The 115,343-nt window shown below is 38.3% G+C and carries 110 protein-coding genes and 1 tRNA gene (1 of these 111 running past the window's edge); 48 read left to right on the top strand and 63 right to left on the bottom strand.

Features of this window, described 5'->3' with window-relative positions:
• Positions 1–354, top strand: partial view of a glutamine--fructose-6-phosphate transaminase (isomerizing) gene (gene glmS / locus B9T66_RS02660; protein ID WP_095627452.1) — the 3' portion only. 1,434 nt of this gene lie to the left of the window's left edge; the window shows 354 of its 1,788 coding nt (coding positions 1,435–1,788); the start codon falls outside the window, past its left edge; it ends in the stop codon at positions 352–354.
• Positions 355–417: 63 nt separating this feature from the next.
• On the opposite strand, the gene B9T66_RS02655 is transcribed toward glmS, so the two are convergent.
• Positions 418–669, bottom strand: coding sequence for a helix-turn-helix domain-containing protein (locus B9T66_RS02655; RefSeq protein ID WP_095627451.1), 252 nt, complete (start codon positions 667–669; stop codon positions 418–420).
• 107 nt (positions 670–776) lie between these two features.
• Between B9T66_RS02655 and B9T66_RS02650 the strand changes: the two genes are divergently transcribed.
• From B9T66_RS02650 to B9T66_RS02640, 3 genes are all read left to right on the top strand, one after another.
• Positions 777–1,241 (top strand): DUF4156 domain-containing protein, encoded by a 465-nt coding sequence (locus tag B9T66_RS02650; protein WP_257874576.1) that lies wholly within the window; start codon positions 777–779, stop codon positions 1,239–1,241.
• 388 nt (positions 1,242–1,629) lie between these two features.
• Positions 1,630–2,265 carry an FAD-dependent thymidylate synthase gene (thyX, locus tag B9T66_RS02645; protein WP_095627449.1) on the top strand — a complete coding sequence of 212 codons (636 nt, stop codon included), beginning with the start codon at positions 1,630–1,632 and terminating at the stop codon, positions 2,263–2,265.
• 23 nt (positions 2,266–2,288) lie between these two features.
• Entirely contained in the window at positions 2,289–3,449 is a 1,161-nt protein-coding gene (locus B9T66_RS02640; RefSeq protein WP_095627448.1) for a DUF354 domain-containing protein, read from the top strand.
• A gap of 89 nt (positions 3,450–3,538) precedes the next feature.
• Here B9T66_RS02640 and uvrB read toward each other — a convergent pair whose 3' ends face one another.
• Positions 3,539–5,521 (bottom strand): excinuclease ABC subunit UvrB, encoded by a 1,983-nt coding sequence (gene uvrB, locus B9T66_RS02635; RefSeq protein ID WP_095627447.1) that lies wholly within the window; start codon positions 5,519–5,521, stop codon positions 3,539–3,541.
• 82 nt (positions 5,522–5,603) lie between these two features.
• Between uvrB and B9T66_RS02630 the strand changes: the two genes are divergently transcribed.
• The 10 genes from B9T66_RS02630 (at position 5,604) to B9T66_RS02585 (ending at position 12,232) form a co-directional block, all read left to right on the top strand.
• A complete protein-coding gene (locus B9T66_RS02630; RefSeq protein ID WP_095627446.1) occupies positions 5,604–5,834 on the top strand; it encodes a hypothetical protein in 231 nt (76 codons plus the stop codon).
• Positions 5,827–6,105, top strand: coding sequence for a hypothetical protein (locus tag B9T66_RS02625; protein WP_095627445.1), 279 nt, complete (start codon positions 5,827–5,829; stop codon positions 6,103–6,105). Before B9T66_RS02630 ends, B9T66_RS02625 begins: the two co-directional genes overlap by 8 nt.
• Before the next feature lie 15 nt (positions 6,106–6,120).
• Positions 6,121–8,013 (top strand): primosomal protein N', encoded by a 1,893-nt coding sequence (locus B9T66_RS02620; RefSeq protein WP_095627444.1) that lies wholly within the window; start codon positions 6,121–6,123, stop codon positions 8,011–8,013.
• Positions 8,014–8,041: 28 nt separating this feature from the next.
• Positions 8,042–8,356: a hypothetical protein gene (locus tag B9T66_RS02615; protein WP_257874575.1), complete on the top strand. Its 315-nt coding sequence runs from the start codon at positions 8,042–8,044 to the stop codon at positions 8,354–8,356.
• A complete protein-coding gene (gene rsmD, locus B9T66_RS02610; RefSeq protein WP_095627443.1) occupies positions 8,331–8,924 on the top strand; it encodes a 16S rRNA (guanine(966)-N(2))-methyltransferase RsmD in 594 nt (197 codons plus the stop codon). The genes B9T66_RS02615 and rsmD overlap by 26 nt, the downstream gene beginning before the upstream one ends.
• A gap of 15 nt (positions 8,925–8,939) precedes the next feature.
• Positions 8,940–9,497, top strand: a complete 558-nt coding sequence (gene fliL / locus B9T66_RS02605; protein ID WP_095627442.1) for a flagellar basal body-associated protein FliL — start codon at positions 8,940–8,942, stop codon at positions 9,495–9,497.
• Positions 9,498–9,499: 2 nt separating this feature from the next.
• A complete protein-coding gene (gene acpS, locus B9T66_RS02600; RefSeq protein ID WP_095627441.1) occupies positions 9,500–9,871 on the top strand; it encodes a holo-ACP synthase in 372 nt (123 codons plus the stop codon).
• Positions 9,872–9,902: 31 nt separating this feature from the next.
• Positions 9,903–10,889: a tryptophan--tRNA ligase gene (trpS, locus tag B9T66_RS02595; protein ID WP_095627440.1), complete on the top strand. Its 987-nt coding sequence runs from the start codon at positions 9,903–9,905 to the stop codon at positions 10,887–10,889.
• 72 nt (positions 10,890–10,961) lie between these two features.
• Positions 10,962–11,486 carry a hypothetical protein gene (locus tag B9T66_RS02590; protein ID WP_095627439.1) on the top strand — a complete coding sequence of 175 codons (525 nt, stop codon included), beginning with the start codon at positions 10,962–10,964 and terminating at the stop codon, positions 11,484–11,486.
• Between the two features lie 56 nt (positions 11,487–11,542).
• Complete coding sequence (locus tag B9T66_RS02585) at positions 11,543–12,232, top strand: Bax inhibitor-1/YccA family protein (RefSeq protein WP_095627438.1); 690 nt, start codon at positions 11,543–11,545, stop codon at positions 12,230–12,232.
• Positions 12,233–12,279: 47 nt separating this feature from the next.
• On the opposite strand, the gene B9T66_RS02580 is transcribed toward B9T66_RS02585, so the two are convergent.
• Entirely contained in the window at positions 12,280–12,756 is a 477-nt protein-coding gene (locus B9T66_RS02580; protein WP_095627437.1) for a peroxiredoxin, read from the bottom strand.
• Between the two features lie 271 nt (positions 12,757–13,027).
• Between B9T66_RS02580 and B9T66_RS02575 the strand changes: the two genes are divergently transcribed.
• The 6 genes from B9T66_RS02575 (at position 13,028) to rpsR (ending at position 18,019) form a co-directional block, all read left to right on the top strand.
• Complete coding sequence (locus B9T66_RS02575) at positions 13,028–13,714, top strand: metallophosphoesterase family protein (RefSeq protein WP_095627436.1); 687 nt, start codon at positions 13,028–13,030, stop codon at positions 13,712–13,714.
• Positions 13,707–15,722, top strand: coding sequence for an RNB domain-containing ribonuclease (locus tag B9T66_RS02570; RefSeq protein ID WP_095627435.1), 2,016 nt, complete (start codon positions 13,707–13,709; stop codon positions 15,720–15,722). Before B9T66_RS02575 ends, B9T66_RS02570 begins: the two co-directional genes overlap by 8 nt.
• The gene (gene holA / locus B9T66_RS02565) at positions 15,715–16,728 is read left to right on the top strand and encodes a DNA polymerase III subunit delta (RefSeq protein ID WP_095627434.1); all 1,014 of its coding nucleotides are present in this window, start codon (positions 15,715–15,717) and stop codon (positions 16,726–16,728) included. The genes B9T66_RS02570 and holA overlap by 8 nt, the downstream gene beginning before the upstream one ends.
• A 67-nt stretch (positions 16,729–16,795) precedes the next feature.
• The gene (rpsF, locus tag B9T66_RS02560) at positions 16,796–17,200 is read left to right on the top strand and encodes a 30S ribosomal protein S6 (RefSeq protein ID WP_095627433.1); all 405 of its coding nucleotides are present in this window, start codon (positions 16,796–16,798) and stop codon (positions 17,198–17,200) included.
• Between the two features lie 44 nt (positions 17,201–17,244).
• Entirely contained in the window at positions 17,245–17,754 is a 510-nt protein-coding gene (locus tag B9T66_RS02555) for a single-stranded DNA-binding protein (protein WP_095627432.1), read from the top strand.
• A 10-nt stretch (positions 17,755–17,764) separates the two neighbouring features.
• Complete coding sequence (gene rpsR, locus B9T66_RS02550; protein WP_095627431.1) at positions 17,765–18,019, top strand: 30S ribosomal protein S18; 255 nt, start codon at positions 17,765–17,767, stop codon at positions 18,017–18,019.
• Between the two features lie 61 nt (positions 18,020–18,080).
• Here rpsR and B9T66_RS02545 read toward each other — a convergent pair whose 3' ends face one another.
• Genes B9T66_RS02545 through ribE form a run of 3 tightly spaced genes read right to left on the bottom strand, consistent with a single transcriptional unit; the run spans position 18,081 to position 19,655 of the window.
• Positions 18,081–18,731: an ABC transporter ATP-binding protein gene (locus tag B9T66_RS02545; RefSeq protein ID WP_095627430.1), complete on the bottom strand. Its 651-nt coding sequence runs from the start codon at positions 18,729–18,731 to the stop codon at positions 18,081–18,083.
• Between the two features lies 1 nt (position 18,732).
• Positions 18,733–19,014: an EscU/YscU/HrcU family type III secretion system export apparatus switch protein gene (locus B9T66_RS02540; protein ID WP_095627429.1), complete on the bottom strand. Its 282-nt coding sequence runs from the start codon at positions 19,012–19,014 to the stop codon at positions 18,733–18,735.
• 2 nt (positions 19,015–19,016) lie between these two features.
• Complete coding sequence (gene ribE / locus B9T66_RS02535) at positions 19,017–19,655, bottom strand: riboflavin synthase (RefSeq protein ID WP_095627428.1); 639 nt, start codon at positions 19,653–19,655, stop codon at positions 19,017–19,019.
• 76 nt (positions 19,656–19,731) lie between these two features.
• Here ribE and B9T66_RS02530 point away from each other — a divergent pair, with 76 nt between their 5' ends.
• Genes B9T66_RS02530 through yihA form a run of 4 tightly spaced genes read left to right on the top strand, consistent with a single transcriptional unit; the run spans position 19,732 to position 22,732 of the window.
• Positions 19,732–20,514 carry a TatD family hydrolase gene (locus tag B9T66_RS02530; protein WP_180763316.1) on the top strand — a complete coding sequence of 261 codons (783 nt, stop codon included), beginning with the start codon at positions 19,732–19,734 and terminating at the stop codon, positions 20,512–20,514.
• On the top strand, positions 20,511–21,584 hold the full coding sequence (locus B9T66_RS02525) for a lytic transglycosylase domain-containing protein (RefSeq protein ID WP_095627427.1): 1,074 nt from the start codon (positions 20,511–20,513) through the stop codon (positions 21,582–21,584). The genes B9T66_RS02530 and B9T66_RS02525 overlap by 4 nt, the downstream gene beginning before the upstream one ends.
• 13 nt (positions 21,585–21,597) lie before the next feature.
• Positions 21,598–22,113 (top strand): lipopolysaccharide transport periplasmic protein LptA, encoded by a 516-nt coding sequence (gene lptA / locus B9T66_RS02520; RefSeq protein WP_095627426.1) that lies wholly within the window; start codon positions 21,598–21,600, stop codon positions 22,111–22,113.
• Positions 22,114–22,123: 10 nt separating this feature from the next.
• Positions 22,124–22,732: a ribosome biogenesis GTP-binding protein YihA/YsxC gene (gene yihA / locus B9T66_RS02515; protein WP_095627425.1), complete on the top strand. Its 609-nt coding sequence runs from the start codon at positions 22,124–22,126 to the stop codon at positions 22,730–22,732.
• A gap of 62 nt (positions 22,733–22,794) precedes the next feature.
• On the opposite strand, the gene infB is transcribed toward yihA, so the two are convergent.
• The 8 genes from infB to B9T66_RS02480 form a co-directional block, all read right to left on the bottom strand.
• Entirely contained in the window at positions 22,795–25,386 is a 2,592-nt protein-coding gene (gene infB / locus B9T66_RS02510) for a translation initiation factor IF-2 (protein ID WP_095627424.1), read from the bottom strand.
• Positions 25,387–25,391: 5 nt separating this feature from the next.
• Positions 25,392–25,562: a hypothetical protein gene (locus B9T66_RS08750; RefSeq protein WP_219350211.1), complete on the bottom strand. Its 171-nt coding sequence runs from the start codon at positions 25,560–25,562 to the stop codon at positions 25,392–25,394.
• A 69-nt stretch (positions 25,563–25,631) separates the two neighbouring features.
• Positions 25,632–26,528 (bottom strand): homoserine kinase, encoded by an 897-nt coding sequence (thrB, locus tag B9T66_RS02505; protein WP_095627423.1) that lies wholly within the window; start codon positions 26,526–26,528, stop codon positions 25,632–25,634.
• Between the two features lie 11 nt (positions 26,529–26,539).
• A complete protein-coding gene (locus B9T66_RS02500) occupies positions 26,540–27,025 on the bottom strand; it encodes a hypothetical protein (RefSeq protein ID WP_095627422.1) in 486 nt (161 codons plus the stop codon).
• Between the two features lie 10 nt (positions 27,026–27,035).
• Complete coding sequence (locus B9T66_RS02495; protein ID WP_143429084.1) at positions 27,036–27,797, bottom strand: MotE family protein; 762 nt, start codon at positions 27,795–27,797, stop codon at positions 27,036–27,038.
• 6 nt (positions 27,798–27,803) lie between these two features.
• A complete protein-coding gene (locus B9T66_RS02490; protein WP_095627420.1) occupies positions 27,804–28,217 on the bottom strand; it encodes a flagellar export protein FliJ in 414 nt (137 codons plus the stop codon).
• A 9-nt stretch (positions 28,218–28,226) separates the two neighbouring features.
• Positions 28,227–29,471, bottom strand: coding sequence for an adenylosuccinate synthase (locus tag B9T66_RS02485; RefSeq protein ID WP_095627419.1), 1,245 nt, complete (start codon positions 29,469–29,471; stop codon positions 28,227–28,229).
• 14 nt (positions 29,472–29,485) lie between these two features.
• Positions 29,486–30,340, bottom strand: coding sequence for an ATP phosphoribosyltransferase regulatory subunit (locus tag B9T66_RS02480; RefSeq protein WP_095627418.1), 855 nt, complete (start codon positions 30,338–30,340; stop codon positions 29,486–29,488).
• A gap of 118 nt (positions 30,341–30,458) precedes the next feature.
• Between B9T66_RS02480 and mnmA the strand changes: the two genes are divergently transcribed.
• Positions 30,459–31,493 (top strand): tRNA 2-thiouridine(34) synthase MnmA, encoded by a 1,035-nt coding sequence (gene mnmA, locus B9T66_RS02475; RefSeq protein WP_095627417.1) that lies wholly within the window; start codon positions 30,459–30,461, stop codon positions 31,491–31,493.
• A gap of 121 nt (positions 31,494–31,614) precedes the next feature.
• Here mnmA and B9T66_RS02470 read toward each other — a convergent pair whose 3' ends face one another.
• The 6 genes from B9T66_RS02470 to B9T66_RS02445 form a co-directional block, all read right to left on the bottom strand.
• Positions 31,615–32,166, bottom strand: coding sequence for an FKBP-type peptidyl-prolyl cis-trans isomerase (locus B9T66_RS02470; RefSeq protein ID WP_095627416.1), 552 nt, complete (start codon positions 32,164–32,166; stop codon positions 31,615–31,617).
• A gap of 10 nt (positions 32,167–32,176) precedes the next feature.
• Entirely contained in the window at positions 32,177–33,022 is an 846-nt protein-coding gene (locus B9T66_RS02465) for a tetratricopeptide repeat protein (RefSeq protein WP_095627415.1), read from the bottom strand.
• 20 nt (positions 33,023–33,042) lie between these two features.
• The gene (locus tag B9T66_RS02460; RefSeq protein WP_257874574.1) at positions 33,043–33,594 is read right to left on the bottom strand and encodes an OmpA family protein; all 552 of its coding nucleotides are present in this window, start codon (positions 33,592–33,594) and stop codon (positions 33,043–33,045) included.
• Between the two features lie 61 nt (positions 33,595–33,655).
• Positions 33,656–34,924, bottom strand: coding sequence for a Tol-Pal system protein TolB (gene tolB, locus B9T66_RS02455; RefSeq protein WP_257874573.1), 1,269 nt, complete (start codon positions 34,922–34,924; stop codon positions 33,656–33,658).
• A gap of 99 nt (positions 34,925–35,023) precedes the next feature.
• A complete protein-coding gene (locus B9T66_RS02450; RefSeq protein WP_095627414.1) occupies positions 35,024–35,881 on the bottom strand; it encodes a TIGR02757 family protein in 858 nt (285 codons plus the stop codon).
• The gene (locus B9T66_RS02445) at positions 35,881–37,233 is read right to left on the bottom strand and encodes a M99 family carboxypeptidase catalytic domain-containing protein (RefSeq protein WP_095627413.1); all 1,353 of its coding nucleotides are present in this window, start codon (positions 37,231–37,233) and stop codon (positions 35,881–35,883) included. The genes B9T66_RS02450 and B9T66_RS02445 overlap by 1 nt, the downstream gene beginning before the upstream one ends.
• A gap of 112 nt (positions 37,234–37,345) precedes the next feature.
• Between B9T66_RS02445 and B9T66_RS02440 the strand changes: the two genes are divergently transcribed.
• The 3 genes from B9T66_RS02440 to B9T66_RS02430 are packed head-to-tail and all read left to right on the top strand — an operon-like array spanning position 37,346 to position 40,483.
• The gene (locus B9T66_RS02440) at positions 37,346–37,840 is read left to right on the top strand and encodes a flagellar FLiS export co-chaperone (RefSeq protein ID WP_095627412.1); all 495 of its coding nucleotides are present in this window, start codon (positions 37,346–37,348) and stop codon (positions 37,838–37,840) included.
• 3 nt (positions 37,841–37,843) lie between these two features.
• Positions 37,844–39,166 carry a glutamate--tRNA ligase gene (gltX, locus tag B9T66_RS02435; protein ID WP_095627411.1) on the top strand — a complete coding sequence of 441 codons (1,323 nt, stop codon included), beginning with the start codon at positions 37,844–37,846 and terminating at the stop codon, positions 39,164–39,166.
• Positions 39,167–39,181: 15 nt separating this feature from the next.
• The gene (locus B9T66_RS02430; protein WP_095627410.1) at positions 39,182–40,483 is read left to right on the top strand and encodes a DUF4153 domain-containing protein; all 1,302 of its coding nucleotides are present in this window, start codon (positions 39,182–39,184) and stop codon (positions 40,481–40,483) included.
• A 107-nt stretch (positions 40,484–40,590) separates the two neighbouring features.
• Here B9T66_RS02430 and lpxC read toward each other — a convergent pair whose 3' ends face one another.
• Positions 40,591–41,490 carry a UDP-3-O-acyl-N-acetylglucosamine deacetylase gene (lpxC, locus tag B9T66_RS02425; protein ID WP_095627409.1) on the bottom strand — a complete coding sequence of 300 codons (900 nt, stop codon included), beginning with the start codon at positions 41,488–41,490 and terminating at the stop codon, positions 40,591–40,593.
• Between the two features lie 50 nt (positions 41,491–41,540).
• Entirely contained in the window at positions 41,541–42,629 is a 1,089-nt protein-coding gene (gene mqnE, locus B9T66_RS02420; protein WP_095627408.1) for an aminofutalosine synthase MqnE, read from the bottom strand.
• Between the two features lie 137 nt (positions 42,630–42,766).
• Between mqnE and B9T66_RS02415 the strand changes: the two genes are divergently transcribed.
• From B9T66_RS02415 to traF (B9T66_RS02390), 6 genes are all read left to right on the top strand, one after another.
• The gene (locus B9T66_RS02415; RefSeq protein WP_095627407.1) at positions 42,767–43,435 is read left to right on the top strand and encodes a lysophospholipid acyltransferase family protein; all 669 of its coding nucleotides are present in this window, start codon (positions 42,767–42,769) and stop codon (positions 43,433–43,435) included.
• Between the two features lie 47 nt (positions 43,436–43,482).
• On the top strand, positions 43,483–44,505 hold the full coding sequence (locus B9T66_RS02410; RefSeq protein ID WP_095627406.1) for a hypothetical protein: 1,023 nt from the start codon (positions 43,483–43,485) through the stop codon (positions 44,503–44,505).
• Positions 44,505–45,065 carry a hypothetical protein gene (locus B9T66_RS02405; protein WP_095627405.1) on the top strand — a complete coding sequence of 187 codons (561 nt, stop codon included), beginning with the start codon at positions 44,505–44,507 and terminating at the stop codon, positions 45,063–45,065. The genes B9T66_RS02410 and B9T66_RS02405 overlap by 1 nt, the downstream gene beginning before the upstream one ends.
• A complete protein-coding gene (locus B9T66_RS02400) occupies positions 45,065–45,649 on the top strand; it encodes a hypothetical protein (RefSeq protein ID WP_095627404.1) in 585 nt (194 codons plus the stop codon). The genes B9T66_RS02405 and B9T66_RS02400 overlap by 1 nt, the downstream gene beginning before the upstream one ends.
• 81 nt (positions 45,650–45,730) lie before the next feature.
• A complete protein-coding gene (traF, locus tag B9T66_RS02395; RefSeq protein WP_095627403.1) occupies positions 45,731–46,882 on the top strand; it encodes a conjugal transfer protein TraF in 1,152 nt (383 codons plus the stop codon).
• Between the two features lie 35 nt (positions 46,883–46,917).
• Positions 46,918–48,552: a conjugal transfer protein TraF gene (gene traF, locus B9T66_RS02390; RefSeq protein ID WP_095627402.1), complete on the top strand. Its 1,635-nt coding sequence runs from the start codon at positions 46,918–46,920 to the stop codon at positions 48,550–48,552.
• A gap of 1 nt (position 48,553) precedes the next feature.
• Here the strand turns inward: traF (B9T66_RS02390) and moaA are convergent, their stop codons facing one another.
• Complete coding sequence (gene moaA, locus B9T66_RS02385; protein ID WP_095627401.1) at positions 48,554–49,531, bottom strand: GTP 3',8-cyclase MoaA; 978 nt, start codon at positions 49,529–49,531, stop codon at positions 48,554–48,556.
• Positions 49,532–49,610: 79 nt separating this feature from the next.
• Between moaA and B9T66_RS02380 the strand changes: the two genes are divergently transcribed.
• Positions 49,611–50,261 (top strand): NTP transferase domain-containing protein, encoded by a 651-nt coding sequence (locus B9T66_RS02380; RefSeq protein WP_095627400.1) that lies wholly within the window; start codon positions 49,611–49,613, stop codon positions 50,259–50,261.
• On the opposite strand, the gene B9T66_RS02375 is transcribed toward B9T66_RS02380, so the two are convergent.
• The 5 genes from B9T66_RS02375 to B9T66_RS02355 form a co-directional block, all read right to left on the bottom strand.
• On the bottom strand, positions 50,229–51,374 hold the full coding sequence (locus B9T66_RS02375; RefSeq protein ID WP_095627399.1) for a capsular biosynthesis protein: 1,146 nt from the start codon (positions 51,372–51,374) through the stop codon (positions 50,229–50,231). The genes B9T66_RS02380 and B9T66_RS02375 overlap by 33 nt on opposite strands.
• Complete coding sequence (locus tag B9T66_RS02370; RefSeq protein ID WP_095627398.1) at positions 51,364–52,050, bottom strand: pilus assembly FimT family protein; 687 nt, start codon at positions 52,048–52,050, stop codon at positions 51,364–51,366. The genes B9T66_RS02375 and B9T66_RS02370 overlap by 11 nt, the downstream gene beginning before the upstream one ends.
• Before the next feature lie 14 nt (positions 52,051–52,064).
• Positions 52,065–53,273 carry a hypothetical protein gene (locus tag B9T66_RS02365; RefSeq protein ID WP_095627397.1) on the bottom strand — a complete coding sequence of 403 codons (1,209 nt, stop codon included), beginning with the start codon at positions 53,271–53,273 and terminating at the stop codon, positions 52,065–52,067.
• 71 nt (positions 53,274–53,344) lie between these two features.
• On the bottom strand, positions 53,345–54,610 hold the full coding sequence (rmuC, locus tag B9T66_RS02360; protein ID WP_095627396.1) for a DNA recombination protein RmuC: 1,266 nt from the start codon (positions 54,608–54,610) through the stop codon (positions 53,345–53,347).
• A 9-nt stretch (positions 54,611–54,619) separates the two neighbouring features.
• A complete protein-coding gene (locus tag B9T66_RS02355; RefSeq protein WP_095627395.1) occupies positions 54,620–56,137 on the bottom strand; it encodes an SEL1-like repeat protein in 1,518 nt (505 codons plus the stop codon).
• 78 nt (positions 56,138–56,215) lie between these two features.
• On the opposite strand from B9T66_RS02355, the gene B9T66_RS02350 reads away from it, so the two are divergent.
• From B9T66_RS02350 to B9T66_RS02330, 5 genes are all read left to right on the top strand, one after another.
• Complete coding sequence (locus B9T66_RS02350; RefSeq protein ID WP_095627394.1) at positions 56,216–58,453, top strand: hypothetical protein; 2,238 nt, start codon at positions 56,216–56,218, stop codon at positions 58,451–58,453.
• Positions 58,454–58,567: 114 nt separating this feature from the next.
• A complete protein-coding gene (gene argF, locus B9T66_RS02345; protein WP_095627464.1) occupies positions 58,568–59,533 on the top strand; it encodes an ornithine carbamoyltransferase in 966 nt (321 codons plus the stop codon).
• Positions 59,533–59,997 carry a DUF2603 domain-containing protein gene (locus B9T66_RS02340; protein ID WP_180763315.1) on the top strand — a complete coding sequence of 155 codons (465 nt, stop codon included), beginning with the start codon at positions 59,533–59,535 and terminating at the stop codon, positions 59,995–59,997. Before argF ends, B9T66_RS02340 begins: the two co-directional genes overlap by 1 nt.
• Entirely contained in the window at positions 59,990–61,363 is a 1,374-nt protein-coding gene (hemN, locus tag B9T66_RS02335) for an oxygen-independent coproporphyrinogen III oxidase (RefSeq protein WP_095627392.1), read from the top strand. Before B9T66_RS02340 ends, hemN begins: the two co-directional genes overlap by 8 nt.
• Before the next feature lie 9 nt (positions 61,364–61,372).
• Positions 61,373–62,674 carry a (Fe-S)-binding protein gene (locus tag B9T66_RS02330; RefSeq protein WP_095627391.1) on the top strand — a complete coding sequence of 434 codons (1,302 nt, stop codon included), beginning with the start codon at positions 61,373–61,375 and terminating at the stop codon, positions 62,672–62,674.
• 2 nt (positions 62,675–62,676) lie between these two features.
• Here B9T66_RS02330 and B9T66_RS02325 read toward each other — a convergent pair whose 3' ends face one another.
• Positions 62,677–63,312 (bottom strand): DUF305 domain-containing protein, encoded by a 636-nt coding sequence (locus B9T66_RS02325; protein WP_095627390.1) that lies wholly within the window; start codon positions 63,310–63,312, stop codon positions 62,677–62,679.
• 102 nt (positions 63,313–63,414) lie between these two features.
• Between B9T66_RS02325 and B9T66_RS08815 the strand changes: the two genes are divergently transcribed.
• Positions 63,415–63,490 (top strand) — tRNA-Glu (locus B9T66_RS08815).
• On the opposite strand, the gene ppk2 is transcribed toward B9T66_RS08815, so the two are convergent.
• Positions 63,491–64,513 (bottom strand): polyphosphate kinase 2, encoded by a 1,023-nt coding sequence (gene ppk2 / locus B9T66_RS02320; RefSeq protein ID WP_095627389.1) that lies wholly within the window; start codon positions 64,511–64,513, stop codon positions 63,491–63,493.
• A 108-nt stretch (positions 64,514–64,621) separates the two neighbouring features.
• On the opposite strand from ppk2, the gene B9T66_RS02315 reads away from it, so the two are divergent.
• Positions 64,622–65,299 (top strand): nicotinamide-nucleotide amidohydrolase family protein, encoded by a 678-nt coding sequence (locus tag B9T66_RS02315; RefSeq protein WP_257874571.1) that lies wholly within the window; start codon positions 64,622–64,624, stop codon positions 65,297–65,299.
• 10 nt (positions 65,300–65,309) lie between these two features.
• Here the strand turns inward: B9T66_RS02315 and B9T66_RS02310 are convergent, their stop codons facing one another.
• The 3 genes from B9T66_RS02310 to bamA are packed head-to-tail and all read right to left on the bottom strand — an operon-like array spanning position 65,310 to position 70,070.
• A complete protein-coding gene (locus B9T66_RS02310) occupies positions 65,310–66,686 on the bottom strand; it encodes a M16 family metallopeptidase (protein WP_257874570.1) in 1,377 nt (458 codons plus the stop codon).
• A gap of 12 nt (positions 66,687–66,698) precedes the next feature.
• On the bottom strand, positions 66,699–67,769 hold the full coding sequence (locus tag B9T66_RS02305; protein WP_095627388.1) for a dehypoxanthine futalosine cyclase: 1,071 nt from the start codon (positions 67,767–67,769) through the stop codon (positions 66,699–66,701).
• A gap of 21 nt (positions 67,770–67,790) precedes the next feature.
• On the bottom strand, positions 67,791–70,070 hold the full coding sequence (gene bamA / locus B9T66_RS02300) for an outer membrane protein assembly factor BamA (protein WP_095627387.1): 2,280 nt from the start codon (positions 70,068–70,070) through the stop codon (positions 67,791–67,793).
• A gap of 362 nt (positions 70,071–70,432) precedes the next feature.
• Here bamA and gdhA point away from each other — a divergent pair, with 362 nt between their 5' ends.
• On the top strand, positions 70,433–71,785 hold the full coding sequence (gdhA, locus tag B9T66_RS02295) for an NADP-specific glutamate dehydrogenase (RefSeq protein ID WP_095627386.1): 1,353 nt from the start codon (positions 70,433–70,435) through the stop codon (positions 71,783–71,785).
• 61 nt (positions 71,786–71,846) lie between these two features.
• Here the strand turns inward: gdhA and bioD are convergent, their stop codons facing one another.
• The 7 genes from bioD to B9T66_RS02260 form a co-directional block, all read right to left on the bottom strand.
• The gene (gene bioD, locus B9T66_RS02290; protein WP_180763314.1) at positions 71,847–72,518 is read right to left on the bottom strand and encodes a dethiobiotin synthase; all 672 of its coding nucleotides are present in this window, start codon (positions 72,516–72,518) and stop codon (positions 71,847–71,849) included.
• Positions 72,519–72,522: 4 nt separating this feature from the next.
• A complete protein-coding gene (locus tag B9T66_RS02285) occupies positions 72,523–74,490 on the bottom strand; it encodes a motility associated factor glycosyltransferase family protein (RefSeq protein WP_095627384.1) in 1,968 nt (655 codons plus the stop codon).
• A 40-nt stretch (positions 74,491–74,530) separates the two neighbouring features.
• Positions 74,531–75,592 (bottom strand): M24 family metallopeptidase, encoded by a 1,062-nt coding sequence (locus B9T66_RS02280; RefSeq protein ID WP_095627383.1) that lies wholly within the window; start codon positions 75,590–75,592, stop codon positions 74,531–74,533.
• A gap of 5 nt (positions 75,593–75,597) precedes the next feature.
• Positions 75,598–76,071, bottom strand: coding sequence for a type II 3-dehydroquinate dehydratase (aroQ, locus tag B9T66_RS02275; protein ID WP_095627382.1), 474 nt, complete (start codon positions 76,069–76,071; stop codon positions 75,598–75,600).
• Between the two features lie 108 nt (positions 76,072–76,179).
• Entirely contained in the window at positions 76,180–77,439 is a 1,260-nt protein-coding gene (locus B9T66_RS02270) for a TolC family protein (RefSeq protein WP_095627381.1), read from the bottom strand.
• A gap of 4 nt (positions 77,440–77,443) precedes the next feature.
• Entirely contained in the window at positions 77,444–80,728 is a 3,285-nt protein-coding gene (locus B9T66_RS02265) for an efflux RND transporter permease subunit (protein WP_095627380.1), read from the bottom strand.
• A gap of 5 nt (positions 80,729–80,733) precedes the next feature.
• Entirely contained in the window at positions 80,734–81,786 is a 1,053-nt protein-coding gene (locus B9T66_RS02260; RefSeq protein WP_095627379.1) for an efflux RND transporter periplasmic adaptor subunit, read from the bottom strand.
• Between the two features lie 326 nt (positions 81,787–82,112).
• Here B9T66_RS02260 and B9T66_RS02255 point away from each other — a divergent pair, with 326 nt between their 5' ends.
• Positions 82,113–82,448, top strand: a complete 336-nt coding sequence (locus B9T66_RS02255; protein ID WP_095627378.1) for a DUF485 domain-containing protein — start codon at positions 82,113–82,115, stop codon at positions 82,446–82,448.
• Between the two features lie 4 nt (positions 82,449–82,452).
• Positions 82,453–84,111 (top strand): cation acetate symporter, encoded by a 1,659-nt coding sequence (locus B9T66_RS02250; RefSeq protein WP_095627377.1) that lies wholly within the window; start codon positions 82,453–82,455, stop codon positions 84,109–84,111.
• 49 nt (positions 84,112–84,160) lie between these two features.
• Here the strand turns inward: B9T66_RS02250 and lon are convergent, their stop codons facing one another.
• The 10 genes from lon to dnaA all read right to left on the bottom strand — a co-directional run bounded on the left by lon (position 84,161) and on the right by dnaA (position 101,917).
• The gene (lon, locus tag B9T66_RS02245) at positions 84,161–86,524 is read right to left on the bottom strand and encodes an endopeptidase La (RefSeq protein ID WP_095627376.1); all 2,364 of its coding nucleotides are present in this window, start codon (positions 86,522–86,524) and stop codon (positions 84,161–84,163) included.
• Positions 86,525–86,550: 26 nt separating this feature from the next.
• Positions 86,551–87,192: an outer membrane protein assembly factor BamD gene (locus tag B9T66_RS02240; RefSeq protein WP_095627375.1), complete on the bottom strand. Its 642-nt coding sequence runs from the start codon at positions 87,190–87,192 to the stop codon at positions 86,551–86,553.
• A gap of 31 nt (positions 87,193–87,223) precedes the next feature.
• On the bottom strand, positions 87,224–89,902 hold the full coding sequence (gene alaS, locus B9T66_RS02235) for an alanine--tRNA ligase (protein ID WP_180763313.1): 2,679 nt from the start codon (positions 89,900–89,902) through the stop codon (positions 87,224–87,226).
• A gap of 238 nt (positions 89,903–90,140) precedes the next feature.
• Positions 90,141–91,775, bottom strand: a complete 1,635-nt coding sequence (gene groL, locus B9T66_RS02230; protein ID WP_095627374.1) for a chaperonin GroEL — start codon at positions 91,773–91,775, stop codon at positions 90,141–90,143.
• Between the two features lie 34 nt (positions 91,776–91,809).
• Positions 91,810–92,085 carry a co-chaperone GroES gene (gene groES, locus B9T66_RS02225; RefSeq protein ID WP_095627373.1) on the bottom strand — a complete coding sequence of 92 codons (276 nt, stop codon included), beginning with the start codon at positions 92,083–92,085 and terminating at the stop codon, positions 91,810–91,812.
• A gap of 183 nt (positions 92,086–92,268) precedes the next feature.
• Positions 92,269–94,212: an RNA polymerase sigma factor RpoD gene (gene rpoD, locus B9T66_RS02220; RefSeq protein WP_374220120.1), complete on the bottom strand. Its 1,944-nt coding sequence runs from the start codon at positions 94,210–94,212 to the stop codon at positions 92,269–92,271.
• Between the two features lie 64 nt (positions 94,213–94,276).
• Positions 94,277–96,994: a DNA polymerase I gene (polA, locus tag B9T66_RS02215; protein ID WP_095627372.1), complete on the bottom strand. Its 2,718-nt coding sequence runs from the start codon at positions 96,992–96,994 to the stop codon at positions 94,277–94,279.
• Entirely contained in the window at positions 96,995–99,307 is a 2,313-nt protein-coding gene (gyrB, locus tag B9T66_RS02210; protein ID WP_095627371.1) for a DNA topoisomerase (ATP-hydrolyzing) subunit B, read from the bottom strand. It abuts the gene before it with no gap.
• Positions 99,308–99,329: 22 nt separating this feature from the next.
• Positions 99,330–100,394: a DNA polymerase III subunit beta gene (dnaN, locus tag B9T66_RS02205; RefSeq protein WP_095627370.1), complete on the bottom strand. Its 1,065-nt coding sequence runs from the start codon at positions 100,392–100,394 to the stop codon at positions 99,330–99,332.
• A gap of 197 nt (positions 100,395–100,591) precedes the next feature.
• Positions 100,592–101,917, bottom strand: a complete 1,326-nt coding sequence (gene dnaA, locus B9T66_RS02200) for a chromosomal replication initiator protein DnaA (protein ID WP_095627369.1) — start codon at positions 101,915–101,917, stop codon at positions 100,592–100,594.
• A 105-nt stretch (positions 101,918–102,022) separates the two neighbouring features.
• Between dnaA and ruvC the strand changes: the two genes are divergently transcribed.
• The gene (gene ruvC, locus B9T66_RS02195; RefSeq protein ID WP_095627368.1) at positions 102,023–102,496 is read left to right on the top strand and encodes a crossover junction endodeoxyribonuclease RuvC; all 474 of its coding nucleotides are present in this window, start codon (positions 102,023–102,025) and stop codon (positions 102,494–102,496) included.
• On the opposite strand, the gene B9T66_RS02190 is transcribed toward ruvC, so the two are convergent.
• The 12 genes from B9T66_RS02190 to B9T66_RS02135 form a co-directional block, all read right to left on the bottom strand.
• Positions 102,493–103,323 carry a hypothetical protein gene (locus tag B9T66_RS02190; protein WP_095627367.1) on the bottom strand — a complete coding sequence of 277 codons (831 nt, stop codon included), beginning with the start codon at positions 103,321–103,323 and terminating at the stop codon, positions 102,493–102,495. The genes ruvC and B9T66_RS02190 overlap by 4 nt on opposite strands.
• Before the next feature lie 25 nt (positions 103,324–103,348).
• Positions 103,349–103,648, bottom strand: coding sequence for a YciI family protein (locus tag B9T66_RS02185; protein WP_095627366.1), 300 nt, complete (start codon positions 103,646–103,648; stop codon positions 103,349–103,351).
• A 21-nt stretch (positions 103,649–103,669) separates the two neighbouring features.
• A complete protein-coding gene (locus tag B9T66_RS02180; RefSeq protein ID WP_095627365.1) occupies positions 103,670–104,722 on the bottom strand; it encodes a 7-cyano-7-deazaguanine synthase in 1,053 nt (350 codons plus the stop codon).
• A complete protein-coding gene (dnaG, locus tag B9T66_RS02175; RefSeq protein WP_095627364.1) occupies positions 104,697–106,382 on the bottom strand; it encodes a DNA primase in 1,686 nt (561 codons plus the stop codon). Before dnaG ends, B9T66_RS02180 begins: the two co-directional genes overlap by 26 nt.
• Before the next feature lie 17 nt (positions 106,383–106,399).
• Positions 106,400–107,698, bottom strand: a complete 1,299-nt coding sequence (locus tag B9T66_RS02170; RefSeq protein WP_095627363.1) for an outer membrane family protein — start codon at positions 107,696–107,698, stop codon at positions 106,400–106,402.
• A gap of 68 nt (positions 107,699–107,766) precedes the next feature.
• Positions 107,767–109,032 (bottom strand): UDP-N-acetylglucosamine 1-carboxyvinyltransferase, encoded by a 1,266-nt coding sequence (gene murA, locus B9T66_RS02165; protein ID WP_095627362.1) that lies wholly within the window; start codon positions 109,030–109,032, stop codon positions 107,767–107,769.
• Between the two features lie 11 nt (positions 109,033–109,043).
• On the bottom strand, positions 109,044–109,412 hold the full coding sequence (locus B9T66_RS02160) for a hypothetical protein (RefSeq protein ID WP_095627361.1): 369 nt from the start codon (positions 109,410–109,412) through the stop codon (positions 109,044–109,046).
• Positions 109,413–109,464: 52 nt separating this feature from the next.
• Entirely contained in the window at positions 109,465–110,289 is an 825-nt protein-coding gene (galU, locus tag B9T66_RS02155) for a UTP--glucose-1-phosphate uridylyltransferase GalU (RefSeq protein ID WP_095627360.1), read from the bottom strand.
• Between the two features lie 16 nt (positions 110,290–110,305).
• Positions 110,306–111,940 (bottom strand): lytic transglycosylase domain-containing protein, encoded by a 1,635-nt coding sequence (locus B9T66_RS02150; protein WP_095627359.1) that lies wholly within the window; start codon positions 111,938–111,940, stop codon positions 110,306–110,308.
• Positions 111,933–112,232: a YggT family protein gene (locus B9T66_RS02145; RefSeq protein ID WP_095627358.1), complete on the bottom strand. Its 300-nt coding sequence runs from the start codon at positions 112,230–112,232 to the stop codon at positions 111,933–111,935. The genes B9T66_RS02150 and B9T66_RS02145 overlap by 8 nt, the downstream gene beginning before the upstream one ends.
• A 67-nt stretch (positions 112,233–112,299) precedes the next feature.
• Entirely contained in the window at positions 112,300–112,635 is a 336-nt protein-coding gene (locus B9T66_RS02140; RefSeq protein ID WP_095627357.1) for a rhodanese-like domain-containing protein, read from the bottom strand.
• A 51-nt stretch (positions 112,636–112,686) separates the two neighbouring features.
• The gene (locus B9T66_RS02135; RefSeq protein ID WP_095627356.1) at positions 112,687–113,496 is read right to left on the bottom strand and encodes a class I SAM-dependent methyltransferase; all 810 of its coding nucleotides are present in this window, start codon (positions 113,494–113,496) and stop codon (positions 112,687–112,689) included.
• A 59-nt stretch (positions 113,497–113,555) separates the two neighbouring features.
• Between B9T66_RS02135 and B9T66_RS02130 the strand changes: the two genes are divergently transcribed.
• Positions 113,556–114,404: a ferritin-like domain-containing protein gene (locus tag B9T66_RS02130; protein ID WP_095627355.1), complete on the top strand. Its 849-nt coding sequence runs from the start codon at positions 113,556–113,558 to the stop codon at positions 114,402–114,404.
• Positions 114,405–114,422: 18 nt separating this feature from the next.
• Complete coding sequence (locus B9T66_RS02125) at positions 114,423–115,037, top strand: LysE family translocator (protein WP_180763312.1); 615 nt, start codon at positions 114,423–114,425, stop codon at positions 115,035–115,037.
• Between the two features lie 23 nt (positions 115,038–115,060).
• On the opposite strand, the gene B9T66_RS02120 is transcribed toward B9T66_RS02125, so the two are convergent.
• Positions 115,061–115,343 (bottom strand): hypothetical protein (locus B9T66_RS02120; protein WP_095627353.1); only part of this gene is annotated, 283 nt, incomplete at its 5' end.

The following is a 115,343-nucleotide window of genomic DNA, read 5'->3' as shown; positions in this document are numbered from 1 at the left end:
ATTAGCTATTTACATGCCGAGGGATATCCTAGTGGTGAAATGAAACACGGACCTATAGCCCTTGCAGATTCAGAGCTTTTTTGTCTTGCACTCTTGCCAAAACATCTTTTGTTTGACAAAATCAAAAGCAATGTCCAAGAATTAGGGGCACGCGACACAACCATTTGTGCGATTTGCAGTGAGAGTATTCAAGAAGCTGATGATATGGTGTATATTCCTCAATGTCAAGATTATATGGAGGAATTTTATGCGATGATGATCGTGCTCCAACTCCTTGCATTAGAAATAGCAACCAAATTAGGTAATGATGTCGATATGCCTAGAAACCTCGCAAAATCTGTAACCGTGGAGTAATTCTCTATGCATAGTATGACTTCAACAACCCATGCTTAAAACGTTAATAAGAGATAACATAGGTTATATAAAAAATTCTTTCATTTCAACTTCCAAGACCTTTGAGATTTTGTAGAGGTGCTCTAAATTAAAATGAATATTTTTATACCCTGCTTCTGCACCAGCTACTAAAGAAACAGACTTATATCCTATTGCAAGACTTAAATCAAGCTGCGATAATCCCTTTTCTTTTCGCAGTCTTGCAACATTTTTTGCAATATAACGATAAAAATCCTGTATTTGCTCCTTGTCGCATTCATAAAAATCGTTTGCCATACCCTAAACTCTACTATTATAGATTCTTTAAGTTTAGTTTGTTTATAATCTAATTTCACTCTACTATAATAGAGTATAGTATAAAAATTAGCACAAGGAGCGTAACCATGAAAATCTCTTATATGTCATTTGGGATCTTGCCCATTGGAATGATTTTACTTCTAAGCGGTTGTTTTGGACCAGAGCCACAGCCATTGCCACAATACACACCAAAAGCACTTGAAGCACAGGGCAAAGGTATCACAATAGCTAAAAGCACGCCTTATAATTGTGTGATTTTAGGAGAAGTCGAGGGAAAAGACAATGTGGGGAATACACGAGGAGTTACTAGGGAATTATTGCGTGAGGGGGCTCTTAATGACCTAAAAAATGAAGCTGGAAATGTCGTAACTGGTGGTAAGCGTATTATGTTGTCTATCACCAAAGAACAAGTAACGTGTGTGGCAAAGCTTCAAGGTGAAACCAATGCACGTTCTGTTGATTGCACAGATGGTGCACCACATGGCACGATCTCTGCTGCACTACAATCTCATAGAATCCACGCCCAAGTATTTGAATGTGGAAACAAATAATTATTTCCATCATATTACATAGTGAGGATTCTCGCTATGTAATGTTTATTTTGTCTGTGTACAGCACTTGGATTCTCGTATAAGATTAATGAGAATCTCTTGTATTATGTCAAACTTAGAGCGAAATACCAAAATATCGTTTATGACCCCGCTTCACCAGCTGCACGAAACCTCATAGGTATGTTAGAAATCGGTCTTGGTGGCAGGTAATCAAAAGAGATTTGAAGGTAGGGAATGGTGGGGCTTATCTCTATCTATAGCCCCATTTTGGTATTGATTTGAGAATCCTAGAGTATCTATGACTTACCAAAAGATCGTTAAGTATTTTTATCGAATTTAAGTTATAATCTCCACATCATTTGTTCTTATTCTACATAAGGATATCACTATGGAAGTTACACTACTGCACGCCACACCTTTAGAAATGTGCTCCAATGCTATTAGAACCTGTTGGCAAAGCTTTGATAAAAGCGATAATGGTGGAGAAAGGGATTTGGAGCTTATTGATCGCGTGGGCAATAAAAACAAACACAGCTCCACGCTTGAGCATTTATTTTATAACTTTTATATAAAAGGCATTTCACGCGCGTGTTTGCAAGAATTAGCACGACACAGAATGGCAAGTCTTAGCGTCAAATCCTCACGCTACACACTCAAAGAACTAAAGCACTGCGAAAGTTTTTTGCCACTAGATTCTATAAATCTCACACGCGCACAGCAATTTCTTGTCTTTTGTCAAGAACCCAAAGTCAATGAAGCAAGTGTGTATGCGCTAGAAAATCTCCGAGTCTTATTAAGCCAAGGCATTAGCAACGACTTGGCAAAATTTTGTATGCCTGAATCTTACAAAACCGAACTCTCGTGGAGTATCAATGCACGATCATTGCAAAACTTCCTATCCTTGCGTAGCTCCAGAAGTGCGCTTTGGGAGATTCAAAACCTTGCGCGCGCTATCTTTGATGCCCTGCCAGATTCACACAAATACATTTTTGAGCACTGCCTCCAGCAAGATACCAAAGCCTAAAGACGCCAAATTAAGAGTCTCCAATGATTTGGCTTGATATTACCGATCCCAAATATGTGCTATTTTTTCGCGCATTACTCCCATATCTTAGGACACTTGATGAGATTCTCATCACCACACGCGCAAGTAGTGATTATGATGAATGCGTGCAACTTTTGAAACTTTTTAGGATCGCACATCATTGCATAGGTGGCTATGGTGGTGCAACAAAAGAAGGGAAATTTAGGGCTAGGTTGCATAGACAAGAGGAATTTTTGGAATTTTTTGGCACCAAACTTCCCACGCTCCTTATCACAGGTGCAAGTGCCGATGCCGTGCATTTTGCCTTTGGAGTAGGCATACCAATTGTGCATTTTTCTGATACACCCATAGCCGGACACACTTGCGATTCACATTTGCTTACCAAACTTGCGCGATTAACGCTTCCGCTTTCAGATCTTATTTTCTATCCATTTGTGCTACCCCAAAAATGCTTCAAGCTCCTTGGTATGAGCGCTGATAATATAATTTCATATCCATTTATTGATGTGGCTTTGTGGCTAGATGATCTCCCTAGAGGCAAGGATTTTCGCCAAACTCTTTGCATACCTACCAACCGCCCCACAATCCTTGTGCGAGAGGAGGAATACAAAGCCCACTATGTGAGCAAAAAATTGCCTATTATTTATGAGAGTATAAAACTCCTTGCACACAATCTTGACGCAAATATCATCATTATGCCACGCTATGGAAGCAAGGAGCTAGAACAAGAGTTTGGGAAATATGCTAATGTATGGATTACTAATGAGAAATTTGCACCAGAGGATTTCTATCCCTTTATCGATGTGCTTGTAGGTGGTGGTGGCACTATGAATCTAGAATCTTGCTATCTAGGCATACCTACAATCTCTACGCGCTCTTTATTGCTTTTTCACGACAAATATCTCCTAAAACACCACCTTATGTCTCACGCCAAAAGTGCTACACAAGTGCTAAAACTCGTGCGAGAAGCACTCACAAACAAAACCCCAAAAATACGACAAGACGTGCTTTTTTTCCACACCAACAAAACTACTGCACTCCAAGACATCATCGCAACCCTCAAGCAAAGATTCTATACATCTCCTAACGCAAACACGCAACAACAAAGGCAAGACAAATCCCCCCACAAAAAGCTAATGATGAAGTCTATAAACAAAAGCTAGGCACACTTAACTACGCCCTAAAAGCATTAGCCAAAAACATAGAATCCAAAGTCTATGAATATGGATTTTTGCTCCCTTAGGTATAAGTATCACATACTGCGTATTTTTGCGATCTCATCACGCAATCGTGCGGCTTCTTCAAACTCAAGCATTTTTGCAGCTTGGTGCATTTTGGCGCTAAGCTCTTTGATAAGTGAATCTCTCTCACTTTTTGGAATCTTCTTAGCCTTGGCACCCTTTTCATACAATCGTGATAAGCCACTAGATTCTATCTTTAACTCTTCTTCGATATTGCGTTGCACGGACTTTGGCGTAATATTGTGTAGCGCGTTAAATTCCTCTTGCTTGGCACGGCGATAATCTGTGATTTCAAAAGCACGCCGCATAGAATCTGTGATTTTTTTGGCATACAAAAGCACCTTGCCATTGACATTGCGCGCTGCACGACCCATAGTCTGTATAAGGCTTGTCTCGCTACGCAAAAAGCCCTCTTTGTCTGCATCAAGGATAGCAATCAAGCTAACCTCTGGGAGATCTAGCCCCTCACGCAAAAGGTTAATCCCAATGAGCACATCAAATTCCCCCAAACGCAAAGCGCGTATCAGGTGATTACGCTCAATAGAATCTATATCGCTGTGCATATAGCGCACCCTAATACCCAACTGAGTGTAATATGTGCTAAGCTCTTCTGCCATTTTTTTGGTTAGTGTGGTGATAAGCACACGCTCTTTTTTTTCTACACGCACCTTAATCTCATCAAGCAAATCTAGGACTTGTGAATCTGAATCTCTTACTTCATAGAGTGGATCAAGCAAACCTGTAGGGCGGATAATTTGCTCGGCGATATTGTTTTTGCTAAGCTCTAATTCTAGCTTGGCAGGAGTAGCAGAGACAAACAGAAAATGTGGGGCTTTGGTGATAAACTCATCAAAACGCAATGGGCGGTTATCAAGCGCACTAGGCAACCTAAATCCATACTCTACTAGCACTTCTTTGCGACTCCTATCTCCTGCATACATACCACCAAATTGTGGCAAACTTACATGCGATTCATCTACGATGATAAGATAGGGCTTGTTTTTTTGTGCAAAATAATCAAGTAGTGAATATGGCGTCTCACCGGGGGCTTTACCTGTGAGATGACGCGCATAATTTTCAATCCCTTTGCAAATACCAGATTCTCTAATCATCTCTAAATCAAATTCTGTGCGACCTTTGAGGCGTTGATATTCTACTTGCTTATCTTGTGCGCTAAACTCTGCTAAGCGTGAATCTAGCTCGGATTCTATCCCTGCAATCGCTTGTTTTAAGCGATTAGCACCCACGATAAATTGATTAGCAGCATACAACACAAATGAATCTAAGCGCTTTAGCTCCGTGCGCTCCAAACTATCATACACACTAATGCGATCAATCTCATCACCAAAAAACTCTACACGCACAAACTCTCGCTCATTATAGGCTGGAAAAATATCGATAACTTCGCCCAACACACGCACATTACCGCGATCAAAAGTCGTATCATTGCGTGTATAACCCATATCAATGAGTTTAAGTAAAAATTCTCGTTGTGTGCGTTGTTCTCCAACTTCAAACTTTTCTATCATTGTGAGATATTCTTGTGGATTACCCAAACCATAATTTGCCGATACACTCGCAACAACAATAATATCATCATACGCAAGGAGCGAGGTAGTAGCACTCAATCGCAAACGCTCAAGATCTTCATTGATACTAGAATCTTTTTCTATAAACAAATCACGGCGTGGTATATAGGCTTCGGGCTGGTAATAATCAAAGTGTGAGATAAAATACTCTACATGATTGTTTGGAAAAAAACCCTTAAATTCACTATAAAGCTGTGCTGCAAGGGTTTTGTTGTGTGTCATAATAAGTGTGGGCATTTGCAAGGTCGCAATGATATTTGCCATACTAAAGGTTTTGCCACTTCCTGTAACACCTATAAGCGTGGAATATTGTGCGCCATGTTGGATAGAATCTACGATTTTTGCGATAGCTTGGGGCTGATCTCCTGCTGGTGTGTATGAGGAATTTAGCGTAAAACTTGCCATAATTCTCCTTGAGACTAAAAGGCTTTATGTTATAATTTTGCAATCAAAATTTTACCCCACCAAATCTTATAAGGACACAAAAATGGATACGCAAATTATGGAAAAATTTTCACAAAAAATCGAAGAAATGTTGCAAAAAATGAATGCTCAAAAACTTGAAATAGATTCTTTGCGCACAAAAGTCCGCGAACTTGAAGCTGATAATCAAGCTAAAGATACGCAAATTTCTAACCTGTATGATCTTCTTGGCTCACAGAAAAAGGGCATAGAAGATCTCTTTAGCAAAATAGAGGAAGGTTTGCGTTATGAATGATCCACTAAAGATCAATATAGAGGGCAAACTTTTTTCCTTTTCGACAAGCAAACTCTCCAAACAAGCACAAGAGGAGCTTTTTGCGTTGTTTTATGAAGATGGAGAACGCAAACAAATCTCTATCGTGGAATTACTCCAAGCCTACATTATTGCAATTGAAAAATATGCCAAGATTCACACTTCGCTAGAACTTCTCTATCACGAAATAGAAAATGCCTCCATTTCCCCACAAAACATCACGTCACAAACTATGCAAGATTCACAGCCATAACTATTAGGGATATATGTGCATACTTTTGTCCTTGTCGCTCCTTTAGGCGTATCCTCTCCCCCACTTACATACCAAACCCAAAGCCCTTGTGAGCGTGGCACACTCTTAGAAATTCCACTTAAAAATAAACATATCTTGGGTGTCGCTCTCACACCACAAACACAACACATAGGCTTTGAGTGCAAACTCGCATATCCAAGCAAATACGAATTTTTGCCAATCCAAAAGCTTTTGGCAGAATTTATCGCGCAATATTATTGTTGTAGCTTTTCACAAAGCTATGGGCTTTTTACGCCAAAACTCATCACTGATACATTCACTACACAAGCACACGATGAGCCAATCACGCCAATCCTTGCGCTCTCACAAGCACAAAATGACGCCTTAACATTTCTCAATGCCACGCAAAACCCTCTGCTTTTTGGTGATACCGGCAGTGGCAAAACAGAAATCTATATCCACCTCATCGCACAACATCTCAATAATGGACAAAAAGCACTTTTTTTAATGCCTGAAATCTCTCTCACGCCCCAAATTGAACAGCGATTGCAAAAGGTTTTTGGCGATAAAGTGGGGATTTGGCACTCCAAAATTACAGCTAAAAAAAAGCAAGAAATCCTTACAAAACTCCAAAATGGCACGATACAAATTATCGCCGGTGCGAGATCGGCACTCTTTTTGCCCATAGAGAATCTAGGGCTTATTATTATTGATGAAGAACATGATGATGCTTATAAATCACAATCCACTCCACGCTATAATGCTAGAGATCTTGCGTTGTATCTTGGCAAACACACTTCTATCAAGGTTGTCTTAGGATCTGCCACGCCATCGCTTAGCTCATATGCCAATGCCAAAAAAGAACACAGAATCTATCGCCTTAGGGGGCAACACTTTGATAGCAAAAAATCCTATATTTTTGATGATACGCCATTATACGCACCCTCTCTCATAGAACTAGTGCGACAAACATATGAAGCTCATAAACAAAGCATTGTCTTTTTGCCTACAAGAGCGCATTTTAAAACGCTTTTTTGTCAAGAATGCGGTCAAAAAGTGCAATGCGTATTTTGTAGCGTGAGTATGAGTTTGCACCTTGATAAACACGCAATGATTTGCCATTATTGTGGCTACACACAAGCAATCCCCAAACATTGTCCCAAATGCCAAAGCCAAAACCTCCAATCCCAACGCATAGGCACACAAGAATTTGCCAAAGAAATGGCAGAATATTTTCCTGCTATGCGTGTGGGCATATTTGATCGTGATCATATTACAACACATAGCAAACTTCAAAAAACCCTCAAGGATTTCAATGATCACAAACTTGATATGCTCATAGGCACACAAATGCTAAGTAAGGGGCACGATTATCACAATGTCGCACTCTGTGTGGTAATGGGCATAGATTATGTGCTAAATACTATAGATTATCGCGCCAATGAACGCGCTATGAGTTTGCTCACACAAATTTCTGGACGAAGCGGACGCAAAGAAAATGGCATAGTATATATCCAAACATTGCACAAAGATTTTTTTGCTCCTTTTATGCAAGATTATGAAAAATTTTTGGCATATGAGCTAGAGTATAGACCAAGATTCTATCCGCCATTTGTGCGACTTGCTAATCTTGGTTTTGCGCACAAACTCCAACACCAAGCCCTCTCACAAATGCAAGAAGTGCGAGAAATTTTAGAAACACTGATACAAAAATCCACGACCCAAACAAAAAACATTGAAATTGTCGGAGCAAAAGCGTGTGATATTGAGCGACTTTATGGCAAATACCGCTATAATATTTTATTGCGATCGCATTCTGCCAACGCACTTATACAAGCTATTATGTATGTCAAAGAATGCGTAAAATTTAGCTTTGAGATTGATATAGATCCATTAAGCACGATATAATGTGCAGAAATTCATAAAAGGGGTGGAGATGAAAATAGCAGTGCAATGTGAGAATCTATTGCTACAAAGCACATTAGAATATTTTTTGCGTCAATACATAAGCCCACAAGAATCGTGCGATTTTATTCTAAGCGATGTGCAAAGAGTTACTAATAAACCTGTTTGCGTGCTTGGAGATTGCAATATCCCCCAGCCTTTCACACCACAATCTTTGCTCCAAGCCCTGCAAGATTTTTATGACAATCTCACACCCCTCCATACATCGACATTAGAATCTGAAATCTCCCAACTCCTTACAGAATACACGCACAAACTCTATGAACTCTTCAAAAAACACTCCTAATATCACCATTAGCACAGGCAAACTCAAGGGGCTAAAACTCCTCTTGCCCGCGTCATCTACCACGCGACCAACAAAAGCTATCGTGCGCCAATCATTTTTTAACACCATAGGTAGTGAAATCATAGATTGCGTATTTGTCGAGGGCTTTGGTGGCAGTGGCTCTATGGGAATTGAAGCCCTAAGCCGTGGTGCAAAAGAGGGTATATTTGTCGAGCGAGATTCACAAAGTGCGCAGATTCTCACACACAATCTCTTATGTGCAAAAAAACGCGCCAAAGAGTTACAATACAGAATCTACACACAAGATTTTTTTACCACCAAAGATATTTTGCATACTCTCCAAACATATAGTATTCTCTATCTTGACCCACCATTTGCGCTGCGAGAAGGTATGCAAGACATATATCACAAATGCTTTGAATTTGTCAGTAACATACATAATCCATATATTTGGCTTATAGCTTTTGAGGGAATGAGTGAGCAAGATATGCCCCAAACTTTAGGCAAATATGCTAGAATCAAACAAAAGAAATTCGGAAAAAGCACGATATCGTATTTTGCAGTCTAACTAAAGGGGGTAAGTATGGCAGAAGAGCAAGAAGCGCCTAGCACAGCAGGAAATGAGAAAAAAAACAAGGCAATTTTGTTTATTATTATTGGTATGGTAGTGGTGTTTTTGCTACTTGTTGGGATTTTGGTAGCAGTCCTTATGACTTCTGGAAATAATCACCAAGAACCACAAGCAGCACCAGCTACACAGCAAGAAGCGCAACCTCAAAAAACGGTCGTTAATGTTGGGACTTCTGTGAGTGCTAGAGCTAGTGATTATGGCAAAATGGGACCTCTTTTCCCTATCGCAGATGAATTTAAAGTAAATCTCTTAACACAAACAGGTAAAAAGATTCTACTTACAAAAATCAGTCTTGAGCTTGATAAACCAGAAAGTCAGCCAGAGATAGAAACAAAGCTGCCTGTGCTTTGTGATGCAATAATCGAAATACTCTCCTCCAAATCTTTTGAAGAAGTTGCCACCACAAAAGGCAAAAATCGTGTCAAAGATGAGATCGTGCAACGATTAAATGAGTTTCTTATCGATGGAAGTATCAAGAATGTCTATTTCACAAGCTTCCTTATTGGATAAGTATGCTAGGCATTGATGTCGTGCGTATATCGCGCCTTGAGCGTTTGATACAAAAATTTGGTATAAAAGGACTTAGACGCTTCCTTAACCAACACGAAATCATGCTTTCATCACGACACGATACATATAATTGTGCGCGTATAGCGGGATTTTGGGCAGCCAAAGAAGCCCTAAGCAAAGCGCTTGGGTGTGGGATTGGTGCAGAAGTTGGGTTTTTAGATATGTCTATTACCCTAGATTCTAAAGGCGCGCCACATATCGCGCTAGATTCTCAAAAAATGTCCTATTTTCAAGCCCAAAAACCTTTCGCACACATCGCGCTAAGTATCACGCATGATGCTGATATTGCCATAGCGTGTGTGGCATTGCGCTAAAGATAATTTCAAGCTAAGCAAAAGGAAACTTATGACAAAAAAGCGTGTTTTTTCTGGAATCCAACCAACAGGCACTATCCATTTAGGCAATTATTTAGGAGCGGTGAAAAATTGGGTAGATTCTCAAGAGATATATGAAAATATTTTTTGCGTGGTAAATTCGCACGCTATCACTATCAAGCAAGATCCAAAACAATTAGCACAAAAAACATATGAGCTTGCTGCAATGCTTCTAGCGTGTGGGATTGATACCAAAAAATCTAGTCTTTTTATCCAAAGTCAAATCGATGAACATGCCGCACTTGCGTGGATACTTGATTGCAATATTCCTATGGGTGATATGAGCAGAATGACGCAATTCAAAGACAAATCTGCCAAAAATCCTAAAAACATCAATGTAGGGCTTTTTAATTATCCAGCGCTAATGGCGGCTGATATTTTGCTCTATCAAGTCGATGGTGTGCCAGTGGGAGAGGATCAAAAACAACATCTTGAGCTCACAAGAGATGTGGCAATGAGATTTAATCGCGACTATGGTGAATGCTTCAAAATCCCAGAGGCGCTTATTCCAAAAGTAGGTGCGCGTGTTATGGGGCTAGATAATCCAGAATCTAAGATGAGTAAATCAAGTAGTGGTGCAAATCACGCAATCTTTTTGCTTGATACGCCAGAAGTTATTATGACTAAATTTAAAAAAGCCACCACAGATTCACACAATACTATTGTCTTTGATACCACGCGTCCAGGGCTTTACAATCTCTTAAGTATTTATGAAATTTTCACACACAAAAGTCGTGAATCCATCGAGGAAGAATTTGTGGGCAAAGGATATGGACATCTTAAAACTGCCATAGCAGAAGTTGTCATAGAATCTCTACGCCCTATTAGAGAAACATATGAAAAGCTTATGAACGATCAGGCATATATCAAACAAATCCTTGATGAAGGTGCGCAAAAGGTGCGTCCTATCGCTGCAAACACATATAACAAAGCCAAAGAGCTCGTGGGGCTCATATAAGCCTTAGATTCATCAAGCTTTAACAATTACATCAGTAGAATGTAGCTTGTATCTAATTTTTAGGAGGGTAATATGAAAAAAGTAAAATTACTAGGATTAGGACTTATGACAATCGCATTTGTAGCGTGCAATCAAGGTCCAAGCCCAAAAGAAATAGAAATCACAAAATGTGAAACACCAAAATATGAAGTGCTTTTTGAAACAAGCAGCATTAGTGGAACACAAGATCTCTATAGCACACAAGATTTCAAGGCATTACTAGGGAAGTTTATGCGAGATTCACAATGCTTTAGCTTTGTCCAAACGCCAAGCCAAAATACTTGGAAAATGGAAGTTACTTATAAGCTTACGACAAATGCTACAAGTCAAGACTTCAACATAGCTAAAGGGCAAAGTGAAGCTACGCTAAAATCTTTAGTAACTTTGGATTTAACACAACCAAAACAAAGCATCAAAGAACGCGCCAATGGCGAATTAAAGCTTAGCAAAGAACATTTTTTTGGTTCAGGTAAAGAAAGCGCAATCTCCAAAACAGAGATAGAGCGCCTCTTGACAGACAATATTGTCTTTATCATTGATGATTTAAGAAATAAATAAGCTTTATTTAGGAATTTAGGATATAATTCCACCCATTTCAAAAAAAAGGAGTTACCATGGCTTTATATGATAGAAACTACACAAATGTAGATGTTGCTTCTATGGCAGCGGCACAAGAGAGTGCATTGGTAAATTTCGTAAAAACAACATATAAGTTTTTTGGTGCGAGTTTACTTATCGCAACAATTGGCGCACTCGTAGGCTTTATGAATTTCCAAATGGTTATGGAAAATCGTATGCTCATCTTTATTGCAGAGTTTGTGGCATTATTTGGTCTTATGTTCTCACGCTCAAAACCTGGGTTAAATGTTGCTATGCTTTTTATTTTTACATTTCTCACAGGTCTTGCTATTACACCTTTACTTGCGTTTGTTATTGTCCAAAATGGCAGTGCGGGAGTGGTAGCGGCATTTGGTATGACAACTATTATCTTTGGTGTGATGAGCATTTATGGAATCAAAACAAAGCGTGATTTAGCAAGTATGGGAAAAATGCTTTTTATCGCTCTTATTGTTGTGCTTGTTTGCTCGATTATTAATATTTTCGTGCTTAGTATGGGATTCCAAGCAATCATTGCAGGTGCTGTAGCAATACTCTTTAGCGTATATGTAGCTTACGATACACAAAACATTATTCGTGGCTTATACACTAGCCCAGTAGATGCAGCAATCGCTCTATACTTGGATTTTTATAATATTTTTGTGTCTTTGCTACAACTCTTTGGTATTCTTGGTAGCAGAGATTAATCTTCTTTAAACTCCCTTGTATCACACAAGGGAGATTCTCTTAGCTTTTATTTCTCTTGTATCATTCGCAAATCATCTAATACTTCTTGTGTATGTCCTTTGGCGCGAATATTATAATAAGTCTTAGCGATATTTCCTTGTGGATTGATGAGAAAACTTGATCGTATAATACCCATCACTTTTTTGCCATACATCATTTTTTCACCATAAGCCCCATAACTACTCGCTATGCTTTTATCGCTATCGCACAACAAAACATGTCGCAAACCATACTTAGTAACAAAGTTATTATGAGATTTTGGACTATCTGGACTAATGCCTATCACAACACAATCAAGCGCACTAAATTCATCTAAAAGCGTGCTAAAGTCCTGTGCCTCTAGTGTGCAACCTGGTGTATTATCTTTGGGATAAAAATACACAACCACATACTTTCCTCTAAAATCTGCCAAACTAAATTCGGTATTTTGTGAATCTAGTGCGCGAAAAACTGGTGCTTTCATACCTATTTCTAATTTTTGCATACATAACTCCTCGATTTTCAAGCTTTTTGGGTTCATATTCTACATAAAATATTCTCAAAGATTGTATATTCCCTACAAACCCAACAACAAAGCAAGACAATATCAGAGAATCTAAAAACCTTATGCTTAACCCCTGTAATCATCTTGTATAGCGCCATCATAGCTCTATATACTATTGCACTTTGCACTACAGGCTAAAATCTTAGTAAGGTTTTAGCCAATTTAGTATACAATCCCACCCAAATTTATCCTCGATTCCATAAGGGTGTGCGTGTCATATTTTATTTCAAAAGATACCTTTTTGATTTCAGATTCACATTTTGGACACCAAGGGGCATTACTCAAAGAGCCTATACGACTTAAAACAGCACTCTCACACGGATTTGATAATTTTGATGCCTTTAGTATAGCGATGTGGAATAAAACCCTAAGCCCAAAAGATAGAATCTGGCATTTGGGGGATTTGTATTTTGGCAATGGCTATAAGATATTAAAAAAACTTAATGGCACAAAACTCCTTATTGTAGGCAATAATGATATTGGCAAATATGAGTATGTGCAAAACCTCAAATCCTGGAGTGTGTGCAAAAAACTACGCCTACAAATTCCCCAAAGTCGCCTCATCAAAGATCATCTCAAACAAAAATTTGGTAAAGAATCCCTAAAAAATCTCTATCTCAATGCCGTTGTATGCGACATAGAAGATGAGCGGATTATGTTTTCACATTTCCCTGTTTTTAATCGAAAGGTGCGCGATAGATTCACAAAAGCACGTGATATTTTAGATGAAACCTACAAACTCGCGCAATGCTCCCTTAATATACACGGGCATTTACACTCCAAAGAAAGTGGCAATGACTTTTGTATCAATGTGAGTTGCGAAAAACTTGGTTTTATTCCACGCAAATTAGGAGAGATTTTAGAATCTCATAAGAAAAAAAGAAGCTTTTATGCTTGAATTTTTTACAGCTATTAGCGTGGGTTGTGCAAAATGCAATATCCCAAAATCCAAAAGAGCTTTGCTTGAAAAACTCCAAAAACTTGGTGTCTTAGAATCTACACAAACCAAAGATATGATAAAACTCAAAGATGAGTTTCTTATTGGTATTGTTGATACGACTTTGAGTAAATCTCATAGCTTTTTGACACCATTGCACCCACAATACAAGCAAGATTGTATCCTCAAAAGCATTCCGCGCAATGTTTTTAGGGGCGACATCATTCTAGCCAAAAAAGAGCGTATCAAACAAGGAAAAATAAAAGGCATAATGCGCTATAAAAGCATAGCGCGGTTTTTGTGTGTGCTAGAAGCAAAAGAAAGTTTTGATATATGCGTATTGCTACAACACAAAGGCACGATATATGCCTTTAGCCTACAAAATGGACAAAGATTCACGCCCAAAGCCTCACAAAAATCCCTCCGCACATTGCCACCACATTGTGTCATCAAAATCGACTTGCGATCTCTTGAGATTCACAAAGTGCTAGGCGTGCTTGATGATCCAAACATTGACAAACAAATCGTGCTAGAACAACACGCCATAGATCAAGATTTCACACCCCAAAGCCTACTACTTGCACAAAGTTATGGCACACGCGTCCTAAAATCCCATTATCCACACAGGCGCGATTATACACATCTAGCATTTTGTGTTATCGATCCTAAGGGCGCCAAAGATCATGATGATGCGATTTATTATGATATAGCATCACAAACACTCTATGTCGCTATCGCCGATGTAAGCGAATATGTGAGCAAAAATAGCGCCCTTGATACACAAGCAAGAGCAAGAGGCTTTAGCGTGTATTTTCCAGATTCTGTCGTGCCTATGTTGCCATTTGCACTCTCTAGCGAACTTTGCTCATTGCAAAAAAATCGCTTGCGTCTTGCGCTTGTATGGGAGATTAGCCTCAAAAATGGACAAATGCAACATCACGCCCTTTATGAAGGAATCATCAAGGCAAAAGAATGTATTGATTATGAGAGCTTGGATTCTGCACTTACGCAAAAAAAACTCCCACAATCACTCAAATGGCTATATGCCTATGTTTCAGAGGTAAAAAAACTCCGTGCCAATCGCCTAAAAATCGGTTATGATCTCCATAGCCCAGATTCACACATACACTTAGATTCTATGGGCAAAGTAACACATATAGACCTAGAGCATACTTCCCTTGCACACCACATCATCGAAGAATCTATGCTTCTAGCCAATATTGCCACAGCACAAATGCTTCACGCACACACACCAAATGGGCTTTATAGAATCCACCAACCATCAAAAGAAAGTAAAACATTTCAACTCTTAAACGCCTTGCAAGATTTAGGTGCACCAATCATAAAATCTTCATTCAAAAATCAACTTAATGAGATTCAGCATTGGGCACAACAAAAGAGTGAGCGATTTGCACAAATCATAGATACACTCATCATTCGTTCTTTTAGCAAGGCGTGTTATAGCGCCACACCTTCAGAGCATTTTGGATTAGGGTTTGCACTTTATACGCACTTTACCTCACCCATACGGCGGTATGGGGATTTGTGTGTGCATAGAATCCTAAAATGCCTTTTGCACGATGCCAAGGGGTTAGAATACCTCATAGCAAATATGGAGAGTATCGCACAAGAGCTTAACCTCAAGCAAAAGAGTATTAGCTACCTAGAACGCGATTTTAGCAACCTAAAAAGTGTGCGATATGTCCTAGATCTTTTGGCACAAAACCCTAATAAACCCATTGTATGCGAGGCAATCTTGCTTGATGATAGTATAGAAAATGATGGGTTTGCAAAATGCCTAGCCCTAGATCTTATTCCAAATGCTTATATTTTGTTGCAATCTTGTGGGGAATTTGAAAAATTTGCAATTTTTCATGTGCGTATCACAGGAGCAGATCTCATTGCACGCGAGATTTATGGCACAATTACCAAAGCCAAATCCACAACCAAAAAGAGGGAAAATGTATAAAAAAGATTTAGATTCTCTCCTTACCAAACCAAACCCTCCAAGAGCCTATCTACTCTATGGCGCAAGTGAATTTCTCATCACACACTATGGCACAAAAATCGCCAAACTTTTGGCTAGCACCCAAGAGGTGCAAAAATTTTTTTATGATGAATGCAATGTAGATAATATCCACGCATTGCTTAGTCAAAATTCGCTTTTTGGAGGCGATACATTTATCCTTATGAAACTTGATAAAAAGCTTGATAAGAAATCTTGTGAATCTCTCCTTAGAGCCTTAGAATCTAACCCAAGCAATGCGCTTATTATCGAGTTTCATATCTCTAGCTCCAAAAGTGAAGCTGAATATATGCAAGATTGTCGCGCCTTTGCCAATGCATTTAAAAGCCCTAATATGCCCGTGGCAGAAGTGCGATTTTTTGAATTAAGTTTGCAAGAGAATCTAGAATTTTTACACGCTCACGCCAAAGATTTAAACCTCGAAATCCATACACAAGATTTGCGTTATATCCTAGAACTACAAAATAATAATCTCTCAATTGCGTATAAAGAACTTGAAAAATTTTGTATTGGGCTAGATTCACAAGGTGTGCGCCACATTAGCAGTGAAGAAGTGCGATTTTTGTGCGAGGGTATAGCGAGTTTTAGTGTTGAAGAGCTATTTTGTGCAGTTATGGATAAAAAACCATTTGTGAAGATTCTCCAAAATATTTACGAAGAAGGCACAAGTGAAGTAATGCTTGTGCGAGAGTTACAACGATTTTTTTACCAACTTTTTTTATTTTTTAGCTATATCAAAACGCATGGCAATCTCAATGCAAGCGAGATTTTGGGATTTACTCCACCAAAACATATTCTTGAGCGACAACGCAAATATTGCTTGTATTTTAAAGAGGCTGATTATATTGAGATTTTTGACTTACTAAACCGCTGGGATAGGGAAGCCAAAAGCGGCAAGAGCAAAAACTCCCTCACGACTTTAATAAAAATTCAAGCTATGCTTAGATAGAATCCACCCCTTAAGCCTTGCTCTTTTGTTTAAATACAAGAGGGCGGTTACACCAAAAGGAGATTCTATGAAACACTACGAGACGATGTTTATCATCAAACCTACTCTAGTCGAAGAAGAGATCAAAGCAAAAATTGATTTTTTCAAAGACATTATTATCAAAAATGGCGGTGTTATTGAAACTTGCCTAGATATGGGTATGAGAAATCTTGCCTATGAAATCAAAAAAAATAAGCGTGGCTATTATTTTGTAATCTATTTCAAAGCCCCTACAAACCTTATTGCAGAGCTTGAAAGAAATTACAGAATCAATGAAGATGTATTGCGATTTATTGTTATCAAATACGAAAACAAAAAAGAGCAAAAAGCGTGGCAAACACTTGTAGATAGAGCTAACAACAAACCAGAACCAAAAAAACAAAGAGCTGAATCTACTCCCAAAGATTCACAAGAAGCACCACAAGAGGCTTAAGGAACATTTGGGATTGCATTAGGCTATAGGCAAAGGGGATAAAGATGTATAACAAAGTCATTATTGTGGGAAATCTCACACGCGATGTAGATTTGCGTTATTTGCCTAGTGGTAGTGCGGTAGCCACACTTGGACTTGCCTCCAATAGACGCTATAACAAGCAAGATGGAAGCAAGGGCGAGGAAGTGTGCTTTGTAGATGTGAAGTTGTTTGGTAGAAGTGCAGAAGTTGCAAATCAATACCTTAAGCGTGGATCAAAAGTCCTTATTGAAGGACGATTAGCTTTTGAAAGCTGGACAGACCAAAGTGGGCAAAAGCGATCCAAGCATAGTGTGATTGCCGAGAGTATGCAAATGCTTGATTCACGCACACAAAACACAGAAGATTCTGGATATAATCCTAACTATGTGGATAATGCCTACCCTCAAGCACCACAAAGCCAACACACAGGATATAGCCAACCACAACAAGCATATAATAATGCCCAACACAATAATGCGTATCCACAAAATATCCCAGAAATCAACATAGATGATGAAGAAATACCATTCTAAAGGAGAACTTATGGAAAAGAAAAAATACTCAAAACGATACTGCCGCTACACAGAAGCTAAGTTGGAGTTTATCGATTACAAAGATATCGAGATGCTTAAACACTCACTTTCAGAACGCTACAAAATTATGCCTCGTCGCCTCACTGGCAACACAAAAAAATGGCAAGAACGCGTGGAAGTAGCAATCAAACGCGCACGACATATGGCACTTATCCCATATATCATTGATCGCAAAAAGGTTGTTGAAAACCCTTTTAAAATCTAAGCTTAGATTCTTTGGGAGTTTTTCCCAAAGAATCTACACCACTTGCACTCTCCACTTTTTATCACAAAGAAATTTCTCTAAGGCGTTGATCCTCTAGCATAAATACCTTATCACACATCTGCGCTATCTGTCTATCATGTGTCGCAATAATGAGGGCAGCGTTTTGTTTCTCCACATACTCAAAAATACATTCCATAACCTTATATGCCGTGCGTGAATCTAGATTTCCTGTAGGTTCATCGGCAAAAATAATCTTTGGTTTCTTGCTAAGCACACGCGCGATAGAAAGCCGTTGCTGCTGTCCACCGCTTAGCTCTCCAATATGTTGCTTTAGTGTATGTGCGATCTCAAAACGCTCCAAAAGCTCCATATCCATAGGCTGATTACTCACAATACTTGCAAGCTCAAGATTCTCTGCGACATTAAACCCACGAAAAAGATAATGGGCTTGAAAAATGATACCTAACTCATAACGGCGAATGTGCAATAATTCTTGATCGTTTAGTGTGTAGATATTTTGAAATTGCAAAATATCTACCTCGCCATTTGTAGGCGGAAGCATAGTGCAGAGATTGTTTAAAATCGTGCTTTTTCCACTCCCACTCACGCCTACAATCGCAATTTTTTCTCGCTCATTTACCACAAGATCTAATCCTTCATAAATCAAAGAATCAAAACTATGGCACAGATTTTTAGCGCGCAATACTATCATCTTACTCCTCCCGACTAAGTTGTGCATTTTTTTCACACAACATAATCCACGCAAACACGCGTGAAACTGCCAAGTATAACTTAGGATCAATTTCTGAATCTAAAGGCATATCTAAAAGTGAATCCACCAAAACTTCATTACAAAATAATGGCACATCATATTCCTTTGCTTTGGCAATGATACGCATTGCCACCTCACCCCTACCACTTGCTACAACCTTTGGAGCATTATGCAGATTCGCATTATAGGCAAGTGCAGCCGCTTTTGAAAATGTCTTTGCCATTGTTAAAATGCAAGTTGGATACGATCCACATCTGCCCACGATGTGCGAGAATGCCCACTATTACCGCGCATATCAAGATGTTTAAGAACTGCTAAGGTATTACGCACAAACATATCTGTTTCTAGATTCACGCGTTGGGCAAGTGTATAGGTTTTAAAAAGCGTATTTTGTAGCGTATGAGGGATAATCGTAAGCCAAAAGCCATTTTGTGCGACATCTACAACCGTTAAACTCACGCCATCGACACTAATAGAACCTTTTGGCAAAATAGCACACAAACTCTGTGCGGAAGTCGTGATAAAAAAATTACTTTGGGTAGGAAGATGTGTGATATACTCAATCACACCTATGGCATCAATATGTCCTTGCACGATATGCCCATCAAGTCGAGAATCTGCGCGCAATGCTGGTTCAATATGCACAGGAGCGTTAGAAGCAAACTTTTCTAATGCAATAAGGCTTTTTGTCGTATCGCTAAGTTCAGCAACAAATCCTCTAGGGCTAGATTCTATAGCAGTGAGACACACACCATTTACCGCTATAGAGTCCCCTATACGTGGTTGGTAGGCACAAAGCACCTCAAGTCTATTTCCAACCAAAGAAGAGATCTTGCCAATCTCCCGAATAAGCCCACTAAACATAGCAATCCTTGCTTAAATTTATTATGTTACAATTAGCTAAAATTTTATCATATTTTCTCTAAAAGGTGTTTATACGATGATGATTGATACGCATTGTCATTTAGATTCACAAGCATATGATGCGGATTTGGATCGTGTGATTGCTGATGCGCTACATGCAGGGATTAAACAAATTATTATACCTGGTGCGTTTGGTGGTGATCTTCCCAAAGCTAGAGAGATCGCACATCGCTACCAACATATTTATTTTGCTGCTGGGATTCACCCATGCGAACTTGATAGCTTTAGTGAGGATTTGTTGCGAGAGTTTGTGCGTGATGAAAAATGCGTGGCTATTGGAGAGTGTGGGTTAGATTATTTTCGGCTACCTGAAAGTGGGGTTGAATCCTACAAAAACCACCAAAAAGAACTTTTTGTCGCACAAATTGAACTTGCACTAGAATACAAAAAACCACTTATTGTGCATGTGCGTGAAGCCTCAAATGACGCATTTGAAATCCTCAAGGCTTATCCTGAACTTAGAGGTGTCTTACACTGCTTTAATGCCGATAGAATCTTATTAGGGTTACAAAACTTTTATTATGGCATTGGCGGAGTTTGCACCTTTAAAAATGCGCGACGACTTGTTGAGGTGCTTCCGCTTGTGCCAAAAGATCGTCTCTTGCTTGAAACAGATGCGCCTTATCTCACGCCTCATCCACATAGAGGAGAGCGCAACGAGCCAAAATACATTCCTATTATTGCAGAAAAAATTGCCGAGATTCTCTCACTAAGTCACACAGAGATTCAAACTCTTAGCACACAAAATGCCTATGCGCTCTTTACGCAGATTCCGCCTATTTTGGAGGAAGCTATATGAGATTTTTACTTTTTGGTGTAGTGTTTTGTATCCATATGTGGGCGGTGGAGTATTATTCTTTTGTTGATAGCGATGAGCATACGCCAAAGATTTTGCAATCTTTTGGACTTGGTTATGATTTTTTACCCGAACAAACTGATCAACGCAATGCCATAGAATCTAGCGCGCAATATTTCCTGAAGCGCTTTGATAATAGCTATGTGTTTATTCCTATTATACGCAATATGATAGCCCAAGAAGGCTTACCACAAGAATTTTTATTTTTGGCAATGGTTGAATCTGAATTTATCATCAATGCCAAAAGCTCCAAAAAAGCCTCCGGTATTTGGCAATTTATGCCTGCAACTGCCAAAGGCTTAGGACTAGAAATCAATGAATACATCGATGAAAGACAAGACCCTATAAAAAGCACACAAGCAGCAATTACATATTTAAAACAACTCTACAATCTCACTGGAGAATGGTATCTGGCTATGATGGCGTATAATTGTGGCTATACGCGCTTGCAAAAAGCAATAGAAGATGCTGGGGGTGATAGCTCCTTGCAAACTCTCTTAGATGAAGAAAAAAAATATCTCCCACCTGAAACACGAAACTATATCCGAAAAATTGTGGCGATGAGTCTTGTATTTAATGATGCGGATTTTCTCAAAAACAACAATTCTGAATACCTCCTCAATCGCGGTGCGACTGATACACTTGCAATTTTGAAGCTAAAAAGCGGTGTGCCATTGGGTCTTATCGCCTCAAGTGCAGGAATGTCACTAAATGAATTACGAAGCTATAATGCACATTTTAAATACGCATTTTTACCCCCCGGATCAAGCACAAAAGAATACAATGTATATTTGCCCTATGAGAAACTCGCACGATTTAAGCAGCATTTTGATACAAACTATAAGCCAAATTCTGCTTTTATGTTACATAAAGTCCAAAAAGGTGATACGCTAAGCTCTATTGCACGCCAATACAAAACAAGCATTAATGAATTAAAACGCATCAATGGTCTCAAAAATTCACATTTATCTATTAATCAAAAAATCGTAATTCCAATCCCCAAAAAGTCCTAAAGAGTAGCGTAGCATGAAAAAACTTAGTATCCTAATCCCCATACTAGCACACATACTTGTGGGTGCAGAAAAGCTCGAAGTCAATGCAAAAACCTTTCAAAGCGATGATAAAACTAATCTTATTGAGCTTAATACTGATGTCTTTATCAAAAAGGCAAATGATAAACTTTGGGCACAAAAAGTCATCATCAAAACCGACAAAAAACGCAAACCTTTGGAATATACCGCAACTGGCGATGTAAAATTTTATGTAGAAACCCAAGATGGCAGAAAAATAAATGGTAGCGCACAAAAGGTAGTCTATGACACGATAGCTGATGAATATCGCCTCTATGATAATGCCAAAATCCAAGAACAAGATAGTCCAAATACCATTACTGGAGAGTTTATGACTCTTAATAACAAAAAGGGGCAAGCATATTCCCAAGGCGCAAAAGACAAGCCTACCACGCTTATATTCTTGCTTGATGAAGAGGAAGACACAAAAGATTCTCAAAGCACCTCAAACAAAAAACAAAAGAAACAATAAAAGAGTATATATGCTTATTGCCAAAAACGCGCGTTTTCTCACAAGCGCACAACACATTGCACAAGCTCCAAGCCCACAAAGTAGTGAAATCGTTTTTTTAGGACGCAGCAATGTAGGAAAATCAAGCCTCCTTAATATACTACTAGGCAAAAAATTAGCCAAAAGCTCTGCCACACCTGGCAAAACACAACTTATCAATTTTTTTGGAGTGGAATTTGTCAATGATGATGAGATACTTCCGCTTGTGTTTGTGGATCTTCCTGGGTTTGGATATGCCAAAGTGAGCAAAGAAATAAAGGCAAAATGGGAGAAAAACTTGCTAGAGTTTTTGCAAAAACGCAGTGCGATCAAGCTTTTTATACATTTGCGTGATGCTCGTCATCCAAATCTAGCACAAGATGATGAGGTATTGCAATTCTTAACAAATCTCAAGCGCGGTGATCAAGAGATTATCACAATTTTTACTAAAGCCGATAAGCTTACCCAAAGCGAAATTGCTAAATTAAAAAACTCCCGTGCTATCCTTAGTAGCACACTCCAAAATCCAAAACTAAAGATTCCCACAACAGAGGAATTGCGCACAATCATACTGCAAAAGGTTTTGGGTCACAATCAATAACACACTAACTTTTTTAACCTATATACTTTCAGGCTTACTTGTATATATAAAATATTTATGAGTTATATTTGTGCATTTGTGTGAATCTCTTTAAAAGTCTCAAACACATCACCTACGCGCACATCATTATAGTTTTCAAGCATAATTCCGCACTCATAGCCCTTGCTCACTTCTTTTACATCATCTTTGAATCTCTTGAGTGAAGCAATTTGACCTGTATGCACCACCACGCCATCGCGTATAAGACGCACTTTGATTCCGCGAGTAATGGTGCCATCTACTACCATACAACCAGCAACAACACCAATCTTTGGTATAGTAAATGTCTCTCGAACTTGTGCTTGTCCTGTATTTTCCTCTTGTATAACTGGACTCATCAAACCTGATACAAGTCCTTTGAGCTCATCAAGTAATGCATAAATTACCGAGTATGTCTTAATCTCAACATTTAATTCTTTTGCCTTTGCCTTCACATTGCCTGTAGGGCGCACATTAAAACCAAGTATGAAGCTATTTTCACTAGCACTTGCTAGGGAGACATCACCATCGGTAATCCCTCCAACACTCGCACTTACGATATTAATACGCACCTCATCATTGCTAAGCCCCTCTAAACTTGCTTTAATAGCTTCAAGACTACCTTGAGTATCAGCTTTCACAATCACAGGCAACACCGCCAAATTCCCTTGTGCCACCATATCGCCTAATTCCTCAAAAGTAACTTTTGTCGTTTTGCTAAGCTCTTTTTGTCGTAAATACGAAGCGCGTTTTTGGGCATATTCTCGTGCTTGCGCCTCGCTATCTAACGCAACAAGAGTGCTTCCAGCTTCTGGCACTTCAGATAAGCCAACAATCTGTGCAACACTTGAAGGTGTAAGAGATTTTACCGGCTTACCCATATCATCATTCATTGCGCGTATGCGTCCAAATGCAGTCCCTGCTACCACAGAATCTCCCACCTGCAATGTCCCACTCTGCACGATGATAGTCGCCACAGGTCCTCTGCCCTTCTCCAAACTACCCTCTAACACAACAGCCTTTGCCTTGCCTTCCTTTGCAGCCTTTAGCTCTAAAAGTTGGGCTTGTATGAGGATTGTTTCTAACAGCGTATCTACACCCATACCAGTTTTAGCAGATATAGGGATAAACTCATACTCTCCACCCCATTCATTTGGCGTGAATCCAAGTTCAGCACATTCAGCCTTGAGTTTATCAGGATTGACATTTTCTTTATCCATTTTATTCATCGCGATAATAATCTGCACACCTGCTGCCTTAGCGTGATTTAGTGCTTCAATGGTTTGGGGCTTGACACCATCATCTGCAGCTATTACAATAATAGCAATATCTGTAACTTGTGCGCCACGACTACGCATACTACTAAATGCCTCGTGTCCGGGTGTATCAATAAAACTAATTGTCTTATTATCTTTTTGCACCATATATGCGCCGATATGCTGTGTGATACCACCGGCTTCCTTGTGTGCCACTCGCGAATTACGAATATAATCAAGCAAAGAAGTTTTTCCGTGATCGACATGTCCCATGATAGTTACTACAGGCGGACGCTCCGCAAGAGATTGTGTATTTTCTTCATATACGACTTCAAAGCTACTTTTTTGATCCAAAATTGAGACTTGAATTTTAAATTCCTCTGCCAAAATTTCAATAGAATCCTTATCCAAAAAGTCATTTTTTGTCGCCATAACACCTAAGTCAAAAAGTGCTTTTATCACATCTTTAAGCTCTCTACCAGAAAGCTCGGCAAACTCATATACACGCACTTCTTCAGGAATAGTAATCACACTTTTTAGCTCTTTTGGTGGTTCTTTTTGTTGGTATTTTTTGTTTTTCTTGCCACCACGACGGATAGAACCCTCATTCATCCAAGGACTTTTTTTATGCACCTGCACGCGATCAGTAATCGCTTGTTTTATGCGATTTTCCTCTTCCTCATCACGCATTTCGCGCTCATTAAGGTCAAAAAGCACGATTTCATCTTGCTCATCATCATAATCACGATTAAAAGTAATCTCTCTATCCTCTAAAATGTCAATCTTGTGTTCATCGCTATGCTTATTGGTGGGGCGAGATTTTGTTGCTTTTTTGGGTTTTTTGTTGTAGCCCTCATCTTGAGTTTGCGCAAGAAGTTCCTTGTAGCTCACAGATTGTGTGGCTTTAGGTTGTGCTTGTGGAGTTGGCTTTGCTTGATCATTTTTGCGGACAATACGCAATCCTCTTTTTTCTGGTTCTTTATTTTGCACATCATCTTGCACAGGCTGTGAGGGAGAATCTACTTCTATCTTGGGCTGTGTTTGCACAGAATCTACAAGAGGAGTCTTTGGTTCTGCTTTGGGTGTGTCTATAGAATCTTGCTTTTGTGTCTTTTCCTCTTTTGGAGTCTTGGTGCTTTGTGTCTTTGGTTTTGTAGCTGTCTTTTTTGTCGAGGTTTTTTCTTTGGCTTGAGCCTTTGGTTTTGGTGGGTTTGGATTCTTACCTGTAGATAAAAAATTATACAACGCACCTGCTTCCTCTTCTGTTATACTTGAGGAAGTTGTCTTGACTTTTAAGCCCATTTCTAGGGCTTTTTCAAAGACTTCTTTTGTTGTTTTTGCACATTCTTCAGCTACTTGAGCCAATCTCACTTTTGCCATATCTACTATACTCCTTTAGATTCTGTAATTTGCTGTATATTATAACGCTTCATAACACCACGCAATGCCTTTGGATCTTGATAGCATTGTGCACAAATATAAAAACTCCTACCAACACCACTAAATACACATAAAGTATTTTGCGTAACTTGGAATCTTTGAAGTGTGTGTTGCAAAAATCTGCCCCTACACGCCACGCACATTCTTGTTTGTTTAGGATTTCTCACATTATACCAACATTCTAGTTAAAATTCTCTAACACCCATATTATCAAACCCCAACTCAAGAATGCGACATTGTGGGAATTTTTTTGCCAACACACTTGCAAGTTTTTTGCTATCATCTCTATAGCATATATTTAAAAATGACGATCCGCTACCACTTAGTGTGCTTAGTAGCGCGCCATGCTCTAGCGCGGTTTTTTGCAAGGCAAAAAGCATAGGCAGGGCTTTCATACGCGTATTTTGGTGAATCCTATCCCTACTTGCCAAACGCAATTTTTCCCAATCCCTTTGAAAAAATGCCGCACTAAGAAGTGAAGAATGCGAGAGATTAAACACACAATCCTTTAGGCTATAGTATTTTGGCAATGCCTTGCGAGAGTGCTTGGTAGACATAGTGCGTGTAGGTATGGCTACCACAGCACACACACTATCAGGAATGTCTGTATGCATATGCACAACATTTTGGGATTGAATCTTGTTGCCATAATGTTCCAAAATCGCGACATTAAAACCACCAAAAACTGCTGGAGTAATATTATCTGGATGATTTTCATACTCTATAGCCAAATTTAAGATTTTTTGTTTATCAATGGCTTCTCCAACATATGTGAGTGCAGCATAAATCGCACTTACAATCACAGCCGAACTCGACCCCAAACCACGCGATACTGGTATGGCATTTTCAAACAAAAATTTACAATGCGCCCCTCTATCATAGCGTTCTAGAATCTGTGAAAAAATTTTCACAAACACATTATCAACTTTCAACTTCACATAATGCTCACCCTCACCCACAATTTGGATACTTGTAATGTGTGCAGGGGTAATTTGAATCTTGTTATATAAGCCTAATGCCAACCCCAAAGAATCAAAGCCTGGACCAAGATTTGCGCTTGTAGCAGGGACAATAATCTTCATTGTTACTCCATTTATACCACTGGTAAAATATACAAAGGCGTGTTGTCACACGAAAAATCCTTAGAATACAAAACCTTTGGCAATCTAAATTCTACCGCCTCACATTGTGTCTCTAGCAAAATCTCATCATCACGCAAGACAAAATACTTATTTGCAAAAGCGTGAATAGGATTTGCATTATTAAACGCAAAACTTGAGGTGCTATAAAGCCTATAACCCTTAGTAAGAGCGAGGGTATGCAAATAAATATGCGTGGCTTTAAGCGCACTAAAGCGTCCGGGACCACGCGCATAATACATATGTTCTATCTCCACCCCTTTAGCAAAAAGTGTGCTAAAGAGTTCATTGAGGGCGTGTGTCGTATGACCATAGAATCTATATGTTTCTTGCAACTCCATACCTTCGGATTCTGGATTGCTAGATGATATGTTTTTTGTGTAGATTCCCGCTAAAAGTGGCTCATTGACACTAACAATCACCAAAGAATATCTCTGCATACACATACTCTTAATTAGAATCTTGGGGTATATTCTCAGGCTGCACATCATCAGATTGCAAATCCTTAGGTTGTGAATCTGCCTGTGTGGATTCTTGTGTGGATTCAAGTGAATCTATAAATTCTTGCGGAGCCTTTGGGGTTTGTGGTAATGGTGGAAGATTTGTGGCTTGTTCGCCTTGTGGTTGGCGCATTTTTTGTGTGATATTTGCAGCTTTTTGGGCGTCCATTTTAGCGAGAATCTTACTCACATCTTTAGAATCCATACTTGATAAAATTTCTACAACTTCTTGTTCGGGCATTTGCTCAAAAATCGCTGCGGATTTGCCCTCTTTCATCTGTTGGTAACTTTGTGTGACTTTATCATCACTACCCTTTTTCATCTTGCGCAAAATTTCTTCATTCTTGGCTATAAGATCTTGAATATATTCTTCACGCGCCTTCATATCAAGCTCGGCTTGTTCTTGGGATTTTTGAAACTCTGCTTTTGCCTGTTCTTTTGCTTTTTGAAATTCCAGAATCTTTTCATTAATGCTAGATTCTTGCTCACTAAGTTTGCGGCTTTTTTCTTCCAAAAGCACCTGTGTAGCATTTTGAAAAACTTGGAGTGCTTGCTGACGCTCATCTATGGCTTGAAGCTCTTGGCGAATCTCATCTTTGCGCTGATCAAATATGATATTACAATCAAGTAATTGTGTTTGGGTTTGTTTGCTCTCATTGGCTGTCATTCCAACACTACAAAACACCATTAGCAACAAAACAACTCGCTTCACGCTCCATTACCTCCTGCGATGAAGTAAGACAGAAATTTCATCAAACTCTTTGTCCCCTAAAGTCTTAAGAAGTTTAAGTCTTGATTCTTGCTCTTTGGTATCAAGGTATTTGATTTTTTCATATTCGATAGAAATATGTTTGTATTCTTCACGCAAAGCTTTTGCTTGAGCCTTTAATTGAGAAAGCTCACTATGAAGCCCATCGATATGCGTCAAAAGCCTATCTCTTGTATCTGCAAGAGCGATATAAGCGCCAAAATCCCCACTTTTTGGGAAATGCACCTCACCCACATCGCGCATAAATGCGTCAATTTCGGCTTGTTTTTGTGTAATAAGGAGATTGTGTTGCATCATTTTACGCTCATGACTTTGTAGTGCCTTATAGCGTATATCAAGGATAGCACTAAATTTTGTTTTCACAATCTCTCCTTAACGCACGATCACATCTTCACGCTCTGGACTTGTAGATATAAGGGATATTTTCACGCCAATATATTGCTCCAAAAAATCGATATAGACTTTTGCATTCTTTGGAAGCTTAGATTCATCTCGTATATTAGCCACACTCTCCCAACCTGCAAACTCTGTATAAATTGGCTTGACATTTTCATAATCGGTAGGAATATATGTAATGGTTTCACCTTTGTATTCATAGGCGGTGCAAACTTTGATTGTCTCTAATCCATCAAGCACGTCCATTTTCATAATGCCTAACTTTGTGCAACCATTTAGCCTACAAGCATATTTCACCGCCACCGCATCAAACCAACCACATCGGCGTGATCGACCCGTAGTAGTGCCAAATTCTGCACCTTTTTGACGCATATACTCGCCCTCATTACCAAAGTCTTCCGTAGGAAACACACCATTACCTACTCGTGTGCAATATGCCTTAGCAACCCCAATCACTTCTTTGAGATCTCTAGGGGCTAAGCCTGTGCCACTGCACGCACCAGAAGCCGTAGTGCTAGAGCTTGTCACAAATGGATATGTGCCATGATCAATATCAAGCATACTGCCCTGTGCCCCTTCACACAAAATCTTTTTGCCTTCCTCTTGGGCTTTCCATAAAAGCTGTGTGGTATCACATACAAATGGCAATAACACCTTAGCGCTAGATTCTAATGCACTCATTACAGAATCTACACTAGGCAATGTAAATGCGTATTTTTCCTGCAAAATCTGCATATCATTGATAGCGTTGGCAACTTTTTGCTCCAAAGTCCCAAATGAGCGTAAATCCACCATACGAATCCCATTGCGCGCAACTTTATCTGTATATGCTGGTCCTATGCCTTTGCCTGTTGTGCCAATCGCCTTATCTTTTTTGCTAAGCTCTTTTGCTTTATCAAGCATACTATGATAAGGCAAAATAATATGCGCCTTATCACTAATAAAAAGTCGTCCTTGCAGATTCGTAAATGGCTCTAACTCACGCAAAAGCGCACTAGGATCTATGACAACACCATTTCCGATGACATTTTTGCAATGCGGATACAAAATCCCTGATGGAATAAGATGGAGGGCAATCTTTTGTCCATTGACTACGATAGTATGACCTGCATTATGTCCCCCTTGATAACGCACGACATAATCATATGTTTTTGCGAGGGCATCAACAATCTTGCCCTTGCCTTCATCGCCCCATTGAATCCCAACAACCAAATCTGCCATTTTGTAGCTCCCCTCTAGTTTGATGACTGCTTCAGCAAAATATCCACAATACTATCAGTATAGATAGCAAACCCGCACGATGGGGTTTGTGAAATTGTGTATTTACCGCCGATAACAAGAATCGTATTCCCACTTATCATACGATAAAACAAATCATCATAATAATGTCCTGGCGCATAAAAAAGTGGTGAAAAAATACTCTCTTCATATTCACAAAAACTTGCACACTCTAGCATTGCCTCTAATTCTTTGGTTAAAAAATTTGGCATATTTTTGATACAGCGCTCCAAATCCTGTTTGGTATTGACTTCAATAAGTTCTTTTAAAAAATATTCTTTGCTTGCGATACGTTCCACATCGGGATTATTAAACTCTTGTATATCAATATTAAGGTGCTGGGCGCACAAAAGCGGAATCTTTTGGTTACAAATTTGCAACAAAGGTCGCAATCCTAATGCATTCATAATCATAGTCGATAGCCCCATAACAGGCGTAAGTGAAATGTTATCAAGAAACTCCGCACCAATTTGGTGAAGCTCTGTAGTAGGATACCCATATACTGGCTGAATATAAAACCATTTCTTGTGGCTTGTGCTACGCGCAATTCTTTTGGTAATAATGCGCATTACATCAATCGTGCTATCATAGCGTAAGACTATCTGGTGATTATCTTCTCCGCTAAAATAAATCATATCGCGATTAGAAAAATCCCCTTGATGATTGAGAAAACTAAAAATAGGTGTGGCAATCTCTTTGTAATCATTTTCATAGAGAATCTTTGTGGCTTTAGATTCTATATCACGCTTTAAGCGTGCGGATTTGCCAAAATATAATTTGCTCCCTTGTGGTAATTCGTGGTCTAAAATCAATCCTCATCCTTTAGCTAAAAGTTGCGATTATAACACACGCACACTTTAAACATCAATTAACAATTTACCTTAACTCCCTACAATGCCAAATTTAATTCACATTATCAAAAGGAAACATATGGCAAAAAAAGTAGCACTTCTCATGAGTGGCGGTGTAGATAGCTCATATTGCGCGTATCTGCTCAAATCTCAAGGTTATGAAGTCATAGGAATATATCTCAAACTCCACGACAAAGAGGCGAAACACGAGGTTTTTATTGGTAACTGCCAAAAAGTTAGTAAAGAATTGGATATAGAATTTCATGTTTTACAAGCCCAATCAGAATTCAAAGCAATCGTGTATGATGAGTTTGTGAATGCCTACAAGCGTGGCGAAACCCCAAATCCATGCACACTTTGCAATCCACTTATTAAATTTGGTCTAGCCCTCCAAGAAGCAAAAAAATTGGGTTGTGAATATATAGCTACAGGACACTATGCCAAAATCACGCAATACAATGGTATCAATCGTATAGCTAAAGCGCGCGATACAAGCAAAGATCAAAGCTATTTTCTTTATGCGTTGCCACAAGAGGCACTAGATTGCATTATTTTCCCGCTAGGCGATAGCTTGAAGGTTGAAATTAAACCTACAGCATTGCAGATTCTGCCATTTTTGGGGACACTAGAAACATATAAAGATTCTCAAGAAATCTGCTTTGTGGAAACGGATTATATTGATGTGCTTAAAAAACACGAGCAAGTAGAACAAACAGGTATAGTGCGTAATGCACAAGGCGAGGTAGTGGGAGAACATAATGGCTATATGCAATACACCATTGGCAAACGCAAAGGCTTTAAGGTCTTTGGTGCGCACACACCACATTATGTTATGGGTATTAATCCAGAAAAAAATGAACTTATTGTCGGTAGCAAAGAAGAATTACAAACAAACATAGTGTATGCAACAAATAAATCGCTTACTATACCACTTACTAAAGAATTATATGAAGTTAAGATACGCTATCGATCCGCGCCAATCAAGGCACACATTAGCATAGAAAATAACATTATCACTGCCAAATTACAAGAGAGTGCTTATGGGGTAGCAAAAGGGCAAGCACTTGTAGTGTATGATGGTGATGTTGTGCTTGGTGGAGGTGTCATTATATAATTACATACATCTTAGAATCTTAGCAAGATTCTAAGATGCTTTGGGGCAATCCAAAAATCTTTGCGAGATGCTTTTTGTTAGAAAACTTGCTCACAAAGTCTTTAGTCGCCAAGCAAACCGATTAATGTCCGCAGCCACAGCCTCCGCCACAGCAACCACCGCCATTATCATGATGATGGTGATGACCACCGCCAGTTCCGCAACCACAGCCTCCGCCTACACCGCCTTGCAAAATTTCCATTTCTGTTGCATCACGCACATCTAACACACTAACATTAAAGTTGAGTGTTTTTCCTGCCAATGGGTGATTGTAATCAATAATCACAACTTGATCATTAAAATCTTTTACAATCACTTGTGCAGTTTGTCCATCATCACTTTGCCCAAAAAGTGTCATACCAACTCTAAGATCGATTCCTTCAAATTGATCGCGTGCAAGTTCTTGGATTAAATCTGCTTGATAGATTCCATACGCATCTTCTGGCTTAACTTCTATAGAGAGTTTATCTCCAGATTTTGCCCCCATAAGAGCATTTTCTAAACCACTAATAATCTGATTTGCACCTACAAGAAATTCTAGCGGTGTGCCATCTTTGTTAGAATCTATAACCTCATTGTTTTGTGCATCTGATACTTCGTATTCTATGCTCACAACCTTATTTTGTGTAATCATTTGTATTCCTTTATCGTTTAAGTTCTTTGGCTTGTGCAGCCTCTTTACTCTGTGGATATGTCGCTATTAAGACTTCCAAGAAAGAATTATAGTTTGGCATATCTTTAATCCCCTTGAAACAAAGGGCTGTATGTAGCAAAAGCGTAGGCATATACGCACCACTATCACTAAGAGCAACACTTGCCTTGTAATATTTAATCGCCAAATGGTAATCTTTTTGCAAATACGCAATTTCACCCAAATAAAAGGTTACTTCTGGTGTCTTGTATTTATTGTCTTTGAGCCATAACATAATATCTTTGGCGGATTTATATTGCTTTTTGGTTATGAATTCCTTACCTTGGGCAAAAAGTTCGGCACTCTTGTTTTTGTCAAACTTTACTAGATTCTTTTGTGAATCTTCAGCTTGTTTCTTTGCACCCTTAGTCTCGATATTGTTTAATTTTTCAAGCTCTTGAAGGATATTCTCTTGTGTCTTAAGGGTAAGCGCATGAATTTCTTGCATTTTAGAATCTAAATCTGCAATCTGTTTGCCTTGATCTTGCAACAAAGTCTTAAGTGTCGCCACTTCGGTTTTTAGATTCTCAAGATCTTGTGTATTGGCGGTATTTTGTTGGATAGTAGTTTGGAGTTTTTGATGTTGTGATTCATACAAACTCATTAACCCCTCTTGAGATTGGGTGAGAGTTTCTTGCTGTGCTTTAATTTGTGTTGTAAGATTTAATAGGTTTTGTGTGATACTTTGCAGATTGGAGAGATCCCTTTTTGTTGCGCCACTTTGTTTTTCAAACGCTGAAGGCTCACTAGCTCCATAACAAACCCACAAAAGAAGCAAAAGAGAAATGCAATATTTCATTGTGCTTCTTTGTGAAAAAATTATTGCGCGACTTTAAAATTAACGCGTCTATTAGCTTTGTAGCATTCTTGTGTAGCCTGTGTGCAAACAGGTTTGCTTTCACCATATGTAACAGTAGAAATGTTTTTAGAATCTACACCACGCACTTCAAGAGCATTTCTCACGGCATCTGCGCGTTTTTTACCAAGTGCAAAGTTATACTCATCAGATCCAAAAGAATCGGTATTGCCCTCTAAAACTATTTTTGCACCTGATTGCTTAAGCGCATTTGCGGCTTGATCGATGTTTGCAAGCATATCATCTGCAATTGTGTATTTATCAAACCCAAAAAGGATTGTTGGCAAACTATTTTTATCAAGCTGGACAAAATTATCACTATTTCTACCACTTGTTGTGTCTGCCCCAAAACTATTGCCATCTGGTGAAACAATTACAGGTGTCGTAGAAGCATCTTGCCCCTGCACCGCTATAGCACCGCTACCACCGCTAGAGACCTTAGTATCATCTCCACAACCACTCATCACTAACAACAAAAATGCTCCAAAGAAACCAACAATATGAACTTTTTTCATGACTACTCCTTAATCTTTGAGATCTTAGCTAATTATAGCCTTTAAAGATTTGTAAGTCAAATTACCAATCATAAGATTGAATCTTTACCTGTGGAAGTGGGAAAAAATAGCTACTATTGTAGTCTAATCGGATAATACCCAACGCACTTTGTGTTTGTGTGTTTTTAATATACATAATATTTTTACCATCTTTTGAAAATGTTGGCATTTGATTAGAGCCTTTTTCTGTAAGACGGCGTATAAAATCGCTATTAGTAGCGATTAAATAGAGGTTAAATGTATTAAGTCCAAATTCATTATTACTTTCGCGACTCGCATATACGATATATTTGTCATAACTAGCTACAGCACTATTATTGCGCCCATGAAAGACAAGTTGCTCGACATTGCCCCCATCAAGATTTGTGGCAAAAACATTTGGGTAGCCTAATCTATCAGAAACAAATGCCACATCTTTTTCATTATTGATAAACTTTCCGCCTACATCAATGCCAGAAAATGTCGTAAGTCTCTTAAGCTTCTTGGTTGGTAACTCATAAAGATACACATCAGCTGCGCTTTTAGTTGGTGTGAGTGTGAGTAGCAATTTTTGCCCATCATTGCTCACATCTGAAACCACCGCCATACCATCACTTTGCAAAAGAACCTCTGCGGTATTCGTGCTTATTTGGTAGCGTAAAATCGTGGGTTTATTGTCGATATAGCGTGTGAAATAGATGATACTTTTTTCTTTATTGCCCCATTTTGGGAAAATATTTAATCCGCCTTGTATAATATCTTGCTCAAAGCTAAGCGTATAATCCGCCAAAACAATCACGCTACTGCCTGAAGTTGTATATTTAGAAAGCACGACAAGCTCACGCATCCAATCTATCGATGGCGCTTGGACATAAGCATTAATGCCAATACACATCTCGTGCGCTACAAATGGATAATGTTTTAAGGTAGGTTGTGTGTATTCTTTCTCAAGGACTTTTTTGCCACTATGGACATCATAGAGTGCCAAATACCCTACAATTGTTCCATTTTTTTTACTCGCACTCACGCGCGCCACAAGATCGACTTTTTTATCTTTATAAACTTGAAAATCTGGATCTTTATCTTTGACATTCTCGCCTTTTTCTACCTGAAAATGATTGCTCACTTTTAGATCCCCCACAAGATGTGCAAGAATCTTTTGTCCATATTCACTACTATCCACGACATGCTCGACAACAATAAAAGGCAGTTTTGTAGAGCTTGTAACAATCTCAAGTGTTGCATCAAGTGCATTCATTGGTAGCGCCCAAAAACTCCACATACAAATACATACAAGCAAGCGTTTTAGCATTTTATCTCCTTAAAAAGTATGTATTATAACGCAAAACTTTAATTTCGACATTAGACGCTTTCTTTAAATACAGCATTCTTTAAGCATCACTTATGAATCTTAGATTGCCCTAGATTGCCCGATTCTATACAATGCAAAATCATAACGCACGGGATCATCTGGACAATATTTTTGCAGTGATTGGGTAAGCTCTAATGCCGCAGCAAGATCATAGGTTTTGCGTTTTAGAAGTCCTAATTTTTGTCCTACCGCAAAAGTATGTGTATCAAGCGGTATAATAAGCTCACTTGGTGTAATTATATCTTGCCAAATTCCAAAATCTAGCGCATCATTACGCACAAGCCATCGCGCAAAGAGATTCCATCGCTTTAGGGGACTTTTGCCCTTGGGATTAAACAAAGATGTGGAGGTTTGTAAATATTCATGCTTCCCAAAACTGATATCTTTGGGCAATTCTGCACCAATGGCAAAATCCACACCCCTACTAGAAACGCCAAGATTCAAGGCTATCTCGCGCAATGTTTCTATGCTATGATAGATTGCATTGAGGATTCTATAAGGCGTGTAGCCACTCTCTGCACCACGCGCAAAAATTTCTCTAATGCCACCACGCCGAATACATTCTCGCAAAATTGCAAACAATGCCTGTATATCCTGTGCATTTTGGAAACGATAATAAGGCATCTTATGCGTTTGTGTTCCTGTATGCTCTAATAGTCCAAAATCTAGCGTATGCAAAAATGCAACAATTTGCTTGGCGCTACCATACGAAAGAAGCGCGCACAAAAGCGCTATTTCTGCAAAATATGGGTGTTGTGTGTAGCGTCGCACAACCACGATAGGATCTGGTGTGCTAAGATTCTCTAAGGTATTGCAATCCTCATAATGTGAATCTAAAAAACGCTGCAATTTTGTTGTATTTTTGACATATTGTGTGAAACAAGGTTTTTGTGGCATTATGGCACAAAATCTATCAAAATCATACCCGCAAATGCCTCGCCTTTATAAAACTCCACGCGATACATACGATTTGCACTATCAACAGCAAATTTCTTAAGCATTCTATTTTTTTGTATAAGTGTATCAAACTCTTGGGGCTTAGGACTCGTATCTCCAGGCTTAACAAATCCTATCACATTGGCACGATAGCCTTCTTTAGATTCTATCCAAAATGACTGCTTAGCTTGAATAATTGTGCCCATTTTGACTTCCTTGGCTTCCTCTCCATCGATACGCATATATACGCTTGGCAATGTATGATCAAACTCTAAATACAAAGGCTTAATCACGCCCATTGTGCGCATACCATATTTGATACCAATAGTAGAATCCTCTCTATGCATAAGCCCCACAATATAGCTTTGAGAATCTATGGGCAAATCTTGGAGCTGTGTTTTAGCACTTTGTGGCATAGGGAAATAATTTAGTGGTGATTTAAGATCTAAAAGCGGTAAGGTAATTAGTGAATCTATACTAAAAGTAATATTTGGATCATCAATGAGTTTTGCAATTGTCTGTGGATCTAGCGTAAAGTTACGCTCAAATTCAATCCCAACTGCCTGCAAAAAGCCCTCAATACCTAGTAAATGGTAATATACCTTCTCTCGCAATGGCAAGGTTTTAGATGCCTCGTGTGCAAAAGCTGGTTTATTGTGTGTGATAGCAAAAAATGTAAGGCTTTTTTGCATTTCTTTATCTTTTGTAGCGGTGTAGGTATTGTGAATATGATATGTGTGCAAAGGCTTTAAGATTCCAGTATTTGTGTGTGCTACCACCTGTGCAATAATCTCTTTAAGATTGCCATATGGGGTAACCTCAATAGAATCTTGATCGATAATCGAGCAATTCCCCCAACGCTTTGGATTGAGCATATCATTGATATATTTCTCACGATAAAACCCACTACCATCATGCATATGAAAAATTGCTTGCACATCAGGTCGCAAAATCTGTTCTTTGATTTTTTGAATCGTGTTGTATTCAGGATCTGTAGTGCTAAGTGTGGCAAATTTACGATTTAAATCGCCATACACGCCTCGGCTATTATAATACATAGAATGTGGGCTAAGCACAGGTATTACGCGGATATTGCCCTTTTTAATTGTATAGTATTGAAGCAAAAGATTTGTTGCATTATACGCACCGGGCTCATCGCCTTGTATGCCAGACATAATAAGCACACTAGGACCACTTGAATCTTTGGTTGGCATATCATAGACTTTGAAATCAATAGGCGCAATTTTTGCTCCCCACATCACACCACAACACATCGCCACCAATATACTAATACGCCATATTTTTACCTGCATACATATTCCTTTTATTGAAAAAAGGCGACATTATAACATAAAAGCAATGCGACATTATGGAATACAATATGCTTGACTTGGGCTATGAAGTTTCACACAAAGGATTCTTATTATGATAGCATTATCCACATTGCAATCACATCTTCATACTACTACAAGCAATCCACACAAGCGCTTTGGCGAAGATTCTAAAGGTCTTAATGAATTTATTGGCGCATTGCAAATCACAAATATAAGCCTTACGAAGATTCTCAAAGAGATAGAATCTTGTGAGCTAGAGGATTGTGTCAGCGCAGAAGAATTACAAACCTTACAAAATAACGCATGTGTGCGCATAGAAGAAATTATTCAAAACACAAAATTTATGGGCACTCCACTTTTTGACACACCCCTAAGCGCTAAAATCAATGGAAGTATGAAAGATATTTGTTTTGAAAATCCCTTGGCTTTGTCGCAAGATTTTAGTGCAATGAAAGGCTTTATAGAAGACAAACGCGCTGAATCTAACGACTTGCTTTTAGAACTTAGCGAGGCCCTCCTTGCGCCTTCAAATAAGCGTTTTGAATCTGTAGATAGCACTAAACTTGCTACTATGCTAAAAGGCTAGATTATGCTACGCTTTGCTCCCTCACCAACGGGTGATATGCATATTGGCAATCTCCGTGCCGCTATTTTTAACTACATCATCGCCAAGCAAACCAACCAACCCTTTTTAATCCGCATAGAAGATACAGATCTTGCGCGCAATATTGAAGGCAAGGACAAAGAGATTTTAAGCATTCTTAATCTCTTTGGGCTTTTGTGGGATAAGCTTGTGTATCAAAGCCATAACTTTGGCTATCATCAAAAAATCGCTGAATACCTTATCTCTAAAGATTATGCATTTTATTGCTATTGCACCAAAGAATTTTTAGATCAAAAACGCGAGGAAGCCAAAAAACAAAAAAAACCATTTCGCTATGATGAATCTTGGGCGACTTTACACAAAGATTCTAATCCAAAACCTGTGGTGCGACTAAAAGGAGCGCAAGAAACAATAAAATTTCTCGATGAAATTAAAGGCGAGATTAGTTTTGGACCTAATGAGATTGATAGTTTTGTAATCCTCAAAGAAGATGGGATTCCTACATATAACTTTGCATGTGCGGTTGATGATATGCTCTATGATATTAGCTTTATTGTGCGTGGTGAAGATCATGTAAGCAACACGCCTAGACAGATTCTGGTGCGAAAATACCTAGATTACACCAAAGACATTGGATATGCGCATTTGCCTATTATTCTTGGAGAAAGTGGCTCTAAGATGAGTAAGCGCGATAATGCCTCAAGCGTTAATTGGCTCCTAGAGCAAGGCTTTTTGCCTCAAGCGATTATGAATTATCTCATTGCTATGGGCAATAAAACACCAACAGAAATCTTTAGACTACAAGATGCACTAGAGTGGTTTGATATCAAAAATATCGCAAAATCGCCCGTAAAATTTGACATAAAAAAATTGCGCTTTATCAATCGTGAACATCTTAAAATGCTTAATGAAAGCGAGTTGGCTCTATTGCTTAACACGACAGATGCGAGTGTAGGTGGCTTGGCAAAACTCTATTTACAAGAAGCAAGCACACTCAATGAAATTCGAGAAAAAATCGATGCTATCTTTGCCCCAAAAGATATTTTTGCACTCTATGAGGATCAAGATTTTAGTGAATCTTGTCAGATTCTCTATGCAGGATTCCAAACACTTATGCAAGAACATTCTCTAGCCTTGCGTGAGTATGAATCCCTCAAAACCGAGCTTATGGCTCGCACAGGTTTAAAAGGCAAAAATTTCTTTAAGCCTCTTAGAATCTTGCTCACTGGCACATCACACGGCTTGGAGCTACACGAGTTATATCCATTTTTACAATACTTCTTGCAAGATATTGTGCGTTTAAAATAATAACTAACCTTACAGATGAAAAACTACAAAGAATATCTTTTGTGTGTGCTTAGAGCATATCCTCTTGGATTTATTGTTCTTAGCGCATACTTTGGGTATGTAACCTTGTGGATATTAATAGGTCGAATTTATACTTTAACAACGATATATTGGGGTTGTTTTTTCTTTTTTGTCTTTTGGTTTAGTATCGTGGTAGATTCTCTTATGTGTAAAATCCGTAAAGCCAATACACTCACGGGCATTGGCTTTGGCGCACTCATAGTATTGGTAGTAAGCTTGATAGTTTATTATCTGGTATTTCAAAATGGATTTTTTAGTCTTACTTCGACATATGGTAACATAAAATATGTGTATTACTATGCAAGTCTTAATGCTGTAGTATTGGGTGTATTTGCATATGTGGTGCTACAAGATATAGACAGATTCATGAGTTTTATAAAAGCCATATGTGTGAATGTGCTTCTTTGGTGCTTAGGGGCAGGACTTATGGATTTATTTGCTATCGGTGTCGAAGAGCTTGTAGAGAATTTTATTAGTATGGACTATATTTGGCTATTTTTTACTCTTTTTGTTTTATGTCTCTATGCATATGGGCTTTGTGTCAGGCTTTTGGGATTTTTAGCAACTATCCAAAATAGATCTTCTCACAAACCTTTAAATGCCATTGTGCTATGGGTTTTTAATATTTTTGCATTTGGATATATACTACTGCTTGGTCTTTATGCACTTTCCCCACAGCAATATTTTGATGGGGTAGTGCATATAGTGCTATGGATTGGTATTTTCTTGGTGTTATTAGCGTGGGCGAATGCGGTATCTCATAAACCTAAAATATCTTTTATGTTTTTGGTGGTTGCATGTATCTTAGAATCTATAGCAATTTGGGCAATTAGTGTGCGTATCAATACATATGGATTCACACCAAATAGAATCTTTGTCTTATTGACTGGAGTGTTTTTTGTCTTTGTGGTGATAAGCTATATGATCCTAAAATTTCACCTTATTGCGTCCACATCCATAAAAAAAGATTTTATGCGGATTATATCGGTGGGATTTGTGGTATGCTTTGGGTTAGGAGGATTTGCTACACCAAGTATAAGTATCTACTCCCAACTACATCATCTCCAATCTCTTGAGCATATCCTCAATGATCCCAACACACAACGCACAAAAACCAAAGGAGAGATTATCAAACTTGTCTCTGCATACAATAGTGCGTTATTGCTTTTGCAAGAATTTGGGCAATATAGCGACAAACATACGCTACAAAGCAGCGATTACCTCACACAAACACCCCTGTTAGAATCTCAAAATTAGAATCTCAAAACAGATTCTAAACTATTGCAAAGATTGCAACATCACTTTACAAAAATATCACAGAGATTCGTATCTCTGCATATGTGAATCTAATCCGTATGTCCTAATTACGCATTTTGCGGAGTGAGGGCATAATCCATAGCCTCATCTTCTGCCACATCTTCAAGTGAAATCACCTCATACGCACTCTCATCACTCAAGATCTTTTCTGTCAAAAGGTGGTTTAGTTTATGGCTTCCGGCAAAGGCTACATATGTGCCAAGCAAAGGCATTCCAATCAACGCCATATCACCGATAGCATCTAAAATCTTATGTCGCACAAATTCATCTTTATAGCGCAACCCCTCTTTATTCATCACGCCATTATCATCAAGCACGATACAATTACTTAAATCCCCGCCCTTTGCTAAACCTATGGATCGGAGGTAATTTACTTCATTTAAAAAGCCAAATGTCCTCGCACGCGCAATTTCCTCAATATATGCTTTGGTGCTAAAGGTAAATTTATAGGATTGGTTTTTAATGGCTTGGTGTGGAAATTGGATAGAAAAATCAAAAATTGTTTTCTCACTTGGCTCCAAACGCACAAATTTATCACCATCTTTTACCTCTATAGGTTTTTTTATGCCCAATGCTTTTTTGGGTGCATTTTGTGTAACAATCCCAGCCTCTTGAATCAACATACAATACCCTATCGCGCTACCATCCATAATTGGCACTTCTTCATTATCTAGTGAAATTTTGAGATTATCAATCCCATGCGCGTGGATAGCAGAAAGCAGGTGCTCGATTGTTGAAACCTTGGCATTATCTTTACCAAGCACGGTTGCCATAGTTGTATCAATCACATTTTGGGGTTTTAGCTCGATACTCACTCCCAAATCTTGGCGATAAAATACAATGCCACTATTTTCTGCCAAAGGCTCTAAGCTCATTGTTACAGGCACGCCCTTGTGTAGTCCTATCCCTACAAGCTCTACTTTATTTTGAATGGTTTTTTGTTTCATACATCGCCTCCATATTCTTTCATCTCTAACATCGACTTTTAGGCGTTATTTTAAGCATAAACGCGTATTTCATTATATAGAGAATCTCTCTCTACAGGTGTAAATCCGGCATTTTTAATCTGAAAAATTAACTCATCTTTATCAAAGCCATTTTTACTTTTGGCTCCACCGGCAGATTGTATGCTTTCTACCTCAATCGTGCCATCTAAATCATCTGCGCCAAACTCTTGTGCCACCACTGCAAGATTAATCCCCAAAGTAGCCCAATATGCTTTAATATGTGGAATATTAGAGAGCAAAATACGCGCTATAGAAATAGTTTTTAAAATCTCTTGTCCGCTTGGAAACTCTTTGACATCAAGATAATTATTGTGTCTTTGATACAACAAAGGAATAAACGCATTAAATCCCCCTTGTTTAGAATCTACTTTATCTTGCGGACTTTGTGCCTCTCGCAAACGAAGCATATGATTTATTCTATGGACTTTAGATTCTACATGCCCAAACAACATAGTCGCATTACTCATCTTGCCCAAAGAATGCCAATGTCTATGAATCTCAAGCCAACGCGTAGAGCTTACCTTTCCTTTGCAAATATACGCGCGCACCCCCTCATCAAAAATCTCTGCACCACCACCAGGCATAGAATCTACCCCAGCTTCTAGCATATCTGCTAGCACCTGCTTATATCCCTTGCCAAACTTTCTATCCAAAAAATCCACTTCTGCGGCAGTCAATGCCTTGATATGAATCTGTGGCAAGGCTTTTTTTACTTCCCTAAAAACATTCATATACCACTCATATGTATAGTTTGGATTGTGGCTAGAGACAATATGCACTTCTTTTGCGCCATTGTTATAAGAAGCGGTTGCTTGTGCAAGAATATCATCTAAGCTCATTTCATAAGGGTTTGGGTTTTTTCTATGCGCCGAAAATGCACAAAACTTACACACATCAGCACAAATGTTACTAGGGTTTATATGACGATTGAGATTAAAAAATGCCTTTTTTTGGTATTTTTGAGTGCGGATAGAATCTGCGGCTTTACCCAATGTAAAAATATCCAAATCATAAAGCTTTACTAACTCATTTTCATTAAGATTCTCACCACTTAATGCTTGTTCCAAAATATCTTGCATATTGCGCTCCTTACAAGTTGTCGCTAAATAATGTATTATGCCAAATATACACTAAAGCATTGATTAACAAATGCCTAAAGAGTAAGTAAGCAAATATGCGTTAGAATACCACGATTTTTCGTATAGGAGGGGTTTGTATGCTTTCTAAACAAACCAAGCGCAAACTCATTTTGTTTTTTTTACCGCGTATTGTGTGGGTGTTGCTTTGGGTGTTATATCTCACATCACGACGCAGATTCCATTTTCATGAGGCAATGATACACAATAACTTTGTTGGTGCTTTTTGGCATGGCGAATTTTTAATGCTGCCATTTTTGTATCGCTATCTAAATACGCACCAAAAAGCCTTTAAACAACGCTCAAAAGGTTTTTATCTTATGGCGTCACATCATTTTGATGCCGAACTTATGGTTACACTTTGTAGGTATTTTGGGTTTCAAATCTTGCGTGGATCAAGCTCTCGTGGCGGTTTAAAAGTGCTTATGGAATCTATACAACTCCTTAAAAATGGTTGTGACATAGGTATGGCGCCCGATGGTCCTAAGGGACCTTATCATTCCATAGCCGATGGTGTGGTAGCGATGAGTCAAAAAACTGGTGTGCCTATTGTCCCCTTGCGTGTGAAATGTAGTGCATACTGGGAACTTAAAACATGGGATAAATTTAAGATTCCAAAACCCTTTGGCACGATTGATTTTTATGCTATTGAAGGATTTATTGTAGATCCAAAAATGCCATTGCAAGAAGCAAAAGAGAAACTTTTGGCATATATGGATAGCGTGGATACCATACATAAAGAAGTTTAAAAAAAATTTGGATACAATAGAAATAACTTTGACTTTAAGGAATTAGATTGCGTTTATTACATCTCTCTAGCTTCTTGCGACCATTTTTTTGCACGACTCTCATTGGTGTAGATATTGATGGGAAAACCTGCAATGTGTGTATCATAGTAAAAAAAAATGGTCGCATTAAAGAAGAGATTCAAAAAGACTTTAAATGCATTAACAACGAACTTCCCATAGAAGCAGTAAAGCTTATCAAAACCTATAAACGCAAATACCCATTTAGTTTTTTGGGTGCTTTTTCCAAAACCTACAACCAAGGTCTTGTAAGCACGACACAAAAATCAAAAGTTAGTCAATTTGGTATCAAGCCAAACGATAATGTATTTATTACCTTTGATAATTGGATGTGCTATATCCAAAAACGCGCCATTGATGAAAATCGTGTGCGGTATCTCAAGGCTTTGGGATTGGATTATCTCTTTTCGCCATTTGTTGCGCTTGATATGCTTATCAAAAAACATCTCCGCAAACGCAATTGTATGTATATTCTCCAAGCACGCAGTAGCGTAAGTTTGCTGGTAGCAGATACACAAGGTGTCTCATTTGGCGGGTATTTTTCTCTAGGTGATGCGCTAGAAATTGGCGATGACACCCAAGAGGAAATAGGCGAGATTCACTCCTTGCTTGATATGAAAAATATTGAGGGTGCGATTGGCTCATCTGTTGATGAACTCAAAGAGATAGGCGAATTAGAAGACATTGACAAGGAAGTCTTACAAGAAGAGTTTTTACCCCAAGAAATCCAAATACAAAAGCAAAAACAAGAAGAGCAATCGCGCATTGAGGAGCTTAGGGATATAGCACGCGCGCACAATGCCGCTGAAACAATCATAAACTGCATCAACGAATTTTATAGCAATGATATTTATCGAAGTGACTTTTTAGAAAAAATTGTGATTTTTGATACCTATGGTATCTCGCCACAAGCCCTCGCTCATATCAAAAACACATTACTACTAGATGTGGAACTTCAACGCGTGAATCTTGGTAAGATTCTCCTTGAACTTATACAAAGGGAGAATCCCTAATGACTAGCTATAGCTTTATTCAGCCAAAGCCTAAATCGATTTTTCGTCGCCTCACGAAAATATGGATTTTATACATTGTGCTTATGGTGGTGTGTGTCCTCCTTTTTAGTATGCTTTTGGATTGGCAGATTCAGCGCAAACAAGAGGAACTAAAAGATTTTGAACTACGCACACAAAAACTGAATCTAAATATCATAGCGACCAAAGATTATTTACAGCGCTTAGGGTTTGAAAAAAATCGTGTAGCAAGTATTATAGAGGGTATAGATCCCCAAACACAATCCAATAATGAACGCTTTAGAGATGGCTTTAAACGCCTATTGGACATCATTCCAACCCAAATTACACTCAATACCCTAAAAATCGATACACATACACTAGAACTTCGTGGCATAACACCATCAAAAGAAGTATATGTATTTTTGCTAGAAACACTCCTAAAAGCGAGTTTTGATGAAAGCAAAGCCGAGTTTTTTCCTCTTGTCAATGGGTGGTTTAATTTCATCTCTGTGAGCAAAAAATACCCTACCACGACAACAAAACAATCAAAAGGAGAGTAATGAACGAATACAAAACAGACTTTATTGTCAAGAATACATTATTTTTCCTCTTGTTTGTCGTGTTGGCTCTCATAGGCATTACCAAACACATTATGCCAAAAATCTATGATTACAAAGCCCAACTTGCCGAAAACAGGCATACAGAGCTTATCTACAACCAAGCCAAGGCAGATTTTAATGCCATTAGTGCCAAAACATTAGCATTTATCAAAACTCATCACACATCCTTTGATAAACTCTATAATCAAACACCAGAAGATTCTGAACTTTTGGAGCTTTTGCGTGAATATTTTGCTAGTCTCACACTCAAGCAAGTATCCCAAAGTATGGAAAATGACATTTCTAAAACGCGCTATCACCTTATGGGATATATGCACAATAACGCACAACTTCAAGATTTTATGCAAAAAATCAATACCTTGCCCTATGTTATTGAATTAAGTGTGCCACTTAAAATACAAGAAGATCGTGCTTCACACACGCTCAAAGTTTCTTTATATCTTGATATTTTTCAAAGCCATTACAAGCCACACGCACTCATCTTGCAAGAAAACTTAGCCTACAAAAAACAACAAAACCCATAGTATGAAATACTGCGCTAAATTGTCGATTTATGGATTTTGTGCTACCATAAAATTTTAGTCAATATTGTGGAGGATGTAGATATGAAATCACGATCTTTTGGTTCAGTAATAAGTGCGATTGTTTTGGGACTATCAAGTGTAAGCACACTTAGTGCTATGGAATTTAACGAAGTAGGACACAAAGCCCTTGGTATGGGTGGCGTAGGTGTTGCTGTCAAAAACAGCCCTTATGGATTATTTTTTAACCCTGCGCTTTTGGGTGCAAAACCAGGCACAAAAATAGGCTATAGCATTGGTGGAGCTATCAGCCACAAAAATATGCTTGAGCTTTTGAATTATAACCTTGGCGCTATTTCAGATATCAATGGCTTTAATGACTTGCTTAAAAATAATAATGTCAATGCAAAATTTCAAGCCGCATTAGTGTTGCAGCTTCCAGAAACTACATTTGGGAATTTTGCTATCGGATATACAGAAAGCGCCTATGCATTTGCATCATTTGGTGGCTACTTGCCTTCAAGCTTTAACAATAGTACTAGCATAGATAATGCGAACCTAACGTTTGATGTCAAAAATATCGGTATCACAGAAATCCCTATAGGCTATGCATACAAATTCCAAACACCTATAGGAGATCTTAGCGCGGGGATAGCGGTTAAGTTTATGAATGCGTCTTTTGGAAGTCGTAGCAACAGATTTACCAAAGACTTTAATAAAAATGATCTTGAAAACACTGTTATTAAAGATGTCTTAAAAGTAGCCAACAACAAAGATTCATCCTTTGGTGTGGATTTGGGTGTAACCTATGCCCCTATCAAAGATCTCACAATAGGACTTGTGGGCAAAAACCTCAACACACCTACTTTTTCTTTTGGAGATTCACAAATCAAAGTGCGCCCACAAGCAAGACTTGGTATAGGCTATGAACTTGGCAAATATGTGACAATCGCGGCTGATGCGGACTTGACAAACAATGATGTATGGAATCTCACAAATTCCAAACTCCAATCACAAAAAATGGGTGTGGGGGTTGATGTAGATTTTGCATTCTTTGATATACGTGCTGGGGTAGCCAAAGATTTGCGTCAAGATAATGGTGCTATCCTCTCTGCCGGACTTGGGCTTGGCTTCATAGATGTAGCGGTTGCATTTTCTACACAAAAAGGCGAATTTAATGGTAGCACCATTCCTCAATATGTAGCGTTACAAGTCGGCGGTGGGTTTGTCTTTTAGATCATAGGCACAAAGACACAATCTAGGAAAATTGTATGAAAAAATTTCTATATGTTTTGGCTACATGTGCTACTAGTATGTATGCCTTGGAGTTTGGGACTATGGGAAATGTCTCGGCGAGTATGGGTGGAGCTGGAGTGGCCCTCAAAAATTCGGCATTTGGATTGTATTATAACCCTGCCCTACTCTCTGCCTCGCCAAAAGTAAAATTTGGCTATAGCGTTGGTGTCAGCATACAAGAAAAAAATATCGCGCAACTTGCTACAATCGATCTTGCAAATATGCAACAAACTGCCCAAAACCTTGCCTCTAGTTTTGGTGGGGCTGGAAGCACGGCTGCGGTAGATGGCGTAGTAAATGCGATAGATAGTGCCTTAGGAACTTTACTTCCAAATAGTAGCGGAAAGACAACTCAAGAAAAACTCAAAGATTATCTCCAAAGCAACAAAAACGGCAATTATAATGACCTTATTGATGCAATCAAACAAAATATCCAAGGTAGCTCAAGTCTTACACAAGTCCAAAAAGATCTCATCACAAGCGTTGCTGGTGGTATAGATTTTGACAATCTCCAAATGGGCAATGGCACTGCTGGTATTACAAATGCAATCTCATCTATCACCATTAGCAAGGGTTCAGATAAAGGCTTAGATAAGTCTATGAGTGATATTGCTATGGTGCAAAATGCCTTGCAAGATAATCATATGAATCTCGTTAGTCAAAATGGGATTGTCTTACAATTAGGCTCTCGACCGCTGAATGATATAATTGGCACATTTGCAGTAGGGTTGTTTGGGTCGCTGTATTCCAATATTTCACTCAATGCCAATGCCGATAGGTTGCGCCTTATTATTGAGGCAGGTGGGCAGTATTATGAGCTAAAAATCACCGATGATGGCTACACATATGGGCTTTCAATTAAAACGGACTACGATAACCACTCCCTCATCGCCTCTTTGCAGGACACAAATACACAAAATGCACATAGTATCTATATGACTTCTTTTGTGCTTAGCGAGATACCTGTAGGCTATGCGCGCACATTTTATTTCAAAAATGGGAATCTAAACATTGGGATAGCTGGAAAGCTTATGAATAGCGTTAGTATGCAAAGTAAAGTCGCAATCACCACCAAAACAGACTTTAACGCGGAAATGAATAAAATCGTGCAAGATTTCAAAAATACCACTATGGATAAAGCCATAGGGGTAGATGTGGGAGCGGTATATGAGATTGATTTGCCAAAATTCCGCTATCTTACCTTAGGGCTTGTGGGTAAAAACCTCAATTCTCCGACCTTTAACTCCACGCTACAAGATATCACGATTAAACCACAGGCGCGTGCAGGGATAGCATACTACACGCAATCTGGTTTTAACCTCGCCTTTGATGTGGATCTCACACAAAATGACATCATCGCCTTTAGCACCAAAGATCAAAAAAGCCAAATGGTAGGCGGTGGTGCTGGATTCATATGGAAAGGCTTTGATCTACGCCTTGGTGCGATGAAAGATTTGCGTCAAGATAATGGATTAATCCTTACAGGTGGGATTAATGTGCTAGGGCTTATTGATATTGCCTTGCAATCAAGCACGAAATTTACCGATATCCAAGGATATCCAATGCCACAATACCTTAGCCTACGCGTGGGTGGTAGCCTAAGCTGGTAGGTTAGCCACCTGTGTGGTAAAATGCACGCTCAGAGATTTGCACTTCTTTTTCGCTCCATTGATTTTTTTCTGGCTTATTAAACACAGCTTGTTTCAAAAGCGTATCCATCGCCTCTTTATCTCCTGAAAGTATTGCTTCACGCGCATTTACAGAATCTTGATAAAACAAACACGGACACAACACACCCTCGCTTGTGAGGCGGATTCTATTGCAACTTGCACAAAAATCATCTTCGTGTGGCGCAATAATCCCAAAGGCATACGATCTGCCATCTTTAGCTGGTGCATTGATACTAAAAAGTTTGGCAGGTCCAAAATGCTCTTTAAACAATGGCGTAACCTTGTATCGTGAAGAGATTGTGTCTAGAATCTCCGCAGAACTTAGCGAGATGAGATCAGAGTTTGCGTGAGTGTTTTCCATAAATTCAATAAAGCGCACCAAAATGCCACGCTCACGCCCAAACTCTAGCATATCACAAATTTCATCGCGTGTGAGTGCGAGTGCGACCATATTAAGCTTTATGCCAAGTCCGACATTTTGGGCAGATTCTATCCCACGCAAAATCTGTGGAAGCGCATCGCGCTTAGAAATTGCTCGTATCCGCTCTGGCTTGAGTGAATCCAAAGAAATATTAATACGCTTTAATCCTGCGTTTTTTAGGCTTTGGGCAAATTTTTCAAGCAAAAAACCATTTGTTGTGAGTGCGATTTCTATATCATTTTTATACGCATAAATACCACCGATAAATTCTGCAATATCAGATCGCAAAAGAGGCTCTCCACCTGTAACACGGATTTTTGTAACTCCATTATCAATAGCAACTTTAATAAATTCTAAAAGTTTTGGAAGCTCAAGAGCTGTATTATCAAAAAAATCATCAGGTGTATCAGGCATACAATATTGACAGCGAAAATTGCATTGTTTGGTCAAAGACACACGTAAATAGTCAATCTTGCGATTAAAGGTATCAATTAACATAAACTCTCTTTATCTAGGGGTTCAAAAATTATACAATTATAAATATAATTCAAAGTTTAATCTACAAAAAAGAGGATATATGTGTGAAATAGCGTGTGTAGTGCTATGTGGTGGCAAAAGTAGTCGTATGGGATGCGATAAAGCATTGCTACCTTTTGGTAACAAGGATTTGGCACATTTTATGTATGATACTTACAGCAACATATTCCCACATATATTGTTGTGTTGCAAAACTCCAAAGCCACAGCTTAAACTCCCAATGATTATAGAATCTAGCACCCAACACAACCACAACGCGCACACAAACACAACAAAAGATATGGCTTTTTCACCGCTTTATGGCATTGCGTGTGCGCTACAAAACCTCACAGGCGATTATGTTGCTTTTGTGAGCGTAGATACACCATTTCTCAAACCCCAAACCTTGCAGAATCTAGCCAAACAAGTGCAAGATCTTAGGGCAAATGGAGGCTATATCGTGCAAGTTGATGAAACAAATGCTATAGTGCATGAGCATTTTTTGCTTTCTGTGTGGCATAAAAACACACTAGATTCACTACATCATGCCATACAAACACAAAATTTTCGTGTGGGTGAACTTGTGAAACATCTAGGTTTTCTCACATACAATGTGTATGATACCCTGCTATCATATAATCTTAATACCCCACAAGATTATCAATTAGCACTCACACAGCTACACTCCCAACATATCTGCGATAATATATAAAATCTTGTCTTTGTTATGTTGCGTATTGTATGTGTATGCAAGAGTATGGGCTTTTGCTTTGTATGCTGCAATCTCATCGCGCCTAAGCGCTAAGAGTGTCTCTACTAACGAATCTATGCTATAGTCTTTTGAACACACACCACAAGACTCTTTAGCCATAAATTGCTTAATCTCGCTAAGTGGGGTTGAAACGACACAAAGTCGCGCCTGTATGTATTCAAAAAATTTATTTGGCAAACAATGCATAAGATTAAAAGTCGTGGGAAAAAATGGGATAAGTCCTATATCAAATCTGTGAGAAAATGGCACGATTTGCTCAAGTGACACTGGGGGTAAAAATATGAGATTGCTAGGTGCTTTTGTGCGCAGAGATTCTAAAAACTTAGGCTGATTGCTTAGTACCATTGTATACAATACATACTCGCTTGGAAGTTTGTGCGCTAACTCGATAAGATTCTGGCTGCTTCTATCAGGACTCACAAACCCATGATAGAGAATCTCTATAGGGGTGCCAAGTGGCGTAGGAGAGAAGTCATATAATGGTGGGAGCGACAAAAAGAGACTAGATTGTATCCCAAAGTTTTCATAATACGCACGCGCTATGCCCTCACTCACACACAATGCCCTATCTACTTGTGGCAAATACACTGCACACAAATGATAAAAAAATAAGCCAAAACTCTCTAGCCACTCTTTGCTGTTTTCATACTCTAGTAGATAATATTCTCGTAAATCTATGAGAATCTTTGCTTGTGGGTGCGTAAGTCTATATTCAAGCGCAAAAGGCAAAAGCGTTATGTCTTCTACAATCAAAAGTTGCTGTGGTGGCAAAGCAGCAAGATATTCTCTAATGCACAAACGATTGGGCGTAAAAATAAGTTTTTCAAAGGCGCCATTTTGGCAATATTCTCTAATGGCTTGGTTTTGTTGTGGTGTGCGATCTTTGGCAGTTGGCATTGCAGGAAAACTAAAGGTATGCACCCCATCAATGGGCGTGCATTCTTTGGCAATAACACTAAGCCTATAGGTATGTTTTATCATCTCAATAAGTCGTGCTGGACGCGGTCTTTTGCTGACATCAAAATCGCATAAAATCGTAATATTAGCAACCATTGTTTGCACCTATAATCTTGCCCTGTGGCAAAATACACACAGACTTTTGTTTTGTGTTTTTGCTAAGTCGCACTTCATAAGGACTTATAAATGCTAATGGTGTTTTGGCACAATACACAAACCCCAAAGAATCAAAATGCACACGCCCACTCTCGCGCTCCCCACACACGCTAGGAGAAAAAATCTCCATATACCCTATTCCTAGATTCTCACCCAAACGCGCATTGATAGAAAGATTGTTTTTACAATCAAAAGATGTATTTGTATTGTTATAACCACTTATACATCGGCGTGTGCTATCCATAGCAATAATATCTCCTGCCATAGGACGAGAATCAAAATCCGTGCTTAGTGAATCTCGTGGCGTATCAACATAAAGCGAAAAGCTTGAAGTCGCATATATCTTTCCTATATGAAATTGCACCTGCCATAAGGCATTTTTAGAATATGCCATAAGCTTCTTTGGATTCACCGAAGGATAGAGCGTATGGAGTGTATCTACTTGCGCGCTATGGGTAAAATGCCTGTGATCTGTGAGTGCTAGAATCTGGGCATTTTGCAATTCATATAAGAGTGTGTGTTGCGCGACAAATAGGCTTTGATTCTGTCTTGGGAGGCTAAAGACAAACGCAATAGCCACAAGTGCAAAAACAAGCAAAAGCTCAATGAGATTCATATTAGCGCCTAATACTATGGTGTGGCGCTAGGCTTATGCGATGGTGCTTGGGAAAGGATTTCATAATATGCCACTGCCTTACCTAAATACTCTATGGCTATATCATAGTGCGTAGAATCTGTTGTGCGTTGCAAGAGTTTTGGCGAATCATTGCTAATGCCATAAAAACGCAATTGTAACTCTAGGCGTTTATCCGGAGTTGTGATTGCATGAATCCCCATAGAATGCAGCTTATGTGCCAAATCCTTGCCATAATAATACGATTTTGCAAAATGTGTTTTTACATCAAGAAAATATACAAGCTTATTGGCATATAGCACGCCTGTTTGCAAACACGCAAGAGCGATGATACCAACCAATCGCGCAATATATGGTTTGCGAAATTGTGGCAAACGCACTCGTATATCGCTTACAAATCGTTTTATAAGCACTGGCAAAGCTACAACACTCATAGGAATAAGGGTAGCTATATCCACCTTTTGTCGCAAAGAAAGTATAAGCACAAACACAATTGCACTCAAGCTCACATAACTCATAAAATCATCATAACGCTTGATAGAATAAATAAGTGAATACACATAATACACAAGTAATAATGGTGAAAACAAAAAGATAAGCCCACCCAATGTATCCAAAAAATAACTCTGTGGATGTCCGCTCACATCAATACCAAAGAGATTCATATTAATCGCAAAACACGCAAGCGCAAAAACCATATAATATGTGTGTCTTTGGCGTAACGCATAAAAAAACATTCCCAAAAACAACACGCTACACCCAGCATCTAAAAATACACCTATGGTAGGAAGGATATATGCATTGCGTTTGAATCTAAGCTGCCAATACACACAAACAAGCGCAATACTCATAATAATAGTGGCCTTAGAAATAATCACAGAGCTAAAAACCACCCCCGGCAATATCATAAAGGTAAAAACACACAATAGCGCATCAGAGGGTTTTTTGAGATAGATTCGAGAAATTGCATAAAGCAGACACACATTGCATGTATGCAAGATTAAAAATGGTGCGCGCAGCGCAAAATCATTATGCCCAAAATGCTCATAAGAAAATCTCACCAAAGAAAACAGCCACCCTCTATCATAAAAAAATCCAAAGGCTTCTGTATGATGAATGCTCATCTCATTGATATTAAATAGCAAACTCGCAATGTGTGCGACAAGGAGGATAACAAAGAAAAATGTTGTGCGTAGAGTTTGCATAGCAACCTTTGTGGTATTTGGTGTTTTAGGATTGATTATAGCATATTAGAAACATATACACATAGCCACCATTATACATCTGCAAAATCCTTTGTAGGCAAGACTTTTGTTGTTTTGGCGCCAAGTTTTTTTAGAGATTCAAACCTTGAGGCAAGACTGCCCCTGCCACTTATAAGCTTAGAATCTATCTCATCACTTTGCTTTCCTAAACGCTCAATGAGTTTTTTTAGATTCATAAAATCCTCTGTAATGCCTACAAATTTATCATAAAACTTGCCTATCTCCTCAAAAGCACTTCGCACTTTTTCATCGCTTTGGATATGCACCCAACTTACTTCAATAGTTTTTAATGCCATAAAAAGCGTGTGAGGAGTCGTAAGATACACCTTTTTTGTATATGCGTATTGATAGATTCCATTATCTACGCTTAGTGCAAGATCAAGAATATTTTGATAAGGAATAAATAACAACACAAATTCATATGTATGGGATTGAAAATTTGCGTAAGGCTTTTTGGCTAATTCATCAATACGATTTTTGAGATTGCGTGCAATTTCTTGGCACACATTCACATCAACAGATTGGAAGCTAAAATCATTTGGTAGCGGAAACTTAGAATCTATAATAATACTTTTTTGCTTATCCAAATACACTACCGCATCAGGACGATACCCACTGCCTTCAAGGCTAAAATGCTCTTGGAGTTTGTATTGTTCTCCCTCAATTAATCCGCTATGCTCCAAAACATTTTTTAGCTGAATCTCGGCAAAGTTGCCACGGATTTTCTTATCGCCCTTTAGAATCTGCGCGAGTTTATCTGCATTTTGTCCTATATCTTGAGTATATGCAAACATATTTTTGATATTCGTTTCTAGCTTGGTTTCATTAGCTATCAAGTGTTCTTTGTATTCACGCATACTCTCACGCACAGGAGCAAACACAGATTCTAAAATCTTCTTAGAATCTTCCATAAGATAGAGTTTGTTTTGTTGGAGCATACCTTGAGATTGAATCTGTAATGATTGGGCAAATTCACTCTTGAGTGTGGCAAGATTTTGGGCATATGTTTGCTCAAGGGTTTGCAAAAGTGTCGCATTAGAATCCATATACGCCTGCAATCTAGCATTTTCTTGCAATAGCTTTGTGTATTGTTCGCTAGATTCTCTAATTTTAGTTTGTAGTATCTGTTCGTTATGTATAAGTGTTTGATTGTGTGTAAGCAGTGTCTGTAAATCCTTGCGCAATGTAGCGTTTTGGAATTTACTTCGCACAAGCACAGCACAAAGGACAATGACACACACTAGCAACAATCCAGCACAAATATATATTATTTGCATATCTTGTCCTTATTTGAGGCTTTCTTTGAGATTACTAAAATACACACACGCATTCTCCAATCCCATATCACAAGATTCCTGATAACACTCCAAAGCCTTCTTAGTATCTTGCTTTAGATTAATACCGCCATGCTCATAGAGTGATCCCAAAGAAAAACATGCGTTAGATTTATAAACTTCAAAATTCCCTTGACATTGTTTTTGGTGTGTGGTGTTGGCACAAGCTTGTTCGCGTGTATAAATATGGCAAGATTTTTCCATATATTGAGCCGCGATACTCCAATCTTTGAGTGTGCCACCAAGTCCAGATACATGCCACAATCCTATCTGATAACAGCTATTGACATCACCTAGTTCACAACCCTTTTGAAAAAAAAATACTGCTTTTGTAGGATTACGAGTTGCACCTTGAAGTCCGTGATCATAGTAAAAAGCAATATTTCCACACGCAATGCTGTCATTTTGTTCGCATTGCTGCAACAATTCTTCTGCTTGTTGAGTGAGAGTATCTTTTTGCATAAGAGCCAAAATTTTTTCGTGTAATACACAACCAGCCTCAAAATCCAATGTGCAAGATCTATAAGCGTATGTCTGAGCTTCATCTAAATTTTGTGCCGCTCCCTGTCCATTTTGATACATAAGCGCTACATTATAGCACCCATTCCCATCGGCATTAGAGCACGATTTATTATAAAACTGCAGGGCTTTGGTAAAGTCCTGCTTTTCCCCAACACCATAGCGATATGATGCTCCCAATGCCCTACACCCAAATGCAGAATCCAAATCACAAGCCTTTTTGGCGTATTTGACTATATAAGATTGTTTATTAGCCGCAATATTTTGAAAACTGCCTTCCCAAATCTCGGCTATAGCTAATTCACAAGCCTCTTTTTGTGTCATATCGGTATTGAGACTACCAGAGCAGATTAATCCATAACGCGTTTGTGTAAAAAAACTCTCGGGTATCTTACCCTCATAGGTTTTTTTGATAGAATCTACATAATCCCACTCTAAGATTCCAGATTCTAAGTTTGTGATACTTAAGATGATGTTGTATTGTATGATTGTTTTACTACCCAATTCTTTCACATCACTAGAAATTCTACCGCTTAGAGAATATTTTGGAGCAAGTAATGCCCCTTTTGGTATCACATCGCCAAACTCAAGCGTATTGCGCCTAGCACGGATAGTATCTAGCATGGGGTCAGTGTTTGAAGCATTACCAGCGATAGCATTAGTCAGAGTAAATACTTTAGAATCCTTAATATGCTGCAAAAATACGCGTGCCAACAATGTAGAATCTAATGTAAAATCTGCGAGATTATAAAAATCCGAAATTGCAAGAATTTTTTTATCCCCACCTTTTGTAACAAACTCAGAATGCAACAAATCATAACTAGCTAATTCACTAAATTGTGTAAGTTCCTCAAGACTTGGGGAAAGCGTGGAGTATTCAAGAGTATTAGCCAAAGCAACCGATGATGCATAGACATACAAGATTGCCAAAAGACGCGTAATAGATCGCATACATTACCTCAAAATTTTTATCTGCCATTATACTTAAAATTTTGTATAATGATTGTGCTAGAGTTACTAGGAGGAATGATGAGGATTTGGCTCAAATATTGTAATATCATATTATGTGTCATCGCTGCAATATTTGGGATATTTGTATTCCCACACAACAAAATCACTCAAGAAGTGCTTGATTTATTTCCAAACAATGCGCAACGAGAAATTATTGATGTGTATCGTGAATTCTCAAGTTCTCGCTATGTGCTTGTCGTAAGCAAGGGGTTTGATGAAAACTCAAAAAACACTCTTGAATCCTTTTTACAACGCGCACAATCCCTGCCAAATGTTGCCACAACCTTTACACACACAAAAACTCCACAAGCCTTGCAAGATTTTATCACTACACATTACATTGCTTTTGCCTATCCTCGCACAAATCCGGCACAAGTAGCATACACACCTGCTTATATTACAACCCATATCACACAAGGCGTGCAAACTCTGCTACAAACCAACAATACACATATCACGCAAGATTCTGCTACACAAGAGGGCTCTTTTAATCCTTATGATCCTCTTGGTTTATTTTATCTGCCACCTCAAGAGCAACAAACATTTATTGCCAAAGATTATGGGTTTTTGGGCATTGTAGAATTACGCAGTATAGAATCTAATGCTATACAACGCACAATCACAGACTTTGAATCTCTTGCCAAAGATTTTCCCACAATACGATATTTCTCCCAAAACTTTATGGATTCTATCAACCTATCTTTGACACTCAAGGAAACAGGATTTTTGCTCACTTTTTCATCAATTGTCTTTATTCTGTTGTATTTTGTCATTATTCGTATTCCTATGCTCACACTTAATAGCATTGCAACCTTAGTTTTTGCCAATATCGTGGCAATGTTTGTCGTGGCAAATGTCTATCCACACGTAACAATTATGGCACTAACCTTTGGTATGGGGATTAGCAATATCGCTATTGATTATATGATGCACCACAATTTTTTTGGACTCTATGCCACCAAACACAGAACATTTAATTATCCGGTTTTTTATGGCTATCTAACAACAATCATAGGCTTTGCAACCTGTCTTTTTATCCCCTTTCCTCTTTTGGCACAACTTTCGTTGTATGCGATTGTTTCGCTAAGCATAAGTTATGGTATGTTTGCCTTTGTGTATCCACGCATTGGGTTTAAAAATCCAAGATTTTTCCCTACATTAGCCAAATGGCGCACGCTAAAGATTCCTGTATTATGGTTTTTTGTGCTTTGTGTTATCAATACAGGAATTATTGCAACACATTTACATACAGATTTTGATCTCTCCAAATTAGGATACTACAACAAAGATTTAGAAATAGAGCGAGATTTTTTTGCCAACGCGTATAATCAAGATACAAGCCACATTCTCCTCTCTCATCAAAATACCCAAGGACTTATTGCACTTGCCAATGCCCTGCAAAACGCGCTAGATTCAAAAAACCATAACACGATCATACCACTTAGCCTCTTTCCAGATGCAAAACGCCTAAAGACACAAGAAGCCTTCTTGCAATCGCCTACTATACAACAAAACATCGCCACACTGCAACGCATGTTACCAAGCATACGCGCTAGTATTTTGGCACATAGTAGCCCTGACACACACCAAGCAATTTCTGCGCTTTTTGATGATATGACAAAGGCATATAACTTAAACAAACTTCAGGATTTATATAACCTCACACCAGCAATGCTTGATGAGATGGGCTTTCGTATCATTACACACAATGGCTTATTGTATTATCTTGCCAATATACACACCCAAAACTTGGCATTTATCCAAGAATTTGCCAAGGACACGCAAATCCAGAATCTAGGTAACATACAAACACAATCACTCCAAACCCTCCTTAGCCACATTACAGATTCTCTATATGTGCCTATGTTTGTCGTGCTAGGCATAGCATTATGTGCTATGCTTATAACAATCGCCATTAGCGTAAAAGGAGCATTTTTGGAATGTGCTATATTCGTGCTTTTTCCACTATCAAGTGCGCTTTGTGTGATTTCGCTACACACTCCTCTTAATATTTTGCATCTATTTGGGCTACTTATTCTTGTTGTTGTCAGCGTGGATTATGGAATCTATGCCACAAAAGAGGGGTTAAACTTACGCACAATGCACGCAATTTTTTTCTCTTCCATCACAACAGGCGTATCATTTGGAATTTTAATGCTTGGCAATACTAAAGCAATCGTATCCTTTGGTGAAGTGCTTTTTGTGGGTATGATGTGTATTTTGGCACTACTATTTTTACTCAAAAAGAAACCTTAGCATAAGAATATCAGGGATTCTTTGTAAGATTTATGCTTAAACTTAGTGTTTTTTGCTACAATCCATAGTTTATTTTCGATTTTTGTAGGAACTGGAGGGATTTAGGTGAGCAAGATTAGGCATTTTTTGACACTTAGAGACTTGAGCAAAGATGAGATTCTAGAAATCATTGATCTTGCACTACAAATCAAACAAGAATGGCAGAATCAAACACAGCCCTTGTATTTAGAACGCAAAACTTTGGGTATGGTCTTTGAAAAGTCTTCTACACGCACACGCGTAAGCTTTGAAGCAGGTATTTATCAGCTTGGTGGTATGGGAATCTTTCTCTCCAACAAAGATATACAGCTTGGACGTGGCGAACCTATCAAAGACACAGCGCGCGTTATAAGCTCTATGCTTGATATGGTGATGATGCGCACAAGCGATCACGCAAGAATAGAAGAATTTGCACAATACTCTAGTGTGCCTGTTATTAATGGATTGAGTGATGATTATCATCCAGTGCAACTTATGGCAGACTATATGACAATGGTAGAGTGTGGAATCTCTATGCCACACACAAGTAATTTTTATCCACGCACCCAAACCACACAAAAACCTATCGTAGCATATATAGGCGATGGCAATAATATGGCACATTCGTGGCTTTGGTTGTGTGCAAAGCTTGGGTTTGAGCTACGCATAGCTTCACCAAAGGGCTATGAACCAAAAGCCCATATTTTAAACCAAGCACTGCAAGAAGCCAAACACAGCGGAGCACAAATTTTAGTGTGTGATAATGTGCAAGTTGCCGTTAGTGGAGCAAATGTCGTTACGACTGATACATGGGCATCTATGGGACAAGAAGACCAAAAGCAGGAACGACAAAAAGCATTTAAGCAATATTGTGTCGATAGTGCTACAATGACACTTGCCAACAAAGATGCGATCTTTTTACACTGCCTACCAGCATATCGCGGACAAGAAGTAAGCGAGGAAGTGCTTGAAGGCACACAAAGCAAAGTATTTTTGGAAGCACAAAACCGCCTCCACGCCCAAAAAGGCATTATGGTATGGCTACAAAGGCAAAATGCATAATGAAATTCACAAAAAATGAGCTTTTACTTCAAGAAGATGTGCACCAACAATTTGGCGTAGGGTATCTAAGCAAAATTGATGATAAAAGCGCATTACTCAAACTCCAAGAAGGAAACCTCAATAACACGAAGGATATTTGGTTTTTGCAAGATAATGAAAATCACGAATTTGTCCTAATGCCTCAAGGTATGCTAAATACATTACTAAAGCGTATCAAAACGATTCAAGAAGAAAAGCTTTTTATGAAATTAGAGCGTGAGATTGCTGCACAAATGCCTATTGATTTTGATGATGCAATGAGTGTGGCACAAATGTATGTAGAATCTCATCGCCAAAGCGATGGCTCACTCCCTGCGCTCAATATCACTTCTGTGGTGCGTGATATAAAAAAACAACACCCAAACTTATTTTTTAATCTTGATGAATACATACTCAAACAAAAACAAGGTGTGAGCGATGATTGATTTTGAAAAGTTTGCTGCTTACTCTAAACCCGGTCCTAGATACACAAGCTATCCGACTGCTGTGGAATTCCATAACAATTTTTCTTCCAAAGAATATATAGAAAATCTCCAACTTAGTGATGAAAAATACGCCCACATACCGCTTTCTATATATGTGCATTTGCCATTTTGTCGATCTGCGTGTTATTTTTGTGGTTGCAATGTCGTCTATACAAGCAAAGAGGATAAAAAAACACGCTATATAGAATATTTCAAAAAAGAACTTGCTCTATTGGCAGATAAAACAAACACTAAAAGAGAAGTGGTGCAATTCCATTTTGGCGGTGGAACACCGACATTTTTCAATGCCGCCGAACTCCAAGAAGTCATAGAATCTATACGCGCAGTATTCCCTAATTTTTCTCCAAATGCTGAAATAAGCTGTGAAATCGATCCAAGACATTTCACTCAAGATCAAATGCAAGTATTACACGATGGCGGTTTTAATCGCCTAAGTTTTGGCGTGCAAGACTTTAACCCAAAAGTCCAAGAAGCCGTGCATAGACACCAAAGTCCAGAACTTGTGCAAAAAGCCGTAGAATTGGCGCGGAAATTTGGAATAGATTCTATTAACTTTGACCTCATCTATGGATTGCCATTTCAGAATCTTGAGAGCTTTAGACAAACGCTTGATACCGTCTTAGAACTTTCTCCAGAACGCCTAGCAATCTTTAACTACGCGCATGTGCCATGGATGAAAAAAACAATGCGCAAGATTGATGAAAGCACACTGCCATCACCACAGGAAAAACTTCAGATTCTCAAGCAAAGCATTGAAGTATTAGGATCAGCGGGTTATGAAATGATTGGCATGGATCATTTTGCTAAAAAAACCGATGAGCTATATCGTGCCAAAATACAAAAGCAATTACGCAGAAACTTCCAAGGCTACACAACCAAAGGGTTTTCGCAAACCATAGGTATTGGATTGACAAGCATTGGTGAGGGCGTGGAATATTACGCCCAAAACTACAAAGATATGACGATGTATGAAAAGGCTATCGATAATGGAATCTTGCCTATAGAGCGAGGAATCAAACTCACGCAAGAAGATAGGTTGCGCAAAAGTGTCATTATGGAACTTATGAACACCCTTAGCCTTGATTTCTCACACGCACAACAAGAATTTGGCATACATTTTAGTGATCATTTTGCGCGTGAATTAGCGCTTTTAGCCCCATACCAAGAAGCTGGATTGATTGAGGTTAGCAACAATGCGATCACAACCACACAAACTGGCGGAATGCTTATCCGCAATATCGCAATGTGCTTTGATGCCTATCTACAAGACACAACCCAACAAAAACGCTTTAGCAAAACAATCTAAAGGATAGCTATGTCGCCCTTTGATTTACAAAAAACTGCCTTTTCTTGCGTGAAATGCGGAAAATGTATCCCTGATTGCACCATTTATCAAGTTAATCGCGATGAAACCACATCGCCTCGAGGATTTTTGGATCTCCTTGGTGCTTACAAAGCTGGGCATTTGCCTCTAGATTCTACAAGCAAAAAAATCTTTGAGACTTGCTTTTTATGCACTACTTGTGTCACAAACTGCCCCTCAAGTCTCCCTGTAGATACCGCTATAGAATCTGTGCGCATTGACATCGCAAAAGAATTTGGTATAAGCTGGTATAAACGCTTATATTTTTTCTTGCTACGACACAGAAAAATAGCTGATCTTGTCTTTTCTTTTGTAGGATTTCTTGCGCCCTGCTTGTTTAAAGGAGATGCGACAAAAATAAGACTCCCTATAAAACGCAGCGTATTTCCGTTTGCCAAAAAATCCTTTTTGCAAAAATATGGCACACCAATGCCAAATACCACACCCCACCACAACACCATAACACCACAACACCTAGAATCTAGCACTGCCAAAAAACGTCGCGTGGCAATTTTTATCGGTTGCTTGGCAAATTATAATTATGTCAATGTTGGGGAAAGTTTGTTGAAAATCCTAAAAGCCTTAGACATAGAAGCCTTTGTCCCCAAATTTCAAGAATGCTGTGGCGCACCGGCATTTTTTACCGGCGATATACGCACTGTTACTACACTCATAAAACGCAACATTCAATATTTTGAAAGTTTTTGGGACGAAATCGAAGCGATGATAATCCCTGAAGCAACGTGTGCTGCGATGATTAAAGTAGATTGGAAACATGCGCTAGAACTTAGTGGTGAAGAATCTACATGGATAGAGCGTTTAGAGCGCCTTTTGCCAAAAATATTTATGACCAGCGAATGGCTTAGCGCAAAGACAGATATTCTCACACGACTTGATGACACACGCCAAGAATACGCTATCACATATCACGATCCTTGCCATGCAAGAAAAGTGCTTGGTGTGTATAAACAACCTCGCGCATTACTAGCCAAAAATTTCACTATCAATGAAATGTCAGATTGCACACGCTGTTGTGGCTTTGGTGGGATTAGTATGCAAAGCTCTAATTACACCCTTACGCTCAAAGCAGGGATACCAAAAGCACAGAGTATCGACAAAAGCGGTGCACAGATTGTAAGCGCAGAATGTGGGGCATGCAGAATGCAACTCACAAATGCTCTAGATTCTATCAAATCGCCCGTGCGTGTGCTTCACCCACTAGAGCTTTTAGCTGACCAACTCCCATCTACATAACCCTAAAGTTTGTCTGAGAGATCTTGCATTATTGCTGCTTCATGCTCTTGGGTAGCAATAATCTTACGAGCGATCTGTTGTATTTGTGGATCTTTGGTGTAACTCAAAACAATTTTTGAAAATCTAATCGCACCTTGATGATGAGCAATCATTGCAAGAACAAAGTCTTTTTGAAAATTATCTGTAGGCTTTATCGCACCCATCGCATGCATCATTGTATTCATTGCTGTTGCATTAGCTTCTAAAAATGCATCATATGCGGACAAAGAAAGCTGTGTGTGAGAAAATGTATCATTCTCAAGCAAAGTATTAAACATTGCAATTTCTTCGGTTTGAGACTGAATGATATGTTGTGCTAGCGTTTTTAACGTATCATTTGTGACATATGGCAAAAGAATCGTAGCAGAATCTACCGCACCTTGATGATGCGGAATCATATCACGGAGATAATCGACCTCTACACTCTTAGATTCTGATAGATTTTGAGCCATCATAGGTATATGCATAGCCTCTAGTATAGTTTGGCTTAGCTGTTGTTGATCCATAGTATCATGAGAGTGTGTATGATGATGTGTATTGGCAAAAATCCAAGTCATAGCCAAGATTGCAAAACCTACCATTAAACGAAAAAGTGTCATCAAAATCCTTTTAAAATGTCGTGGGCGTATTGTATGAAGTAAATCTAAATGTGATATGTTTTGTGTAGAATATTTTTGTATAATTGCATTTTTATTGTGCTTGACCCCTTCATCTAGTGGCCAAGGATACCGCCCCTTCTAGGCGGTCACGCAAGTTCAAATCTTGCAGGGGTCGCCATTAGTTTTTGTCTTGGCTACCGCTCTCCTTTTTGGATTTTTCTTGCGTTTTTGGTGTCTGATCTTTTTGCCCAACCAAAGATTTTTTTTCTTGCTTTTTGTCTTTTTGGCGATCTAGCCTTAGTTTTTCTTTTAACGCTTTTGTTTTTTTGCGCTCCTTAAATTGCGCCAAAATGTCCTTTGTAGGATTATCGCTATAATGTTGGTATTCAGAATACTGCCACACAATATGTGGATCTGGGAGTAAGCAAACACGGGTTTGATCTTTGTCTTCATAATCGATTTTGCTTAACAAATCACGTGCAACATTTAGTCTAGCGCGTTTTTTATCATCAGTATTGACAATCACCCATGGACAAAAATGCGTATGTGTGCGCGCAAACATCTTCTCAAATGCCTCTGTATATTCATTCCAAAGCCCCAATGACTTATCATCAATAGGACTAAGTTTCCACATACGCAATGGATCTGTTTTGCGTCGCAAGATTCTGCGTTTTTGCTCCTCTTTGCCCACATCAAGAAAATATTTAAAAATCATCGTGCCACTAGCAATAATCATATTCTCAAGATTAGCTACTTGTGTAATGAATTCCTTATATTGTTCTTGTGTGCAAAAACCCATTACCTTTTCTACACCTGCACGGTTATACCAACTCCTATCATAAAACACAATCTCTCCACCACTAGGAAGCGTCGAAATATAACGCTTAAAATACCATTCGGTGCTTTCTGTTTCTGTAGGTTTTGAAAGTGCCACAGTGCGACAACCTCTAGGGTTAAGATGTTCGGTTAGTGCCTTTATCATGCCTCCCTTGCCTGCTGCGTCACGACCCTCAAAAATAATCATTATCTTTTTTTTGTATTTCTTGACCCAATTTTGCAATTTGCAAAGTTCAATATGAAGTTTTTGTAACTCTTCTTCATAAAAAGACTCTTTCATTCTGCCAGACTTCTTTTTATACACTTCCTTAATATCCAAGCTGTTTTCTGGACGAATCACAAGCTGTTGCTTAGTTTTTGACATACCAACTCCCCCTATAGTTTAGATTAGCTTTGAGAGTATAAAAAAATGCATTAATAAATGCTAAAATATCAAAATCCACAACTTACAAAATACCAAAAAGGTGCTGTTATGAAACATACGACTTCCTTTTTGCTTATGGGTATAGATTCTCTAAGCACTATTACACTCCTTGATACACTTGCAAAACAATATGCCATCATCTTAGAATCTAAAGATTTTTTTATCAAAGCCTCGCATAATAACAAAGCAACATTGCGCGCGTTTATTGATGAGGTGCATACACTCTTTGGTGCAAAACTGCTTCTTACTACAAATCTAGCCAAAACCGCCCTTACACTTCTTAAAAACACAAACCAAAAACTAAGCACAGCAGAAAGTTGCACCGGAGGATTATTAGCCTATGAATTTACCCAAATTAGCGGAGCATCAGAGGTATTTTTGGGTGGCGTGATAAGCTATGATAATAGCATTAAAGAATCTTGGCTAAGCGTAGATTCACAGGATTTACAAAGCTTTGGTGCAGTGAGTGAAGTGGTTGTCTCTCAAATGTGTAAGGGAATCTTGCATTTAAGTGGTGCAGACTTTGCCCTTGCTACAAGTGGTATCGCTGGACCAAATGGAGGAAGTGCACAAAAACCTGTGGGGCTTGTATATATAGGCGTGCAACAAAGAGGCAATGTCGCAAAAATAGAGCGACACATCTTTGCTGGTAATCGCAAAAGTGTGCAAAAACAAGCCGCACAAACCGCAATTCTTATGCTCATACGAGAGATTCTAGAATCCTAAATCCCTCATTCTATTTGTCTTGCACGATACTCACACTAAGTTGTAAAATCTCTGGGTGCTTGGCAATAAAGTCATTCATTTCTTTCAAGGAAAGATGAGAGATTTTAGCAATATCTTGTTTATGACTATCAAGTGGCATATTACGCATATAATTCATAAACTTAGCCTGTAGGCGTTGTGAGAGTGTCTCCTCGCCCAATGGCTCACTACCAAGGATAAAGGCTTTGGCAGAATCTAGTTCATCTTGTGTGATACCATTGCTCACAAACTCCTGCATAACTTCCTGCACGACTTTAAGAGCCTCATCTTTAGAATCTAAGCCTGTTTGGAGATATCCCACACCATAATTTACCACATCGCTTCCGCCTGTGATACTAAAATATGCACTATATGCTAAACCGCGCTTGACACGCACTTCTTCCATTATGCGAGAGCCAAAGCCTGATGATCCTAACACAAAGCTCATCACTTTTGTTTTGTAGTTGTCTGTGGTTTTGGCATAAAATGGCGAGGCAAAATGTATGTAGGCTTGTTGGGTTTGTTTGGTCACAACTATTTCTTTTGGAGTTTTTCTTGGTGTTATTGAGGGCTTAGCAACCTTTGTGCCTACAGGTAAAAAACTAAGTTCTTTAGTGAGCTGATCTTTTAGTTCTTGTTGCTGCATATCACCACCTGCGACAATAATAAGGCGATTAAGCACGAGATTTTGACGCAAATACTGCTCAATATCCTCTAGCGTTATAGAATCTACACTTGCTATATCTCCCATACTAGGATATTCCATAGGTGTATTTTCAAAAAATATCGCATCAAGGTTTGTGTGTGCGACATAATCAAAGTCATTTTCCTTGCGTAAAATGGTGGCTTTGGTGATGTCTTTTAGCTTTGCAAGGCTTTCTTGTGTGATATTTGGATCTTTGAGCAAATCCACAAGGCACGAAAGTGCGAAGTCTTGTTGTTCTTTTAAAAATGAAAGTTCAAAACTCAATGTTTGCATGCCAGAGCCCACATTAAGTGTGATAGCTTTGGATTCTAGCTTGTCTGCAAATGCAATATTTCCAAGCGTATATGTGCCTTCATTAAGCAATCCAGAGGCAAGATTTGCAAGTCCTGCCTTTGCTTCTTTGGTGTTTTTTGGATTTGCTATCACATCTTTGGCATTGATAGCATCATACATACTGCCCGCGCCTTGAAATACAAGTCTAATCTCCCCCACAGGAAGCAGATCGCTTTGCTCAAAAATAAGTGGCACATCGACATCATTAATGCGCACATATTCCACTTGAGAATCTTTGGGTTCAAGATAGTGATTGCTTTTTAAAACCATATACAAACCTCCAATAAATAGCAAAAAGCCAAAAATACCACGATATACTTTCCTTGACATAGGTTTTACTCCCTAATAACGCTGCAAAATCTCATAAGCGGTATTGCGTTTAGCAGGGTTATAGCCCAAATCCTTGATAAGCGCTATCATTTCTTTTTCATTCATAGAATGACTAGCACCAGCCGAAGACACAACATTTTCTTCCATCATTGTGCTTCCTAAATCATTTGCGCCAAAAAGCAAGGCTAATTGTCCAATATAAGGACCTTGTGTTACCCAAGAGCTTTGGATATTTGTAAAATTATCAAGATAAATTCTGCTACATGCCAAAAGACGCAGATATCTATGTGAGCTTGCGCATTTTATATCAGGAAATTCCTCTTTAAGCGGAGTGTTGTTTGGCTGAAAACTCCACAAAATAAATGCCCTAAAGCCGTGATATTTGTCCTGGAGATTGCGTAATGCCTCCCAATGCGCAACAATATCTTCATCAGATTCTACACTGCCAAACATCATTGTAGCAGTCCCTTTCATACCGATTTTATGCGCCTCTTCATGCACTTCTAGCCACTCACGAGTATCAAGTTTTTTTGGTGCGATAATATCACGCACTCTATCACTTAGAATCTCTGCACCTGCACCAGGCACAGAACTAAGCCCTACTGCTTGCAAACGCTTTAATACTTCTGGAATGGTGATTTGTGAGACTTTGGCAATGTAATTAATCTCAATAGCCGAAAAGCCGTGTATTGTGATTTGTGGATATTTTTGGTGAATGTGGCTTACGAGATCTTCATACCATTCTATTTTTAGTTTAGGGTGCACGCCACCTTGGAAGAGAATCTGCGTGCCACCAATGGCGATAAGCTCCTCAATTTTGGCATCAATCTCATCAAAACTCAAAATATACACACCCTCTTCATTAATGCGTCGCTTAAAAGCACAAAACTTGCAATCCACCCAACAAATATTTGTGTAATTGATGTTTCTATCTACAACAAATGTGATTGTCTTGCTTGGGTGTAGTGCGTCTCGAATCTGTGTGGCGCGTATGCCCAAATCTTTGAGTGAAGCATTTTTCATCAAATCCAAAATCTCTGCATTGCTCACGCGCTTTTGCGTAAGAATTGGTGTAGTGCTCATATGCTATCTCCTTTAGTGATTCTAAAATCTCGTGCCCATAGTAAATTCAAATGTCGAAGTATAATCATTTGGTGCAGGATTAATCGCCCTAGGGAATACAAGCACCAAAGGTCCAATAGGGCTCACCCACTCTATAGCCAATCCCCATGATTGTCGCATTGTCTCATTGATTGAATCCACGCCTATCATACCATAATCATAGAAAACCGCTAAGCGCATCTGTGCTTTTTCCAAGATTCCATAACTTAACTCCACAGAGTTTGTCATCATATAATTACCACCCACACGAATACCTTGTGGATAGCTACTTGTATAATAGCGTGGCGTAAGAGAGCTTATTTGATACCCACGAACACTCGTGATACCACCCATATAAAATTTACTTGTAATAGGCGTATATCCATGATCGATAATCATACCTGCTTGCATCTTGTAGCGTGCGATAAGATCCAAGCCTATGAGACTTTTTAGATGTTTGTAAGCAGCAAATTTCCCATAAAGCTTACTATATTTCTCTTGACCACCAAGCCCAGCATATTCCAAATATGCAGAAGCGATGATACCATTTTTGGGGAAGTAATAATCATCGGTGTTATCAAAGTAAATACTTGGACTAATAGCGCTCTTTAGCGGTGCATCAAGTGGAGTTACGCCATTTTTATAAACTTCTTGGAAATACTGCATATATGCATTGCCTGTAGCTTCTTGATAGAATCCTAAGATTCTTGTGGTGCTTAGCGTATAACCCAAAGAAACCCTAAAGGTATCGGTGATCAAGCGCCCAAAGTTTATGCTTCCACCCACGGTTTGTTCGCGATAATCCCAGTTCCAATATGTCGAAACAAATCCACTCACAGATTCACTATATTCAGAATCTAAAATACGCGGATTGGTAAGCGTGAGGTTAAAAAGCTGCCTACGATATGACCAATCCACATAAAGCTGTCCGCTATGCCCTGTCCCAAAGAGATTTCTCTCTCTAATAGAGGCATTAAGCATAAGCCTATCATAGCTTCCATATCCAAACCCAAACATAAGCTCACCAGTGCGCGCTTCTTGGACACTCACAAGCAAATCCATAGAATCTTCGCTTACCCTACGCTCCTCAATCTCGACCTTATCGAAATATCCCAAGCGTTTTAGGGCGTTTTCGGATCGGCGTAATTGTGAGAGAGAATACTCATCACCGGGTGCCAAGAGTAATTCGCGTCGAATAATCTTATCAGCAGTTCGCGTATTACCTGTGATAATCACATCATTTATTTTAACTTTCTGTCCTATTTGCACATAATAAATAACCTTGACTTCAGAATCTGCTGTATTTTTATCCAAATCAGGAGACACACGCGTAAAGGCATAACCCAAATCCGCAACTTCTTGCTTGATAATATCCATATCTGCACGCAGATTCTCTATATTAAAATACTCGTTTTTTTGAATCTTAAGTTTTTTAAGAAGCGTTTCTTCTGAAAGCACGGGATCTTGCAAAACAATTTTTACATCAGAAATCTTATAACGCTCACCCTCTTGTATCTTATAATATAATTGTGCGCTATAGTCATTAAAATCCGCCTCCAAAAAGGCTGGAGAGACATTTGCGTCCAAAAAGCCTTTGCGCATATATGCATCTTGGATTCTCGCGCTATCAAATTCCAAATCATTGAGCTTTAGTTTCCCATCATTGCGTCCCCACAACCACCCTGCAAATTGCTTTTCTCTATTGGCTGCGAGCTCTTGAACTTCACTCATGCTTAATTTTTCACGCCCTTGATAATATGCCTTGGTAATGATGATATTTTCACCTTGATTAACATTCAATGTAATAGCATAAGCATCATCACTTCCTATGGGCGTAAGCTCTTCGCTAATCACGCTACCATAATAGCCCTGATATTCTAGGACCGTCTTAATAATAAGCTTGGCGCGCTCTAGCTTGACTTCATCATAACTATCACCCTTTTTGATACCAATCTGATTATACAAAGTTTCTTTTTCTTGCTCATTACCATAGCCCTTAATCTCCACACTTGCGACTTTAGGGCGTTGTTTAAAATGAAAGGTTAAAACCCCATTATCAAAAGTCGCATATACATCAGAAAAATACCCTTGTTGAAAAAACGCAATAACTGCATCATCAACTTTATCTATATCAAGTGTATCACCTGGCTTTATTTTTGAAATTTCTGTCGCAAGAGTGTCAGATATAGAAGTGCTACCCTCATAGCGAACAGCAGTAATTTGCGCACCATAGACACTACTTACACATAACAATAAAAATAATAGTATTAGATATTTTTTCATAGGCTTACGAATTCTCTCATACTTAGATTCTTGCACTCCAAACTCACATGAATAAGGGCGAGATTATACTTAAAAAATATTAAAAAGAATCTAAGCTATCACAATGCATACAAGAAAGTTTGGGCAATACCAACAATCTTAAATCTACCTACATATATTATGACCTACATCTGTAGATTCAATAAAAAATGTTTCATATATGCCACATCGCGATAAAAATTTTCTCAATTTTTTTCACGCTTGACTTGACAACTAAAAAAATAAGATATAATCGCAAAGCTTGCTATCCAACACAGAAGTCTTAGTCCTGAACACTATCAAAGAAGTAGAGGAACAAGCTAAAACACATTAAGGAGAGCATTATGTCATATGCACAAGAAGTTTTAAATAGGGTAAAGACAAACTATCCTTCACAGGTGTTGTTTCATCAAGCAGTAGAAGAGGTTTTGGAATCTCTTAGTCCTGAGCTTGACAAAAACAAAAAATACCAACAAAATGCTATCTTAGAGCGCCTTGTTGTGCCAGATCGCGAGATTCACTTCCGTGTAAGCTGGGTTGATGATGCAGGCAAAGTGCAAGTCAATCGTGCATACAGAATCGAATTTAACTCTGCAATCGGACCATACAAAGGTGGTTTGCGATTTCACCCAAGTGTTAATGAAGGTGTTATCAAGTTTTTGGGATTTGAGCAAATTTTCAAAAACTCTTTGACAACTCTTGCTATGGGTGGTGGTAAAGGTGGTAGTGACTTTGATCCAAAAGAAAAAAGCGATGGCGAAATTATGCGATTTTGTCAAGCATTTATGAATGAGCTCTACCGACATATCGGCGCTACTACAGACGTGCCTGCTGGTGACATAGGTGTAGGTGGGCGTGAGATTGGTTATCTTTTTGGGCAATACAGAAAACTTACTAACCGCTTTGATGGTGTGCTTACTGGTAAAGCTCTTGGATGGGGCGGAAGCTTAGTAAGAACAGAAGCAACAGGTTATGGAAGTGTGTATTTTGCACAAGAAATGCTTAAAGCGCGCGGAGAAAGCCTAGAAGGTAAAGTTTGCACCGTTTCAGGAAGCGGAAATGTGGCTATCTACACAGTAGAAAAACTTCAACAGCTTGGTGCAAAACCTGTAACTATCAGTGATTCTAAGGGTATGATTTATGACAAAGATGGTATTGATCTTGCACTACTCAAAGAACTCAAAGAAGTAAAACGCGCTTCACTTGAAGAATATGCACAAAAAAGAAGTAGTGCAGTATATACTAAAGCAAGCGACTATAAAGCTGGCACAAATGGTGTGTGGGCAATTCCTTGTTTTGCAGCTTTCCCTAGCGCAACACAAAATGAATTAAGCCTAGAAGATGCAAAAATCTTGCTCCAAAATGGTTGCCAATGCGTAAGCGAAGGTGCTAATATGCCTTCAACAATCGAAGCAGCACATTACTTTATCCAAGCAAAAATTTGCTATGGTCCTGGTAAAGCAGCGAATGCTGGTGGTGTGGCAGTAAGCGGACTAGAGATGGCACAAAATGCAAGTATGACACCATGGAGTTTTGAAGTTGTTGATGAAAGACTTCAAGGTATCATGAGAAGTATCTTTACAAACGCAAGCCAAACTGCTGCAGAATTTGGCGAACCTACAAACCTTGTGCTTGGTGCTAACATCGCAGGATTTAGAAAAGTTGCTAACGCAATGATCGATCAAGGTGTATTCTAAGAATACACAAGTAATTTGCCCTTATGGGCAGATTACTCCCCTCATTATAAATCATTCTCCCCTAATGTGTATAAAGAAGCTCTTGTATGTGGCAGAGTGTATTTAACTCGCCCACAAGCTCACGAGCTGCCCTTGCAAAGTCCTCGCGAATATGTAATGTATTTTTGTCAAATTCTCGCAGATGTGCGATTGGCATTTGGCTATATTGCGTAATAAATTCTTCACTATCATACGCTTCACTATCACGAGCACCGCTTATTATAAGCCCCAATATGTCTATATTTCTAGTCTTTAGCGCCTCTATGCTCAATAAAATATGATTGATTGCACCCAAATAATGTCGCCCTACAAGCACCACCGGTAAATGATGGTATGCTACCCAATCTAGCACACAATGCGTAGAATCTATAGGCGTATAAAGCCCTCCGGCAGTCTCTATCAAGATAGTAGTCTCTGGTGTAGTGTATGTGGGTAATGGAAGCTCTAGGGCGTCATAATGGAGAGATTCTAATTTTTTAGCTCTATGTGGGGAAGTGGGAGTTTGCAAAGTTATGGCACTTGGGATAATGTGTGTATCTGGCGTAAGGGTAGCAATAACATCACTATCTGTGGGTGTGCCTGCTTGCACAATCTTGTGATACACTAAGCCTAATCCATAACAAAGCGCGGCACTCACTGCACTTTTACCAACATCTGTGTGTGATCCTACCACCACCAAATACGGCAATCGCATATATTTATCCTTGCTTGACATTATGTGTCAATTGCCTTCCTAAGCTTATACAAAGCAGTCTATAACTCATCACCATTTTTTCCATTCCCTCGCGTATAATCCCCACGGCTTTATAATAAAATTCCTCAATATCATCGCTAGGCAAATGCAATGCACTCACCATAAGATTATGCAAAATATGTCCAACACTCCCCTCAAAAAGCAATCCTACAAAGGCATTTTGCGCACTCATCTTAAGACTAAAGTGATGTGCGCGATCGATTAAGGCAAATAATTCCTTTTTGTTGCACACTCTATAAGATACAAGTGTCATAAATTCCTCTTTGTAGGCAAGCACTTCCGCAAGATTCAAATCCCCATATGTCCTAAAAACTTGCGTATAATCGGTGCTACAATGTGCGATAATTGTGTCAATGGCTTGTTGCTTTTCTCCCCTCTCAAGTTCGCGCAAACTAAATTCCTCTATATTGCATGCCTTTGTTCCTTGTATATACGCACCCTCACCAAGATTTAGCACCATACGCGGTGCAAATGCCTTGATACATCGCTCCATACTACGCGCACTCAAGCTAAATAGTGCGTCAGAATAGACACTAGATTCTGTGTTACCTTGCACCTTAAAGGCATGAGCTGGAATCTGTGGTGCCTCTTTGCCATAAAAGGAATTTTTGGCATGTTTGCTTTTGCCCTCGATATAGCCACAATCAAGTCCGCATATCAATACCTCTTCACCCAAAAGTGCAGCAAGTGCAAAACCCGCATTGCCAACATATGGCGCACTAAATTCCACAACGCTTTTTGCACCAAACATATAAGCCCCTGCACTTCCACCACGCATAAATACATAAGCGTTTTTACCAAGAGCCAAAGCCTCTGGTTGCACGACGCTACCACAAAGCAAAGTAGTATCGCCCAAAGGCGCTTGTATCAACACATCTTTAAGATAAGAGATTCGCTCAATCTCAATTTGAAAATCAGGCTCTATGCCATATGCCTTGAGTGGTTTTATCGCTGTGCCACAAGAAAATATAAGCATATTGTGGGCATTTGCTTTGATAAAAGGCAAAAGCATATCCAAACTAGCTCCATTCCCCACGACACAAATAGGTATCTCAACGCGCTCTGGCATATGCAACACCGGATAATGAGATTTGAGGTTGTGAAGTGTATTGCGCACACCTATCATTTCATCATCAAAGCTTCCCCAACCACGAGAATTCACTCTATAAGCCTCATGGACAATATCACGTGCATTTGTAATTTTAGGACTTTCATACAAAAATACTTCAAGACGCAAAAAATTGTTTGTAATCTTGCGTGAAGAAAAATATGTATGAATAAATTCCTGATGAATGATATCTTGGACAAAAATATAACACGCACGATCATTGGTCCGAGAAAAAAGCAAAGGAAAATCCACAAAATATAGCATAATGCGCAACATATCAAGATATTCTTCAAATAAAAGCAAAGAATGAAACGATACATCACGCTCCAAAAGTAACTGCAAAAAAATACCTCCAAGCACGCCAAAAAATGTCGAGCTAGGGAGAAAATTGCTAGGGAGATGATAGGATTGTCCTCCGCCACTCTCTTGCATAAGTGTGATAATGCCATTACAAGTAAAGGCAGTGAGTGGGATTTTATCTTCATCAAGCTTTTGAAGTGCGAGGTGATTGGTATGCACAACAAAATGCGGATTATTCATAGGAGTTTGGCTAAGCGCTATATGTGTGGCAATCATTGTATTTTCGCCACTTCTAGGATACACAAAGGCATTGTCTTGGAGGTTTATGATATTTAGTTCATTATCATTAAAAAAAAGATTATGTGTAGTAGGAGGTTTGCTAAGCTCGGCAAAAAGTTTAGGGTTTAGGGATTTAAAAAACTCCATATTTTTGACAAAACATTGACTCATATATGAATCTAAAAGGCGTAAATCATGAGAGTATAAAATTTCTGTAAGACTCATCACAAAATACTCCTACACACCATAAGAGATTCTCACAATCTTATAGCACCTCTGCTCTGCCATTTTTCATCACAACCAAATCTTCTATGCGCACGCCAAACTCATCTCCAAGGTAAATACCTGGCTCGATAGAAAATACCATACCATCTTGTATGATCTCTTCGCTCTTGGCAGAAATGCGTGGAAGCTCGTGTATATCTAGCCCAACGCCATGCCCTGTGCTATGCACAAAATATTTTCCATAACCACTAGATTCTATCACATCTCGTGCTAGTGCATCAATCTCACATCCACGCATACCAGATCTAGCCTTAGAAATTGCTCTCTCTTGCGCCTTTAGCACAATATCATAGATTTTTTGCTGCTTTTTAGAAGCAAATTTTTGGGACTTGCCAAAACTCATATCGGCACATACATTTGCTGTGCGTGTCCTATCCGAACAATAACGCTGATATTTTATCCCTGCATCAAAAAGCAAGAGATCGTTATTTTTGCAAAGATTTTTTTCACTTGGCAAAGCGTGGGGCTTAGCTCCTGTGGCATTTAATCCCACTATGGGATTAAAACTCAAATCATATGCACCCTTGTGGCTTAAAAACATCGTGGCATAAAAATGCAAATCCCTTTCGCTCAATACCTTGCCCTTTTGGATTGCCTTGCGCACAAATCGTGCAAATTCCTTGAAAGCTTGTTTGTTAAGCTTTTGGGATTTTTGAATGAGCGCGATTTGAGAATCTGATTTGATAATGCGCAATTTTTGATGAAAATTTGGAGCAGCCAAAAGTTCGCATTTGTGCTTTTGTGTATGTGATAAAAGCGTCTGATAGAATCCAACCGAAAGTTCATTGGGGTTAAAGGTAAGTTTTTTTACTCTCTGTGTGGCAAGGAGCGTTGCAAGTGTATCAAGCAAATCACTAGATTCTAAAACCTCAACATGTTTATATACATTTTGCTTTGCCTCTAGCGTGTAGCGAGAATCAGTGATAAAAAAACATTGATCTTGTATATGCAATACAATAGCATTATCGCAACTAAAGCCACATTCATAGTATTGTGCGTTTTCATCACGCACAATGTATGGTAATGAAGTATCAAAAGACATGAGAATTATTGTTGTTTGTTTTGCTGGGCTTTGAGTGCGGCAATTTCACTAAGAATCTGCAAAAGCGCAATAAGCCCCAAATGATACCCAAACACACCAAACCCTGTAATCACACCCGCACACACTCTGCCCGTGTAGCTTTTGGCGCGGAAATCTTCTCTAGCGTGAATATTACTGATATGCACCTCAATCACTGGCACACCACAACTCGCAATAGAATCTGCAATAGCAATGGAAGTGTGAGAATACGCAGCTGGATTAATGATAACGCCATCATATTCCCCACCTATACATTCTTGAAGTTTATCGATAATCTCACCTTCAAAATTGCTTTGAAAAAATTCAATATCAGCATTATGTTGCTTAGCTTGAGCTTGAAGGTTGGTGTGAATCTGATCGAGTGTTACATTACCATAAATATGAGGTTCGCGATGTCCTAAAATATTAAGATTTGGTCCTTGGATAACTAGGATTTTCATAACTGCTCCTTACATAGACTTACGCATACCTGTGTCCCCACAAATCCTACGCTTAATAAAGGCTAGGACTCTAGCGGTTATGCTATAAAAACCTGCTTAAACTAAGCCTTAGTCCAAAAACAATAATGGATTTTGCACGATACGCTCAAGATTGGCAAGAGCTAGATTAATGCGATGTTGGGATTGGTTAAAATGTAAGCGTGCTTGATTAAGCGCCACCTCGACATTAAGCAATTCCCTAGAGGTTTCGATATTTTGTTGGTAGCGGTTTTGTATGATACGATAATTTTCTTCAGCCAAAGCAATCGCCTTTTGTGAAATGCTATATTGCTCCTTGGCTATGGCTAAATCATCAAGTGCCTTATCAAGAGAGAGTATCATTTCTTTTTTGAGATCGCTAAGCTTACTTTTGGTTGCCAAAATTTCATAACGCTTAGATTCTATAGCATATGTATCGCTAAACCCATTAAAAAAATTCCACGACATACTAAGACGCGCTTGAGATTGAAGATTGGTCCCAAAACGATTCAGCACACTCACATCATTGCTATACCACCTCTTAGAAAAACTTACATCAAGAGTGGGTAAAAAATTCCCATAAAGTGCATTTTTTTGGTTTTCTATTGAAGTAATCATTTCTTGCATATACAGGTATTCGGAACGATGAGAGAGCATAATGTTTAAAAGCCTTTCGCGATCAAAAGAAAGTGCTTCTAGGCTCTGGAGTCCAATCTCTTCGAGAGTTTGTGTATCGATTTGTTGCATAATAAGCTTTTGAAGTGCTAATGTAGCATAATGTAAAAGATTCTTATCATTGCTTTGTGTAACCTTGGCATTAGCCAACATCACCTCCACACTCAAAAGATCACTTTTTGCCTTCACGCCTTGCAAATAAAATTGTTCAGCCTGTGCCTTTTGAAGCTCCAAAAGGCGGATAGATTCTGTAGAAATTGCTAGATTATCTCTTGCTTGTAAAATCTCAATATAAAGGCTTTTGGCAAGCAAAATAATATCTTGCTTGCTTGCCTCATACATATACTGCTGCGCCTTGTGGAGATTTGCATACGACTTAAGCCCATAAAAATCTATCAAACCATTAAAAAGGTTGTATGTTACTTGAAGATTACTAAGGTTAATCGTATACACACTATCATTGACACGCGTATTTTGCGTTATAGTGTATTGAAGTCCAACTTTTGGAGAGAATCTGCCATATTGTGCCGAAAGGTTTGCGCGAGATTGCTTGGCATTAAATTCTTGTTCTTTTATCACATCGCTATTTTGCAATGCCAAGCGTATTGTTTCATCAAGATTAAGCCCAAACATATATATTGGCAACATTGCTATGAGGGCTATTTTTGCTTTCATTCTCCTACCTATGTTTATGGTATTTGTGTCTTATGCGGTTTGCTAACTGCCACACTCTATGCCCCAAATTTTTCAAAACCTTTAGAAGAATCTTTAGGGCCTGTTTGGAAACATTATAGCATGTTTCTTGCAAGTCCTTTTTGTGCTCTCGTATCCAAAAATACAAAAATAGCGCACTTGGAATCACCAACAAGCTAAGCACACCCGAAAACAACAAGCCACCCACAAGCACTGATCCAAGTCCCCTATAAATCTCGCTCCCTGCACCACCAAAAAGCACAAGTGGTGCTAATCCAAACACGCTTGTAAGGATACTCATAAAAATAGGTCGCATACGCGATTTGGTAGATTCTGTGATACTGGGCAAATACGCCATACCATCGTTAAGATTATGCTGGGTTTGATACACGATTAAAATCGCATTATTCACCACGCTTCCCACAAGAATAATAAAGCCCAAAAGACTTAGCATATCGAGATTTTGTGGATACACAAAGGCATTTACAAAACTTAGCCCAAATAAACCGCCACAGATTGCAAAAGGCACACTCAAGATAATAATAAAGGGATAAGAAAAATTTCCATACAACGCACACAAAATAAGATATGTGATACATAATGCCAACAAAAATCCAAAATACAAATCCTCTCTGCCACCCTCAATATCCTTGGCAGCACCACCAAAGATAAGGTGATTATCGCGCAACTCACCCTTTGCCTCTAGCTCAGGTAACACCTCATCTTTGATACTAGAGAGAATCTCCTCAAGGGGTTTGTTTGGAGGAGCGTTTAAAACAAGTAAAATAGTTCGCTCTCGCTCAAAATGCCGAATCTGCGCCATAGTGTATTCATGCACAATATCTGTAAGTGAAGTTAGAGGCAACAACCTGCCACTAGGCACATAAATTTGTGTGTGCGAGAAGTCTTCTGGAGCCTGAAAATCCACACTCTCTCTAGCGCGTTCTATACTCTCATCGCTTAAATCCGGCAAGGCTTTAAGCACAAGATCTATGGTTTTACCACTACGCGTTTTAAATTCATCAATTTGTTTGCCATCAAGCACCACATCAATAATATCTCCAAAACTCTTGGCGTTAAGATCATTAAGGGCTAATGCTACATAATCTGGGTGCAATACAATCTCGCGATTTGTGTTTTCTAGTGCAGGAAGTGGGCGCACTTGCATATATGGCATTTTTTGTGTGATGGCGTTACTTAGGCTTGTAGCAGTAGCAACTATAGAATCTAGCTCACTCCCTATGACATTAATATAAATGCTTTGTGTGCTAGAACCCTTATCAAAGATTCCTTGTTGCACCACAGAAGCCCTAACACCAGGAATGTTTTTGATACTTTCTTGAATCTGTGGAATAAGTCGCCGAATTTCTGTAGGATTGCTTGAGGTTACACCAAATTGCATATAAGATTCATTGCCAGAAAAAAACAAATGCTTGATAGGTGGCAAGTCTTTAGAATCGCGCTGCGTGTAGCCCAAAGATTCTATGAGATGTTTATTTTGAGAAAATATACTCTCACCAATCTCTTTTCGCTGTTCATAAGATATGCCAGGTGGTGCATTCACATATCCGATGAGAAAATTTTGGTTGCCCTTAGGCAGATAATCAAGCCTTGGAAATAATGCCCAGCTACTCACCACGCAAAAAAGCATAAATCCGACTATAAACACTGCACTACGCTTAGGTGTGTGCAAAATAAAATCTAAGTCTCTCATAAGCCATTCGCCACACGCGATACCAAGCTTTTGATACGCGCTTTGTGTTTTGTGAGATGTAATATAAAAAGTTTGCATAGACACTTGCATCATTGTAGGTATGACAAAAATAGAAGCAAAAAATGAAATCCCCAAACCAAAGCATACGCTCAGTGCGACATCATAAAACAGCTGCCCCAAATCCTGTTGCATATCCATGATAGGAATAAAAATCGCGATAGTTGTTACTACCGAGGCAAAAATTGCCCCAATAACTTCTCTTGTGCCATCAACACAAGCCCTAAAAAGTGGTTTTTGTTTGTGCAAATGGCGCGTGATGTTTTCAAGCACAACTATAGCATTATCAATAAGCATACTCATAGCAAAGCTCACGCCTGCTAGAGAGATAACATTTAATGTGCGCCCCATAAGATTCAAAAAGAAAAATGTGCTAATGATACATATAGGGATAACAATAAACACCACCACCACAGAATACACATTGCGCAAAAAGAGATACAACACTGCACATGCCAAAATAATACCTACGATAATGTTGTTTTTTACCAAAGATAATGCATCAAGGATATAGCCCTCTTCATCTCTACTCCACACAAGCTCTAAATCATTATCGCGCAAAATACCCTCATTAAGACTCTCTACTACCTTGCGCACCTTTTGTGTCAAATCCAAAATATTAGCATTTGGCGTAGGCACAATCTGCACACTAAGCGCGCGCGTATCGTTGAGATACCCATAACTTGTTTGTTTGGCAAAACCCTCCACCACGACACCAAGATCCTGAAGATACAAAACCTTGTTGTCAGATTTTTGGATAGGTGTGTGGAGAATAGAAGCAATGTTGTTGTATTCGGATTCTACCTTGATTTTATATGAGCGCATTCCATAATCAAGGCTTCCTGCGGTTGTGTTGGCATTGTGTGTAGTGATCGCACTAATAACATCGGCTATGCTAATATTGTGGTGCGCAAGCTGTTTAGAATCTAGCAAAATCTGCATCTGTGTGGCACGCCCACCGGGATAAAATACTTCACCAACACCCTCTATGCGCTCCAAATGCCCAAGCACATAATCTTCAAAAAATGTCTTATAAGTATCCACCTCTTGGGTATTGCCCTCTAGTGTGCGCAAAAAAAGATAAATAGCTGGTGGGATACTCTCACCGCTTAAAGCAATTGTAGGCTTATGAACATCTTCTGGATAGCCTTTTATCTCATCTATTTTCGCACTGACTTTTAAAAGAGCAAAATTTATATCTACTCCACTTTGAAATTCCAACGACACCACCGCGCGTCCTTGTCGTGCGGTAGAACTCATAGATTCTAAGCCCTCGATACCCTTAAGGTATTTCTCCTGACGATTAATAATCTCTTTTTCCACCTCATAAGGTGTCGCGCCATTCCAATTCGTATAAACACTAATTGTTGGCTTACTAACCTGAGGCATAAGCTGATAAGGCATAGACTTTAAGCCCAAAATCCCAAACATCATCGCAAAAATCACACACACAAGAACTACCATAGGATTATGAAGGCAAAATTTGAGTGTGCGCATCATAGAGACTACTTTTTAGGATTTTTGAGATTAATGGTAGATTCTCGCACCTGCATACCATTTTGGAGGCGATCTTGCCCACGATACACAACAGAATCTGTGCTTTTTAGATTGCCACGCACAATCGCATTTTCTCCTTGCATACTTAGCACCTCAACTGGCACAGCATACGCTTTAGAATCTCTCACAACAAAAACACTTTGTGTCCCCAAATATTCAACAATGCAATCTCTAGGCACCATATTACCCTCAATCACACCACCGCTAGAAAGCAAAACTTGAGTCGCCATACCATCGACAAAGCTCCCATCATTTTCTACATGCAAATGCACTGGAAATGTCCTTGTATGCGTGTCAGCACGAGGGATAATGGCATAAATCTTGCCTCTATAATGCTTTTTCTCAATAATCACACCCACTTCTTGCCCATTTTTTAGGTGCGTTAGCATTGTTGATGGCACATCAACTATGATTTCTGCGCTCGTAGTATCCACAATTTCACAAATAGGATCACCCACATTAATCCATTCGCCCTTATTAATCATCTTATCCACGATGATACCGCCTATTGGAGCTTTAATATTTTTCTTGCTTAGCTCCATTTTGGCAGATTCTAGCTCAGAAGTGAGTGCCAAAATATTGCTGTATTGAGATTTTTGTTCGTATTCGATACTCTCGTATTGTTGGAGCGACACAGATTCAGACTTAAGTAGATTCTTATAACGTGCAAGTTCTTTTTGTTGGCGTTCGTGAATGTATTGGGCTTGTTTGAGCTTGGCTTGTTTACTTTGGATTTCTTTTTGCAACAAATCAGCATTAACCTGCGCAAGAGAGGCATTTATCTTGATAGAATCACCGATTTTAAAATTGATTTTTTCCACAACACCGCTTGTTTGCGAGGCAACTTTGGAGGCATTGACAAAATGTAATGTGCCTAAAAATGACGTTTGTGCTTGCAATTTGCCTTTTTGAATAGGCTGTGAAACAATTGTTGCTTCTGTAACCTTATCTTGTGCAAACAAGCCAAAACACATAAACATCAAGAGAAATAAAATTCTCATCTAACTCCCCTCTGTATAAACTCTAAACCAAACAAACCCACCATCTCTAAGTATAAGCTAAATCGTGTAAAATCCAAAATATTTCAATACCAAACACCACGCATATCCAAAAAATAGGAAACGACAACAATCACGACTCATAATGTGTAGATTCTTAACTTGAGTGTTTCATTTTGTATATATAATGATAAATATCCTACGTATCGTAATTTTTGATACATATCAACACAATATTTTTGAGAAAAAATCTCCATTTATTACAAAAAGCTTAACAAATTGTTATTTTTTTGTTACATTGAAAATATCTTAATCAAAAGGAGTGCAGTATGGCAAACGATAACAAAGAAGCTGTGTTACAACGTTTTAGGCAATTTGTAAGCTTTCGTAACAAATTTGGACTTACTCTTGCGATAGCTGTCCTTATATGTTACTATGGGTTTATTATTGGTGTTGGGTTTTTCCCAGAGGTTTTGGGATATAGGCTAGGGCCTAGCTCTATTACGCTTGGTATTATGTTTGGAATTTTTCTCATTGTGTTATCTATTGCGCTAACAGGTATTTATACGCTTTTTGCCAATAAATACTTTGACAAAGAACAAGAAGAAGTGATTGATGAGTTACGCCAAAACGGACTCATAGAAGATTTGCAAGAAGGGAGGTAACACTATGAAACATAAAATATTTTTGGGATTTTTGACCATAAGTCTCACACAAATTATCTTATGTGCTGGACTTGATCTAGGAGAAGTGCAAAAAAGTGATCTCAATTACATTGCGATTACCTTGTTTGTGCTTTTTGTCTTGGCAACGCTTGGCATTACATATTTTTCTAACAAAAAGTCAAAATCTGCTGATGGCTTTTATACCGCTGGGGGCAATATCACTGGGTTACAAAATGGTATTGCAATCGCTGGGGATTATATGAGTGCGGCAAGCTTTTTGGGGATTGTGGCATTGGTATTTACCAATGGCTTTGATGGGCTTATTTATTCTGTTGGATTCTTGGTTGGTTGGCCTATTGTGCTTTTTCTCATAGCCGAAAAATTTCGCAATCTAGGTAAATACACATTTGCAGATATTGTGGCATATCGCTTGCAATCTAAGCCCATTCGCACAATTTCAGCAATTAGTGGGTTAGCTGTGATTGTTTTTTATCTTATCGCGCAAATGGTGGGTGCGGGAGAGCTCATAGAAGTGCTTTTTGGACTTCCATATACAATAGCAGTTATAATTGTGGGAATCTTGATGATTTGCTATGTTGTTTTTGGTGGTATGCATGCAACTACTTGGGTGCAAATCATTAAGGCTTGTTTGTTGCTAGGTGGTTCTACATTTATGGCGCTTATGGTGCTTTATTATGCAGACTTTGATCTTGCATCTTGGTTTGAAAAAGCTGTTAGCAACCACAAAAGTGGCGAAGCCATTATGCGTCCTGGGACATTTTTACCTGATCCTGTCTCTGCATTGTCTTTAGGTTTGGCACTTATGTTTGGGACGGCTGGATTGCCTCATGTATTGATGAGATTTTTTACCGTCAAAGATGCCAAAGAAGCACGAAAATCCGCATTCTATGCTACAGGGCTTATTGGGTATTTTTATATCCTTACCTTTATTATAGGATTTGGTGCTATCGCCTTTTTGCTAGGCAATCCAGATTTTACAGATAGCGAGGGTAAATTCACTCACCCAAACAACATGGCGGCTGTTATTTTGGCACAAGCCCTTGGTGGTGATGTATTCTTTGGATTTATTTGCGCTGTAGCTTTTGCCACAATTTTAGCGGTGGTAGCTGGATTGGCGATTTCTGGAGCTGGTGCAATAAGTCATGATTTATTTGTCAATGTTTGCAAAAATGGCGTGTGTGATCCAAAACTAGAAATGCGCGTTACAAAAGGTGCATCTATCGGACTTGGTATATTGGCGATTATTCTTGGTATAGGATTTGAAGGTCAAAATGTTGCCTTTATGGTGGGTCTTGCTTTTGCCATTGCCGCAAGTGTGAATTTTCCTATCATATTGCTTTGTATTTATTGGAAAAACCTCACAACAAAAGGGGTATTTTGGGGTGGATTAATCGGCTTAGTTAGTGTCTTGACGCTTGTGTTGCTTAGTAAAAGCGTATGGGTGAAGCTTTTCAAATTCCCTGAAGCTATCTTCCCTTATGAACACCCTGCAATCTTTACGATGCCATTGACATTTTTACTCATCTTTATCATCTCTAAACTTGATAATAGTGAGCGTGCAAAAATCGATAGGTTAGGATTTAAGGCTCAAGATTTCCGCGCACAAACAGGGATTGGAGCAAGTGAAGCAGTAGCACACTAACACTCTAAGTGTATCCGAGTTTGTCTATATAGGCAAACTCGAGACCTTTTTATACAAGTGCGATTTTTAACACTTCTTTGATCGTGTTTACACCAATTATCTGCATTTGCTCTTTAATCTGTGGGCTAATTTCATCTAAATCCTGCTGATAATTTTTCATAGGAATAAGCGCTTTTTTAATTCCTGCCTTATGTGCAGCAATCAATTTTTCCTTAAGTCCGCCTATAGGCAAAACATTGCCGCTTAATGTTAGTTCGCCTGTCATAGCAACACTACCATCTACGCACCTATCAGACAAAATACTTGCGATTGTGCAAGCCATTGTAATTCCTGCGCTAGGTCCATCTTTTGGTGTCGCACCCTCTGGAATATGCAGATGTATATCATAGCTATTATAAATCTGTGTGTCTTGTTTGTGTTGTGCGTTGCGCAAAAACTTAGAATCAAAAAGCGTCTTTACCACAGAATGCGCAATTTTGGCAGATTCTTTCATTACATCACCAAGGCTACCAGTAAGCGTTAATTCTCCCTTGCCCTTAATCTTAATAGCCTCAATCTTTAAGACATCGCCTCCCACACTTGTCCAAGCCAAGCCATTGGTAACGCCTATTTGATCTTTTTTCTCAGCACTAGAGATTTCAAATACCTTTTTGTGGAGATATGTAGGGAGATCTTTTTGTGTGATGAGAATCTTTGTATCCCCTTCTTTGCTTAGAATCTCTTTAGCCACCTTACGCATTATTGCAGCAATTTGTCGTCGTAGATTCCGCACACCTGCTTCTCTTGTGTATTTTTCTATAAGCTCTTTAAGCGCTCCTATGCTAAGAGAAACTTCTGTAGATTTAAGAGCGTGTTTTTTAATCTCTTGGGGGATTAAATACTTACGCGCAATCTCAAATTTTTCTTGTGGCGTATAACTAGAAATTTCAATAAATTCCATTCTATCGCGCAAAGGTGGAGGAATCATACCTATATCATTGGCTGTAGCAATAAAAATAACTTGCGAAAGATCAAGATCAAAATTTGTATAATAATCCCTAAATGCTACATTTTGCTCTGGATCTAGAATCTCTAAAAGCACACTAGATGGATCGCCTCTGTAGCTTTTACCCACTTTATCAATCTCATCTAATACAATCACAGGATTTAACTCTTTGGCTTCTATCAAACCTTGTGTGATTCGTCCGGGCATAGCACCTATATATGTGCGTCTATGTCCGCGTAACTCATTGACATCCTCCATACCACCTAACGCAATACGTACAAGAGAGCGTTTTGCCGCCTTAGCGATAGAGTTTGCAAGGCTTGTTTTTCCCACACCCGGAGGTCCAAAAAAGCATAAAATGGTGCCCTTAGAATCTTTACTATCTTGCTTACGCCTAGCAGCAAGCTCTCGCACCGCAAAATATTCTATAATCCTTTCTTTAGGCTTTTGTAATGCGTAGTGATCAGAATCTAACTGCTTGGCAAGGTTTTTGATAGCAATCTTAGTGGGAGCAAATTTCCCAAAGGGAATCTCCAAACACCATTCTACATAGTTTTGCAATAAATTTGCATCGGCGCTATCTTGGTGCATACGAGAAAGGCGAGTAATTTGTTTTTTTATCTCTTTGTATGCATCTTCGTGCATATGTGGGCGCAAAGATTCTAGCTTTTGGCTATAGTGCTCTATTTCTTCATCTTTTGGATTCTCGCCTAGCTCTTTTTGGATAAGCTTTAGCTGCTCTTTGAGAAAATATTCCTTATTGATTTGCTCCATTTTATTATGCACTTTGGATTTAATCTCTTTTTGCATTTTTTGGGCTTGAATCTCCTCCATTACGCATTCAATAATAAGCTCCAAGCGCTCTAATACATCATCTTTGGCAAAAAGCGTATAAGCGACATCTTTTTTTAGTCGAATCCCAGAAGCCACAAGATCAACAATGCGATTAGGATCATAATTTTCATCAAGAGCTTTAAGCAAATCCGGTGGAAAATGTTGTGCTAAGTTTGCCAAAACCTTGACTTTTTCACGCAAAATCTCTAGCAAAGCATTCGCAGTGTTTTCCTCATAGGGCTTAGATTCTATACGATCTATATGAACCTCTAATGGCTCTCCTTGTGTTACACCAAGCACTTTGCATTTATAAAGACCTTGAAAGAGGATTTTTATGCGCCCATCGGGAATGGCAGTCTTTCGCATAATATGCCCCATCACGCCCACATCATAAAATCCTCCATCTTCTTTAGCCACAGAGACAAAAATACGCTTTTGCTCCATATCTTTGCTCTCCATAGCTTTATCAATGGCGCATATGTTTTCCTCATCGCTCACAAAAATAGGCAAGATCATAAATGGATAGATAAAAAGCTCATCTTGCACGAGCAAGGGTAAGGTCATCGGAAATTCTAAAATATCATCATTATGCATTATTGTAAACCTCTTATTAAATTTTATTACCAGTTAAAAATCCGCACATACCAAGGAATATATGAGGATTTGATTTCAAGTCCCTCGATAATATCTTGATTTCTTGAGAGATAATCTTCTTGCGCCTGTTCTTTTCCTTTACGCTTATAGACATTGGCAATGGCTGTATTCAAATCATTTTCACCAAGTTTAAATTTAATAAACACATACTCAACAAATGGTGCGTATCGACTATTTGGAAAGGTTTCTAAATATGTTTCAATTTCACTAATAGAACGATACATAAACTCTTGGTCCTTGGCATAATTTTTAAACCCATAATAATTTGCAAGAATTTTGAGATATCCCAAATAATCTTGATCGCCGATAGTGGAATAACGCTTCTCATACTCATCAATATAAAAAGTTGCCAACAAATATTCTTCTCTATCCATATGCGCCTGTGCAAGGATTAACATGGCTTCGGGCACAAGAGGCGAATTAATATGTTCAGATTGCAAAGAAGAAAAATTAGAATCTGCGCCCTCAAGATTCCCAAAATTGATTTCTTTGAGTATGTTTTCATACCAATATATAGCTGGTTTGTTATATTCTAGCTCTTTTTGCGAACAAGCACCAAAATACAACACCCACACACTCACAAATCCAATGTATAGAATCTTACGCATATTCTCCTCTTTTTTGTGTGAAACTCTTAAACTAATTGGTCTCTCTAAAACATTCTAGCGCAAACTCACGCGCACGCTCTAAAGCCTTATCAATATGTGCCACATCCTTGCCACCAGCAGTAGCAAAGTCATCGCGTCCACCGCCATTACCGCCTAGAATCTGTGCAACCTCCTTAACCCACGCTCCTGCCTTTAGTGGTGCATTTTTTACTCCTGCGGCAATAAAAACCTTGCCCTCATTTTCTACAATAAGTAAAATCGCTACGCTTTGGTATTTATTTTTTGCCTCATCGATATATGCCTTTGCTTGTGCGCTCTGAATGTTTTCAAGCTTTGTAACCACAAAATGACATCCTTGTATTTGCTCATACGCAAACTCTTTGCTTGCTGTGCCATGCGATGAAGTTTGCTTAAGTTCTTTTAGCTGGGATTGAAGCTTGCTAATTCCTACTAGCACATCTTGGGCTTTAAGCGCATCTTTGGCATGTTTAAGTGTGTCTAATGCCTTTTTGCCCCATTCATAAGCAGCATACCCACACACAGCCTCTATACGTCGCACACCGCTACTCACACCACTTTCTTTGGTGATATAAAAACTGCCAATTTGAGCGGTATTTGACACATGTATCCCTCCGCATAATTCAACAGAATCTCCAAAACTTACCACGCGCACATTATCCGCATACTTCTCACCAAAAAGTGCCATAGCTCCCTTTGCTTTTGCTGCCTCTAGTGGCATAGTCTCACATACTTGCGCATTTGCGGCGCATATTTGTGCATTCACATCAGATTCTATGCGCTCAAGCTCCTCTTGGCTAAGAGGCTTAGTATGACTAAAGTCAAAACGCAAACGATGTGCCTCAACCAAACTACCAGCTTGCGTAACATGCTCACCTAACATCTTGCGTAAAGACAGGTGCAAAAGATGCGTTGCGGAATGGTGTTTGGCTATTTCACCGCGCGAACTATCTACTTGTGCTACCACCTCTTGATCTTGAGTAAGTGCTTTGTTTGTATGCACTTGAGAAATGATAAGTCCAAAATATTTTTTAGTATCGCTCACAAAAGCACACACTTGCCCCTGCAAGTCTAAAAGCACGCCCTTATCGCCTACAGGACCACCAGATTCTGGATAGAGCGGCGTAGTATGCAAAAGCACATAACCATCTGCTCCTGCTTGGAGAGATTGCACACGCTTAAATGCAGAATCTAATAACGCCAAAATTTTTGTCTGCGCACAATCTGTATCATAACCTACAAATGTATTTTCACCAAACGCACTAAGAATCTCTTTAAAATCACCTTCTTGCGCACTATCTCCGCTACCCTTCCAACTAGCTTTAGAGCGCTGTTTTTGGGCTTGCATACAAGAATCAAAATCTTGCATATCTACTTCTATGCCTCTATCGCGTAACATATCTTGTGTAAGATCAAGCGGGAAACCATAGGTGTCATACAATCTAAAAGCCACTTCGCCACTAAATTTTTTATCTTTTTGGGTATGAATCTCTTGCTTATTATGTGTATTTTGCGAGGCTATGCCCATTGCATATAATTCTTTATTAAAAAGCTCCATACCTGCATCAATAGTTTCTAAAAACCGCTCTTCTTCACTTTTGCACTGCTTGGTGATTATATCTTTTCGCTCCAAAAGATATGGGTAAGCACCTTGCATAGATTGTGCCAATACCTCTATCACCTTGTATAAAAATGCTTCTTTAAGTCCAAGCAAATATCCATGTCGAACTGCTCGGCGCAAGATTCTACGCAAAACATAGCCACGACCCTCTTTGTCAAAATGCACACCTTGAGCAAGTAAAAATGCCACACTACGCGCATGATCAGCAATCACACGAAAGCTTGAGATACGAGCTTTGATATGCTCTCGTTGTTCTTGTGTATAAGAACCTTTCAACAAAACATCATCGCTAATATATTCTTGCTGTGTTAGATTCTCAATACATCGCATAAGCGGTGCAAAAAGCGAAGTGTCAAAGTTATTTATCTTGCCTTCTTTGAGTGCGATCACACGCTCCAATCCCATACCTGTATCGATACTTGGGCTTGGCAAAGGCTTTAGTATCCCACTTTCATCACGCTCATATTGCATAAAGACAAGATTCCATATTTCTAAGAATCTATCGCCCTCACCACCAAAAAAATCCTCGCTTGAGTGAAAAAATTCGCTCCCTTGATCAACATAAATTTCACTACAAGGACCACAAGGACCTACATCACCCATTTGCCAGAAATTGTCTTTATCACCCATACGCATTATCTTACTAGGGTCTATATAATTGCTCCAAATCTTAAATGCCTCATCATCACTTTCATGCACACTCACATAAAGCACTTTTTCATCAAAGTCTAAAACTTTAGTAACCAATTCCCACGCATAAGCTATGGCATCTTGTTTGAAATAATCCCCAAAACTAAAATTTCCCAACATCTCAAAAAGCGTGTGATGACGCGCAGTATAGCCAACATTTTCTAAGTCATTATGTTTGCCACCTGCCCGCATACAGATCTGTGAACTAGTAGCACGGGGGATTTGCGGACGCGGAAGCCTACCTGTAAAAATATCTTTAAACTGCACCATACCCGCATTTGTAAAAAGCAATGTCGCATCATTTGGCACAAGTGGCATAGAATCATAAATCTTATGCCCTTTTTGTTGAAAAAAATCTAAAAATGCAGCACGCACATCCATTTCTATCAATCCTTATCTAAAGCACTTTTTTAGCATTGTATCTTAAAAACATAAAATTTTCTATTATTCCAAAAACCCTCTCTTGCCTTAGAATCCTAAGATTCACAATCTCTATCAATCCAAAACAAAAGCCACAAACAAGAGATGAATAATACAAAATTTTATATATGCAGGAGTAAAGAAGACAGAATACCTAACATATAGCTAGGTATTCTATGGATTAGAATATTAGGCAAAATTACATCATACCGCCCATTCCACCCATACCGCCCATATCTGGCATTGCTGGAGCTGGTTTATCTTCTTTGATTTCATTAATTGTCGCTTCTGTAGTAAGCAACAAGCTAGAAACAGATACTGCGTTTTGCAAAGCAATGCGAGTTACTTTAAGTGGATCGATGATACCTGCCTTAAACATATCTACATATTCACCTTTGCTAGCGTTAAAGCCTATTGTTTCTTTAGCATTTTGCACTTCATTAACAACCACACCGCTATCAAATCCAGCATTTGCTGCAATTTGTGCCAAAGGTGCTTTAATAGCGCGCTTGATGATATCATACCCAATCGCCTCATCACCCTCAAGTTTGAGTTTAACTTTTTGCGCTGCATGGATAAGTGCTGCACCACCACCGATAACAATACCTTCATCAACCGCTGCTTTTGTCGCAGAAAGTGCATCATCTACACGATCTTTTTTCTCTTTCATCTCTACTTCTGTAGCTGCACCAACTTTGATCACCGCTACACCGCCACTAAGTTTAGCGAGGCGTTCTTGAAGTTTTTCCCTATCATAATCACTTGTAGTATTCTCAATCTCTGTTTTAATCTGCGCGATTCTTTCTTTAACAGCTTGAGCTTTGCCTTTACCATCTACGATAGTTGTGTTGTCTTTGTCAATCACGATGCGTGCTGCTTGTCCCAAATCTTGCAAACTAGCTGCTTCAAGTGTTTTGCCAAGCTCTTCACTAATAACTTGTCCACCTGTAAGAATTGCGATATCTTGAAGCATTGCTTTTCTTCTATCACCAAATCCAGGAGCTTTTACGGCAGAAACATTAAGCACACCGCGAAGTTTATTTACAACCAATGTTGTAAGTGCTTCACCTTCAATGTCTTCAGCGATAATAAGAAGTGGCTTACCACTTTGCATAGTAGCTTCAAGCAAAGGTAAAATCTCTTTCATATTTGAGATTTTTTTGTCTGTCAAAAGCACATACGCATTTTCAAGCTGTGCAATCATTTTGTCAGTATTAGTTACAAAATATGCAGAAAGGTATCCTCTATCAAATTGCATACCTTCAACCACATTAAGCTCATCATTAATACCCTTAGCTTCTTCAACGGTGATCACACCATCTTTGCCTACTTTTTCCATAGCCTCAGCAATAAGGCTACCGATTTTATCATCAGAGTTTGCAGAAATAGTCGCTACTTGCGCGATTTCATCTTTACCGCCAACTTTTTTGCTTCCTTTTTTAAGCTCTTGGATAATTGCTTCACTAGCCTTATCCATACCGCGTTTTACCTCAACAGGATTTGCACCTGCAGTGATATTGCGCAAGCCTTCTTTAAAAATGCTGTGTGCCAAAACGGTTGCTGTTGTTGTGCCATCACCTGCTGCATCAGCAGTTTTGCTTGCAACTTCTTTAACAAGCTGTGCACCCATATTAGCAATTGGATCCGCAAGTTCTACTTCTTTTGCTACAGACACACCATCTTTTGTGATAGTTGGTGCACCATAAGATTTTTGAATAAGAACATTACGCCCTCTTGGTCCCATAGTTACTTTTACTGCATCGCTTAATTGTTTAATACCTTCATAAAGCTTGTTTCTTGCAGAATCTGCAAAGTGAATTTCTTTGTTTGCCATGATAAACTCCTTAATGTAAATTTATGTTGTAAAGTTATTTTTCAATAATACCTAGAATATCTTCAACTTCTAGCACGATATATTCTTCATTGTCTAGTTTGATTTCGCTACCTTTGTATTTTTCAAACATAACAACTTGATCTTTTTTGAGTGCTGGACATTCTTTAGTAGCTTTTTCACCCAAAGCTTTAATTTTTCCCATAAGAGGCTTTTCTTTAGCATTGTCTGGGATAATAATGCCTGAGCTTGTTTTAGTATCTTCTTCTAATCTCTGTATGAGAACTCTCTCTCCAAGCGGTGTGAATTTCATAGTTTCTCCTTGTGAGTAATGTAAATAATTAGCACTTAAAAAACTTAAGTGCGATAATTTTAATGGATTTTATTAAATAAGTCAATATCTTATAGTAAATGAATAAAAAAAGTTTAGTATAAAAGACTAAAGTTTATTATGTTAAAACATTTAAAGTTTTAACATAATGGCATAATAAGAACCTTATTCTTCTATATAATTTTTGAGTTTGCGCCCTACTTTTGGGTGTTTGAGTTTCTTTATCGCACTAGATTCTATTTGGCGCACACGCTCACGTGTTACATTTAACTCTTTGCCAATTTCTTCTAGCGTTCTATCACTTTCATCATCAAGTAACCCAAAACGCATTCTAATAACTGCTCTTTCGCGATCATTAAGTTGATCTAATACCTCATAAATTTGTGCTTTTAGGTCCTCTTTTAGGATAAAATCCATAGGTCCCATAGAACTTTTATCCTCTACAAAATCCCCAAATTTCCCATCATCATCATTTCCTATAGGCGCATCAAGGCTTATTGGTTCTTTAGTAATCTTAATCACATTCTTAACTTTATCTACAGGAAGTCCAACTTCTTGAGCGATAAATTCTACATCTGGCTCTTTTCCATGTTCTTGTATATATTTACGCATAATTTTATGGATTCTATTAATTGTTTCTATCATATGGATAGGGATTCTAATCGTGCGTGCTTGATCGGCAATTGCACGAGAAATAGCTTGTCTAATCCACCAAGTCGCATATGTCGAAAATTTAAAGCCCTTTTTGTATTCAAATTTATCAACAGCTTTCATAAGCCCTATATTGCCCTCTTGTATGAGATCCAAAAATGGCAATCCGCGATTTGTATAGCGCTTGGCGATACTCACCACAAGGCGCAAGTTTGATCGCGCCATTTTTGCTTTTGCTTTATCAGAGATATTTTTACCCCGCTTTATTTGCTCAAGAATCTCTTTTAATTTTTCTGGCTCAAGATTAAAGCCCCCTTCACTCGCTTCTTTTGTCTGAAAAAGTTTCTTAAGCTCAATATACACGCTTATCATAGTCGTTTCTGGCACCGCAGCAGCAATTTCCTCGCGACTCATATTTGTGATATTTTCTAAGATTTTTTTATGATTATTGATAAGCGCCTCATTAAAAAGAGGTAGCTTATATTCAAGTCTTTTTAATTCCTTCTCAAAACCATCGCCACTTTTTAGAGTATTTTCCATTGCTTTAACAAGCTCATTTATAAGCTTACTTGTTGGTCCCAAATCTAGTAATTTTTCTTTGAGAATCTGTTTTTTATGTGCCAAAAGCAAAATATAAACAAGCTCATCTTCATCTTCGTCTTTTTGTGCCTCTTCCTCTTGAGCGTTTAATACTTTAAGCCAATCTCTTTTTGCTTTATCAAGTGCCTTAAAATTCTCTAACACTTTTTCTATGCGTTTTTGATCTTTTTTGTTTATTGGCTTTTTAGTAGCAGAATCTTCTTCATTTTCAAGCTCATCAATTTCTTCTTCAGAATCTTCCTCTTCCTCATCTTCAAAGCTTTTAAAAAGTTCCTTAACGCGTCGCTCACGATTTATAAGTGCATCTTTGTAATCATAAATAAAATCAATCAAATATGGCACCGAACAAATCGCATCAAGTATCGTGCTTTCACCTAATTCAATCTTTTTAGAAAGATCAACTTCCTCTTCTTTTGTCAAAAGCGGAATCTGCCCCATTTCACGCAGATACATACGCACTGGACTATCACTTCTACTCCATTCTAATAACTCTCGCTCTTTGGCAAAGTCAAATTCATCTTCAAGTTCATCATCAATGATTTTTTTACGCTCTTCTTGCGATTTTATTTGATCTTCAATATTGAGTTTTTTTGCTGCCTCAGAGGAACTTAACAATTCTTTTTTATATTTTTTAGCCATTTCTCTAATCTTGCGCACTTGTGCGGCACTTGGTGCTTTGGCAAGAATTTGTGCAATTTTTTCATATGTGACATAGCTACTCTCTTCTTCTTTAAAAAATGCCTCTAAACTTTGCATAACCTCTTTGGCTTTTTTGTTTTGCTTATCGGCAATTTTGGGCATATCACCATCTAAATTCATGTCTATATCTTTTTCATCATCAAACATTTCTTTTGTCATCACACTTCCTTTGCAAAAAGTTTTTAGCCTCTAACATCGGCATTTTTGTAAAATTTTGTAGAATCTACTTCAAATCCGCCCAATTATCTCCCACACTCACGCTACATTTAAGTGGCACTAAAAGTGTGTAAATAGAATTCATAAGAGATTCTATATGGGGCAAAAACTCCCCAACCTTTGATTCTGGAGCTTGGAAAATCAACTCATCATGCACTTGTAAAAGCATTTGTAATTCAGTATTTTGGTAATGTTGATAAATTTTATACATACATAGCTTAATCAAATCGGCTGCGCTGCCTTGAAAAATACAATTTATGCCCTCACGGATATAATTTGCTTTCATAAATTCCGTAGCATCGCTAAAATCAAAATATCGTCTACGCCCTAAAAGAGTTTGTGTATAACCATTTTCAAGCAAAAATTCTTTTTGATTATGTAGATAGTCTTTGACCGTTGGGAAAAGTTTAAAATAACTTTCAATATATTCCTTTGCTTCCTTGTGAGTGATTTTTAGTGTTTCACTAAGCTTACGCGCACCCATACCATAAATAAGCCCAAAATTAATCGTTTTGGCAATAAAGCGTTTATTGTGCGCTTGATCTTCACCAAAAAGTCGCAAAGCTGTTTCATAGTGTATATCTTTTTGCTGTTTAAAGGCTTCTATAAGATGTGAATCTTGACTAAAATGTGCAAGAAGTCGCAATTCTATTTGCGAATAATCCACACTAATTAATTTATGTCCCTCTTTTGCTATAAACCCTTTACGAATCTTGCGACCATATTCGCTACGAACGGGGATATTTTGAAGATTTGGGGATTTAGAGCTTAGGCGTCCTGTTACCGTGCCTGTCTGCAAAAATGAAGTATAAATTTTATGTTCAGCATTTTTATTAGCATATTTTAAAAGTGGTTCAATATAGGTATTTTTTAATTTATTCATTTCACGATAATCAAGCACAAGTGGTATGATAGGGTGAGAATGGGCTATATTGCTTAATGTGTGCTCATCTGTGCTAAGTCCCCCTTTGACACTACGCCCACTTTGTAATCCAAGCTTTGTAAAAAGAATTTGGGAGAGTTGCTGTGGAGAATTAATATTAAAATTTTCTCCCGCACATTCATAGATTTGCTGTGTGAGAGAATGCAGAATCTTTGTGAAATCTTTATTGTATGATTCAAATAATGTCGTATCAATCTTGATACCTTCCATCTCCATTTGCACCAAAACATTTATAAAAGGAAATTCTAACTCTCTAGCAAGTTCTAAGATAGGTTCAAGCCCTCTTTGTTCAAATTCTTGTTTTAAACGCTTATACAAACAATATGTTGCTACTGCATCTTCAGCGGCATATTGTGAAGCAAGATTGATATCCACATTTGCAAAAGTTTGCTTTTTATCTACAATCTCTTCAAAGCTAATCATCTTATACCCAAACCATTGCAACATTTGTTTATCAAGTCCTACTGGCTTTGCACTATCTAAAAGCCAAGCCAAAACCATCGTATCAATAATGGTATTTTGTGGTTTGATACCAAAATTATGATACACAAGTGCTATATCAAATTTAAGATTATGTCCTATAAGTGTATGAGAAAAAATACTTTCCAAAGCAACTTTAGCACTTTGTTTATCTATTTGTGTCTGGACACCTAAATAAGTATGCCCCAATGGCACATAATAGCCTTTATGTCCATCGATACTAAAACTAAAACCCACAATATTTGCTTCTTTTGTATCAAGCCCATCACTTTCAGTATCAAAGGCTATAAGTGCATCTTTTGGAATAGATTGTATAAGCGCAAAAAGTGTGGATTGTGAATCTATCATTTCATATTCATAGGTAAAAGTGCTAGATTGTGAAATTTGTTGTGAAAGCGTAGCATTCTTAAAACTTGGGGCAGTAGAGAGAGAATTATATTTTGGACCTTGAATCTTTGTAAGAATCCCATTAAATTCATATTTATGCAATGCATCAACAATTGTTAAAAGCGGATTTTGACTTGGCATTGCACACTGGGCAAAATCTATTTCTAATGGTATATCTTTTACTAAAGTTACAAGAGATTTTGCAAGAAATGCTTCATCTTTAGAATCTAAAATAATTTTTTGTAACCGCGGCGTTAAAACTTGGGCTATTTCATCACTTCGTTGATATAAAGATTCTAGATTCTGAAAATGTTTGATAAGTTTTTGTGCGCTTTTGGCACCTATACCTTTGACACCTGCAACATTATCGCTACTATCTCCAACAAGACTTTGATAATCAATAAACTCGCAAGGTAAAACGCCAAATTTTTCCTGACATTGCTCCTCGTGTATCTCTATTTTTTTGATAGGATCATAGATATAAGTTTGTGAATCTATAAGTTGATACAAATCTTTATCGTGGCTAATGATACGCACATTTAAGCCCTTTTTATGTGCCAAAACACTTACAGAAGCGATCACATCATCAGCCTCATATCCATCTACACTTAGATTGACAAAACCCATTTTTTGAATCCACTCAATTGCAATAGGAAGTTGTAAAAGTAGCTCTTTTGGGACTTCTTGGCGGTTTTGTTTATAACGTGGATCAAGAATCTTTCGACGATTTTTACCCTGTCCCTCTAAAGCAAAAAGAATATAATCACAATTTTTATCTTTATAAAGATTATTTAAAAGATTACAAAATCCTAATAAAAGACCTGTGGGAAAGCCTTCTTTATTTTTTAATGGTGGCAGGGCATAAAAAGAACGAAAAAAAAACCCAAAAGTATCTATGATTGTGAGAGTTTTCATCTATACATCTAGGTGTTTGACATTCTTTGCGTTATTTTGGATATATAATCTTCGAGGTTCGACTTCATCACCCATAAAGAGTGTGAAAACCTCATCAGCACTCACATCATCTTCTAAACTCACACGAAGGAGCGTTCTATTGGCTGGAGTCATTGTTGTTTCCCAAAGTTGTTCTGGATTCATTTCTCCCAAACCTTTATATCTTTGGATATAAGCATCTTTTTTGGCGCTAGATTCTATCTCTTCAAGCAATGCAATAGGATCTTTATCTTGCAAAAAACTTAGTCCCCTATCTTGTATATTTTTATAAACTGATAAGCCTTCTTTAAAGAAATTATTACTCCATAGATTCTCATCAATCAAAAGCTCCACAAGTCCTACACGAGTTTGCACATAAAGTCGCAAATGCGTTTGTGTAATTTCCTTATTCAAAATATTGCACTCTTGTGTTTGTAAAAACTTTTCAAGCTCTATAAAAAGCTTTTGATACTCATTAGTGTGAATCTCTGGGTTTTGGATAAGAAATTTTATGGCTTCAAGCATTGGATATTGTTTCTCAAGCTCTTTTAATACAAAACGATAATGAGAAATATACTTTAAAATCTCCAAAAGCTCGGTATTTCCTATACCCTCAAACTCAAAATTTCCAATCCCATTTTCGATGAGATATTCACTCAATGCTTTTTCATCTTTTAAATACACCTCTTTTTTGCCTTTTTTAAATCTAAAAAGTGGTGGTTGGGCAATATAAATATGTCCATTTTGGATAAGTGGTTTAAGATAACGATAAAAAAATGTCATCAAAAGCGTTTGAATATGGCTACCATCAACATCAGCATCCGTCATAATGATAATTTTGTGATAACGCAATTTTTCGATATTAAACTCATCACCTATGCCACACCCAAAGGCTGTAATCATATTTTTGATTTCATCAGATTTTAGAATCTTATCAAGGCGAGATTTTTCGACATTGAGAATCTTTCCACGCAATGGCAAAATCGCTTGATATCCTCTATCACGACCTTGCTTTGCACTACCACCTGCAGAATCCCCTTCCACAAGATAAATTTCAGATTCAGCTGGATCTTTGCTTTGACAATCTGCGAGTTTTCCTGGCAATGTGCCTACAGAAAAACTTTCTTTTTTGCGTGTTAAATCCCTTGCTTTTTTGGCAGCTTCACGACCACGAGCCGCCATAATAGCTTTTTGCATAATCGCTTTTGCATCATTTGGATTTTCTTCAAAAAATTTATTGAGTTTTTCATAGGTAAGCTTTTGAACTATAGGTTTAACAAATGAACTTCCTAATTTACCCTTTGTTTGTCCCTCAAATTGCGGCTCAATAACTTTTGTCGAAACGATAGCTACCAAACCTTCACGGACATCATCACCTGTAACTTTAGAATCTTTCTCACGCGCATTGGCATTAGCCTCGATATAATTCATAATCGCTCTAGAAAGCCCCGCTCTAAAACCTGCTTCGTGTGTTCCACCCTCTGGAGTGCGGATATTATTCACAAAACTTAAGACTTTCTCATCATATCCATCATTATAGGCTAAAGCAATTTCTACTTCTACATCTTGATCATTGGTTTCAAAATTAATAATTTGAGAAACCAAAGGTTTATGATTTAAATCTTGAACGAATTGTAAAAGCCCACCTTCAAAGTGATAAACTTCCTCCACACCACTTCGTTCATCAAAAAATGTGATAGTGATGTTTTTATTTAAATAAGCAATCTCTTTAAAACGACGCGCTAAAGTCTCTCTGTTAAACTCTAACACTTCCATAATTTCGCCATCTGGGAAAAACTCTATTGTCGTGCCTTGCTCATTTGTTTTGCCAATAATTTCTAATTCTGATTGTGGAATACCTTTGGCAAATTCTTGGCGATAGATGTTGCCATCTTTTTTGATAGTCATAATCAATTTAGAAGAAAGAGCATTAACTACCGATACACCCACACCATGCAAACCACCAGAGACTTTATAAGAATCTTGGTCAAACTTTCCACCTGCGTGTAAGATTGTCAAAACAACGGTAGCAGTTGGAATATTTTCTGTAGGATGAATATCTACTGGAATCCCGCGTCCATTATCTTCTATAACGGCGCTACCCTCACTTGTTAATGTGACTTTGATCGTATCACAAAAGCCTGCCATAGCTTCATCGATAGAATTATCCACAACTTCATAAACCATATGGTGTAATCCACCAATATTGGTATCACCAATATACATTCCCGGTCGTTTTCTAACGGCTTCAAGTCCTTTTAGGACTTTAATATTCTTCCCACTATAATCTTGCATACTTTACTAGCTCCCTACAATGCTATAAAATAATAGGCATAATGATTGTGCTAAAGTTATTATCTATAAGAGTTAATGGAGAATTTTGTTCATTTAGTGCCATAGTAAATTCTGCTGAATCCACTTGTGCCAAGAAATCTGTGATATTTTTAGAATCTACACCAAATGTAAATTCTTCTTGTATACCTGTTTGAATATCAATTTGTGTGCTTGCTTTGTGGTTTCTATCGCTAATAGATTCAAAGAGAATCTCATTAGCATTAAGTGTGATTTTGATTTTGCTTGACAAAGAACTTACAATCTTAATAGATTCAATAAATTTGTCTTTTGGAAGTTTGAGAGTGTTTTTAAAGCTTTTTGGGATAATTTTTTCATAATCTGGGTATTTAGCATTGATAACTTTGCTAAAGAATAGATATGTTGGAGATTTGATAATAATATATGTCGCATTAAAAAAGATTTCTATGTTATCGACAAAAAGCTTTTGAATCTCATTCATAGCGCGTTTAGGAATGATGAGAGAAAGTGTATTGATACCTTGAGTGTCGTATTTAACAATAGCAAGGCGTCTTGTATCTGTAGCTACAAAGTTTATAGAATATTCTTTGATGTCTAAAAAAGCACCATTTAATTCGAATTTGGCATTATTTGTTTCAGCAGTTGAATTGATTTTTTTGATTGAACTAAGGAATTTATGAGATTCTATATTGATTTGTTGAGATTGGGAAAATTCTGGGAGATTTGGAAATTCATGCACATTAAACATTTGGAGACTTGATTTTGATCGTCCTTGTTTGATAACAAGTAAATCATCTTGTGTTTCTAGTGTAACATCACCTTCTTTAAGGTTTTTGATAAAATTTAAAATGTCTCGTCCATTTGCAGTAGCTTTACCTTCTTCTTGCATTTGAACTTCTATTTGGGATTGAATAGCTATTTCATAATCTGTAGCTCTTAAAATCAATGTATTGTTGATACACTCAAAATAAATGTGCGAAGTGATTTGTGAAATATCTCGTTTTTCTAAGAAGCTTTGGAAGTTTGAGAGTATGATCTCAAAAGGTGTTTTTGAAATGCTAAGTTTCATCATATCCCCTTTTATGTAAATAATTTTTAGTAGCAGTAGTAGAGCTTGTGAAAATGTGAAATGTTTTTATTTTTGCCTATTTTACTGACTTTTGTAGTAAAAAACATTTCACAATGTTTTGTTATATTTTTCACATTTATTCCCATCTCTTACTCAAAAAAGCCCTAAATTATACCTAAAATTGTTTTGGTGTTGCTTTAAACTTGTGGGATATTGTCGTTTTTTATGTTGTTTTCTATTTCTTCAACGATGTTTTTAAGATTTTCATCTTCTTTTATAGCTTCTTCCATAGCTTTTATTGCCTTACTTACAGAGCTATGGTCTTTCATATTAAGTTCATTAGCAATGAGTGGCATAGAATTATGTGTAAGTTTTCGTGTGAGGTATGTCGCGATTCTGCGTGCTTTAGCTATACGCTGATTTTTTCCTTTTGAGGTTATTTCACTTGGTTTAATGTTAAGTTCCTTGCCTACAAAAAAGAGAATCTTATCTATTGTGATATTTTCTGAGATGTCTCTTTGGTATGTTTTCATCACACTTGTGGCAATTTCGATTTTTTTGACATCTGGGTTTAGGTTGGATTGGAGGTTGATATTTTGGATAATCCCTAGAATCTGTCTGGAGTTATCAAGCTTGGTAGCGATAAAGTTGATCGTTTCATCATCAAGAACGATAGAATTTAGATTACATTTTGAGCGGATAATCTCTTTTTTTGTATCTAAATCAGTTTTTTCAATCTCTATGACAATTCCCCCTTCAAATCGCGAACGCAGCCTTTCTTCTAAACCTCGAATTTTTTTTGGTGGCTGATCGCTTGTCATAACAATTTGTTTTCTTTCTTGGTGCAGGGCATTAAAGGTATTATGAAATTCTTCACAAATTTGATCTTTGCCTCCAAAAAATTGGACATCATCAATTAGCAAATAATCACATTTTCTATAAATATTGCGAAATGTATCCATTGTCCTATTATGTAGGCGTAGCTGGAAATCATTTAGAAATTGTTCGGCGGTAACTAAAATCACTTTTTCATTTTTTTCTCTCACAGAATTTGCAATGGCATTTAATAAATGCGTTTTGCCTACACCGGTATGACCATAGATAAGCAAAGGATTAATGCGTCCTCGGACCTCCACGACTTTTTGACAAGAATCCCACGCAAGATGATTGGATTTCCCTACTACAAAGTTTTCAAAAGTTTCTTGATAATTGATGTGTGCTTGTTGGGAAGATTCAGAATTTTTTGCATTTTTATTGTTTTTTAAACTTTTCACAACATTTGTGAGTTTTTTTGTTTTTATGTGAATTTTTGGCGGGATACCTGTGATTTCTTGGGCACAAGATATAAGCTTATCAAGATAGTGTATTTCAATCCAATCTGCCACAATACTATTTGGTGCATAAAAGACTAGTAAATCATCTCTAGAGGCGTTTTCATCGAATTCTAGAATCTTAAAATATGTATCATATTCGTGTTGAGATATTTCTTTTTTAAGTTGTTCTAATATATCATTAATACTCATAAAATGCCTTTCTTGATACACTCTGTGGATTGTGGAAAAATATGTGAAAAATATGTGAAAAGTTGCTGAAATCATAGAAAAAAAAACTTTTAAAATGGATTAAAGATGCAAATTTTAGGGATAGACCCAGGAACAAGAAATTGTGGTTATGCAGTGATTAGTTATACAAATAATACGCTAAAGCTTGTTGAAGCGGGATTTATTAAGATTAAAGAGCGTGTTTTACAAGCCCAAATTGTGGAATTTATCGAAGGGCTTGATATTATTTTACAAACGCATAAAATTGATGAGGTGGCTATAGAAGATATGTTTTATGCCTATAATCCAAAGAGTGTTATTAAACTTGCTCAATTTCGTGGAGCATTGAGTTTAAAGATTTTGCAAGATTTTGGCAATTTTGCAGAATATACACCATTGCAAGTCAAAAAGGCTCTCACAGGCAATGGCAAGGCAGATAAAACACAAGTAGCTTTTATGGTAAAGCGTCTTTTACGCATCAAGGGTGAGATTAAACCCCTTGATATTACCGATGCTATAGCTGTAGCAATCACACACTCACAGCGTCTAAAACAGCCCTAAAAGACCACGATACCTTGTTCAGATGAATTAGAAGAATCTTGTTGTAAAGGTTGTGGAGTGAGATTTTCAGAAGCACTAAAGCCAATCTCAAAGCTTTGAATCTTTTGAAAACTTCCATTTTTAAAAACATAAGCCGCTATTGTATATATGTCATTATTTTTAGAATCTACTCCTTGCACCCATATGAGATTGCTTTGTGGTTTTGCAAACACATTGAGGTTAAAAGGTGGTGCTACCTCTTTGTAGAGTGTAGGAAATTCTAGCACTTCACCATTTTCTACATTCACCGCACCAAGGATTATTTCTCCATTATTTGGCTTAAGTGTGTAGAGAGCATACTTACCAGCAAAATCAATAACTCCTCGCTTTAGTGCTTCTTGTGGACCACCCTCACAATTTATACAGCTTTCATCAGCTTTCATAAATTGTCCTTGATACATAGTTGCGGGGTATTCTTGAAATTGTGGAATTTGGTGTGTTTTATAAAATATATCTTGTGCAATGGCAGTATCTGGTTTAGAATCTATCGTGTTTGTTTGTGGAGTTTGTGCATTGGGATCTGTAGATTCTGTAGAATCTCTAGATTCTGATATAGGCTTGTCTTGTGTAGAATCTTGTGTAATGGCAGAATCTAGTGTAGATTCTGTGGATTCTTGAGTGGATTGCTCTAGATTCTGTGCTTGTGCTAAATCTATATCTGAATCTTGTGGAGTGTATTGGTTGGGGATAAATTTTTGTTCATGTGTGTGTTTATATATTTCAGAAATCCCAACACCTATGCCCACTCCCACGCACATTAGTAAGACTAATGAGAGATTTTTTTTCATTTTTACCCTTTATGTTCTTTTGTTGTTAATCTTGCACAAATTCTTTGATACATTTTGCGTGTAGCACGGGGCTAAATTCTATAATCTCATATGTTGCAGCATTATTGAGATAATAAGGATCATTGTGTGTAAAAGCAATAGCTGCATCTTTGTCTGCAAAATGCCCTATAATGCAACCACCTACTTTTGGATTCTGTGGACCAGAAACAAGCAAAAATCCTGCATCATAGCCTTTTTGTAAATATGCACGATGTTCTGCCAAAATTTGCTCGATTTCATGTATGGGTTTTGTGTAAGTCACCAAAATACAAAAAAGATTTTTCATTTTTGCTCCTTGTTATATGATTTAAGATTTTAAAAGCAAATATTGTGCACTTTTATCTTTATGCAAGCTTTGTGTGCAAAATATCTCATCACCAACACGCACTTTGTATTCTACGCCATCTTGTGTCTTAGCATAGCCTAACACAATTTGTGCGCCTAAGAGTTTATCTTCTTTGGACGCGTTTTTTTCAATAAGCCCTATAGGTCCTACAGAATCTAATAAAACAATTTGCTCCATCATTGGATTTGGTGCTTGGAGTTTTTTATTTTCTTCTTCATTGCGTCCAATCACACACCTAGCGCCATTTTCTAGCACCATATATCGCCCTACTTTTATCATCTCTACATCTTCAAAAAACATTTTTCTATGAGCTGTGAGATCTTTGATTTTAAGCGCAATAGAATCTTGGGTTAGCAAACAACCACCACCGGGCTTTTCATAATATTTAAACCCATAAGCCTTTATCATTTCTAATTGTCTTGTGCGTCCCCGTCCATTGACATCTAAGAGCTTTTCACGATCCACCCAGCCCATTTTTTCAGGAAAACTTGGTGTAAGGAGTTTGGCACTCATAGGGCGTAAGAGTAATTCATCAAGAGTTTTTGGTTTATTTGGATCACTGCCATCACGACTAAGAATTTTGTCAAATTTAGGATCTTTGCCAATCTCACGTACGAGTTTTTTTACCTCATCGAGTGCTTGAGCGCGTTGAGACTTTGGTCGTTGTCCTAGCACTTCTCCACTAATGACAAAATCCGCACCGCATTCAAGTAAATACGAAAAGGCATTACCAAACATATTAGCATGACAATCAATACAGGGATTAAAATATTTTCCATACCCATATTTTGGTTTAAACAGCACAGAATCAAAAAACTGCTTTCTAATATCAATAATTTTAAGCTCCACAGGGATTTGTGCCGTAGCATTTTTGAAATACTCGAGCTTGTCTTTATTACCACCAAATCCTATATTAAAATGCACAGCAATAACTTCTATGCCTTGATCTTTGAGTAGTTTCATAGCAATGAGACTATCACAACCTCCACTAAAGAGTGCTAATGCTTTTTTCATAACTGATAAGTTCTCCTTTTGTAAGTTTAGCTATTTTGTCTTTAAGCGTGTTAATAGATTCTAGCTTGTGTTTGGTATGGATATTAAGCCTTGGTATGAGTGCTAGATCTTTTTTGTATGCTTTTAACACGAGAAGTTTTATATGTTCCTTAAACTCTTGGAGTGTTTGGAGTTTTTTAATGTTTTCATCAATAAGCAATGGGCGAAAATAAGGATTTTTTGTAATGTCCTCATTGGTGTCTTGGTCTTGCAAAAGTAAAAGATATTCTCTAGCGTGGTGTTCAAAAATATTTGGTTCTAGATATTCTGCTGCGATATTAATCCACTCTGGATTTTCTAGTAATGTGCGTATTAGCACACTTTCGGCGAGATATTTTTGTGAATCTTGATGCAAAATGACTTCTTGTTTAGTGTTGTGCCGATGAATTTTGATGAGATTTGGTGCTATGCGTAATCGTTGGGCAATAAAAGGTATATATTCTGCCTGAAGTAATGGGGTAAGTGTTTTGGTAAAAGCTGTAATTTCAGTAAGTGCGTGTTGTTTTTGGAGGGGATCAGTGAGAGTATAGTTTGCAATAATTTGTTCAATCACAAATTCTATAAAGCTCACTGGGTGCATAAATAGTGTTTTGAGTTCTTCAAGTTTGTTTTGTGCAACCATATCAGCAGGATCAAGATTATTACCAAAAATAACTACACCACCGCTCGCACTAATACTGCTTAGCATTTTGGCAGCCCTAAAGGCGGCATTCATACCGGCTTTATCGCCATCATAGCTTAGGATTATTTGTGGATCGCCTTTTTTAAGAAGCGGAATATGTTCATTTGTAAGGGCTGTGCCTAGCGTTGCCACTGCGTTTCTAAATCCGGCTTGATGAAGCATTATCACATCAATATATCCTTCACACACAATGATTTTTTTTTCACGATAGATAGATTCTTTGGCTATGTGATAACCATAGAGTAATTTTGATTTATTAAAAATCTTGCTTTGTGGGGAGTTGATATATTTTGCCATTGCACTAGAATCTATGCTGCGTCCGCCAAAACCTACGATTTTTCCATTTGGCGAATGGATTGGAAACATAATGCGTTGTGTAAATCGTGCGTATTCCCTCTGCTCATCTTTGCCAATGATACCAAGCTCTAAGGCTTCTTGTTTGTCGTGGCTGTGATTTGTGTTGATAAATTTCATACTCTCAAAACTTTGAGGACTAAAGCCTAACCGAAAAGATTCTATACTTGCGCTAGAAATTTTGCGATTTTGGAGATATTCAAGCATTTGAGGGTTATTGTGAAGTTGCTGTTGATAGAATCTTGCCATATCTTCTAATAAGTTAGATTCACTCTTTTTTTGGTAGTTATTTTCATATTGGAGTTTGAAATTACTCATTTCTGCTATGCGTTCTATGGCTGGAGCAAAATCTAGTTTTTCATACTGCATGACAAAGGCAATACTATCACCACCTACACCACAACCATAGCAATGAAAAATATTTTTTGCAGGACTTACCATAAAGCTTGGTGTTTTTTCATTGTGAAAAGGACAACAAGCAGAGAAATTGCTCCCAGAACGCTTAAGATCAATATATGAACCAATAATATCCACAATATCTACTTGCTCTTTTAATCGCTCTATAGAATCTTTGCTAATTCTCATACTTGATACCCCAAGGTTTAAAAGCTATATTGGATATATGCCTTTCCAAAACTTCTATTTATAGTGCCTGTTTGCTCTTCTTTTTTGTTTTCTAACATATAAACACCAATAAGCCCAAGCTCTAAGTCGAGTGTTGCAGAGTAGCGCACTCCTAGAGAATAGGCGCTTTGTGTCCTATGTGTGCTACGACTATCACGACCAAGTATTTCTATCGCACCTTTTGAAAAACCAATGTCTATAAAGCCATAGATTGTATTAGTATGATCTTCATACATATTTGTTGTTTGGCTTCCGCTATGCATACCGCCAGGCTGAATCACCCCAAAACCATTATGTGAGTGGTTATGTGCTTCAAAGCGCGAAACAGAACCCATATTGGCTAATTCAAAGAAGTGATTTCCCACTTTTTGGTATCCAGCACCAAATTCTAGAAAATTTTTATACGCAATGGTTTGCTCTAACCATGCAAGGAATGTATCACCTCTTTCACCGGTGGTATGTCCATGCCCATCATCATGCGCATGATCGTGATCTTGGTGTGTGGTATGTGAATATGTAGAGTTTAGGTATGCATAATGCAAAAGCGTTGAAGTATGCCAACTATCAACTCCTCCAAATGAAAGTATGACCTTGCCTCCAAAGACATCAAAAAATTCTTGCATATGATATACAAATGGCGCGAATTCAATAAATGGTAGAGTGAAATTTAATCCCCCTACAAAAAGATTTTTGTTGTCATACATGTGTTGATAAAAGTTAAAGTCTGTGGAAAACTCTCGTGTTATATGGGCTTGTTCATCTACCCAAAGTCCATAGAGTTTTGCATAAGGATTTTGTATGTAACCATATGCGCCTTGCAACGAATGACCCACCCAATCAAACTCATCTTCAAATCTTCCGGCTTTGATGCCAAAATCTATATTTTCAAATTTTTTTTCAAAGGCTACATAGGCATTATTTGTGACAAATTTTGAGCCTATATATTCAAATGGTGTGCCTGCAAAGTTTGTATCCATACTAAAAGGTGCAAATGCAGTGATTCCAAGTCCAAAATCTAGTGTTTCAAATGCTTGTGCTTTCATGAGCACATGTGAATATAGCATTGAATATGAATCTCGCCTCGCATTGTCTCGTGCTGAAGCAAATGCCGAGCTTTTACCAAAGATTCCGACATTGGCATGAAAATCTACAGGATCGCTATCGTGATGGTGGTGATGATGACCAAGATCAACATCAAGATGTTGTAGTGTATCTGCATAAAGCCCAAAGTTTCCAAAGACTCCCAAAGTTACTAGTGTCAAAATGTGTTTTTTCATCCTTACTCCTTTGTATTTACATTTAAAAGTTTCACAAGTAATGTGATAAGTTTTGTCATTCTAAGAGATTATTCTCCTTGTCTTGTTAGATTCACCCCCAATCTTTTGAGTTTAGATTCTAAGTCCTCATAACCTCTATCTAGATGATAGATTCTGTGTATATCTGTGCTTCCTTTCGCAATAAGAGCGGCTAATACAAGCGCTGAAGATGCGCGCAAGTCTGTTGCCATAACATTCGCCCCTATGAGTGGCTTTACGCCACTTACCTTTGCGATATTGCCTGATAGTTTGATATCCGCACCAAGTCTTTGGAGTTCGCTTACATGCATGAATCTATTTTCAAATAAACGCTCTTCTATCACACTCACGCCCTCACATTGCGTAGCAAGTGCCATAAATTGCGCTTGCATATCGGTTGGGAATCCGGGGTATTCTGTCGTGATGATTTCAAAGGCATTGCGTTTTTGTGCTGGAAGTATGGTAATGCTAGATTCTGTAATCTCAAAACTAAAGCCAATTTCTTCTAATTTTTCTAAAACCGCTTGGAGATGTGTGCTATCGGTATCGCGTAGCGTAATGCGTGAGTTTGTGATAGCTCCTGCACAAAGATATGTGCCAGCTTCTATCCTATCTGGAATCACGCTAAAAGGCTTAAACACAGGAAGCTCACCATCACTTCCATAGATAGAAATTTCATTGCTACCTATACCCTCAATTTCTATGCCATTGTGTGCTAATATCTCACAAAGTTGCACCACTTCAGGTTCTTTGGCAGCATTGATAATGCGCGTTTTACCTTTAGCCAAAGCCGCCGCCATGATAACATTTTCACTTCCTGTTACCGAGATTTTGTCAAATAAAATATCTGCGCCTTGCAAGCCATTTGGCGCATTCGCGATGATATAGCCACCCTCAATATGGATATGAGCGCCCATTTTTTCCATGGCTTTGAGGTGCAAATCTACAGGACGCGCACCTATGGCACAGCCTCCGGGCAAACTCACCTGACATTTTCTAAAACGCGCCAATAATGGTCCTAGCACTAGGATAGAAGCACGCATTTTACGCACAATATCATAGAGTGCTTTTGTGTGAATGATATTAGCGCAATTGATGTTAAGCGTGTGTGAATCTAGCATTTCTATATGTGCGCCTAAGTGTTCTAAGAGCTTTGAGAGTGTCTTGACATCTGCGACATTTGGTAGATTGGATATGCGCACATCTTCTTTGCTAAGCAATGTGAGGGCTAAAAGTGGGAGCGCGGCATTTTTGGCTCCTGAAATGGCAACTTCACCGCTTAAGATTGGGGATTGGGTAATGGTAAGATAGTCCATAAGACACTCCTTTATAGTTTTTCTCTATGTTGTAGGGCACTGCCTATTTTGTTTTGGATAGCTTTTGCAATGCTTGGATTTGCGTCTTCTAGCATATCTCGAAATTTCGCCACCTCATCGGCTTCCATAAGAACAGAATTGATTGAAAGATTATAGATAATATTTAGCCAAGTATCAAAATTGGGGCTATTTGGAGGACATGTGTTAAAGTTTTTGGTAAAAGTTTGATAGTTTTCTTGTATCTTTTCTTTGTCATCTTTGTGCGCGAGAATCTCTTTATATAATTCCATAAGTGGATTTTTTACTATCGGTTTGTCATCATTTTCAAGCGCTACGCTTAAGAGTCCGGCAAACATAATAGGTAAGGCTAGGATAAACATCACTAGCCAACACATCACATAAAAAAATATATCAAACATTTATGAAGCAGATTTAGGGTTTAAAAGTTTTAAATAAATCTGTTGTGGCTCTGACATAGCCATCTATTGAACCACAATCATAGCGAGAACCTTGGAATTTATAGGCAAGCACTCTTCCTTGTTTGGCTTGTTCTAACAAGGCATCAGTGATTTGAATCTCACCTTTTTTTCCCGGCTTGGTAACACGCAAAATATCAAAAATATCAGGGGTGAGGATATAGCGCCCAATGATAGCGAGGTTGCTAGGGGCAGAATCTACGCTAGGCTTTTCAATCATATTATTAACACGATACACGCCCTCTTCTATCATTTCTCCGTCTATAATCCCATATTTATCTACTTCTTTTTTTTCTACTTCCTCAATAGCCACAATGGAGCAACGATAGCGTTTATAAAGATCTACCATTTGCGATAAAACACCTTGTGAGCCATGATTGACACATAAGTCATCAGCCAATATTACTGCAAAAGGTTCTTGTCCGATGAGCACTTCGCCAGTGAGAATAGCATGTCCTAATCCCTTCATTTCTTCTTGTCGTGTGTAAGAGAATTTGCAAAGATTTGTAAGGCGTCTAATGTCTTTGAGCAATTCTTCTTTGTCTGTTCCCTCGATTTGGTGCTCAAGCTCATAATTTCTATCAAAGTGATCTTCAATCGCTCTTTTACCACGCCCAGTTACGATTGCCATCGTATGACACCCAGCTTCTAATGCTTCTTCTACGCCGTATTGAATAAGTGGTTTTACTAAAATAGGGAGCATTTCTTTTGGCATTGCCTTTGTGGCGGGTAAAAATCGTGTCCCATATCCTGCTGCTGGAAATAAACATTTATCGATCATAAAAACTCCTTAAGGGTTAGTTGATTAAAGTTGTCTTGAGTAATTCTTCCAAATTGGCATTATTACCAAAAAGTTCTTGATAAACAATATAATTTGCAAGGACTTTTAGCCCATATATGCGAGATTCTTCATAAGGAATAAGCTCCATACTTAGCCACGGCTCGTATTCTCGTTTTTTTAGAAAAAGTTTTTTTTGTTGGAGTGTGCGACGCAAAAACCCCGGACCTCCATTATAAGCATATGCCACAAAAAGTGGGTGCTTAAACTCTCGCTCTAACTCATCAAGATAGAATCTCCCAAATTCCAAAGCAATGATAGGATTAAACATATCTTCTAATTTGATGTCCTTAAGCCCCATACTTTTTGTAAATGGCTCGACATTAAAGGGCATAATTTGCATCATACCTAGCGCATAAGAAGTTGAAATAAGTGCGGGAAGAAAATTACTCTCTTGTCTAGCGATTGCATAGGTTAGTGATTTTTGGTGAGTATTTTTCCATTTTATGTTTTGTGCAAAAGGAGAGAGGAAGTAATTGTTTTGGTATTTTGTTGCGCGATTATGCACATAAGCCATATGAGCTAGAGAATCTGCAAAGGCAAATTCTTGTGTGAGTTCATCAAGTGCTTTTGGGTCTGTAACTTGCGAGAGATTGGAGCGTAAAATTTCCCATTCAAAGGGATCTTGTATATTAAAGGGAGGTTTTTTCTTGCTTAAAGGTGTGAAATCAGCAATGATTGTGTATTGTGGCGTTTGTTTGAGTTTTTGGTTGGCATAAATTGTGTAAATATCAAGATTTGTGCTTTGTGCAAGTTTGGAGAGGATTTTTTTATCCTTGCTGACATAATATTGCCAAAAAAGCGCCTTATCTTGCAAAAACATATCCTTACTAGCATTGTGTGTAAGCTTAAAATATGTGAGTGCATTTTGTTTGTTGTTTGCCATAAGCTCATGCATGCCAAGCAAAAAAAGCGTATAGGGATTTGCATTGGTGATATGCGCATTAAGCAGGGATTTTTTAAATTTAGGCAAAGAATCCGAAAGAATAATGCCTTGGAGCATTTTGTTAAATGCTGGGATATTTTCATCAGCAAGTTTTTTTAACCTTTGGGGTTTGATAGCTTGATTTATGAATTTTTCGCGTTGTTTTTGGGTAAGTGCGTTATAGATTTGCGCAAAGGTTTTGGCATCACTTTGGAGCATTTTTGTAAGCACCATCTTAGAGCTTAGAATCTCTACTTTTTGGCTAAGGGCTTTGTTTGAGGAGATTTTTGCTTTTAGGGCATGTAATTGTTGTGGTGAGAGATTTGGAATGAGGCTTAGTTTTAAGCCATAGTTGATACATTCTTGATCTTCTTTTAGCAAAGATTCAAAACTTAAATTTTTGCAATGCAGCTCCCTTGGTAATTCGTGTGGCATACCTTTTTTTTCTAGGAGTGCTGTGAGTTTTGGGGTTTTTCTATAGACGAGTTCATAGGCTTTGAGTGCATCTTGCAAAGAAGTATTTTCATCACTAAGAAAACGCCAAATATAAAAATCCCGCGCTAACCCTTTGGGCTTGGATTCTAAAAATTTTAGGGTAATTTCTTGGGCAATGGCTTGTATGGTAAAAATACTCCACAATGCTACAACATAAGCAAGTTTTTTATGCATTATATGCCTTGGCAAATCTATAGAGAATCTGTATTAGTGTGAGGTCAATAAACTTGAGCGCTACAATGACAATAAGTGGCGCAAAATCTAGTCCTCCTATGTTGGTGGGTATTAGTTTGCGCACTCTAGCAAAAACTGGCTCACTTAGGCGATAAAGGACTTGCACAATAGGGTTGTATGGATCAGGACGCACCCAACTAATGAGCGTGGCAATGATAAGAATCCAAATGTAGAGATTAAGCAACATACTTGCTATGGTTGCGATTGCTTGTAAAAATGTGCCAAGAATCATTATCACTCCTTGTGGTGTTGAGACATTTGCATTTTGTTTAGAGTGCTTTTGGTAGGCTTTGAAATCTTTAGGATTGTTGTGTGTTGAGCAAGCCCAAAAGCTCAAAATGTGTGAAATAATCGTCAAAATAATAGATATTTTCACACCCAGCTTCTACAAGATGACTCCCTAACACACTAGCTGTATGACCACTATAGCAAACAAGCAAGATATTTTTGTCTTTGTGTTTTTGCGCGTAGTTATAGACATCTTGTGCGTTATTGAAATGTTGAGAATTTTTTATATGTGCATAGCCATAATCGCTTTCATCGCGAATATCGATGATATCAAATTCCATTGTTGTTAAATCTGGCGCATAAATTGGGTTTGCTAATGAGGGATTGTTTTTGCCTTTAAATTCCATGAAGATTCTCCACCTGAGTAATTTGTGGGTATTGTAGTCAAAGTTTGTTAATTAGCGTAGCGCGGTAGAGAGTAGTTGATGGTCGCTAAGCGTTTTGCTTTGTAAAAAATGTTTGAGAATCCAAAATGCTCCTTTGTTGGCAAAGCGTATGAGTGCAGCAAACAATACAGGATTGACTTTGTGCTGACTAAATAAATGAATGCCTCTATATGAGGATAGGAACACACCTTTTTGCTTGGCTATATATTCGAGAGTTTGTTTTGTGTAGAAACTAATATGTTGTCCATGTTCAAAGCCATAATACCACCAAGTATCCTTGCCATTATATTGAGGAATGGGACAGGGAAGTAATTCTGTAGAAAACAAGATATTGGGACATACAGCAAACATAGTAGAGATTTGCTCCATGGGATTTGGAAGATGTTCAAAAACTTCAAAACTCGTTAATAGCGTCGGCTTTGTGTTGCAATCCCATTCAAATCCACGTGCAAAAATATTTTGACAATATTCATCTTGCCAAAATGCTTCAATACCAACATCACGCAAGAGACGAACAAGCAATCCAGTGCCACCGCCAAAATCAACAAGTGTGCTCACCCCCCCCCCAATTACATTTTTGGATCGGAAACCAAAGATGTTATAGGCAATAAGACTAACTATTTTGTATAGTGAGAGATTTCTAGCCACAATTCCTGTATCAGAAGCGTTTATAGCATTTGTGTAGGCTTCAGAGAGCCAGTGTGCCTCATCTGCCCCAAGAAATCCGCAGGATTGGCATTTATAGAATCCTTCTTGGTATTTTTGAAGAATCTCAGCTTCAAATGCCTTTTCCACCGGACTTGAACAAATCTTGCATTGCATAAACACTCCTTGGTATTAGTTTTTGGGAGATTATACTAAAAATCGCTATAATTTCGCCTATGAAAGTAGCGTTTTTTGAAGCATTAGAGGACATACTCCAAAGCACAAGTTTTACCCAAATACGAGAAAAATTTATGCCCTTTTATGATGATGTCAAGCGAGGATGCGTAGATTTTACATCAAGCACTTGCGTGCGTCCAAGTTCGGATTTAGAAAGCTTGTGGATTATGCGCGATAATAATACCTCTGCACTTAAGATTCGCCGCCCAAATCACGCTAAATCTAAACTTGCCTTGGCAAAGGTCTTGCATTCTGTAACGCATATAGAAGCTAGTGCGATTATTTTGGCACTTGATGCTTGTTATCGTTTTAGGGATATGCCTTTGGCATTTTATATGGATTGGCTTAGCGTGGCAGATGAGGAGTTGAAACATTTTGGGCTTTTGGAGGAGCTTTTAGGTGAGTTAGATTCTGTATATGGTGCGTTTCCTGTGCATAATACGCTTTTTGAGGCAATGCAGGCAACACAGGCAAGTTTGGAGTGGCGTATGGGAGTGGTGCATCGTGGGTTGGAAGCAAAGGGATTAGATGCCAATCCTTTTGTGTTGCAAAAACTTATGCAAACAAACCTCCCATTTAAATCTAAGATTGCAGAAGTATTTGAGATTATTTTGCGTGATGAGGTGGGTCATGTGCAAAAAGGAGATATATGGTGGAAGTATGCCCAACAAGATATGCCCACTCCACAGCCTTTTGTTGCATTATGCGAAAGGTTTGAACATTTTAGTCTTGCAGGGAAGATTCTCAATGTTGATGCGAGATTGCAAGCAGGTTTTAGCATTATGGAGTTAGAATCTTTGCAGGCATTTTATGCAAAGCAAAGCGAAAGAAGACTATCAAGGAAATAAATACATGGAACATTTGGATTGCTTGGAATTTTTGTTATAGGCTTTGTGGGGGCATTGACACCTGGTCCTGATATTTTACTTGTTTTGCGGACAAGTTTATGTTTAGGTATGCGAGCGGCTTTTGTCGCATTTTTGGGTATCGCAAGTGGCTGGGTTGTATTTATGGGCGCTTTGTATTTGGGGCTTAGCTATGTTTTGGGCAATGTATTTGTGCAGATTGCCCTTATGTTTGTAGGCGGTGTTTATTTGGCGTATCTTGCGTATGTGTTGTTGGTAAATGTGGATTATAAGGGTGCGATAACACAAATTAATCAACGCCCACAAGATAAGGATTTTCGGGCTTTGTTGGGATTATATTTCAAGGCGTTGGGTATCAATCTTTCTAATCCTAAGGCATTGTTATTTTTTGCCACGATTATTGTTCCTTTTATGGAGGTAGATTTGGGGGAGCGTATTATGGTGCTTTTTTGTGCATTGAGTTTGCCATTTTTGGGTGTGATTGTGCTAGGAAATGTGCTTAGAGCTTATCTCACGCAAAAGATGTTTATGTGGATAGATAGGCTTTGTGGTGTATTGTTTGCGTTTTTTGGTGCATATTTGTTTTATGCGATATGGCATATTTTGTATAGTTAGTTGTTTTTTTGGGTTTTTTGATTTCATTGTCTCTTGGGATATTTTGGATTACTAATGTTAAAATACTTGTTGATTTCATCTTCTGGAGCGGAAATATCCATAAGTTTATAAGGCTTTTTGCCTTTTTGATACAAATAATATTCATATAACCACTTGAGATTTGCAATATCTATACTTTCATTTGGAAACACAAGCTTTGTGCGATGTGAATCAAGACGCGCAACATGTTTAAATTCTATGCCATTTGTTTCAAGATATTTGCTTAATGTGTAAGCATAATAATTTGCATCATCCGCTGCGACATAA

This window comes from Helicobacter sp. TUL (assembly GCF_002287135.1).
GTDB lineage: Bacteria > Campylobacterota > Campylobacteria > Campylobacterales > Helicobacteraceae > Helicobacter_F.
This window is presented reverse-complemented; position numbering and strand designations above follow the sequence as displayed.

Coding starts and splice junctions, on each gene's coding strand:
- trpS (WP_095627440.1), top strand. CDS start 9,903: ATGACAAAAAAGCGTGTTTTTTCTGGAATCCAACCAACAGGCACTATC.
- B9T66_RS02255 (WP_095627378.1), top strand. CDS start 82,113: ATGGCAAACGATAACAAAGAAGCTGTGTTACAACGTTTTAGGCAATTT.
- lpxC (WP_095627409.1), bottom strand. CDS start 41,490: ATGAAACAAAAAACCATTCAAAATAAAGTAGAGCTTGTAGGGATAGGA.
- B9T66_RS02145 (WP_095627358.1), bottom strand. CDS start 112,232: ATGATTCTTGGCACATTTTTACAAGCAATCGCAACCATAGCAAGTATG.
- mnmA (WP_095627417.1), top strand. CDS start 30,459: ATGGCAAAAAAAGTAGCACTTCTCATGAGTGGCGGTGTAGATAGCTCA.
- B9T66_RS02530 (WP_180763316.1), top strand. CDS start 19,732: ATGATGATTGATACGCATTGTCATTTAGATTCACAAGCATATGATGCG.
- B9T66_RS02305 (WP_095627388.1), bottom strand. CDS start 67,769: ATGAGCACTACACCAATTCTTACGCAAAAGCGCGTGAGCAATGCAGAG.
- B9T66_RS02445 (WP_095627413.1), bottom strand. CDS start 37,233: ATGCAGGTAAAAATATGGCGTATTAGTATATTGGTGGCGATGTGTTGT.
- B9T66_RS02400 (WP_095627404.1), top strand. CDS start 45,065: ATGAACGAATACAAAACAGACTTTATTGTCAAGAATACATTATTTTTC.
- infB (WP_095627424.1), bottom strand. CDS start 25,386: ATGGCAAAAGTGAGATTGGCTCAAGTAGCTGAAGAATGTGCAAAAACA.
- B9T66_RS02590 (WP_095627439.1), top strand. CDS start 10,962: ATGAAAAAAGTAAAATTACTAGGATTAGGACTTATGACAATCGCATTT.
- groES (WP_095627373.1), bottom strand. CDS start 92,085: ATGAAATTCACACCGCTTGGAGAGAGAGTTCTCATACAGAGATTAGAA.
- B9T66_RS02375 (WP_095627399.1), bottom strand. CDS start 51,374: ATGGTTGCTAATATTACGATTTTATGCGATTTTGATGTCAGCAAAAGA.
- B9T66_RS02150 (WP_095627359.1), bottom strand. CDS start 111,940: ATGCATAAAAAACTTGCTTATGTTGTAGCATTGTGGAGTATTTTTACC.
- acpS (WP_095627441.1), top strand. CDS start 9,500: ATGCTAGGCATTGATGTCGTGCGTATATCGCGCCTTGAGCGTTTGATA.
- moaA (WP_095627401.1), bottom strand. CDS start 49,531: ATGTTAATTGATACCTTTAATCGCAAGATTGACTATTTACGTGTGTCT.
- ribE (WP_095627428.1), bottom strand. CDS start 19,655: ATGTTTAGTGGGCTTATTCGGGAGATTGGCAAGATCTCTTCTTTGGTT.
- B9T66_RS02185 (WP_095627366.1), bottom strand. CDS start 103,648: ATGAAAAATCTTTTTTGTATTTTGGTGACTTACACAAAACCCATACAT.
- ppk2 (WP_095627389.1), bottom strand. CDS start 64,513: ATGTCAAAAACTAAGCAACAGCTTGTGATTCGTCCAGAAAACAGCTTG.
- thyX (WP_095627449.1), top strand. CDS start 1,630: ATGGAAGTTACACTACTGCACGCCACACCTTTAGAAATGTGCTCCAAT.
- B9T66_RS02365 (WP_095627397.1), bottom strand. CDS start 53,273: ATGCAAACTCTACGCACAACATTTTTCTTTGTTATCCTCCTTGTCGCA.
- B9T66_RS02140 (WP_095627357.1), bottom strand. CDS start 112,635: ATGGAATTTAAAGGCAAAAACAATCCCTCATTAGCAAACCCAATTTAT.
- B9T66_RS02440 (WP_095627412.1), top strand. CDS start 37,346: ATGATAGCATTATCCACATTGCAATCACATCTTCATACTACTACAAGC.
- dnaG (WP_095627364.1), bottom strand. CDS start 106,382: ATGAGAATTAGCAAAGATTCTATAGAGCGATTAAAAGAGCAAGTAGAT.
- B9T66_RS02355 (WP_095627395.1), bottom strand. CDS start 56,137: ATGCGATCTATTACGCGTCTTTTGGCAATCTTGTATGTCTATGCATCA.
- tolB (WP_257874573.1), bottom strand. CDS start 34,924: ATGCTAAAACGCTTGCTTGTATGTATTTGTATGTGGAGTTTTTGGGCG.
- B9T66_RS02280 (WP_095627383.1), bottom strand. CDS start 75,592: ATGTCTTTTGATACTTCATTACCATACATTGTGCGTGATGAAAACGCA.
- B9T66_RS02330 (WP_095627391.1), top strand. CDS start 61,373: ATGTCGCCCTTTGATTTACAAAAAACTGCCTTTTCTTGCGTGAAATGC.
- B9T66_RS02250 (WP_095627377.1), top strand. CDS start 82,453: ATGAAACATAAAATATTTTTGGGATTTTTGACCATAAGTCTCACACAA.
- alaS (WP_180763313.1), bottom strand. CDS start 89,902: ATGGATGTGCGTGCTGCATTTTTAGATTTTTTTCAACAAAAAGGGCAT.
- B9T66_RS02545 (WP_095627430.1), bottom strand. CDS start 18,731: ATGATAGTATTGCGCGCTAAAAATCTGTGCCATAGTTTTGATTCTTTG.
- gdhA (WP_095627386.1), top strand. CDS start 70,433: ATGTCATATGCACAAGAAGTTTTAAATAGGGTAAAGACAAACTATCCT.
- yihA (WP_095627425.1), top strand. CDS start 22,124: ATGCTTATTGCCAAAAACGCGCGTTTTCTCACAAGCGCACAACACATT.
- B9T66_RS02180 (WP_095627365.1), bottom strand. CDS start 104,722: ATGAAAAAAGCATTAGCACTCTTTAGTGGAGGTTGTGATAGTCTCATT.
- lon (WP_095627376.1), bottom strand. CDS start 86,524: ATGCATAATGATGATATTTTAGAATTTCCGATGACCTTACCCTTGCTC.
- B9T66_RS02470 (WP_095627416.1), bottom strand. CDS start 32,166: ATGATTACACAAAATAAGGTTGTGAGCATAGAATACGAAGTATCAGAT.
- polA (WP_095627372.1), bottom strand. CDS start 96,994: ATGAAAACTCTCACAATCATAGATACTTTTGGGTTTTTTTTTCGTTCT.
- B9T66_RS02285 (WP_095627384.1), bottom strand. CDS start 74,490: ATGAGTCTTACAGAAATTTTATACTCTCATGATTTACGCCTTTTAGAT.
- thrB (WP_095627423.1), bottom strand. CDS start 26,528: ATGAAGATTATTGTCCCTGCTACAAGCGCAAATCTTGGTCCAGGCTTT.
- B9T66_RS02340 (WP_180763315.1), top strand. CDS start 59,533: ATGAAATTCACAAAAAATGAGCTTTTACTTCAAGAAGATGTGCACCAA.
- B9T66_RS02265 (WP_095627380.1), bottom strand. CDS start 80,728: ATGATGCGCACACTCAAATTTTGCCTTCATAATCCTATGGTAGTTCTT.
- B9T66_RS02570 (WP_095627435.1), top strand. CDS start 13,707: ATGCTTGAATTTTTTACAGCTATTAGCGTGGGTTGTGCAAAATGCAAT.
- rpsF (WP_095627433.1), top strand. CDS start 16,796: ATGAAACACTACGAGACGATGTTTATCATCAAACCTACTCTAGTCGAA.
- B9T66_RS02270 (WP_095627381.1), bottom strand. CDS start 77,439: ATGAAAGCAAAAATAGCCCTCATAGCAATGTTGCCAATATATATGTTT.
- B9T66_RS02615 (WP_257874575.1), top strand. CDS start 8,042: ATGAAAATAGCAGTGCAATGTGAGAATCTATTGCTACAAAGCACATTA.
- B9T66_RS02450 (WP_095627414.1), bottom strand. CDS start 35,881: ATGCCACAAAAACCTTGTTTCACACAATATGTCAAAAATACAACAAAA.
- B9T66_RS02585 (WP_095627438.1), top strand. CDS start 11,543: ATGGCTTTATATGATAGAAACTACACAAATGTAGATGTTGCTTCTATG.
- B9T66_RS02325 (WP_095627390.1), bottom strand. CDS start 63,312: ATGACACTTTTTCGTTTAATGGTAGGTTTTGCAATCTTGGCTATGACT.
- B9T66_RS02350 (WP_095627394.1), top strand. CDS start 56,216: ATGAGGATTTGGCTCAAATATTGTAATATCATATTATGTGTCATCGCT.
- B9T66_RS02625 (WP_095627445.1), top strand. CDS start 5,827: ATGAATGATCCACTAAAGATCAATATAGAGGGCAAACTTTTTTCCTTT.
- B9T66_RS02315 (WP_257874571.1), top strand. CDS start 64,622: ATGAAACATACGACTTCCTTTTTGCTTATGGGTATAGATTCTCTAAGC.
- B9T66_RS02640 (WP_095627448.1), top strand. CDS start 2,289: ATGATTTGGCTTGATATTACCGATCCCAAATATGTGCTATTTTTTCGC.
- bamA (WP_095627387.1), bottom strand. CDS start 70,070: ATGAAAAAATATCTAATACTATTATTTTTATTGTTATGTGTAAGTAGT.
- B9T66_RS02310 (WP_257874570.1), bottom strand. CDS start 66,686: ATGTCAAGGAAAGTATATCGTGGTATTTTTGGCTTTTTGCTATTTATT.
- aroQ (WP_095627382.1), bottom strand. CDS start 76,071: ATGAAAATCCTAGTTATCCAAGGACCAAATCTTAATATTTTAGGACAT.
- B9T66_RS02415 (WP_095627407.1), top strand. CDS start 42,767: ATGCTTTCTAAACAAACCAAGCGCAAACTCATTTTGTTTTTTTTACCG.
- B9T66_RS02430 (WP_095627410.1), top strand. CDS start 39,182: ATGAAAAACTACAAAGAATATCTTTTGTGTGTGCTTAGAGCATATCCT.
- dnaA (WP_095627369.1), bottom strand. CDS start 101,917: ATGAGTATTAATGATATATTAGAACAACTTAAAAAAGAAATATCTCAA.
- B9T66_RS02260 (WP_095627379.1), bottom strand. CDS start 81,786: ATGAGAATTTTATTTCTCTTGATGTTTATGTGTTTTGGCTTGTTTGCA.
- B9T66_RS02170 (WP_095627363.1), bottom strand. CDS start 107,698: ATGAAAAAACACATTTTGACACTAGTAACTTTGGGAGTCTTTGGAAAC.
- galU (WP_095627360.1), bottom strand. CDS start 110,289: ATGATCGATAAATGTTTATTTCCAGCAGCAGGATATGGGACACGATTT.
- B9T66_RS02380 (WP_095627400.1), top strand. CDS start 49,611: ATGTGTGAAATAGCGTGTGTAGTGCTATGTGGTGGCAAAAGTAGTCGT.
- B9T66_RS02465 (WP_095627415.1), bottom strand. CDS start 33,022: ATGAAATATTGCATTTCTCTTTTGCTTCTTTTGTGGGTTTGTTATGGA.
- uvrB (WP_095627447.1), bottom strand. CDS start 5,521: ATGGCAAGTTTTACGCTAAATTCCTCATACACACCAGCAGGAGATCAG.
- ruvC (WP_095627368.1), top strand. CDS start 102,023: ATGCAAATTTTAGGGATAGACCCAGGAACAAGAAATTGTGGTTATGCA.
- dnaN (WP_095627370.1), bottom strand. CDS start 100,394: ATGAAACTTAGCATTTCAAAAACACCTTTTGAGATCATACTCTCAAAC.
- B9T66_RS02405 (WP_095627405.1), top strand. CDS start 44,505: ATGACTAGCTATAGCTTTATTCAGCCAAAGCCTAAATCGATTTTTCGT.
- B9T66_RS02240 (WP_095627375.1), bottom strand. CDS start 87,192: ATGCGTAAGATTCTATACATTGGATTTGTGAGTGTGTGGGTGTTGTAT.
- B9T66_RS02555 (WP_095627432.1), top strand. CDS start 17,245: ATGTATAACAAAGTCATTATTGTGGGAAATCTCACACGCGATGTAGAT.
- rmuC (WP_095627396.1), bottom strand. CDS start 54,610: ATGCAAATAATATATATTTGTGCTGGATTGTTGCTAGTGTGTGTCATT.
- B9T66_RS02540 (WP_095627429.1), bottom strand. CDS start 19,014: ATGGCAAAGACATTTTCAAAAGCGGCTGCACTTGCCTATAATGCGAAT.
- bioD (WP_180763314.1), bottom strand. CDS start 72,518: ATGCGATTGCCGTATTTGGTGGTGGTAGGATCACACACAGATGTTGGT.
- B9T66_RS02500 (WP_095627422.1), bottom strand. CDS start 27,025: ATGCAGAGATATTCTTTGGTGATTGTTAGTGTCAATGAGCCACTTTTA.
- rpsR (WP_095627431.1), top strand. CDS start 17,765: ATGGAAAAGAAAAAATACTCAAAACGATACTGCCGCTACACAGAAGCT.
- lptA (WP_095627426.1), top strand. CDS start 21,598: ATGAAAAAACTTAGTATCCTAATCCCCATACTAGCACACATACTTGTG.
- mqnE (WP_095627408.1), bottom strand. CDS start 42,629: ATGCAAGATATTTTGGAACAAGCATTAAGTGGTGAGAATCTTAATGAA.
- B9T66_RS02160 (WP_095627361.1), bottom strand. CDS start 109,412: ATGTTTATCCTAGCCTTACCTATTATGTTTGCCGGACTCTTAAGCGTA.
- B9T66_RS02460 (WP_257874574.1), bottom strand. CDS start 33,594: ATGAAAAAAGTTCATATTGTTGGTTTCTTTGGAGCATTTTTGTTGTTA.
- gyrB (WP_095627371.1), bottom strand. CDS start 99,307: ATGCAAGATTATAGTGGGAAGAATATTAAAGTCCTAAAAGGACTTGAA.
- groL (WP_095627374.1), bottom strand. CDS start 91,775: ATGGCAAACAAAGAAATTCACTTTGCAGATTCTGCAAGAAACAAGCTT.
- B9T66_RS02130 (WP_095627355.1), top strand. CDS start 113,556: ATGAAAGTAGCGTTTTTTGAAGCATTAGAGGACATACTCCAAAGCACA.
- fliL (WP_095627442.1), top strand. CDS start 8,940: ATGGCAGAAGAGCAAGAAGCGCCTAGCACAGCAGGAAATGAGAAAAAA.
- B9T66_RS02580 (WP_095627437.1), bottom strand. CDS start 12,756: ATGCAAAAATTAGAAATAGGTATGAAAGCACCAGTTTTTCGCGCACTA.
- hemN (WP_095627392.1), top strand. CDS start 59,990: ATGATTGATTTTGAAAAGTTTGCTGCTTACTCTAAACCCGGTCCTAGA.
- murA (WP_095627362.1), bottom strand. CDS start 109,032: ATGGACTATCTTACCATTACCCAATCCCCAATCTTAAGCGGTGAAGTT.
- traF (WP_095627402.1), top strand. CDS start 46,918: ATGAAAAAATTTCTATATGTTTTGGCTACATGTGCTACTAGTATGTAT.
- B9T66_RS02485 (WP_095627419.1), bottom strand. CDS start 29,471: ATGGCAGATTTGGTTGTTGGGATTCAATGGGGCGATGAAGGCAAGGGC.
- rpoD (WP_374220120.1), bottom strand. CDS start 94,212: ATGACAAAAGAAATGTTTGATGATGAAAAAGATATAGACATGAATTTA.
- B9T66_RS02135 (WP_095627356.1), bottom strand. CDS start 113,496: ATGCAATGCAAGATTTGTTCAAGTCCGGTGGAAAAGGCATTTGAAGCT.
- B9T66_RS02370 (WP_095627398.1), bottom strand. CDS start 52,050: ATGAATCTCATTGAGCTTTTGCTTGTTTTTGCACTTGTGGCTATTGCG.
- B9T66_RS02650 (WP_257874576.1), top strand. CDS start 777: ATGAAAATCTCTTATATGTCATTTGGGATCTTGCCCATTGGAATGATT.
- rsmD (WP_095627443.1), top strand. CDS start 8,331: ATGAACTCTTCAAAAAACACTCCTAATATCACCATTAGCACAGGCAAA.
- B9T66_RS02630 (WP_095627446.1), top strand. CDS start 5,604: ATGGATACGCAAATTATGGAAAAATTTTCACAAAAAATCGAAGAAATG.
- B9T66_RS02525 (WP_095627427.1), top strand. CDS start 20,511: ATGAGATTTTTACTTTTTGGTGTAGTGTTTTGTATCCATATGTGGGCG.
- gltX (WP_095627411.1), top strand. CDS start 37,844: ATGCTACGCTTTGCTCCCTCACCAACGGGTGATATGCATATTGGCAAT.
- traF (WP_095627403.1), top strand. CDS start 45,731: ATGAAATCACGATCTTTTGGTTCAGTAATAAGTGCGATTGTTTTGGGA.
- B9T66_RS02655 (WP_095627451.1), bottom strand. CDS start 669: ATGGCAAACGATTTTTATGAATGCGACAAGGAGCAAATACAGGATTTT.
- holA (WP_095627434.1), top strand. CDS start 15,715: ATGTATAAAAAAGATTTAGATTCTCTCCTTACCAAACCAAACCCTCCA.
- B9T66_RS02190 (WP_095627367.1), bottom strand. CDS start 103,323: ATGAAAAAAAATCTCTCATTAGTCTTACTAATGTGCGTGGGAGTGGGC.